This window comes from Labrys sp. Lb11 (genome assembly GCF_057554225.1).
The window spans coordinates 284,888-398,605 of sequence record NZ_BAAJOT010000008.1 but is presented as its reverse complement, the minus strand read 5'-3'; the positions used below and the strand labels follow the sequence as shown (position 1 = coordinate 398,605).

The 113,718-nt window shown below is 68.9% G+C and carries 98 protein-coding genes (2 of these 98 only partly in view); 50 read left to right on the top strand and 48 right to left on the bottom strand.

Translation table 11 applies throughout. The features are described from left to right. The 9 genes from AC27L4_RS28730 to AC27L4_RS28690 all read right to left on the bottom strand — a co-directional run. Positions 1 to 425 carry the beginning of a M24 family metallopeptidase gene (locus tag AC27L4_RS28730; protein ID WP_487146041.1) on the bottom strand. The gene continues 778 nt to the left of window position 1, outside the view, so 425 of the gene's 1,203 nt are visible here — the first part of the coding sequence; its start codon is at positions 423 to 425; its stop codon lies off the left edge, out of view. A gap of 113 nt (positions 426 to 538) precedes the next feature. Then, positions 539 to 1,423 (bottom strand): amidohydrolase family protein, encoded by an 885-nt coding sequence (locus tag AC27L4_RS28725; RefSeq protein WP_487146040.1) that lies wholly within the window; start codon positions 1,421 to 1,423, stop codon positions 539 to 541. A gap of 9 nt (positions 1,424 to 1,432) precedes the next feature. Next, on the bottom strand, positions 1,433 to 2,575 hold the full coding sequence (locus AC27L4_RS28720; protein ID WP_487146039.1) for a vWA domain-containing protein: 1,143 nt from the start codon (positions 2,573 to 2,575) through the stop codon (positions 1,433 to 1,435). A 40-nt stretch (positions 2,576 to 2,615) separates the two neighbouring features. Next, positions 2,616 to 3,521, bottom strand: a complete 906-nt coding sequence (locus tag AC27L4_RS28715; RefSeq protein WP_487146038.1) for an AAA family ATPase — start codon at positions 3,519 to 3,521, stop codon at positions 2,616 to 2,618. Further along, positions 3,522 to 3,830, bottom strand: a complete 309-nt coding sequence (locus tag AC27L4_RS28710) for an EthD family reductase (protein ID WP_487146037.1) — start codon at positions 3,828 to 3,830, stop codon at positions 3,522 to 3,524. It abuts the gene before it with no gap. Between the two features lie 40 nt (positions 3,831 to 3,870). Continuing rightward, the gene (locus AC27L4_RS28705; protein WP_487146036.1) at positions 3,871 to 4,878 is read right to left on the bottom strand and encodes a xanthine dehydrogenase family protein molybdopterin-binding subunit; all 1,008 of its coding nucleotides are present in this window, start codon (positions 4,876 to 4,878) and stop codon (positions 3,871 to 3,873) included. Beyond that, positions 4,878 to 6,248: a xanthine dehydrogenase family protein molybdopterin-binding subunit gene (locus tag AC27L4_RS28700; protein WP_487146035.1), complete on the bottom strand. Its 1,371-nt coding sequence runs from the start codon at positions 6,246 to 6,248 to the stop codon at positions 4,878 to 4,880. Before AC27L4_RS28700 ends, AC27L4_RS28705 begins: the two co-directional genes overlap by 1 nt. A gap of 7 nt (positions 6,249 to 6,255) precedes the next feature. Beyond that, positions 6,256 to 6,747, bottom strand: coding sequence for a (2Fe-2S)-binding protein (locus AC27L4_RS28695; protein WP_487146034.1), 492 nt, complete (start codon positions 6,745 to 6,747; stop codon positions 6,256 to 6,258). Beyond that, entirely contained in the window at positions 6,744 to 7,568 is an 825-nt protein-coding gene (locus AC27L4_RS28690; protein WP_487146033.1) for an FAD binding domain-containing protein, read from the bottom strand. Before AC27L4_RS28690 ends, AC27L4_RS28695 begins: the two co-directional genes overlap by 4 nt. 241 nt (positions 7,569 to 7,809) lie before the next feature. On the opposite strand from AC27L4_RS28690, the gene AC27L4_RS28685 reads away from it, so the two are divergent. Further along, positions 7,810 to 8,469: a GntR family transcriptional regulator gene (locus AC27L4_RS28685; RefSeq protein WP_487146032.1), complete on the top strand. Its 660-nt coding sequence runs from the start codon at positions 7,810 to 7,812 to the stop codon at positions 8,467 to 8,469. A 325-nt stretch (positions 8,470 to 8,794) separates the two neighbouring features. Beyond that, positions 8,795 to 9,682, top strand: a complete 888-nt coding sequence (locus AC27L4_RS28680) for a DMT family transporter (protein WP_487146031.1) — start codon at positions 8,795 to 8,797, stop codon at positions 9,680 to 9,682. A gap of 24 nt (positions 9,683 to 9,706) precedes the next feature. Here AC27L4_RS28680 and AC27L4_RS28675 read toward each other — a convergent pair whose 3' ends face one another. The 10 genes from AC27L4_RS28675 to AC27L4_RS28630 all read right to left on the bottom strand — a co-directional run bounded on the left by AC27L4_RS28675 (position 9,707) and on the right by AC27L4_RS28630 (position 18,448). Beyond that, on the bottom strand, positions 9,707 to 10,357 hold the full coding sequence (locus tag AC27L4_RS28675) for a Crp/Fnr family transcriptional regulator (protein WP_487146030.1): 651 nt from the start codon (positions 10,355 to 10,357) through the stop codon (positions 9,707 to 9,709). Positions 10,358 to 10,592: 235 nt separating this feature from the next. Next, positions 10,593 to 10,925: a heme-degrading protein HmuQ gene (hmuQ, locus tag AC27L4_RS28670; protein WP_487146029.1), complete on the bottom strand. Its 333-nt coding sequence runs from the start codon at positions 10,923 to 10,925 to the stop codon at positions 10,593 to 10,595. Positions 10,926 to 10,953: 28 nt separating this feature from the next. Next, positions 10,954 to 12,000: a TonB family protein gene (locus AC27L4_RS28665; protein WP_487146028.1), complete on the bottom strand. Its 1,047-nt coding sequence runs from the start codon at positions 11,998 to 12,000 to the stop codon at positions 10,954 to 10,956. Beyond that, positions 12,000 to 12,515, bottom strand: coding sequence for an ExbD/TolR family protein (locus AC27L4_RS28660; RefSeq protein ID WP_487146027.1), 516 nt, complete (start codon positions 12,513 to 12,515; stop codon positions 12,000 to 12,002). The genes AC27L4_RS28665 and AC27L4_RS28660 overlap by 1 nt, the downstream gene beginning before the upstream one ends. After that, positions 12,512 to 13,174 (bottom strand): MotA/TolQ/ExbB proton channel family protein, encoded by a 663-nt coding sequence (locus tag AC27L4_RS28655; RefSeq protein ID WP_487146026.1) that lies wholly within the window; start codon positions 13,172 to 13,174, stop codon positions 12,512 to 12,514. Before AC27L4_RS28655 ends, AC27L4_RS28660 begins: the two co-directional genes overlap by 4 nt. A 7-nt stretch (positions 13,175 to 13,181) precedes the next feature. Further along, positions 13,182 to 13,622: a hypothetical protein gene (locus AC27L4_RS28650; RefSeq protein ID WP_487146025.1), complete on the bottom strand. Its 441-nt coding sequence runs from the start codon at positions 13,620 to 13,622 to the stop codon at positions 13,182 to 13,184. Continuing rightward, positions 13,622 to 14,419, bottom strand: coding sequence for an ATP-binding cassette domain-containing protein (locus AC27L4_RS28645; protein ID WP_487146024.1), 798 nt, complete (start codon positions 14,417 to 14,419; stop codon positions 13,622 to 13,624). Before AC27L4_RS28645 ends, AC27L4_RS28650 begins: the two co-directional genes overlap by 1 nt. Further along, positions 14,416 to 15,492 carry a FecCD family ABC transporter permease gene (locus tag AC27L4_RS28640; RefSeq protein WP_487146023.1) on the bottom strand — a complete coding sequence of 359 codons (1,077 nt, stop codon included), beginning with the start codon at positions 15,490 to 15,492 and terminating at the stop codon, positions 14,416 to 14,418. The genes AC27L4_RS28645 and AC27L4_RS28640 overlap by 4 nt, the downstream gene beginning before the upstream one ends. Then, on the bottom strand, positions 15,489 to 16,364 hold the full coding sequence (locus AC27L4_RS28635) for a heme/hemin ABC transporter substrate-binding protein (protein ID WP_487146022.1): 876 nt from the start codon (positions 16,362 to 16,364) through the stop codon (positions 15,489 to 15,491). The genes AC27L4_RS28640 and AC27L4_RS28635 overlap by 4 nt, the downstream gene beginning before the upstream one ends. A gap of 8 nt (positions 16,365 to 16,372) precedes the next feature. Continuing rightward, positions 16,373 to 18,448, bottom strand: coding sequence for a TonB-dependent hemoglobin/transferrin/lactoferrin family receptor (locus AC27L4_RS28630; protein ID WP_487146021.1), 2,076 nt, complete (start codon positions 18,446 to 18,448; stop codon positions 16,373 to 16,375). A gap of 375 nt (positions 18,449 to 18,823) precedes the next feature. Here AC27L4_RS28630 and AC27L4_RS28625 point away from each other — a divergent pair, with 375 nt between their 5' ends. Continuing rightward, on the top strand, positions 18,824 to 19,192 hold the full coding sequence (locus AC27L4_RS28625; protein WP_487146020.1) for a bleomycin resistance protein: 369 nt from the start codon (positions 18,824 to 18,826) through the stop codon (positions 19,190 to 19,192). Between the two features lie 174 nt (positions 19,193 to 19,366). Here AC27L4_RS28625 and AC27L4_RS28620 read toward each other — a convergent pair whose 3' ends face one another. Continuing rightward, positions 19,367 to 20,176, bottom strand: coding sequence for a TIGR01459 family HAD-type hydrolase (locus tag AC27L4_RS28620; protein ID WP_487146019.1), 810 nt, complete (start codon positions 20,174 to 20,176; stop codon positions 19,367 to 19,369). After that, the gene (locus tag AC27L4_RS28615) at positions 20,173 to 21,447 is read right to left on the bottom strand and encodes an FGGY-family carbohydrate kinase (protein ID WP_487146018.1); all 1,275 of its coding nucleotides are present in this window, start codon (positions 21,445 to 21,447) and stop codon (positions 20,173 to 20,175) included. Before AC27L4_RS28615 ends, AC27L4_RS28620 begins: the two co-directional genes overlap by 4 nt. A gap of 224 nt (positions 21,448 to 21,671) precedes the next feature. On the opposite strand from AC27L4_RS28615, the gene AC27L4_RS28610 reads away from it, so the two are divergent. The 6 genes from AC27L4_RS28610 to AC27L4_RS28585 all read left to right on the top strand — a co-directional run bounded on the left by AC27L4_RS28610 (position 21,672) and on the right by AC27L4_RS28585 (position 32,150). Then, complete coding sequence (locus AC27L4_RS28610) at positions 21,672 to 24,185, top strand: glycogen/starch/alpha-glucan phosphorylase (RefSeq protein WP_487146017.1); 2,514 nt, start codon at positions 21,672 to 21,674, stop codon at positions 24,183 to 24,185. A 275-nt stretch (positions 24,186 to 24,460) separates the two neighbouring features. Beyond that, positions 24,461 to 26,668: a 1,4-alpha-glucan branching protein GlgB gene (glgB, locus tag AC27L4_RS28605; protein ID WP_487146016.1), complete on the top strand. Its 2,208-nt coding sequence runs from the start codon at positions 24,461 to 24,463 to the stop codon at positions 26,666 to 26,668. A gap of 227 nt (positions 26,669 to 26,895) precedes the next feature. Continuing rightward, entirely contained in the window at positions 26,896 to 28,167 is a 1,272-nt protein-coding gene (gene glgC / locus AC27L4_RS28600) for a glucose-1-phosphate adenylyltransferase (protein WP_487146015.1), read from the top strand. Positions 28,168 to 28,311: 144 nt separating this feature from the next. After that, positions 28,312 to 29,748, top strand: a complete 1,437-nt coding sequence (gene glgA, locus AC27L4_RS28595) for a glycogen synthase GlgA (RefSeq protein ID WP_487146014.1) — start codon at positions 28,312 to 28,314, stop codon at positions 29,746 to 29,748. Positions 29,749 to 29,787: 39 nt separating this feature from the next. Continuing rightward, positions 29,788 to 30,420, top strand: a complete 633-nt coding sequence (locus AC27L4_RS28590; RefSeq protein ID WP_487146013.1) for a LysE family translocator — start codon at positions 29,788 to 29,790, stop codon at positions 30,418 to 30,420. A 101-nt stretch (positions 30,421 to 30,521) separates the two neighbouring features. Next, positions 30,522 to 32,150 carry an alpha-D-glucose phosphate-specific phosphoglucomutase gene (locus AC27L4_RS28585; RefSeq protein ID WP_487146012.1) on the top strand — a complete coding sequence of 543 codons (1,629 nt, stop codon included), beginning with the start codon at positions 30,522 to 30,524 and terminating at the stop codon, positions 32,148 to 32,150. 106 nt (positions 32,151 to 32,256) lie between these two features. Here AC27L4_RS28585 and AC27L4_RS28580 read toward each other — a convergent pair whose 3' ends face one another. Together AC27L4_RS28580 and ada are read right to left on the bottom strand one after the other, a co-directional pair. Beyond that, on the bottom strand, positions 32,257 to 33,168 hold the full coding sequence (locus tag AC27L4_RS28580) for a lysophospholipid acyltransferase family protein (protein WP_487146011.1): 912 nt from the start codon (positions 33,166 to 33,168) through the stop codon (positions 32,257 to 32,259). Positions 33,169 to 33,339: 171 nt separating this feature from the next. After that, the gene (gene ada, locus AC27L4_RS28575) at positions 33,340 to 34,434 is read right to left on the bottom strand and encodes a bifunctional DNA-binding transcriptional regulator/O6-methylguanine-DNA methyltransferase Ada (protein WP_487146068.1); all 1,095 of its coding nucleotides are present in this window, start codon (positions 34,432 to 34,434) and stop codon (positions 33,340 to 33,342) included. Positions 34,435 to 34,574: 140 nt separating this feature from the next. Between ada and glgX the strand changes: the two genes are divergently transcribed. The 3 genes from glgX (at position 34,575) to AC27L4_RS28560 (ending at position 40,402) form a co-directional block, all read left to right on the top strand. Next, positions 34,575 to 38,393: a glycogen debranching protein GlgX gene (glgX, locus tag AC27L4_RS28570; RefSeq protein ID WP_487146010.1), complete on the top strand. Its 3,819-nt coding sequence runs from the start codon at positions 34,575 to 34,577 to the stop codon at positions 38,391 to 38,393. Positions 38,394 to 38,531: 138 nt separating this feature from the next. After that, positions 38,532 to 39,995 carry a trypsin-like peptidase domain-containing protein gene (locus AC27L4_RS28565; RefSeq protein ID WP_487146009.1) on the top strand — a complete coding sequence of 488 codons (1,464 nt, stop codon included), beginning with the start codon at positions 38,532 to 38,534 and terminating at the stop codon, positions 39,993 to 39,995. A gap of 53 nt (positions 39,996 to 40,048) precedes the next feature. Then, entirely contained in the window at positions 40,049 to 40,402 is a 354-nt protein-coding gene (locus AC27L4_RS28560; RefSeq protein WP_487146008.1) for a hypothetical protein, read from the top strand. A 7-nt stretch (positions 40,403 to 40,409) separates the two neighbouring features. Here the strand turns inward: AC27L4_RS28560 and AC27L4_RS28555 are convergent, their stop codons facing one another. After that, positions 40,410 to 41,132: a GntR family transcriptional regulator gene (locus AC27L4_RS28555; RefSeq protein ID WP_487146007.1), complete on the bottom strand. Its 723-nt coding sequence runs from the start codon at positions 41,130 to 41,132 to the stop codon at positions 40,410 to 40,412. 167 nt (positions 41,133 to 41,299) lie between these two features. On the opposite strand from AC27L4_RS28555, the gene AC27L4_RS28550 reads away from it, so the two are divergent. The 9 genes from AC27L4_RS28550 to AC27L4_RS28510 all read left to right on the top strand — a co-directional run bounded on the left by AC27L4_RS28550 (position 41,300) and on the right by AC27L4_RS28510 (position 52,051). Beyond that, positions 41,300 to 42,319 carry a sugar ABC transporter substrate-binding protein gene (locus tag AC27L4_RS28550; RefSeq protein ID WP_487146006.1) on the top strand — a complete coding sequence of 340 codons (1,020 nt, stop codon included), beginning with the start codon at positions 41,300 to 41,302 and terminating at the stop codon, positions 42,317 to 42,319. Positions 42,320 to 42,415: 96 nt separating this feature from the next. After that, complete coding sequence (locus AC27L4_RS28545) at positions 42,416 to 43,432, top strand: ABC transporter permease (RefSeq protein WP_487146005.1); 1,017 nt, start codon at positions 42,416 to 42,418, stop codon at positions 43,430 to 43,432. Beyond that, complete coding sequence (locus tag AC27L4_RS28540; protein ID WP_487146004.1) at positions 43,432 to 44,391, top strand: ABC transporter permease; 960 nt, start codon at positions 43,432 to 43,434, stop codon at positions 44,389 to 44,391. Before AC27L4_RS28545 ends, AC27L4_RS28540 begins: the two co-directional genes overlap by 1 nt. A 2-nt stretch (positions 44,392 to 44,393) precedes the next feature. Then, positions 44,394 to 45,911, top strand: coding sequence for a sugar ABC transporter ATP-binding protein (locus AC27L4_RS28535; RefSeq protein ID WP_487146003.1), 1,518 nt, complete (start codon positions 44,394 to 44,396; stop codon positions 45,909 to 45,911). A gap of 120 nt (positions 45,912 to 46,031) precedes the next feature. After that, complete coding sequence (gene glpK / locus AC27L4_RS28530) at positions 46,032 to 47,522, top strand: glycerol kinase GlpK (RefSeq protein ID WP_487146002.1); 1,491 nt, start codon at positions 46,032 to 46,034, stop codon at positions 47,520 to 47,522. Between the two features lie 80 nt (positions 47,523 to 47,602). Beyond that, complete coding sequence (locus tag AC27L4_RS28525; protein ID WP_487146001.1) at positions 47,603 to 48,616, top strand: aldose epimerase family protein; 1,014 nt, start codon at positions 47,603 to 47,605, stop codon at positions 48,614 to 48,616. Between the two features lie 148 nt (positions 48,617 to 48,764). Beyond that, positions 48,765 to 50,030, top strand: a complete 1,266-nt coding sequence (locus AC27L4_RS28520) for a TIGR03808 family TAT-translocated repetitive protein (RefSeq protein WP_487146000.1) — start codon at positions 48,765 to 48,767, stop codon at positions 50,028 to 50,030. Between the two features lie 100 nt (positions 50,031 to 50,130). After that, the gene (locus tag AC27L4_RS28515; protein WP_487145999.1) at positions 50,131 to 50,550 is read left to right on the top strand and encodes a hypothetical protein; all 420 of its coding nucleotides are present in this window, start codon (positions 50,131 to 50,133) and stop codon (positions 50,548 to 50,550) included. Continuing rightward, entirely contained in the window at positions 50,507 to 52,051 is a 1,545-nt protein-coding gene (locus tag AC27L4_RS28510) for an ImmA/IrrE family metallo-endopeptidase (protein ID WP_487145998.1), read from the top strand. The genes AC27L4_RS28515 and AC27L4_RS28510 overlap by 44 nt, the downstream gene beginning before the upstream one ends. 54 nt (positions 52,052 to 52,105) lie before the next feature. Here AC27L4_RS28510 and AC27L4_RS28505 read toward each other — a convergent pair whose 3' ends face one another. After that, entirely contained in the window at positions 52,106 to 53,110 is a 1,005-nt protein-coding gene (locus tag AC27L4_RS28505) for an asparaginase (RefSeq protein ID WP_487145997.1), read from the bottom strand. A 225-nt stretch (positions 53,111 to 53,335) separates the two neighbouring features. Here AC27L4_RS28505 and AC27L4_RS28500 point away from each other — a divergent pair, with 225 nt between their 5' ends. After that, positions 53,336 to 54,787: an NAD-dependent succinate-semialdehyde dehydrogenase gene (locus AC27L4_RS28500; RefSeq protein ID WP_487145996.1), complete on the top strand. Its 1,452-nt coding sequence runs from the start codon at positions 53,336 to 53,338 to the stop codon at positions 54,785 to 54,787. Positions 54,788 to 54,895: 108 nt separating this feature from the next. Here AC27L4_RS28500 and AC27L4_RS28495 read toward each other — a convergent pair whose 3' ends face one another. Continuing rightward, a complete protein-coding gene (locus AC27L4_RS28495) occupies positions 54,896 to 55,492 on the bottom strand; it encodes a pyroglutamyl-peptidase I (protein ID WP_487145995.1) in 597 nt (198 codons plus the stop codon). A 2-nt stretch (positions 55,493 to 55,494) separates the two neighbouring features. Next, positions 55,495 to 55,620 (bottom strand): hypothetical protein, encoded by a 126-nt coding sequence (locus AC27L4_RS28490; RefSeq protein ID WP_487145994.1) that lies wholly within the window; start codon positions 55,618 to 55,620, stop codon positions 55,495 to 55,497. A gap of 113 nt (positions 55,621 to 55,733) precedes the next feature. On the opposite strand from AC27L4_RS28490, the gene AC27L4_RS28485 reads away from it, so the two are divergent. Continuing rightward, positions 55,734 to 56,771 (top strand): alpha/beta hydrolase, encoded by a 1,038-nt coding sequence (locus AC27L4_RS28485; RefSeq protein WP_487145993.1) that lies wholly within the window; start codon positions 55,734 to 55,736, stop codon positions 56,769 to 56,771. 70 nt (positions 56,772 to 56,841) lie between these two features. Here AC27L4_RS28485 and AC27L4_RS28480 read toward each other — a convergent pair whose 3' ends face one another. Next, a complete protein-coding gene (locus tag AC27L4_RS28480) occupies positions 56,842 to 57,516 on the bottom strand; it encodes a DUF1275 family protein (RefSeq protein WP_487145992.1) in 675 nt (224 codons plus the stop codon). Between the two features lie 212 nt (positions 57,517 to 57,728). After that, entirely contained in the window at positions 57,729 to 58,124 is a 396-nt protein-coding gene (locus tag AC27L4_RS28475; protein ID WP_487145991.1) for a DUF2267 domain-containing protein, read from the bottom strand. A gap of 286 nt (positions 58,125 to 58,410) precedes the next feature. Here AC27L4_RS28475 and AC27L4_RS28470 point away from each other — a divergent pair, with 286 nt between their 5' ends. The 4 genes from AC27L4_RS28470 to AC27L4_RS28455 all read left to right on the top strand — a co-directional run bounded on the left by AC27L4_RS28470 (position 58,411) and on the right by AC27L4_RS28455 (position 63,812). Further along, positions 58,411 to 59,919, top strand: a complete 1,509-nt coding sequence (locus AC27L4_RS28470) for a helicase HerA-like domain-containing protein (protein ID WP_487145990.1) — start codon at positions 58,411 to 58,413, stop codon at positions 59,917 to 59,919. Positions 59,920 to 60,305: 386 nt separating this feature from the next. Then, a complete protein-coding gene (locus AC27L4_RS28465; RefSeq protein WP_487145989.1) occupies positions 60,306 to 60,737 on the top strand; it encodes a response regulator in 432 nt (143 codons plus the stop codon). Between the two features lie 265 nt (positions 60,738 to 61,002). Next, entirely contained in the window at positions 61,003 to 62,388 is a 1,386-nt protein-coding gene (locus AC27L4_RS28460; protein WP_487145988.1) for a M20/M25/M40 family metallo-hydrolase, read from the top strand. 5 nt (positions 62,389 to 62,393) lie between these two features. After that, entirely contained in the window at positions 62,394 to 63,812 is a 1,419-nt protein-coding gene (locus AC27L4_RS28455; RefSeq protein ID WP_487145987.1) for an amidase, read from the top strand. A gap of 17 nt (positions 63,813 to 63,829) precedes the next feature. Here AC27L4_RS28455 and murJ read toward each other — a convergent pair whose 3' ends face one another. The 4 genes from murJ to msrB form a co-directional block, all read right to left on the bottom strand. Next, on the bottom strand, positions 63,830 to 65,362 hold the full coding sequence (murJ, locus tag AC27L4_RS28450) for a murein biosynthesis integral membrane protein MurJ (RefSeq protein WP_487146067.1): 1,533 nt from the start codon (positions 65,360 to 65,362) through the stop codon (positions 63,830 to 63,832). A gap of 466 nt (positions 65,363 to 65,828) precedes the next feature. After that, positions 65,829 to 66,428 (bottom strand): superoxide dismutase, encoded by a 600-nt coding sequence (locus AC27L4_RS28445; RefSeq protein ID WP_487145986.1) that lies wholly within the window; start codon positions 66,426 to 66,428, stop codon positions 65,829 to 65,831. Positions 66,429 to 66,623: 195 nt separating this feature from the next. Next, positions 66,624 to 68,720 (bottom strand): S9 family peptidase, encoded by a 2,097-nt coding sequence (locus AC27L4_RS28440; protein WP_487145985.1) that lies wholly within the window; start codon positions 68,718 to 68,720, stop codon positions 66,624 to 66,626. 1 nt (position 68,721) lies between these two features. Beyond that, positions 68,722 to 69,144, bottom strand: coding sequence for a peptide-methionine (R)-S-oxide reductase MsrB (gene msrB, locus AC27L4_RS28435; RefSeq protein ID WP_487145984.1), 423 nt, complete (start codon positions 69,142 to 69,144; stop codon positions 68,722 to 68,724). A gap of 510 nt (positions 69,145 to 69,654) precedes the next feature. On the opposite strand from msrB, the gene AC27L4_RS28430 reads away from it, so the two are divergent. Beyond that, entirely contained in the window at positions 69,655 to 70,074 is a 420-nt protein-coding gene (locus AC27L4_RS28430) for a Ros/MucR family transcriptional regulator (RefSeq protein WP_487145983.1), read from the top strand. A 382-nt stretch (positions 70,075 to 70,456) separates the two neighbouring features. Here AC27L4_RS28430 and AC27L4_RS28425 read toward each other — a convergent pair whose 3' ends face one another. Beyond that, positions 70,457 to 70,870, bottom strand: coding sequence for a SufE family protein (locus AC27L4_RS28425; RefSeq protein WP_487145982.1), 414 nt, complete (start codon positions 70,868 to 70,870; stop codon positions 70,457 to 70,459). A gap of 276 nt (positions 70,871 to 71,146) precedes the next feature. Between AC27L4_RS28425 and AC27L4_RS28420 the strand changes: the two genes are divergently transcribed. Continuing rightward, the gene (locus AC27L4_RS28420; protein ID WP_487145981.1) at positions 71,147 to 71,566 is read left to right on the top strand and encodes a hypothetical protein; all 420 of its coding nucleotides are present in this window, start codon (positions 71,147 to 71,149) and stop codon (positions 71,564 to 71,566) included. Positions 71,567 to 71,683: 117 nt separating this feature from the next. On the opposite strand, the gene AC27L4_RS28415 is transcribed toward AC27L4_RS28420, so the two are convergent. Beyond that, positions 71,684 to 72,031, bottom strand: a complete 348-nt coding sequence (locus AC27L4_RS28415) for a hypothetical protein (protein WP_487145980.1) — start codon at positions 72,029 to 72,031, stop codon at positions 71,684 to 71,686. A gap of 399 nt (positions 72,032 to 72,430) precedes the next feature. On the opposite strand from AC27L4_RS28415, the gene AC27L4_RS28410 reads away from it, so the two are divergent. The 3 genes from AC27L4_RS28410 to AC27L4_RS28400 are packed head-to-tail and all read left to right on the top strand — an operon-like array spanning position 72,431 to position 75,412. Beyond that, positions 72,431 to 74,251: a sensor histidine kinase gene (locus tag AC27L4_RS28410; protein WP_487145979.1), complete on the top strand. Its 1,821-nt coding sequence runs from the start codon at positions 72,431 to 72,433 to the stop codon at positions 74,249 to 74,251. Then, positions 74,244 to 75,068 (top strand): peptidoglycan-binding domain-containing protein, encoded by an 825-nt coding sequence (locus AC27L4_RS28405; RefSeq protein WP_487145978.1) that lies wholly within the window; start codon positions 74,244 to 74,246, stop codon positions 75,066 to 75,068. Before AC27L4_RS28410 ends, AC27L4_RS28405 begins: the two co-directional genes overlap by 8 nt. Next, on the top strand, positions 75,065 to 75,412 hold the full coding sequence (locus tag AC27L4_RS28400) for a DUF1491 family protein (protein WP_487145977.1): 348 nt from the start codon (positions 75,065 to 75,067) through the stop codon (positions 75,410 to 75,412). Before AC27L4_RS28405 ends, AC27L4_RS28400 begins: the two co-directional genes overlap by 4 nt. A gap of 61 nt (positions 75,413 to 75,473) precedes the next feature. Here AC27L4_RS28400 and AC27L4_RS28395 read toward each other — a convergent pair whose 3' ends face one another. Beyond that, a complete protein-coding gene (locus tag AC27L4_RS28395; RefSeq protein ID WP_487145976.1) occupies positions 75,474 to 76,589 on the bottom strand; it encodes a DUF2336 domain-containing protein in 1,116 nt (371 codons plus the stop codon). Positions 76,590 to 76,766: 177 nt separating this feature from the next. On the opposite strand from AC27L4_RS28395, the gene AC27L4_RS28390 reads away from it, so the two are divergent. Together AC27L4_RS28390 and AC27L4_RS28385 are read left to right on the top strand one after the other, a co-directional pair. Beyond that, complete coding sequence (locus tag AC27L4_RS28390; protein WP_487145975.1) at positions 76,767 to 76,973, top strand: hypothetical protein; 207 nt, start codon at positions 76,767 to 76,769, stop codon at positions 76,971 to 76,973. 53 nt (positions 76,974 to 77,026) lie between these two features. Beyond that, positions 77,027 to 77,881, top strand: coding sequence for a hypothetical protein (locus tag AC27L4_RS28385; protein WP_487145974.1), 855 nt, complete (start codon positions 77,027 to 77,029; stop codon positions 77,879 to 77,881). 64 nt (positions 77,882 to 77,945) lie between these two features. Here AC27L4_RS28385 and AC27L4_RS28380 read toward each other — a convergent pair whose 3' ends face one another. From AC27L4_RS28380 to AC27L4_RS28365, 4 genes are all read right to left on the bottom strand, one after another. Further along, complete coding sequence (locus tag AC27L4_RS28380; RefSeq protein ID WP_487145973.1) at positions 77,946 to 79,091, bottom strand: 2OG-Fe(II) oxygenase; 1,146 nt, start codon at positions 79,089 to 79,091, stop codon at positions 77,946 to 77,948. 113 nt (positions 79,092 to 79,204) lie between these two features. Then, positions 79,205 to 79,747: a DUF1254 domain-containing protein gene (locus AC27L4_RS28375; RefSeq protein WP_487145972.1), complete on the bottom strand. Its 543-nt coding sequence runs from the start codon at positions 79,745 to 79,747 to the stop codon at positions 79,205 to 79,207. After that, positions 79,744 to 80,331 carry a DUF1214 domain-containing protein gene (locus AC27L4_RS28370; protein ID WP_487145971.1) on the bottom strand — a complete coding sequence of 196 codons (588 nt, stop codon included), beginning with the start codon at positions 80,329 to 80,331 and terminating at the stop codon, positions 79,744 to 79,746. The genes AC27L4_RS28375 and AC27L4_RS28370 overlap by 4 nt, the downstream gene beginning before the upstream one ends. A 108-nt stretch (positions 80,332 to 80,439) precedes the next feature. After that, the gene (locus tag AC27L4_RS28365; protein WP_487145970.1) at positions 80,440 to 82,692 is read right to left on the bottom strand and encodes a transglycosylase domain-containing protein; all 2,253 of its coding nucleotides are present in this window, start codon (positions 82,690 to 82,692) and stop codon (positions 80,440 to 80,442) included. Positions 82,693 to 82,886: 194 nt separating this feature from the next. On the opposite strand from AC27L4_RS28365, the gene AC27L4_RS28360 reads away from it, so the two are divergent. Beyond that, positions 82,887 to 83,369 (top strand): YcgN family cysteine cluster protein, encoded by a 483-nt coding sequence (locus AC27L4_RS28360; RefSeq protein ID WP_487145969.1) that lies wholly within the window; start codon positions 82,887 to 82,889, stop codon positions 83,367 to 83,369. Positions 83,370 to 83,461: 92 nt separating this feature from the next. Then, complete coding sequence (locus AC27L4_RS28355; protein WP_487145968.1) at positions 83,462 to 83,704, top strand: hypothetical protein; 243 nt, start codon at positions 83,462 to 83,464, stop codon at positions 83,702 to 83,704. Positions 83,705 to 83,720: 16 nt separating this feature from the next. On the opposite strand, the gene AC27L4_RS28350 is transcribed toward AC27L4_RS28355, so the two are convergent. Together AC27L4_RS28350 and AC27L4_RS28345 are read right to left on the bottom strand one after the other, a co-directional pair. After that, positions 83,721 to 84,515: a S1 family peptidase gene (locus AC27L4_RS28350; RefSeq protein ID WP_487145967.1), complete on the bottom strand. Its 795-nt coding sequence runs from the start codon at positions 84,513 to 84,515 to the stop codon at positions 83,721 to 83,723. Positions 84,516 to 84,612: 97 nt separating this feature from the next. Beyond that, positions 84,613 to 85,368 (bottom strand): S1 family peptidase, encoded by a 756-nt coding sequence (locus tag AC27L4_RS28345; protein WP_487145966.1) that lies wholly within the window; start codon positions 85,366 to 85,368, stop codon positions 84,613 to 84,615. Between AC27L4_RS28345 and AC27L4_RS28340 the strand changes: the two genes are divergently transcribed. The 13 genes from AC27L4_RS28340 (at position 85,367) to AC27L4_RS28280 (ending at position 101,108) form a co-directional block, all read left to right on the top strand. Next, positions 85,367 to 85,897, top strand: a complete 531-nt coding sequence (locus AC27L4_RS28340) for a PepSY domain-containing protein (RefSeq protein WP_487145965.1) — start codon at positions 85,367 to 85,369, stop codon at positions 85,895 to 85,897. The genes AC27L4_RS28345 and AC27L4_RS28340 overlap by 2 nt on opposite strands. 8 nt (positions 85,898 to 85,905) lie before the next feature. Further along, the gene (locus AC27L4_RS28335; protein ID WP_487145964.1) at positions 85,906 to 86,580 is read left to right on the top strand and encodes a response regulator transcription factor; all 675 of its coding nucleotides are present in this window, start codon (positions 85,906 to 85,908) and stop codon (positions 86,578 to 86,580) included. Next, a complete protein-coding gene (locus tag AC27L4_RS28330; RefSeq protein ID WP_487145963.1) occupies positions 86,577 to 87,950 on the top strand; it encodes an ATP-binding protein in 1,374 nt (457 codons plus the stop codon). The genes AC27L4_RS28335 and AC27L4_RS28330 overlap by 4 nt, the downstream gene beginning before the upstream one ends. 89 nt (positions 87,951 to 88,039) lie before the next feature. Continuing rightward, complete coding sequence (locus tag AC27L4_RS28325) at positions 88,040 to 88,474, top strand: RT0821/Lpp0805 family surface protein (RefSeq protein WP_487145962.1); 435 nt, start codon at positions 88,040 to 88,042, stop codon at positions 88,472 to 88,474. A 114-nt stretch (positions 88,475 to 88,588) separates the two neighbouring features. Continuing rightward, the gene (locus AC27L4_RS28320; protein ID WP_487145961.1) at positions 88,589 to 90,010 is read left to right on the top strand and encodes a hypothetical protein; all 1,422 of its coding nucleotides are present in this window, start codon (positions 88,589 to 88,591) and stop codon (positions 90,008 to 90,010) included. 160 nt (positions 90,011 to 90,170) lie between these two features. Beyond that, on the top strand, positions 90,171 to 91,286 hold the full coding sequence (gene ccmI, locus AC27L4_RS28315; RefSeq protein ID WP_487145960.1) for a c-type cytochrome biogenesis protein CcmI: 1,116 nt from the start codon (positions 90,171 to 90,173) through the stop codon (positions 91,284 to 91,286). Between the two features lie 2 nt (positions 91,287 to 91,288). Beyond that, positions 91,289 to 91,744, top strand: a complete 456-nt coding sequence (ccmE, locus tag AC27L4_RS28310) for a cytochrome c maturation protein CcmE (protein ID WP_487145959.1) — start codon at positions 91,289 to 91,291, stop codon at positions 91,742 to 91,744. A gap of 64 nt (positions 91,745 to 91,808) precedes the next feature. Beyond that, positions 91,809 to 93,788, top strand: a complete 1,980-nt coding sequence (locus AC27L4_RS28305; RefSeq protein ID WP_487145958.1) for a heme lyase CcmF/NrfE family subunit — start codon at positions 91,809 to 91,811, stop codon at positions 93,786 to 93,788. Positions 93,789 to 93,793: 5 nt separating this feature from the next. Then, on the top strand, positions 93,794 to 94,246 hold the full coding sequence (locus tag AC27L4_RS28300; RefSeq protein WP_487145957.1) for a cytochrome c-type biogenesis protein: 453 nt from the start codon (positions 93,794 to 93,796) through the stop codon (positions 94,244 to 94,246). 257 nt (positions 94,247 to 94,503) lie between these two features. Then, a complete protein-coding gene (locus tag AC27L4_RS28295; RefSeq protein ID WP_487145956.1) occupies positions 94,504 to 96,051 on the top strand; it encodes a Do family serine endopeptidase in 1,548 nt (515 codons plus the stop codon). Between the two features lie 110 nt (positions 96,052 to 96,161). Continuing rightward, positions 96,162 to 96,851, top strand: coding sequence for a response regulator transcription factor (locus AC27L4_RS28290; RefSeq protein ID WP_487145955.1), 690 nt, complete (start codon positions 96,162 to 96,164; stop codon positions 96,849 to 96,851). After that, complete coding sequence (locus AC27L4_RS28285) at positions 96,835 to 98,223, top strand: sensor histidine kinase (protein WP_487145954.1); 1,389 nt, start codon at positions 96,835 to 96,837, stop codon at positions 98,221 to 98,223. The genes AC27L4_RS28290 and AC27L4_RS28285 overlap by 17 nt, the downstream gene beginning before the upstream one ends. After that, positions 98,220 to 101,108, top strand: a complete 2,889-nt coding sequence (locus AC27L4_RS28280; protein ID WP_487145953.1) for a bifunctional [glutamine synthetase] adenylyltransferase/[glutamine synthetase]-adenylyl-L-tyrosine phosphorylase — start codon at positions 98,220 to 98,222, stop codon at positions 101,106 to 101,108. Before AC27L4_RS28285 ends, AC27L4_RS28280 begins: the two co-directional genes overlap by 4 nt. A gap of 19 nt (positions 101,109 to 101,127) precedes the next feature. On the opposite strand, the gene AC27L4_RS28275 is transcribed toward AC27L4_RS28280, so the two are convergent. The 3 genes from AC27L4_RS28275 to pepN form a co-directional block, all read right to left on the bottom strand. Beyond that, positions 101,128 to 102,591: a calcium-binding protein gene (locus AC27L4_RS28275; RefSeq protein ID WP_487145952.1), complete on the bottom strand. Its 1,464-nt coding sequence runs from the start codon at positions 102,589 to 102,591 to the stop codon at positions 101,128 to 101,130. A gap of 205 nt (positions 102,592 to 102,796) precedes the next feature. Continuing rightward, the gene (locus tag AC27L4_RS28270) at positions 102,797 to 105,016 is read right to left on the bottom strand and encodes a PAS domain-containing sensor histidine kinase (RefSeq protein WP_487145951.1); all 2,220 of its coding nucleotides are present in this window, start codon (positions 105,014 to 105,016) and stop codon (positions 102,797 to 102,799) included. A 413-nt stretch (positions 105,017 to 105,429) separates the two neighbouring features. Then, entirely contained in the window at positions 105,430 to 108,051 is a 2,622-nt protein-coding gene (gene pepN, locus AC27L4_RS28265; RefSeq protein ID WP_487145950.1) for an aminopeptidase N, read from the bottom strand. A gap of 486 nt (positions 108,052 to 108,537) precedes the next feature. Between pepN and AC27L4_RS28260 the strand changes: the two genes are divergently transcribed. Continuing rightward, the gene (locus AC27L4_RS28260) at positions 108,538 to 109,572 is read left to right on the top strand and encodes an MBL fold metallo-hydrolase (protein ID WP_487145949.1); all 1,035 of its coding nucleotides are present in this window, start codon (positions 108,538 to 108,540) and stop codon (positions 109,570 to 109,572) included. A 55-nt stretch (positions 109,573 to 109,627) separates the two neighbouring features. Here the strand turns inward: AC27L4_RS28260 and AC27L4_RS28255 are convergent, their stop codons facing one another. The 3 genes from AC27L4_RS28255 to AC27L4_RS28245 all read right to left on the bottom strand — a co-directional run. Next, positions 109,628 to 110,935, bottom strand: coding sequence for a DUF2778 domain-containing protein (locus AC27L4_RS28255; RefSeq protein ID WP_487145948.1), 1,308 nt, complete (start codon positions 110,933 to 110,935; stop codon positions 109,628 to 109,630). 410 nt (positions 110,936 to 111,345) lie between these two features. After that, positions 111,346 to 111,945, bottom strand: coding sequence for a TetR/AcrR family transcriptional regulator (locus tag AC27L4_RS28250; protein ID WP_487145947.1), 600 nt, complete (start codon positions 111,943 to 111,945; stop codon positions 111,346 to 111,348). Further along, on the bottom strand, positions 111,945 to 113,718 hold the 3' portion of the coding sequence (locus AC27L4_RS28245) for an acyl-[ACP]--phospholipid O-acyltransferase (RefSeq protein WP_487145946.1). 1,637 nt of this gene lie beyond the right edge of the window; the window shows 1,774 of its 3,411 coding nt (coding positions 1,638-3,411); its start codon lies beyond the right edge, outside the window — the gene reads right to left on this strand; its stop codon occupies positions 111,945 to 111,947. Before AC27L4_RS28245 ends, AC27L4_RS28250 begins: the two co-directional genes overlap by 1 nt.

Sequence of the window (113,718 nt, the reverse complement as noted above, 5' to 3'; positions counted from 1 at the left end):
AAGGCATCGGCCGGAAGGAAGCCCAGCTCGACGCCGATGCGCTTGTCGCCGAGCCCGAGAGCGGCCAGGTGATTGGCGGCGAGATCGGCTGCGTCGAGCGTGCCCCAGCACTTGGTCAGCACGGTCGGCGTCCAGAACTTGCCGAGGTCGCGCTCATAGGCCTCCATCGTGTTGGCGATGTAGGCGGCGTCGGCAGGACGGCCCTTGGCGTAGACCAGGACAGGCAGGTAGCGGCTGAGGCCGAGCGCATCCATGGCCTCGAAGAAGAAGAAGCGGTAGCCGCCCAAGAGATACTGGATGTTGTGCTTCGAGGTCAGGACCAGTGCATCGAGGCCCGCCTCGTCCATCAGGCTGTCCAGCCTGGCCGCGTCGAAGGGCAGGCCCGCCCCGCCGGCCTGCTCCGTGCCCGTGCCTGCGCGCTCCATGACGTTCTCCCCTCCATGTCCGGCTTCACGCCGGCTTTGTCGTCGGCGCCGCGCAGTGTGCACGGCGGGCGGCGGAACGGAAGGCCATTTCGGTCTCCCGCCCCATCCGCGCCTCACAGCCGGTAGAGCCGCCTTGCATTGCCGGCCAGCAGCGCCTCGCGCTCGGCTGCCGGATAGGGCGCCACGGCGTTCTGGTAGGCGCCGATCAGCGCACCATAGTCGCACCATAGCTTTTCGATCGGGAAATTGCTGCCGTAGACGCAGCGCTCCGGTCCGAAGGCTGCGACGGTCTCGCGCACGATGCGGGCGACGTGCGCCGGATCGTTGCGGCGGATGAAAGTGCCGAGGCCGGACAGCTTCACATGCATGTTGGGCTGCCCCGCGAGGCGCTTCAGCCCGTCGCGCCAGGCCGCCATGCCCGGCTCGCTCGGATCCTCCGGCATGCCGCAATGCATCAGCACGAAGGGCGTGTCGGGAAAGGCTGCGGCGAGCCGCGCGCCGTCGGCGAATTGCGAGGTGAAGATCTGCAGCTCGAACAGCAGGCCGTGCTCGGCGAGATGCGCGAAGCCGCGGCGCCAGCCCGGATCATTCATCAGATCCGGTCGCGCCGCGAAGCGGTAGAGCTCCTTCTCGTGCCAGTGCAATTGCTGGCGGATGCCACGCACGGAAGGGATCGCGGCCAGAGCCCGCAGTTCGGCGGCGACGGTCGGGCTGGCGAGATCGGCATAGGCGACCTGCGCCGTCGGCCATCCGGTACGCTCATGCTCGGCCTGCACCCAGCGCGCCTCGTCCAGACCTTGGGCCGGAGCCCAGTTCGCCTGGACATAGACGCTGCCGACGACACCGTGCGGCGCAACGTCGGCGCGGTATTCCTCGGCCGGATAGTCGCGGCGGATCGGCTCGTAGGGCCCGAAGATGCGCGGCAGCATCGGGCCGCCGAGCCAAGGCAGGTCCGCCTGGCGCCAGATGTGGTGGTGGGCGTCGATGATGCCGGTCATCTCAAGCTCCTATGGCAATTGCCGGACGGCTGCGCCGCGCGGACCCGCCTCCGCCGCCGCGAGCGCCGCCGGGAAACAGGTCCAGGCCTCGATGGAGGAGGCATCCGCCAGCCGGTCGATCATCGGCAGCACCGCCTGCATCGCCCGCGTCCGCGGTCGATAGCGCGGATCGGCCAGCATCGGGCTCGCCCAGATCAGGCGATGCGCCAGTCGGGACAGCCGGGCGGTGGCCCGGGCCATCGCCGCCGGATCGCCGCGCTCGAAGCCGTCGGAGACGATGACGGCGACCGCGCCGCGCACCAGCGCCGCATGCTGCGACCGCTCGAGGAAAGCCGCGAGGCTGTCGCCGATGCGGGTGCCGCCGTCCCAGTCGCGGAGGTCGGCGGCGAGACGCTCCATCGCGGGGTCGAGCCCGACGCGCCGCAGCCGGCCGGTCACCCGCGTCAGGCGCGTGCCGAAGCAGAACACCTCGGTCGCCGGCAGGACGCGCATCATCGCATGGGCCACGCGCAGAGCATCGAGCGACACCGACGTCATCGAGCCGGACACGTCGATCAGCATCAGCAGCCGGCGCGGCGTGTTCGGCCGGTCGCGGCGCACCGGCGGCTTGAATTCGCCGGCGAGGGCGCGGTCGCCGCGCAGGGTCCGGGCCAGGTCGATGGGGCCGCGGCGGGCGGGCTCGCGCCGGCGCGACTGTCGCCGGGGCATGGCGGCGCGGCTCGCCTCGGCCACCGCCCGGGCTCGCTCGCGCAGGGAGGACGGCGTCGCTTCGACGCGCTTGCCGCCGACGCCGTCGGCGTCCGCCGCCTCGCGTCCGCCGCCGTCGCCGGCATGAAGGCGGATCGCCGACTGTTCGGAGCCGCGCTGGTCGAGCCGCAGCTCGTCCTCGGCCGCCTCGTCCGCCGGCCGTTCGAAGTCCGGCGGCGTCAGGCCGTGCAGCCAGTCGCGGAAGGCGTGGTCGAAGCGGGGCAAGGCGTCCACCTGCTTCAGGAACACCGTGCGGGCGATCCAGTAGAGACCGGCCGGCGTGTCGAACCGCGATACCGCCAGCGCCTGCAGGAAATCGCGCGTCATCTCCGCCGTCACCGCGAGCCCGGCGCGGCGCAGCCGCAGCGGCAGGTCTTCGACCAGGCCGGCCGGACGCACCGTCATGGCCGGCCCGCGCGCCGATGCGAACGGGGCTGCTGCGCCGTCATACGCCGGCCTCTTGCAGGATGCGCGTCGCCTCCTGCAGCATCAGGTCGAAGTCGTCCTGGTCCTTCACCAGGAGCCCGAGCGAGCGCCGCAGGGCGTCCGGCCATGCCGCGCCGCCCGCGGCGAGCACGCCGGCCGCCCGCGACCAGTCGATGCTCTCGCTGACGCCCGGCTTCTTGACCAGCGGCATGCGGCGCATCCCGCTCACGGCTGCCACGAGGCTCTCGACGGCGCGCTCGGGCAGGGACGGATTGTGCAGTCGGATGATCGCCGCCTCGCGTTCGGGGGAGGGGTAGTCGATCCAGTGATAGAGGCAGCGCCGCTTCAGGGCGTCGTGCAGTTCGCGCGTGCGGTTCGAGGTCAGGATCGCCAGCGGCGGGGAGGCGGCCTTCAGCGTGCCGCGCTCGGGAATGGTGATCTGGCCTTCGCCCAGGAATTCCAGCAGGAAAGCCTCGAAGGCGTCGTCCGCGCGGTCGATCTCGTCGATCAGCAGGACGCAGCGTTCCCCCGCCCGCAGGGCGGCCAGCAGCGGCCGCTCGATCAGGTAATCGTCGCCGTAGAGCGCCTCCAGCGGTCCGGCCTGATGCGCGCGGATCGCCAGGAGCTGGCGGGCGTGGTTCCATTCGTAGATCGCCTGGGACGCGTCGATGCCCTCGTAGCATTGCAGGCGGATCAGCCGGCGGCCGAGCATGGCCGCCAGCGCATGGGCGATCGCCGTCTTGCCGACCCCGGGCGCGCCCTCGACCAGCAGCGGCTTGTCGAGGGCGAGGGCGAGATGCGCGGCTGTGGCGATGCCTTCGTCGGCGAGGTAGCCGGCCGCCGTCAGCCCGTCGGCGCAATCCGGCACCGAGGCGGGACGCGGCGCCGCCGTCCGAAGGAGGCCGGTGTCGTCGGGACCGGACATTCAGAACTGCGGGTGCTCGACGGTGAGGACGTGGAAGCGCGAGGCGCAGTTGGCCGCCGCATCGGCGCCGGCCGCCTTGCCCTCGGGGCTGGCCATGCCGGCGAGGCGGGCCTCGTCGCTGTCGTACCACATCTCGTTGACCGCGTCGGCGCCGGAACGGTCGGCGCCGGGGGCCAGGATGTTGACGGTGTAGCGGCGCAGGCCCGGGATGTTGCGGGCCAGCGGCGCGTGGTGGTTGAGCAGCCAGTCGGCGAAGGCCTCGGGCGAGGTGTCGTCCTTGCGCTTGAGCAGGGAGATGACTTTCAGCATGGGAAGGCTCCTGTCGTGAATTGGGGATGCGGGCGAGGCGTCACGCCGCCTGCCGCCTGGCTAGGATGGCCCGCAGCACCCGCTCCGGGGTGATCGGCATCTCGTCGACGCGCACGCCGCAGGCGTCGAAGATGGCGTTGGCGATGGCCGGGATCGGCGAATTGGCCGTCATCTCGCCGATGCCCTTGGCGCCGTAGGGACCGTTCCTGGCCGGCCGCTCGATGATGACGCTGGTCATGGCCGGCGTGTCGGCGGGGCCGGGCATCAGATAGTCCTGGAAGTCCACAGGCCCGCACTTGCGGTCGGGGTAATAGGGCTCCGTCGTCTCATAGAGCGCGTGGCTGACGCCCATCCAGGCCCCGCCGGTGATCTGCTGGTGCACCATGGCCGGATTGAGAGCCCGGCCGACCTCGTAGGCGTTGATCAGCGACACCACCCGCACCTCGCCGGTCTCGTCGTCGACCTCGACGTCGGCGATGGTGCAGGCATGGGCCTGGCAGGAGTCCGGATCCATCTTGCCGGTCTCCGGATCGGGGTAGCTGCGCTCCTTCATCCACATGCCGCGTCCGGAAATGGTGCGGCCGTGCTTGAAGTGCGCCGCCAGGGCGAGGTCCACCAGGTTGATCGCCTTCTGCGGCGCCCCCTTCACGTGGATGCCGCCCTTGTGGTCGGCGTCGAGATCCTCGGCGTCGACCTCCAGCTCCAGCGCCGCCACCTCCATCATCACCTGCCGGGCCTCGCGGGCCGCCGCGATCACGGCATTGCCGATGCGATGGGTGCCGCGGCTGGCGAAGGTGCCCATGCAATGCGGTCCGGTGTCGGTGTCGGCGGTGTCGACCATCACCGCCTCGTAGGGCACGCCCAGCGTCTCGGCGGCGATCTGCCCGATGACGCTCTTCAGCCCCTGGCCGAGATCGACGCTGGACAGCGTGATGACGAAGGAGCCGGTGGTGGTCGCATGGATCAGCGCCTGCGACGGGTCGCCGCCGAGATTCATGCCGGTGGGATAGTTGACCGCGGCGAAGCCGCGTCCCTTGCGGATCGCCATCACAGCCCCTCCCGGTTGAGCGAGGACATGGCGAGGAAGCGCTCGCCCAGCGTCACGCCCGCCGCCCTGGCGGCCGCCTGCATCACCTCGACCAGCGCCGCGCCCTCCACGGTCTTCCGGTGGGCCTTCATGTCGCCGTCGCGATAGGCGTTGAGCATGCGCAGCTCCAGGGGATGCATGCCGAGCCGCCGGGCGATCTTGTCCATCTGGCTCTCCAGCGCGAAGTCGCCGATGGTGACGCCGAAGCCGCGCATGGCCGAGGACGGCGTCCGGTTGGTGTAGACACAATGGGCGTCGACCCAGACGTTCGGGATCGAATAAGGCCCGGGCATGTGCGCCGCCGCCTTGGTGGTGCCGTAGGGGCTGTGACGCGAATAGGCGCCGGCGTCGACATAAAGCGTGACCTTGCGGGCGATGATGCGCCCGTCGGCGGCGACGCCGTCCTTGATGACGATGCGTTCGGCTGCGCGGGGCGAGGAGACCTGCATCTCCTCCTCGCGGGTATAGGCATATTTGACCGGCCGCCCGGTGAGCCTCGCCCCGATCGCCGCGATCGGCTCGACGATGACGTCGACCTTGCCGCCGAAGCCGCCGCCCACCGTGCCGCCGATGACGCGCAGCTTGTTGAACGGCACGTCGAGGATCAGCGCGGCATTGTCGAGCGTGAAGTAGCAGGCCTGGGTGTCGGAATGGATGGTCAGGCGGCCATTGCCCTCCGGCACCACGATGCAGCCGGTGGTCTCGGTCGGCGCGTGCTCGATCGGCGCCGAGCCGTAGCGCTCCTCCAGGATGAAGTCGGCGCGGGCGAAGGCCGCCTCCACGTCGCCGAAGCGGATGCGCCGGCAGTGATGGTCCTCGTAGACGAAGTGGTTGGCGCCATGCGGCTTGATGACCGGCGCGCCCGGCCGCAAGGCCTCCTCCACATCGAACACGGCCGGCAGCTGCCGGTAGGAGACCTTGACTCTGGCGGCTCCCTCGGCCGCGGCCTGCGGGCTGTCGGCCAGCACGGCCGCGATCTGCTCGCCTTTGTAGAGCACGCGGTCTTCCGCCAGCACCGGCTCGTCGTTCGGGCCGACGCCGATCAGCCGCAGGATCGTGTACCAGTTGGCCGGCACGTCCTTGTGGGTGAGCACGCGCACCACGCCCGGGACCTTGAGCGCCGGCGACGCGTCGATGCCGGTGATCTCGGCATGATGATGCGGGCTGCGCACCATCTTGAGGTGCAGCATGCCGGGGAAACGCCGGTCTTCGTAATAGGCGGTCTTGCCCTGCACATGGGCGCGGCTGTCGACGCGCTGCAGGGAGGTGCCGACCACGGCGACGTCGTCGTCGCGCTCGGCCCGGAAGAAACTCTTGTCGATATGTTCCATGCTGCCCTCACGCTGCCTTGGCGGGAAGGGCGCGCAGGCGCGCGGCGGCGTCGAGCACGGCGTCGACGATCGCCTCGTAGCCGGTACAGCGGCAGACATTGCCGCTGATGGCTTCCATCACCTCCTCGCGCGAGGGCGCGGCGGTCCGGTCCAGGAGGCCCTTCGCCGCCATGATCATCCCGGAGCTGCAGAAGCCGCACTGGGTGGCGAAGCCCTCGTAGAAGGCGGCCTGGATCGGATGGAGACGGTCGCCGTCGGCGAGCCCTTCGATGGTGGTGATCGCAGCGCCGTCGACCAGCTCCGCCGCCGTGCAGCAGGCCAGCACCGGAACGCCGTCGACATGCACGGTGCAGGCGCCGCAATTGCCGCCCTCGCAGCCGGCCTTGGCGCCGTAGAGCTCCAGCGTGTCGCGCAGGGCGCGCAGCAGCGTCGTGCCTGGCCGCACCAGGCATTCCTCGAGCCGGCCGTTGACGGTGAAGGAAATGGGCTGGGACTTCATGCCTCGCTCCCGTTCGAAGAGGGACCGAGCAGGGCGCGGCGCATATGCACCGGCAGCACCTGCCGCCTGTACCAGGCGCTGGCATAGGCATCGTCGGCGGGGGCGATGTCGGCACGCGCCGCCTCGCCGGCGGCCAGTGCCGTCTCGGCGCCGAGGACCTGGCCGGCGAGCGCTGCTTCGGCGGCCTGCGAGCGTAGCGGCGTCGCGCCGACGCCGCCGAGGGCGATGCGGGCGTGCCTCACTTTGTCGCCGTCCATGTCGAGCAGGGCGGCGATGGTGACGATGGCCGCGGAATTGTGGGCACGCCGCATTGCCTTGTGGAAGCGGAAGGCGCCCGGCGCCGGCAGGGCGAAGCGCAATTGCGTGACGATCTCGCCGCCATGCCGGGAGCCGAACCAGGTCTCGAGCTTTTGGCTGCGGCGCCCGGCCTCGCCTTCGAGGGCGACGCCGGCGTCGAGCGCCAGCAGCGCCACGGCAAGGTCGCCGTAGGGGGAAGGGGCGAACAGGTTGCCGCCCACGGTGGCCGAGTTGCGCAGGGTGGGGTGACCGATGGCCGCGATCGTCGGATGCAGTGCCGCCAGCGCGGATTCGCGGGCGATCGCCGCCAGCCGCACCATGGCGCCCAGCGTCGCGGTGCCATTGCCGATCCGGATGGCGGCGAGTCCCGATCTGTCGAGACTGACGAGTGTCTTCAGATTGCTTGTGCCGGCATTGACCGCCGGCAGGATCAGCGTCCCTCCCGCGAGGATCGCGCTTTGCCGGCCTTTCAGTGCCGGCAGCGCAAGCCTGGCGGACTGCGGACGCGCCACAGCCTCCAGCATCGGTTCCCTCCAAACGAGTCCTGTTGGACTTCTTTCTGATTACCGATTATCGATAATTTGCCGGATGTGTCAATCGTGCATTTTGGAGCCGGTTTCGACCGGACAAATGTGGAGAAGGGGCCCTGCCGGCAGGGAACGGGTTGTGGAAACGCCGCGTGTTTGGCCATAAGCCATTCATATCCAACTTGAATCGGAAGGCGCCAGGAACGATCATGCAGCCAGGCGAAGAGACGTGGGCCCGATGAGTGTCGTCCGTGTCACGTTCCGCGAGCAGATCAAGGATGCCCTGCTGCGTCGCATCGTCGATGGTACCTATCCGCCGGGAACCCGGCTGATCGAGCTGAAGCTCGCGCGCGAATTCGGCGTGTCGCAGGCTCCCGTGCGCGAGGCGATCCGCGAGATCGAGGCGATCGGGCTGGTCACCTCCCAGCCGCACAAGGGGGCGGTGGTCGGTGATTTCGGCGCGCGGGTCAGCGAGGCCTACGCCGTGCGCGGCGCGCTGGAGGAGGCGGCGACACGCCTGGCCGTCGGCCGCATCGAGGATGTCGCCGCGTTGCAGGCCGAGGTCGACGCCATGGCCGACGCCGCGACCCGGCGCGATATCGAGGCGCTGAAGCAGCACAGCGTCGCCTTCCATCGGCTGATCGTCGAGGCCTGCGGCAACCAGCTGCTCGCCTCGATGTGGAACTCGCTGCAGATCGAGACCCGCACGGCCCTGGCGCTGCTGCATCCCGATCTCGACCTGATGGATGCGGCGTTGTCGCACCAGCCGATCGTCGACGCCATTCGCAGCGGCGACCGCGAGCGCGCTGCCGTCGTGGCGCGCGAGCATCAGGTGCATTTCGAGGAGGTGACCGCCAAGGTCGCCGTGCTGCAGCCGTGGAAGGCGGCCGAAGGCTGAGGCACAGGACCGTCTCCCGTGGCTGGGACGACGAGAGGGTTTGATCCGCGGGCCGGCGATCGAAGGGCCGTGGAGCGATCCGGCGAGGCCTTGCGCCTGTCGCTGCCGCCGAGGACAGGGGCGCCGCAACCGTGGCGGGCGTGGCCGGAATGGTCGAAATCACCGTTGCCGGCCGGGTGGGAGCCGGTGTAAGGCAGGGCACCTCTTGGACGCCGGGACCGATGGACGTGGGCCTCTCTTGTGTCGACAGGGCCCGCCGCTCCCGCATGCGCCGCACCGGGCGTTTCGGCTGCCGGGTCTTCGTTTCCCGTTCTCCGAGGCCTGCATGACCGCGAAGACGCGGGGCTATGGCTTTGCCCTCCTCGCCATCACCATCTTCTCCCTGCAGGACGGCGTCTCCAAGCATCTGGGCGGTGCCTATCCGCCGGTGTTCATCGCCATGATCCGCTACTGGGCCTTCGGCGCCTTCACGCTCCTGATGGCCCTGAAGATGCGCGGCGGCATCGCCGCCGCGGCGCGGAGCAGGCGGCCCCTGCTGCAGATGGTCCGAGGGATCCTTCTCTCCGTCCAGGTGGTGGTGGCGATCACCTGCTTCGCCGTCATCGGCCTGGCGCGGTCGCAGGCGATCTTCTCCGCCACGCCGATCCTGGTGGCGCTGCTGTCGATCCCGCTGCTCGGCGAACGGGTGGGCTGGCGCCGCTGGACCGCGATCGGCGCCGGCCTGCTCGGCGTCCTGCTGATCCTCAAGCCCGAAGGCGGCTTCTTCGACCTCAGGCTGCTGATCGCGGTCGGGGGATCGCTGATGTTCGCCCTCTATGTCATCGCGACGCGCTTCGTCAGCCGCGACGATTCCTCCGTGACCAGCTTCTTCTACACCGGGATCGGCGGCGCGCTGGCTTTGTCCCTGATCGGCCCGTTCTACTGGACATCGATGTCCGTGCCGGATTGGGGCTGGATGGCGCTCATCTGCATGACGAGCATCGCCAGCCATTTCTTCCTCATCCGCGCCTATGATCTCCTCGATGCCTCGGCCGTGCAGCCGCTGACCTATCTCAGCCTCGTCTACGCCTCGCTGATCGGCGTCACGGTGTTCGGCGAGACGCTGACCTGGAACATGCTCGTCGGCGCGGCGATCGTCATTGCCGCCGGCATCTTCACCGTCTGGCGCGAGCACGTGGTCGCCGGCCGCGGCACCCGCATGCGGCAGACGTGACGCCGCGGCCCGGCGGGATTCGGTTCAGGCCTTGGCGACTTTCTCCGCCATGTCCTCGCTGAGGAGCGTGCCGATCGCGACGCGCAGCGCCGGGTTGCGCTGCAGCAGGCGTGAGAGGCTGTCGGTCGACCATTCGACATAGCGCGCGCCCGGCTCGATCGTGGCGGTCGCCGAGGCCGGCGTGCCGCGCAGGAAGGCGACCTCGCCGATGAAGGTGCCGGGGGGGATCGGCTGCGACTTGCCCGCCTTCGTGATCCGGACGTCGCCTTCGAGGACGTAGTAGAGGGCCTTGAGCGGTGCGCCCTCCCGGGTGAGGATGTGCGGTGTTTCGGCGGTCTTCCAGGTGGCGATCGCGGTCAGCCGGCGAAAGTCGCCGGGCGAGAGCGTGCTGCCGAGCGAGGCGTGCAGGCGCTGTTCGTCGGGCGTGCTGCGGAACTGCGTCTTGTCGAGCACGATCCGTCCCATCATCCAGCCGTTGATGCCGATGGTCACCGTGCTCCAGAAGATCGGAGCCCACATCGGCACGTCCGGCACCACCATGTAGTAGACGATGTAGAGGGCGGTGCTGACGAGGAGCAGGCCGCGCAGCAGCAACTGGCTGCGGAACAGCATGGCGGTGACGCCGATCAGCGCGGCGACATGGACGAGGCCGTGCTGCAGGAAATCGGCAAACATGGTGGAGGTCCGACGAAGGGCGGCGGGGCCGCGTGGGCGGCTCCGGCCTGGAAACGGGGCGGGTGATGCGCGGTGTCTAGAAAACGGTTGCCGCCGGCGATGTGCGGTTTCGCACGCGATGTCGCCGGCGCTCCCGATGCAGCGCCCCCCCGGGGAGGCGGGCGCCAAGGAAACGCCCGCGGCAGGGGCTCCTGCCGCGGGCGCTCGGAATGGACGGGGTTGCCCGGCCGGCGGCTCAGGCCGCGTCGGCGGCGCGCGGCACGGTGGTCTGAATCACCTCGAAGCCCTCGAACACCGGATGGCCGAGAGTGAGCGAGGGGCCCTTGCCGGCGTCGCGATGGGCGGCGCGGAAGGCTTCGGACTTGGTCCAGGCTTCGAAATCGGCCTTGCTGCGCCAGATCACGTGCGAGGAATAGAGCGTATGGTCCTCCCGCTCCGGCCCGCGCAGCAGGTGGAACTCGACGAAGCCGGGAACGATGTCGATATGCACCTCGCGCTGGCGCCAGACGGTCTCGAACTCGGCCTCGCAGCCCTTTTTCACGCTGAAGCGGTTCATGGCAATGAACATGGGATCGTACTCTCCTTGCAGGTGGGGGTCAGATCAGTTGATAGCGAACGGGAACGATGGCGGAAAATTTTCCGCCGGGCGGCGGCGGTAGCGACAGGCTCTGCACCGCCGAGATGGTGGCCCGGTCCGCGACCGGGTTGCCGGAGCCGGCGATGATGGTCGCGGACGCGCGTCCGCTGCTGCCGACCTGGACCAGGACCCGGACCACCACGGTACCACGGCGGCCGCCTCGCATGGCACTGGGCATTCGCGCCCGGCGCGACACCTCGGCCTTGACCAAGGCAGCGTAGTCCTGCCGTGTCGCGCCGGACGAGCGGGCATCGGCGCTGGTGCCGATGTCGGAAGGCGCGCCGCCGACGATCTTGACCGCCCTGCGGGCGTTCCGCGCCGGCGTGGGCCGGGCGGTCGCGGGCGTCAGCCTGGGCTCGGGCGGCTCGGGGCGTGGCTTGGCCACCGGCTTGGGTCTCGGCTTGGGCTTTGGCGGGAGCTTGGAGGGCGGCGGCTCGACGGGCTCGGGTGCCGGGGGGGCGGTCACCGCCGCGACGCTCGTCGCCGCCTGCTCGGCCGTTGTCGTGACGATCTGCTCGTCCGGCACGGGGATCGGATCAGGCGCCTTCACGTCCGGAGCTTCTTCCGGCAGCAATTCCAACGCCTGCGTCGCATCGGCCATCTGCACGGCATCGGATGGCGGCACGGCCTCGGGCTCGCTCGGCGGCACGGCCTGAGCGGTTTCCACGAGCGGCGTCTCGGCCTGCGTCTCCACCGGCGCGGCCTCCGCCGTCTGGGACGGCGTCTCCGCGGTCACAGCCTCGCTGGTCTCGACCGGCTCGACTTCGCTGGTCTCGCTGCTGGTCAGCGCCTCCTCGGCCTCGATGGTGTTCTCCGCGCTTTCGACCGATTCCTCGATCTCGACCGGCATCGGCATCGGCTCCGGCGCCAGCGAGGCCTGGATCGGGCGATCCTCACGCGTCTCGATCCCCGGCGGCGCTGCCGACAGCTTCAACGCCACCAGGCCGTGCGCCAGCGTCGACCCGACGATGGCGGCCAGGGTGGCGTTGCGCAGCCTCCAGGGCATCACCGAGCCGGCTCCGCGATGGCAGGCGGCGATGCCGGCCGGGCGGGGGCCGCGGCCGGCGCCGTCGTTGCGGCGTTGGCCGGAGCGGCCTGGCCCGGCTGCCCGATGAAGGCGATGCGCACCGTGCCGGCCTGGCTCAGTGCCGCCATCGTGTCGAGCACGTGCTGGTAGGGGACCGAGGCGTCCGCTCGGATATGCGCGGTGAGGTCGGGATGCTGGGCGATGCGGGCCCGAACGGCGTCGGGCAGCGCCTCGGGGGCGATCGGCGCGTCGCCGAGATAGACCGTGCCGTCGGCCCGGACGCTGACGATCAGCGGTTCCTGGCGGTGCTCGATCGGCGGCAGCCCCTGCGCCTTCGGCAGGTCGACCTTGACGCCGGCCGCCAGCATCGGCGCCGTGACCATGAACACGATCAGCAGCACCAGCATCACGTCGACGAAGGGCGTGACGTTGATTTCGGCAACGGGCCTGTGGCCGCCGCCGCTCTCGTCGAGGGAAAGCAGCGGCCCGCTCATTCGGCCGCCGCCCTGAACTGCGCCGGCAAGCCTCGGGTGGCGGCGATGGCCTGGGCCTCGTCGCGGATCAAGGCGTCGAAGATGCGGGCGAGACCGCTCATGCCGGTGCCGAGCCGGTTGTAGAAGATCACGGCGGGAATCGAGGCGACGAGGCCGAGTGCCGTGGTGAACAACGCCTCGGCGATGCCCGGCGCTACGGTGGCGAGGCTGGTGTCGTTGGCGCCGGCGATGGCGGAGAAACTGTTCATCACGCCCCAGACCGTGCCGAACAGGCCGATGAAGGGCGTCACCGACGCGATCGTCGCCAGCACCGACAGGCCGGCATCGGCGTTCCCGATCAGGTCGTTGCCGGCTTCGCGCATCGCGCGTTCGATGCGGCCGCGATATTCGCCGCCGGTCTCGTGCGGGATCGTCAGGCGCGCCGTCTCCCGTGCCCGGGCGACGAGGCTGTCGACGAAGGCGGGATGGGACGCCAGGCCCCGGCTGGCGGCGGCCCGCAGCGCCCGGCGCAGCCTCACCTGGCGCCGGGCCGTCTCGAAGGCCAGCGCCCAGCACAGGATCGAGGCCAGCACCAGGGTCGCCATCACGCCCTTGACGACCGGATCGGCCCCGAGCAGCAGGGCCATCGGCGAGAGGTGGGAAGTGGTTACGGGGTCCATGGGGGTCTCACTTGAAGAAGCGCGGACCGGCGCGCGATGTCAGGACAGTCGCCTCGAGGCAGGAGGCCGGCGTACCGTCTCCGGCGAAGCGGCAGGCCGGCACGTCGTTGAGCAGGATGCTGCCGATGGCCTCGCAGCCCAGGGTCGGGATGTCGAACATCTTGACGATGGTCTTGGCAGCGGCCACCGGACCGAGGTCGACGGCGAGGCGCCGAGCCACGACGCCGTCGGCGCCGAAGACCACGAGGTCGGCCTTCAGCGCCTCGGCGGCGGCGGGCCGGCTGTTGGCCACCACCATGGTGACGCGGCAGGCGCCATCCTTCGGCTCGAGCTTGTTGAGATCCAGCGAAAGGGTGTCGGCGGCCGAGGCCGGCGCCGCCAGAGCGAGGAACGGCGGGAGGGTCAGCGCGGCGAGGCGGGCTCGGCGGTCGCGGAGGGGAGCGGGCATCAGGCAGCCTCGGTCTGCGGCAGGGGGTGAACGATGGCGCGCGTGCCGGCGCTGGCCGTGCCGACCGCCACATGGAAGACGCGGGCGATCAGGCCCGGCGTGAGGGTTTCTGCGACCGGGCCGTGCGCGACCTTGCGTCCGCGCTCCAGCACCAGCACGTCATCGGCATAGATCGAGGCGAGGGCGAGGTCGTGCAGGGTGACGATCACCGTGCCGCCGCCGGCGGCGACGGCCCGCGCCTGCGACAGGATCCGGTGCTGGTGTTCGGGATCGAGGCTCGCCGTCGGCTCGTCGAGCAGCAGAAGGTGCGGCATCCCTGCCTGCATGCGGTCATGGAGCTGGGCGAAGGCCTTCGCGAAGGCGGCGCGCTGGCGCTCGCCGCCCGACAGGGTCGGCACGCTGCGCCGGGCGAGAGCGCCGATGCCGGCGGCGGCGAGGCCTGCGGCGATGGCATCGGCGTCGGCAAGAGCGCGCGGCGTGCCGGCATGGGCGATGCGCCCGAGCGCCACCACGTCGCGCACGCCATAGCCGAAGGGACAGTCGAAGTGCTGCGCCATCAGCGCCCGACGTTCGGCCAGGGCCTGCGGGGAGGCGGCGAGGCAGGAGAGGCCGTCGAGCATCACCGTGCCGCGGGCACCCGACGCCATGCCGGCGATTGCAGCAAGCAGCGTGGTCTTGCCGGCGCCGTTCGGGCCGAGCACCGCCAGCACCCGGCCGCCCGGCGCCGTGAGGTCGATGCCGTCGACGAGGCGGCGGCCGCCGCGCTCGACCGTCAGTCCGGTGACCAGGAGGCTCATGCGCGCGTGCTCCTCGATTGCAGCAGGGTGAGGAAGAACGGCGCCCCGATCAGGCTTGTGACGATGCCGATCGGCAGTTCCGCCGGCGCGACGGTGACGCGAGCCACCATGTCGGCCAGGATTACCAGGATGGCGCCGAGCGCGGCCGAGGCCGGCAGCACGAAGGGATGCCGGTGGCCGCCGGCGAAACGCACGATATGCGGCGCGAGCAGGCCGACGAAGCCGATCATGCCGGTAAAGGCGACGGAGGCGCCGGTGCAGAACGCCCCGGCCGTGACCACGACGCGCTTCAGCCGGCGCGTGTCGACGCCGGCGGCGAAGGCGTCGCCCTCGCCGAGCGTGAAGGCGTCGAGCGCCCGGCCGCGGCGGCAGAGCACCAGCCCGGCGATCAGCACCACCGGCCCGGCCGCCAGCGCGTTGACCCAGCCGATGCCGCTGAGGCTGCCCATCATCCAGAACTGGATCGAGCGCAGTTGGGTGTCGTCGGACAGGTAGATCAGGACGCCGACCAGCGAGGCGACGAAGGCGTTGACGCCGATGCCGGCGAGCAGCAGCCGGCCGATCGAGACCTGGCCGTCCTCGTCCCGCGCCAGGCGATAGACCAGCACGGTCGTCACGGCGCAGCCCAGCGAGGCGGCGATGGGCAGCGTATAGACGCCGAACAGGCCGAGCAGGCCGGTGGTGCTCTGCCAGAGCACGATCACCGCCACCGCGGCCAGCATGGCGCCGGAGGCCGGGCCGGTGAGGCCAGGATCGGCCAGCGGATTGCGGAACATCGCCTGCAGGCTGGCGCCGGCCAGCGCCAGCCCTGCGCCGATCAGGCCCGCCATCGCCACGCGCGGCAGACGGATGGTGAGGAGCAGCGAGCCGAGCGCGTCGGGCTCCCCCTGGAGAACCGAGAGCCAGGAGGCGAGCGGGATGCGGACGCTGCCGATGCCGGCGCCGGCGGCGACCGCGAGCGGCAGGGCGAGCAGCAGCGCCGCCAGCACAAGCCTCTCGCGGGCCGCCGGATCGAGCCGATCGGCTACGCCGGCCATGGGGCCGAGCGCGCCGGTGTCGCCGGCCGCGTTCATGGCGTGAAGCGCTCGGGGTGGACGCGCCGGGCGAGGCGCTCGATCTCGTCGGCCGAAGAGGGACCGAAGCTGAACAGCGTGGTCAGGTCGAGCATGACGAGCCGCTCCGGCTTGCCGGCGAAGGCCTGCTCCAGGCCGCCGGCGCGCAGGAACGCTTCGGCGCCGCCGGCCTTGGCGACCGCCTCCTCGCCGGTGACGACGAAGTCCGGCGGCGAGGCGGCCAGCACCTCGCGGGAGACCGGCTTGAACCCGGGGAAGTCGAGCGGGTTGACGCCGCCGGCCAGGGCGAAGGCGGCATTGACCAGATTGAGCTTGCCGGCGGCCAGGAACACGCCGCCGTCGGACGAGCGTACGAAGACGATGCGCGGCCGGTCGGCAATCCCCTCCAACCTACTGGCCAGCGCCTGCATCTTCCGCGACACGGCCTCGGCCAGCTTGTCCGCCTCGGCCTCGCGGTGGACGATGGCGCCGATGCGGCGCACCTTGGCGGCAATGCCTTCTCCGTCCGGGCTGCCCTCGATCATCTCGATCTTGAGCCCTGTGCCGCGCAGCTGCTCGACGGCCGGCGGCGGCCCGAGATCGCGGTTGGAGATCAGGAGGTCGGGCCGCAGTGACAGAATGCCCTCGACCGAGACCTGGCGGAGATAGCCGATCGAGGGCAGGCTCCTGACCGCGGCCGGCGTCTGCGACGTGGAATCGACGCCCTTGACCACCTCGATCCCGGCCAGCGCCACCACCGTCTCGGTGACGTCCGAGCCGGCGCAGACGATGCGTGTCGGCGCGGCCGCGAGGGCCGGGCGGCCGGCAAGCAGCAGGGCGGCAGCTCCGGCGAGGAGGCTGCGGCGGGAGGGGGCGAGGCCGGCTTGCGACATCAGCGCCATCACTTCGCCGCCAGCTTGACCTGCAGGGAGAACTTGACCGTCAGGCCCGGCGAGGGCTCGCTGTCGAGGTACTCCGTATACTTGCGGTTGAAGACGTTGTTGACGCTCAGCGCCGCGGAAGCCGATTCATTGTATTGATATGTCGAGAACAGATCGACCAGGCCATATCCGCCGGTCGGATTGAGCACGTTTTTGTCGCTGGCGTCGACCAGGGTCCAGCGCCCACCGACGGTGAGCGCGTCCTCGAGGAAGCGGAAGCCCAGCGTCGTCGAGATCCTGTCCGGCGGCACCGAGTTCAGGACCGCGTCGGTCGCGTCGTTCTTGCCCTCCGTGTGGGTGGCCGAGACCGAGATGAAGCCGCGCTGCCAGTCATAGGCGCCTTCCAGCTCGACGCCGGAGAGCGTCGCCTGGGCGATGTTGACGTATTGCTGCGACCATATTTCGAAACAGAGCTGCGGCCTCGTCTCGCAGACGCTCGCAGGCATGCCAGGGATGTAGGGCACGAGGTAGGGATCGCCCACCTGCTCCATGTCGATGTAGTCGTCGACCTTGTTGTGGAACGCCGTCGCCTTGGCGCGGAACCGGTCGCCGTCGATCAGGATATTGTCGTACTGGACGTTGACGCCGCCCTCGAGGTTGTGGCCGACCTCCGGCCTCAGGTTGAGGTTCGGCAGGATCATGAAGGCCGGGAACGGATGCATGCCGCCGATCAGGGTCTCGGTGATCGACGGGGCGCGGTAACCCTCGGCGTAGGTGCCGTAGAGCTCGATGCCCTGGATCGGCGTCACGCCGACAGTGAACTTGGGCGAGACGTGGCTGCCGTCCGACCGGTAAGATCCGCCCTCGAGCGTGTAGCTGTCATAGCGCAGGCCGCCGAGCACCCGCAGCCAGCCGCCATAGCGTACCTCGTCCTGGATGAAGCCGCCGAACAGCGTCCGCTCGCCCGATGGCGTGAAGGCACCGACATAGCCGCCGGCCCGGTCGATGACTTTCACATCGTCCCGTGCGCCGTCCAGGCCGTAGGTGAGGGTGTGGTCGAAGGCGCCCGTGGCGAAGCGGGTGGTGTTGTAGATGTCGAAGCCGTAGGTGTTGATCCGGTCCGACAGCTTGTCGCCGGGCTCGACGCCGAGCGCTCTATAGGTCGCGTTCGGCTCCAGCATGGTCTTCACGGTCTTGGTCTGCGTGAAGTAGGCCTTGGCGCTGAGGTCGAGCCACCAGATGTCCGGCCGCTGGAAGCGGTAGCCGATGGTGTAGGTCGAGGCGTCGGTGTCGTTGTGGAAGCGTGAGCCGCCGCTGCTGGTGCCGTTGTTGGTGTAGTCGAAGTTCTGCATCAGCGCGCTCAGGCTGATGGTCTGGCCTTCCGCCGGGCGGAAGTTCGCCTTCAGCAGGCCCCCCAGCACCTCCTGGCCGCTGTCGGGGATGGTGATGCCTGCGCCGTCCGCATAGGAGCCGTTGTCGCGGTAGACGAACTGGCCGTAGAAGTCCGCGACGGTGCCGTAGCGGGCCGCGGCCGATGTGCTGGTGAAGATGCCGCTGCCGTTGGTGCTGAAGCCGATCCGCTGCATCACGCCGTAGCGCTCCTGCTCGGTCAGGATGTCGTCGATCGTCTTGGTCGAGAGCGACACCACGCCGCCGATGGCGCCGGAGCCGTAGATGTTGGCGATGGGGCCGCGCGTCACATCCGCCTGACCGACGAACTCCGGGTCGAGATAGAACGAGCCGTTCGCGTTGTGACCGGAGATCTGGTAATCCTGCCGGGCGCCGTCGATCAGCACGTTGACGCGGCCGAAATCCTGCAGGCCGCGGATATTGACCGCCTGCATCGGATCGTTTGCCGACTCCGGCGTCGCCACGCCGGGGATGTTGCGCAGGATGTCCGAGACGCTGCCCGGCTGGATCTGCCGGATCTCCTCGCCGGTAACGACGGTGGCGCCGCCGAGCACGTCGATCGCTCTCTCGCCGGTCTTCGTCGCGGTCACGGTCACGGCATCGAGCGTGATGATGTCGCTGTCCGCCGGCACGACCGTGTCTGCCTCCTGCGCCTGGGCCGGCGCGGCAATGAGCAGGGCTGCCATCGAGACAGCGGCAAGATGAAGAGTGCGCAAACGCCCAGCCGATATCATTTCAGTCACTCGGTTCAATTTGTAGTTCTTCAAATCTGGAACAATTTCGCAATTGAACTTGTCGAAATCACTCCAAGGCTCTACACGAGAGACGTCCTGATGGAATAAAAAGTGGGAGTCAAGAAATTTATAAAGTATTGCAATGCTTTAGAATGTGCAGTTTTGCTTCATTCCAAATTGTGAACACTCAGTGTTCGCGCAGTTTCGATCGATTCTATTGTGAGAGAGGGGCGAGGTGATGCGGGGAATGAGAGGGGGCCGGGAGCGGCCCGGGCAAAGCGGGATCGAACGGCGCGCCGGAGGCATCCGGGCGCCGGGGAGGTTCGCATGATCGTGCCGCCGCGCCTGACCGCCTCGGTGCCCACCCTGGCTTCACTGAGCTTCGACGAGACCGTTGCCTTCTACGAGCGCCTGGGTTTTTCGGTGCAGTTTCGCGACCTTGGGCTGCTGGGCCTCGCCCGCGACGGCGTGCGCCTGCATTTCTGGCTGACCGGCAATCGCCGGGTGCCGCAGAGCACCAGTTGCTGGATCGACGTCGCCGGCATCGAGGCCCTGTTCGAGACCTTCGTGCCGCTCGGCATCATTCATCGCCGCGGCCAGCTCCAGACCAAGCCCTGGGGCATGCGCGAGTTCGACGTCGTCGACTGCCACGGCAACCTCATCCGCTTCTGCGAACCGGTGGCCGAGAACGTCTGAATGCTATCGAGGCGGGGAGGGGCGTCACTCCCGCCGCGCGGGCCCGAGGATCGGGTCTCGTCGTCTTCCGGCAAGGCCGAGGCGATGGCAGTGCGCCTGCCCGTGCACGGCGATGACGCCGCCTTGGAAAGGCTCGCCTGACGGTCGCCTGCCCCGGGGGCGCCGATGCGGCGCTCACCACACGAAACGTTCCAGCACGTGGTCGGGCCGCGCCCCTTCCTTGAGATAGATCGCCTCCAGGTCGGTCTCGCCGGCATGGATGCCGGCCAGGATCAGGGCGGCGTCGGCGCCGACTCCCTTGGCGCCGGCGATGTCGTGCTCCACCGAATCGCCGACGCCCAGCGCAGGCCCGTCGATGCCGATGATGGCGCGCGCCGTGCGATAGATCTCCGGATAGGGCTTGCCGATCCAGGTCACCGGCCCGCCGAGCGCGGCATAGGCACGGGCGATGCGGCCGGCGCCGAAGGCCGTGCCGCCCTCGACCAGCATGGTCATGTCGGGGTTGATGCACAGGGCCGGCACCTTGCGCGACGCCGCCGGCTCGAGCAGCGCCTCGTAGTCGGCCAGCGTCTTCTCCGGCGCCTCCGATCCGGCGATCAGCACCAGATCGGCCTCGGCCGCCGTCTCGGCGACGACGATGCCCAGGCCTTCGATCGGCGAGACGTCACCGTCGCGCGCCAGGATCAGGCAGCGCTTGGGCCGCTCGGAGGCGGGCCGGGCCGCGAGCTTGCGCCAGGCGACCTCGCCGGAGGACAGGAACAGGTCCCAGGACGAGCGCGAGAAGCCGAGCCGCTCCATCCGCTCCTCGTTGGGCGCCGAGCGCTTGCCCGAATTCGAGACGATCACGACCTTGCGCCCATCGGCGCGAAGCTGGCGCAGCGCCTCGATCGCGCCGGGATAAGGACTGGTGCTGTCGCGCAGCACGCCGAACTGGTCGACGAAGAACAGCTTGTAGGCCGGGGCGATGTCGCGCAGCCGAGTCATGCCTGTCCCTTCGCCAGTGCAAGCCGCGCCAGTCGCGCCGCGCCATAGGCGGCCTCGTCGGTGGCGGCGGTCGAGACTTCGACGCCGAGCTTGCGGGCGCGGATCGTGGTCCAGGCCGCGTTCTTGGCGCCGCCGCCGACCGAGATCACACGCCGCAGCCGGGGCCCGCCGAGATCGGCCAGCAGTCGGTAGCCGAGCGCTTCGATCGCGGCGATCCCCTCCAGCAGCCCCTGCAGGAACACGGCGTCGTCGGCAGGGCGCGGCGTGACGCGTGGGACAAGGTTGGGATCGGCGATCGGAAAGCGCTCGCCCGGCTTGGGCAGGGGATAATAATCCAGACCGCTGTCGCGGTTCGGATCGAGGTGGGGTTCGAGCTCGGCGATACGGTCGGCCGGAAAGAACTGGGCCAGGGCCGCGCCGCCCGAATTGGAGGCGCCGCCGGCCAGCCATCGCTCGCCGAGGCGATGGCTGTAGATGCCGTGCTCGGGCGAGAAGATCGGCACGTCCGAGAGCAGCTTCACCGTCAGCGTCGTGCCGAGGGCGCTGACCGCGTCGCCCGCCACGTCGGCGCCGGTGGCGAGGAAGGAGGCGCAGCCGTCGGTCGTGCCGGCGGCGACGAGCGTCCCTGCCGGGAAGCCGAAACGGGCGGCGACGGCGGGCAGCACGGGGCCGATCGCCGTGCCCGGTGGCACCACGGCGGGCAGCAGGGTGCGGTCGAAACCTGTGGCCGCGATCCAGTCCGGCCAGGCGCGGGCCACCGGATCGTAGCCGGTCTTGAGTGCATTGTTCTCGTCGGACACGTCCAGGCGACCGGAAAAGCGTCCGGCGATCCAGTCTGCTTGGTGCAGGATGCGCGCCGGCCCGGCCGAGGCGAGCTCGATCGCCTTGGCAAGGCCCGAGGTGACGCCATGCGCGGCGCTGGTCTTGGGCGCGACGCGGCCGATCAGGGCCGCAGCCTCGACGGCAGCGCCGTCATTGTACATGCGGCCCGGCCCGAGCGGCTTGCCGCCGGCGTCGACCGCCAGCATGGTGCCGGAGGTGCCGTCGACTGCCAGCGCCGCCACCCGGGCCGGATCGATCTGGCCGGTCAGCACGGCGAGAGTGGCCTCGCAGGCAGCCCACCACAGGGCCGGGTCCTGCGTGGCCGTGGCGCCGCTGCGCTCGGGTGCGGGCAGGGCGGTGCGGGCCTCGCCCATGATCCGGCCGTGCTCGTCGACGGCCATGGCGCGTACACCCGAGGTGCCGATATCGATGCCGATAACGAGCGACATGCGAAAACTCCACGATTTTGCCCTTGGGCTGCTCCATATTGCGTGGGAATCGCCGCAGCGCACAAGCTCGGAACATTGCCGATTGTGCTCTGCGGGACGCGCTCGGCCGGAATCTGCGCGCGACCATGCCTCCTGCCGGCTGCGGCGGCGCCTTGCCGCTCGCATGAGTCTTGCTTCTGGGGTAAAGCAACGCCGACCTTTCCCAAGGGATGCCCACAGTGCCGATGGACAAGACGACCGATCACCGCCTCTATTCCCCCGATACCGCGCTCGCAGTTGCCGACGACGGCGCGCAACTGCCCGAGGCGACGGGAGACGCACGCGGGTTTCGCGATCTCATCCTGGCCAAGCTCACCTATGCCGTCGGCAAGGACCCCGTCGTGGCGCGCGATCACGACTGGCTGCGTGCCCTCAGCCTGGCGTTGCGCGACCGGATCGTCGACCGCTGGATGGCGACCACCCGCAGCACCTACCGGACGGGCGGCAAGCGCGTCTACTACCTGTCGCTGGAGTTCCTGATCGGCCGCCTGCTCAGGGACGGCCTCAACAATATGGGCCTGCTCAACACCGCGCGCGAGGCGCTGGCTTCGGTCGGTGTCGACCTTGACTCGATCGCCGAGCTGGAGGCCGATGCGGCGCTCGGCAATGGCGGCCTCGGACGGCTGGCGGCCTGCTTCATGGAGAGCATGGCGACCGTCGGCGTGTCGGCCTATGGCTACGGCATCCGCTACGAGAACGGCCTGTTCCGCCAGAACATCGTCGACGGCTGGCAGACCGAATCGCCGGAGAACTGGCTTGCCTATGGCAATCCCTGGGAGTTTCCCCGCCGCGAGGTCGCCTTCGAGATCGGCTTCGGCGGCGCGGTCGAGGCCTCCGAAGGCTGGGACGGCTCGGCGGTGCATGCCTGGAAGCCGGGCGAGACCGTCCTGGCCGTGGCGCACGACACGCCGGTCGTCGGCTGGCGCGGCCAGCGCGTCAACACGCTGAGGCTGTGGTCGGCGCGCTCGCTCGACCCGATCTCCCTCGATGCGTTCAACGCCGGCGACCATATCGGCGCGCTCAATGCCCGCACCAGGGCCGAGTCGATCTCGCGGGTGCTCTATCCCGCCGATTCGACGCCTGCCGGCCAGGAACTGCGCCTCCGGCAGGAGTATTTCTTCACCTCCGCGTCGCTGCAGGACCTCGTCCGCCGCCACATGAAGCAGCATCGCGACATCAAGACCTTGCCGCGCAAGGCCGCGGTGCAGCTCAACGACACCCATCCGGCGATCGCCGTTGCCGAGATGATGCGCATCCTCATCGATATCCACGGCATGTCCTGGGCCGATGCCTTCGTCCTGACGCGCGAGACCATCTCCTATACCAACCACACCCTGCTGCCCGAGGCGCTGGAGGCCTGGCCGGTGCCGCTGCTGGAGCGGCTGCTGCCGCGCCACATGCAGATCATCTACGCCATCAACGCCCGCGTCCTCACCGAGGCCCGTGCCGCCGGCGCCGACGATGCCATGATCGCCGCGGTCTCGATCATCGACGAGGGCCATGGCCGGCGCGTGCGCATGGGCAACCTCGCCTTCGTCGGCTCGCACAAGGTCAACGGCGTCTCGGCGCTGCATTCGGAGCTGATGAAGGAGACGGTGTTCCGCGATCTCAACACCGTCTTCCCCGGCCGCATCACCAACAAGACCAACGGCATCACCCCGCGCCGCTGGCTGATGACCGCCAATCCCGGCCTCACCGCGCTGCTGCGCGAGACCATCGGCGACGCCTATCTCGACGATGCGGAGAAGCTGGTCGCGCTGGAGCCTTTCGCCAGGGATGCCGCGTTCCAGGAGCGTTTCGCCGCGGTCAAGCACGCGAACAAGGCGCGCCTTGCCAAGACTATCCAGCAGACGCTCGGCCTGCGGGTCGACCCCGCGGCGATGTTCGACGTGCAGATCAAGCGCATGCACGAATACAAGCGCCAGCTCCTCAACATCCTGGAGACGATCGCGCTCTACAATGCCATCCGCGCCCATCCCGACAGGAACTGGGTGCCGCGCGTCAAGATCTTCGCCGGCAAGGCGGCGGCGAGCTACACGTCGGCCAAGTACATCATCAAGCTGATCAACGACGTCGCCAAGGTGGTGAACACCGATCCGGCGGTACACAATCTGCTGAAGGTGGCATTCCTGCCCAACTACAATGTCAGCCTTGCCGAGGTGATCATCCCGGCTGCCGACCTTTCCGAGCAGATCTCGACAGCCGGCATGGAAGCCTCCGGCACCGGCAACATGAAGTTCGCGCTGAACGGCGCCCTCACCGTCGGCACCCTCGACGGCGCCAATGTCGAGATGCGCGACCATGTCGGACCCGAGAACATCTTCATCTTCGGCCTGACTGCCGCCGAGGTTGAGGCCCGTCGGGCCAGGGGGCTCGACCCGAGGGCCAACATCGAGGCCGACCAGGGCCTCGCCGAGGTGCTGGACGCGGTCGGCTCGGGCGTGTTCTCGCCCACCGACCCGCAGCGCCACTGCGGCACCGTCGACAACCTCAAGAATTCCGACTGGTTCCTGGTCACCGACGATTTCGCCAGCTACGGCGCCATCCAGCGCGAGATCGACCGGCTCTGGGGCAAGCCTGCGCTCTGGCGTGAAAAGGCGATCCTCAACGTCGCCCGCATGGGTTGGTTTTCATCGGATCGCACCATCCGCGAATATTCCGACGAGATCTGGGGCTTGCCGACGATCAAGGTGGGTTGAGGCGATTCCGCGTCACGGCCGCAGCGGCGCCGGTGCGTAGCCGCACCGGCGCCGCTCGTTATCGCTCCGCTTCGCTCAATGCCCGGTGCCGGTGCTGAGCGTTCGCCCATCCTGATGAAAAGACCGGCAAATTTGCCGGCCTTCGGCCGGTCCGACGGTTGACGGTGCCGGTAAAAGCCCTAGCCTGTCCCAAGGAGCGGGGCAGCCGCCGGCTCGATCGGGGTGGAGGCGGATTGGGACAGGGCAACGGCAAGACAACCGGCGCAGGGGAGCGCTTGCCCGCCCGCAAGGGCAAGGCAGGAGCGCAATGGCGCCTGTCCGAAGTTGCGGTCGCTGCTCTGGCCGCAGGTCGTCATGCCGATCCTTTCGCGGTGCTCGGGCCGCACGAGACGCCGGCCGGCCTCGTCGTCCGCGCCTTCGTGCCGGGCGCGCGGACGCTGGCGGTCCTGTCTCCCGGCGGGGAGCAACTGGCCGAACTGGCCTGCCGCGACGAAGACGGCCTCTTTGAGGGGCTGGTACCGGGCGGACAGCGGCTCTATCGGCTGCATGCGGCCAATGCCGGCGGCGAATGGACGTTCGAGGATCCCTACCGCTTCGGCGCGCTCCTCGGCCCGATGGACGATTACCTCCTCACCGAGGGGACCCATCTGCGGCTCTGGGACAAGCTCGGCGCCCGTCCGCTGGTGCACGAGGGCGTCGAGGGCGTGCATTTCGCCGTCTGGGCGCCGCATGCCAGGCGCGTCTCGGTGGTCGGCGACTTCAACGCCTGGGACGGACGGCGCCATGTCATGCGCAAGCGCATCGACACGGGCGTCTGGGAGATCTTCCTGCCCGGCGTCGGCGTCGGTGCCTATTACAAATATGAGATCATCGGGCCGACCGGCGCGCTGCTGCCGCTGAAGAGCGATCCTTTCGCCTTCTCCAGCGAGATGCGTCCGGGCACGGCGTCGAGAGTGGTCTCGACGCAGCCCTTCGTCTGGACCGATCGGGAGTGGATGGAGCATCGCCCCCGCGATTGGCGGCGCTCGCCGATGTCGATCTACGAAGTGCATCTGGGCTCGTGGCGGCGCGGCGAGGACCAGCGCTTCCTGACCTATGACGAGCTGGCCGACCGGCTCGTGCCCTATGTGGCCGATCTGGGCTATACCCACATCGAGCTCCTGCCGGTCAGCGAGCATCCGCTCGATGCGTCCTGGGGCTACCAGCCCACCGGCATGTTCGCGCCGACCAGCCGTTTCGGCACGCCGGAGGCCTTTGCGCGCTTCGTCGACCGGGCGCACCGGACCGGGCTCGGCGTCATCCTCGACTGGGTGCCGGCGCATTTCCCGACCGACAGCCATGGCCTTGCCTGGTTCGACGGCTCGGCGCTCTACGAGCATCCCGATCCGCGGCGCGGCTTCCATCCCGACTGGAACACGGCGATCTACGATTTCGGCAAGCGCGAGGTGGCGAACTTCCTGATCGCCAATGCGCTGTTCTGGCTCGAACGCTTCCACATCGACGGCCTGCGCGTCGATGCCGTCGCCTCGATGCTCTATCTCGACTATTCGCGCCGGGCGGGCGAGTGGCTGCCCAATGTCCGCGGCGGCCGCGAGAACCTCGACGCCATCGCCTTCCTGGAGCGCATGAACCGCGAGGTCTATGCCGCCCAGCCCGGCATCGTCACCATTGCCGAGGAGTCGACGGCCTGGCCGGGCGTGTCGCGGCCGGTGTACGAGGGCGGGCTCGGCTTCGGCTTCAAGTGGAACATGGGCTTCATGCACGACAGCCTCGCCTACATGAAGCGCGAGGGCGTGCACCGCGCCTGGCATCACGACGACCTGACCTTCGGCCTGATCTATGCCTTTGCCGAGAACTTCGTGCTGCCGCTGTCCCATGACGAGGTGGTGCACGGCAAGGGCTCAATCGTGAACAAGATGTCGGGGCTCGAAGGCGAGAAGTTCGCCACGCTCCGCGCCTACTACGCGCTGATGTGGGGCTATCCCGGCAAGAAGCTCCTGTTCATGGGCCAGGACTTCGCCCAGCGTCGCGAGTGGAACGAGAATGTCGGCCTCGACTGGGACCTCCTCCAGTATGGCCCGCATCGCGGCGTCAACGACCTCGTCCGCGACCTCAACCGGCTCTACTGCGACCGCCCGGCGTTGCACGCTCGCGATTGCGAGGGCGAGGGCTTCGAGTGGCTGGTGGTGGACGACAAGGCCAACTCGGTATTCGCCTGGGCGCGTCATGCGCCGGGTGCCAACCCGATCGCCGTCGTCGTCAACCTGACATCGATGCTGCGCAGCGACTATGTCCTGCCGCTGCCGCGTCCGGGCCGCTGGGCCGAATGCCTCAACACCGACGCCGGGCGCTATGCCGGCGACAATCGCGGCAATCTCGGCGGCGTCATCGCCCATGACGCGCCCTGGGGCGGCAAGCCGGCCCATACGCGCCTGACCTTGCCGCCGCTGTCCGCGCTCTACCTGGAATGGACGGGGGAATGACGCCGTGACGTCGTGGCGGGCATCGGTTCCGATCGAGGATGGGACGGTGCGGCCGGCGTCCCGCTCTCTCGCACCTGTCTTGCCCGGCCTCGGGCATTGCCCTTCGAGGAGCGGCCATCGCCGCCTCCGCGCACCGATCCGGACGCTGCGACGAGGCTCGGCGCAAGACCTCCGGCAATATGGGCAAAGGCCCGAACCGATCTGAAATCCGCGTGGGAGGATTTACGATGACGAGACAGGCACCTTCGATGAGCGCCCCGCTCGCCCGCTCGGCCATGGCCTATGTCCTGGCCGGCGGGCGCGGCAGCCGCCTGATGGAACTCACCGATCGCCGCGCCAAGCCGGCGGTCTATTTCGGCGGCAAGAGCCGCATCATCGACTTCGCCCTGTCCAACGCGATCAACTCCGGCATCCGCCGCATCGGCGTCGCCACCCAGTACAAGGCGCATTCACTGATCCGACACCTGACGCGCGGCTGGAACTTCCTGCGCACCGAACGCAACGAGAGCTTCGACATCCTGCCGGCGAGCCAGCGCATTTCCGAGGATCAGTGGTATGCCGGCACCGCCGACGCGGTGTACCAGAATCTCGACATCATCGAGACCCATTCGGTCGAATACATGATCGTCCTGGCCGGTGATCACATCTACAAGATGGACTACGAGATGATGCTCCAGCAGCATGTGGAGCAGAACGCCGACGTGACCGTCGGTTGCCTGGAAGTGCCGCGCATGGAGGCGACCGGCTTCGGCGTCATGCATGTCGACGACAAGGACCGCATCGTCGCCTTCGTCGAGAAGCCCAAGGACCCGCCCGGCATCCCGGGCAATCCGGAGATGGCGCTCGCCTCCATGGGCATCTACGTCTTCTCGATGAAGTTCCTGGAGCAGGAGCTGATCCGCGACGCCAACGATCCGAAATCGAGCCGCGACTTCGGCAAGGACATCATTCCCCACATCGTCAAGCATGGGAAGGCGGTGGCCCACCGCTTCACCAAGAGCTGCGTGCGGTCCTCGCACGAGAACGAGGCCTATTGGCGCGATGTCGGTACGGTCGACGCCTATTGGGAGGCCAATATCGACCTGACCGACGTGGTGCCGGCGCTCGACCTCTACGACCGGGAATGGCCGATCTGGACCTATTCGGAGATCACGCCGCCCGCCAAGTTCGTGCACGACACCGATGGCCGGCGCGGCAAGGCGGTGTCCTCCCTGGTGTCCGGCGGTTGCCTGGTCTCGGGAGCCTCGCTGAAGCGCTCGCTGCTGTTCACCGGCGTGCGGATCAACTCCTATTCCGATGTCGAGAACGCGGTGGTGCTGCCCTATGTCAGCATCGCCCGCTCGGCGCGCCTGAAGAATGTGGTCATCGACCGCGGCGTGCAGATCCCGGAGGGGCTGGTGGTCGGCGAGGATCCGGTGCTCGACAACCGGCGCTTCCGCCGCACGGACAAGGGCATCTGCCTGATCACCCAGCCGATGATCGACAGACTCGGCACATGAGGGCATATCCTGCGCCTCTCCCGCCCTGGGTGAGGCTCCTGCCGCGGCGCCGCAGCCCGGACTTTCCAACAGCCGGATCGTAACGGGCCGACGGCCCGGGGCGATCCCTCCCAGCCGGACGATCCGTCCCGCTCGCCAGGACCCATGATCACAGTTCTCGCCGTCGCCTCCGAGATCCATCCGCTGGTCAAGACCGGGGGGCTGGCCGACGTCGTCGGCGCGCTGCCCGCGGCGCTGGCGACGCAGGACGTCGCCGTCACCACGCTGGTGCCCGGCTATCCCGCAGTCATGGCCGCGCTCGAAGCGCCGAAGACGGCGGCGGTGATCGAGGACTGTTTCGGCGGCAAGGGCACGCTGAGGCGGGGCCGGGCGGCGGGGCTCGACCTCTTGGTGCTCGACGCCCCCCATCTCTACGACCGTCCGGGCAATCCCTATCTCGGACCCGACGGCCGCGACTGGCCGGACAACGCCCGGCGCTATGCCGCGCTGTCCTTCGCCGCCGCGGCGGCGGCCCGGGGACTGGCGAAAGGCTACCGGCCCGACATCCTGCATTGCCACGACTGGCAGGCGGCGATGGCGCCGGCTTACCTGCATTATGCCGGCGGAGCGCGGCCGCGGACGGTGATCACCGTGCACAACCTGGCCTTCCAGGGCCAGTACCCTCGCGCCATGCTGCCCGACCTCAGGCTGCCGCTGCAGGCTTTCGCCCTGGATGGGGTCGAATATTACGGCATGATCGGGTTCCTGAAGTCCGGCCTGCATTTCTCCGACCGCATCACCACGGTCTCGCCGCGCTACGCCGCCGAGATCCGCACCGCCGAGGCCGGCATGGGGCTGGAGGGCCTGCTCGCCGGCCGGTCCGACGTCCTGTCCGGCATTGTCAACGGTCTCGACGAACGCGAATGGGATCCGGCCGCCGACCGACGGATCGCGGCCACCTACACCGCGCGCACCCTGGGTCGGCGCGCCGTCAACCGGGCCGAGCTGGAGGCGCGCTTCGGCCTGGAGCCGGGCAACGGGCCGCTGATGTCGGTGGTCAGCCGGCTGACCTGGCAGAAGGGCATGGACATCCTGGCGGAGGCGCTGCCGCATCTCGTCGCCTCCGGCGCGCGCCTGGCCCTGCTCGGCTCCGGCGACAAGGACATCGAGGCCGCCTTCGCCCAGGCCGCCGAGCACTTTCCCGGCCGCGTCGGCGTCGTCTTCGGCTATGACGAGAGCCTGTCGCACAAGCTGTTCGCCGGAGCCGACATGACGCTCGTGCCCTCGCGCTTCGAGCCTTGCGGCCTGACCCAGCTCTACGGCCTGCGCTACGGCTGCGTGCCGGTGGTGGCCCGGGTCGGCGGCCTGTCCGACACCATCGTCGACGCCAACGACGCCGCCCTGGCGCTGAAGGCGGCGACCGGCGTGCAGTTCCAGCCGGTCAATCGGCCGATGCTCGAGGACGCCATTTCCCGCGCCGTCGCCCTGTTCCACGACAGGCCGCTGTGGCAATCGATCCAGAGGCGCGGCATGGGCCTCGATCTGTCCTGGACCTCGCGGGCCGGCGCCTACGCCCGGCTCTACCGGGAGATGCTGGAATGACCGCCGCCTGCCCTCTCACGTCGTGCCGGCTGGATTCCGATGCCTGACACCGCCGCTCTTCTGGCCTTCGCCCTGATCGCGCTCGGCATGGTGCTGACGCCCGGCCCGAACATGATCTATCTCGTTTCCCGCTCGATCTGCCAGGGGCGCAAGGCCGGGCTGGTGTCGCTCGGCGGCGTGGCGGTCGGCTTCCTGTTCTACATGCTGAGCGCCGCCTTCGGCATCACTGCGCTGCTGCTGGCGGTGCCCTACGCCTATGATGCGTTGAAGCTCGCCGGCGCCGCCTATCTGCTCTGGCTGGCCTGGCAGGCGGTGAGGCCCGGCGGGCGCTCGCCGTTCCAGGTCAGGAACCTGCCGGCGGACCCGCCGCGCAAGCTTTTCCTGATGGGGTTGATAACCAACCTGCTCAATCCGAAGATAGCGGTGCTGTATCTGTCGCTGCTGCCGCAATTCATCGATCCGGCCAGGGGCGACGTGTTGTTGCAGCTCCTGATCCTCGGCTCGATCCAGATCGCCATCAGCCTGTCCGTCAACGCCCTGATCGCCACTGCCGCCGGCTCGATCAGCGTCTTCCTTGCCGCCCGCCCGCTCTGGATGCGCCTGCAACGCTGGCTGATGGGCGCGGTTCTCGCGGGCCTCGCCGTCCGCATGGCGACGCAGGCCCAGCGTTAGGGGGCAGGGATGGCTGGGGACGAGATGAGCTCAAAATCGCCGCGTCTCCCCCCAACCCCTATCTGATCGCACACCCAAACCCTTCGACCGTGGAGGTTCAGATGATCCGCACCGTCCCGACCAAGCCCTTCGAGGGCCAGAAACCCGGCACATCCGGCCTGCGCAAGAAGGTGCCGGTGTTCCAGCAGCCCGGCTATGTCGAGAATTTCGTGCAGTCGATCTTCGATTCGCTCGAAGGCTTCGCCGGCGGGACCCTGGTGGTCGGCGGCGACGGACGCTACTTCAACCGCGAGGTGGTGCAGATCGTGCTGAAGATGGCTGCGGCCGCCGGCTTCGGCCGCGTCATGGTCGGGCAAGGCGGGCTCCTGTCGACGCCGGCTGCCTCGGCCGTGATCCGCAAGCACAAGGCCTTCGGCGGCATCGTCCTCTCCGCCTCGCACAATCCCGGCGGACCGGACGGCGACTTCGGCATCAAGTACAACATCGGCAATGGCGGCCCAGCGCCCGAGAAGATCACCAACGCGATCTTCGCCCGCACCGTGGCGATCGCGGAATATCGCATCCTCGACGCGCCCGACGCCGACCTCGACCGGATCGGCACGACGCAGCTCGGCGGCATGACGGTCGAGGTGATCGACCCCGTCGCCGACTATGCCGAGCTGATGCAGTCGCTGTTCGACTTCGATGCCATCCGTGCCCTGTTCCGGTCGGGTTTTCGCATGCGCTTCGACGCGATGTCGGCGATCACCGGCCCCTATGCCCACCGCATCCTGGAGCAGGCGCTCGGCGCCGCGCCCGGCACGGTGGTCCACGGCACGCCGCTGCCGGATTTCGGCGGGCATCATCCCGACCCGAACCTGGTCCACGCCAAGGATCTCTACGACCTGATGATGGGCCCGGATGCCCCCGATTTCGGCGCCGCCTCGGACGGCGACGGCGACCGCAACCTGATCATCGGCCGCGGCATCTTCGTCACCCCGTCCGACAGCCTGGCCCTGCTCGCCGCCAACGCCCATCTGGCGCCGGGCTACGCCAAGGGCATCGCCGGCATCGCCCGTTCCATGCCGACCAGCCGCGCCGCGGACCGGGTGGCGCACAAGCTCGGCGTCGGCATCTACGAGACGCCGACCGGCTGGAAGTTCTTCGGCAACCTCCTCGACGCCGGCATGGCGACGATCTGCGGCGAGGAGAGCGCCGGCACCGGCTCCAACCACGTGCGTGAGAAGGACGGCCTGTGGGCGGTGCTGCTATGGCTCAACATCCTGGCGAAGCGCCGGCAGAGCGTGCTCGACATCGTCCGCGAGCACTGGACGACCTATGGCCGCAATTATTATTCGCGCCACGACTATGAGGAGGTGGCGACCGAGAAGGCCAATGCGGTGGTCGACGCCATCAAGGCGGCGTTGCCGACGTTGCCGGGACGGAGCTTCGGGGGCCTGAAGGTCGAAGCGGCCGACGACTTCGCCTATCACGATCCGGTCGACGGCTCGGATTCGGCCCATCAGGGCCTGCGCGTCCTGTTCGAGGACGGCTCCCGCATCATCTACCGCCTCTCCGGCACCGGCACCGCCGGCGCGACGCTGCGCATCTACATCGAGCGCTTCGAGCCCGACCCGGTGCGGCATGGCCAGGAGACGCAGGCGGCGCTCGCCGACCTGATCGCGCTCGCCCGCCAGCTCGGCGACGTGCCGGGGCATACGGGGATGGCGGAGCCGTCCGTGGTGACGTGAAGCGCAGGGGGCGGGAGGAGCCGGATGCCGCGGGGGCCTGTTTGCGCGCGATCGCAGGCAGTCCCGAGGCCGTCGGCGATGCGCTGCGCAGGCCGCGTGTACGGCGTCAGAGCCGCGGCGCGCAGGCCCGGCGCCGCAGCCCGGTCTCGCCGGCCTGCCAGTCCCGCAGGGCCACGATCCGACGGGCGGTGCGGTCGTTCGGCACCTTCTCGGCCAGGGCGTAGGTCCGCCGCATCAGCGCCTCCGCCAGGGTCTTGCGGTCGCCGAGGGCGGCAAGGTCCGTCCCGGTGATCGGATCGCCGATCGCCACCGGCAGGACGGTGCCGATGCGGTCGCGCACCTCCTTGAAGATCAGCGACAGGCGCAGGGCAAGGTGCACATGGCTGGCGATCTGGAACAGGCGGCTGTTCTGGCCGCCGAAGAACACCGGCACCACCGTCGCCTTCGAGCGCTGGATCAGCTGCGCCGTGAATGGTTGCCAGGGGGCGTCGATGGCTGGCCGGCGGCCGAGCTTGTCGGGTGAGGTGGAGACGCCGCCCGCCGGAAAGACGATGACGCAGCCGCCCGCCTCCAGTCGCTGGCGGGCCAGGGCGCGGGTGCGCAGGTTGGTCCGCATCGCCTCCTCGGTCTCGGCGAAGTCGACCGGCAGCAGGTGCTCCGCCGTCTCCGGCGCATGCAGCAGCACCGCATTGGTCAGGATGACGAAGTCGCGCCGCACCTGCTCGATCAGCCAGGCGATGACGATGCCGTCCAGCACGCCGTAGGGATGGTTCGCCACGATGACGCAGGGGCCGCTTGCCGGAATCTTGGCGATCTGGCTCCGGTCGAAGCGGACGTCGAGCTCGAGTTGGCGCACCGCGGCGGCGAAGAAGCTCTCGCCGGCGACCGGGTTGCGCTGGTTGGCGAGGTAGAGGCGCTTCAGCCGCGGCTGGCCGGTGACGGTCTCGATGGCGCGGATCAGGGCGCGTTTCGGCAGAGAGAACGTCGGGTCGGCATAGGTGAACTGGACGTCGGCCATGACGGATCTATCGATGCTTCCCATGACGGGATGATGACGGGGCGCCGCAGCTTCTCCTACGCGCACGCGCCCCGCGCCGCATCGATCGTACGAGAGGAAACGGAGTGGCGGGTTGTCGCAGCCCCGCCATCGACGACGCCGGTCTGCGCGGCGGCGAGCGCCCGCCGGCGATCAGGCGGCCTGCTCGCGCTCGAGCAGGGCGCGCTTGCGCTCGACGCCCCAGCGATAGCCTGACAGGGCGCCGTCCTGGCGCACGACGCGATGGCAGGGGATCGCCACCGCGATCGCGTTGGCGGCGCAGGCCTGCGCCACGGCACGGACCGATGTCGGCGAGCCGATCCGGGCGGCGATCTCGGCGTAGCTCGCCGTCTCTCCGGCCGGAATCTTGCGCAGAGCCTGCCAGACCCGCTGCTGGAACGCCGTGCCGCGCACGTCGAGCGGCAGGTCGAGGCCGAGCGCCGGCGCCTCGACGAAGCCCACCACCTGGGCCACCAGTGCGTCGAAGGCCGGGTCGCCCCCGACCAGTCGCGCCTTGGGGAAGCGGTCCTGCAGGTCGCGGGCGAGCCGGTCGGGATCCTCGCCGAGAAGGATGGCGCAGACGCCCCGATCGCTGCGCGCGACCAGGATGGAGCCGAGCGAGCACTCGCCGATCGCGAACAGGATCTCGGTGTTGGCGCCGCCGGCGCGATAGTCGGAGGGTTTCATGCCGAGCACCTCGTTCGACGTGGCATAGAATCGGCCGTTGGAGTTGAAGCCGGCATCATAGAGCGCGCCGGTGACGCTGGCGCCCGGACGAGTGAGCTCGTCGCGCACCCGCTTGGCGCGATGGGCGCTGGCATAGGCCTTCGGCGTCACTCCGGTCACCGACTTGAACAGTCGGTGGAAGTAATAGGGGCTGAAGCCGGCTTGCCGCGCCAGGCCGGCAAGGCCCGGCATGTTCTCGCCCGCCTCCTGGGCGGCCTCGATGCGCCGGCAGATCTCGGCGATGACGGCGGCATTCTGCGCCGCCAGCCCGGTCTGGTCCGGCCGGCAGCGCTGGCACGGCCGGAAGCCGGCCTGCTCGGCATCCTCGCAGGTCGCGTGAAAGGCGACGTTCTCCGGCTTGGCCCGCCGCGAGGGGCAGGAAGGCCGGCAATAGACGCCGGTCGAGCGCACGGAATAGTAGAACTGGCCGTCGAAGGTGCGGTCCCGCGCCACGATGGCCTGCCAGCGCGGATCGCTCTGGGTCGCCATGGCGATGGCGGCCGTGCCGGTGGTGATGCTCATGATCGTCGTCTCGTCGCGTCTGGTCATGGGACCTATCTAGGTGGCTCGGCCGCCCGCCGCACTCCGGGTCTTGCTGTCAAATCCGAGACGAGCCCGCCGCCCGCCTTGACATTTCCGGCCCGAGCAGGCCGGTTCCCGCCATGACCATCCTGCCCGGACTGCCCGAACCCCTCGGCATCACTCTGACGGACGGCGGCGCGAATGTCGCGGTCTTCTCCGCCGACGCCGAACGCATCCTGCTCTGCCTGTTCGACATCGATGGTACCGAAACGCGCCTGATCTTGCCGGAGCGCTCCGGCGACGTGCATCATGGATTCATCCCCGGCCTTGCCGCCGGCCAGCTCTACGGGTTTCGTGCCGAAGGCCCCTGGCGGCCGCAGGAGGGGCTGCGCTTCAATCCGGCCAAGCTGCTGATCGACCCCTATGCCACCCGGCTGGTGCGGCCGGAAGGCCTCGCGTCGGCGATGCCGGGGCACGGCATCGAGGGCCTGGACGATCTCGTCCTCGATCCCGTCGATACCGCACCCTTCGTGCCGAAAGGCGTGATCGAGGCTCCGCTCCCTCGCGCCGCGCCGGCGCCCCGGCCGCGTCCCGCGGGCGGGCGCGTCGTCTACGAGCTGCACGTCAAGGGCTTCACCCGGCTGCATCCGGAGATCCCGGAGGCGATTCGCGGCACTTTCGCCGGCCTGGCGCACCCGGCGGCGATCCGTCATCTCGTCGAGCTGGGCATCACCACGGTGGAGCTGATGCCCGCCGCGGCCTGGCTGGACGAGCGCCATCTGCCCGGCCTCGGCCTGTCGAATTCCTGGGGCTACAACCCGATCTGCTTCCTGGCGCCGGATCCGCGCCTGGCCCCCGGCGGCATGGCCGAGGTGGCCGACGCTGTCGCCGCCCTGCACGCGGCCGGACTGGAGGTGATCCTCGACGTCGTGTTCAACCACACCGCCGAGAGCGACGAGCGCGGCCAGACCCTGTCGCTGCGCGGCCTCGACAACCGCACCTACTACCGGCTGCGCGAGGATCCGCGCTTCTATGTCAACGATACGGGCTGCGGCCACACGCTGGCGCTCGACCGGCCGGCGCCGCTGCGCCTGGTCATGGATGCGCTGCGCCATTGGGTCGAGGCCGGCGGCATCGACGGCTTCCGTTTCGACCTCGCCCCGGTGCTCGGACGCACCGCCACCGGGTTTCACCGCGATGCGCCGCTGTTCGCCGCCATCGACCAGGACCCCTTGCTGCGCGGCCGCATGATGCTGGCGGAGCCCTGGGACATCGGTCCCGGCGGTTATCGGCTCGGCGGCTTTCCCGCGGCATGGGGCGAATGGAACGACCGCTATCGCGATGATGTCAGGCGGTTCTGGCGCGGCGACGGCGCCATCGGCGCCCTGGCGACGCGACTCGCCGGTTCGCAGGACATTTTCGGCCCGTCCCGTCGCAAGCCCTCCTGCGGCGTCAATTTCGTCGCGGCCCATGACGGTTTCGCCCTGGCCGACGTGGTTGCGTTCTCCGACAAGCACAACGCGGCCAATGGCGAGGGCAACCGCGACGGCCATGCCGGAGAGGTCGCCTGGAACAACGGCGTCGAAGGCCCGAGCGCGGATCCGGGCGTCGTCGCGGCGCGCCGGCGTGACATCAAGGCGCTGCTGGCGACGCTGATGGTCTCGCGCGGCACGCCGATGCTGACCATGGGCGATGAGTTCGGCCGCAGCCAGCACGGCAACAACAACGCCTATGCCCAGGACAATGCGACGACCTGGGTCGACTGGGCCGGCCTCGATGCCGGCCTGCTCGGCTTCGCCCGCGACCTGATCGCGCTGCGCCGCAGCCTGCCGGCCCTGACCGAGGATCGCTGGCTCACCGGCGCGGCCGGGGAGGATGGCGCGCCGGACGTTGCCTGGCTCGGCCCGCAGGGGCCGGTCACCGGGACCGGCTGGAGCGACGCAGGGGCGCGGACGCTCGGCATGCTGCTTGCCCCGCAACGTGTCGAGGCAGCCCGCGTCGTGGTCTGGCTCCATGCCGGCCGCGAGCCGATCCGGGTCGTCCTGCCCGAGGCCGCTCCGTCGCGGCGTTGGCGGCTGGCGCTACGCTCCGACGGCCCGGCGCCGGCGGGCGAGGACGCCTTGTTCTCGGGCTTCGACCAGGCCGCGCTCGAAGCCCGCTCCGTCACTGTCTTCGTCGAGGAGAGCGGTCGGTCGGCGCCGCGCGGCGGGGATGTCGATCCTGCCTTTCTCGACCGGCTGGCCGAGCTCGCCGGCATCGCGCCCGACTGGTGGGAGGTTTCGGGCAGGCATACGCGCGTGTCGCCCGACACCAAGCGCGCCCTGCTCGGAGCCATGGGCCTGCCCTGCGCCACCATGGCCCAGGCCCGCGACAGCCATGAACGCCTCGCCGCCCTGTCGGCGCCGGCCGCGACGCGCCGGCGCTGCTTCGTGCCGGCCGCGCTGGCGGATGGCGGCCGGCGTTTCGGCCTGTCGGCCCAACTCTACACCCTGCGCCGCGTGGGCGACCAGGGCGTGGGCGACTTCACCACGCTGCGCCGCCTGGCGGAGGCGGCCGCGGACCGGGGCGCGGCGACGGTGGCGCTCAACCCGCTGCACGCCATGTTCCCCTCCGACCGCGACCGCGCCAGCCCGTACCAGCCGTCCGACCGGCGCTTCCTCGATCCGATCTATCTCGATCTCGACGCCGTGCCGGAGGTCGACGTCGCCCGGGACCTGCGCGTTGCGGCCGATGCAGGCGGGGAGGGCCGGCTGGTCGACTGGGCCGGCGTCTGGCGCCGCAAGCGGGCCGTGCTGGAGCGTTGCTTCGAGGCCGCGCGCAGGCGTCCGGAGCGCTGGGCCGCGGTCGAGGCCTTTCGCGCCGCGGGCGGCGAGGCGCTGGCGCGCTTCGCCCTGTTCCAGGCGCTGGAGGAAGAAGCCGGCGGCACCGCCTTCCCCGCCGATCACGGATCGTGCACGCCCGAGCGTCGGCGCGCCGCCGACTTCGCCGTCTACCTGCAGTTCCTTGCGGACGAGCAACTGGCGCGGGCGGCCGCGAGCGGCCTTCCCGTCGGCCTCTACCGCGACCTCGCCGTCGGCGCCGCGCCGGACGGCGCCGAGGTATGGAGCGCACCCGATGCCTTCATGAAGGGCGTCACCGTCGGCGCCCCGCCCGATCCCTTCTCCGCCGCCGGCCAGATCTGGAACATCCCGCCGCTCGACCCCGTCGCGCTGCAGGCGAGCGGCTATGCGCATTTCCGCGCATTGCTGCGTGCCAACATGCGCCATGCCGGGGCCTTGCGCATCGACCACGCCATGGCGCTGACCCGCCTCTTCATCGTGCCCGAGGGCGCCTGCGCCGCCGAAGGGGCCTATGTCCGCTTTCCGCTGGAAGGCATGCTCGACGTGCTGGCGGAGGAGAGCGCCCGCGCCTCCTGCCTCGTCATCGGCGAGGACCTCGGCACCGTGCCCGAAGGCTTTCGCGAGCGCATGGCGGCGGCCGACGTGTTCTCCTACCGCGTGCTGTTCTTCGAACGTGACGGCGACGTTTTCCGTCCGCCGGAGATCTATCCGGCCAAGGCGGTTGCCTGCGTCGCCACGCACGACCTGCCGACCCTGAAGGGCTGGTGGACCGGCGCAGACCTTGCCCTCGGCCGCAGCCTTGGGCGTAGCGTGCCGGAGGGTGCGGGGGCGGAACGCGAAGCCGACAAGCTCGCCCTCCGCGCCCTGGCAGGCGAGGGCGGGGACGACCTCGCCCCGGCCCTGTCCGGCGCCATCCACGGCGTCCTCGCCGCCTCGCCCGCCGCCCTGGTGCTGGCGCAGGTCGAGGACCTTGCCGGGGAGATCGAGCCGGTCAACGTGCCCGGCACCGACCGGGAGTATCCGAACTGGCGCCGGCGGCTGGACGTCGACGTGGACGGGGTGCTTCAGACCGAGGAGGCGCAGGCCGTGCTTGCCGCCATGCTGCAGGAGGGGCGGTAGCGGACGCGGCGATGACGTCGCGTCGCCAGGCGACGACGTTGCGCCAGCGGGCCGGTCCGGCCCTGGCGCTGGTCATTTGATCTTCGGAATGCTTAGCTGGGCGGGCCCTGTCTCCAGCCCGTGCTTCTGAGGCGTGTTATGTGGCGTGCTCTGGCGTCCATTCTCGTGGTCGTCGCGTCCATGATTGGCTCCATGGCCTTGGCCAGGGATCGCCCTCCAGGATACTTCGAAGCCAAGCAGGCCTTCGAGGCGCTCCCGGTCGACGATCGCCTCCAGCTTCAGATCATGTTGACCGCGGCGGGATACTGGCCGGCGGTTCCGAATGTTCAGTTTAACGGAAGGATATTCGATGCCATTTCTCAGTTCCAGGCAGAAGCCGGCTTCCAGACGACCGGATTCTTGACTTCGTTTCAAAGGGAGCGGCTCTGGGAGAAGGCGTCTCCCGCACTGTCCAACTGGGGAATGCGGAAAATTTCGCTTCCGGGACGAGGTGCGCAGATCTGGGCGCCACTCGGTCTGGGGCTGACGTCGCGGGTAACCGCGAACGGTCTGTCCTTCAGTGACGTGAACGGTCATTTCAGACTGGACTTCGAACACTACGACCACGTGACCATCAATGGCGCTTTCAACGCGTGGCTGGCGGCAATTGCCCGTGTTGGCGGCTTCGTAAAGTACAAGGTCGTAAAGACAGACTTTTACGCCATATCCGCCCAGAATGGGATGACATCGTCTTACATGCGCGGGCATGCCGACGCGTCCGGCATCACGGGATTCTTCGTCAGCTATGACAACAGCGATTCGTCACTTCGTGGCGACCGCCTGGAGGTGCTGATTTCCGCGTCGCTGTGGTCCGCGATGTCGCCGCGTGCGCCCTCCCTGTCTCTGCCCCGCGTCGCCGACCCTGCCCTGTCCGCCCCGCCCGCTCCGAGTCCGGTTTCGGGCGAACCTTCGCCGCCAGCTTCCAAGCCAGCTCCCACGTCATCGTCCGGGACGGCGTTCTTCGTCAGCAATGACGGGCATCTTCTCACCAATGCCCATGTGGTGGATGACTGCAGGACGGTCAGTGTCGCTGGCCCCGGCGGCCTCGTCCCGGTTCGCATGCTTGCCCGCGACACCACAAACGATCTTGCCCTGTTGAAGTCCGATCTCAAGGCTCCCCGGGTTGCACAGTTTCGGGCCGGCCTTCGTCTCGGGGAGGCTGTCGCGGCGTTCGGCTATCCGTTGACTGGCATGCTGTCGACGTCGGGCAATTTCACGCTCGGCAACATCACCGCCCTGTCCGGATTGGGGGATGACACGCGGTTCGTGCAGATCTCTGCCTCGGTCCAGCCGGGCAACTCCGGCGGGCCGCTGGTCGATGCCAGCGGCAATCTTGTCGGTGTGGTTTCGTCAAAGCTAAACGCGCTGAAAGTCATGCTCGCGACGGACGGCGACATACCGCAGAACGTCAATTTTGCGATCAAGGGATCCGCCGCCATGACCTTCCTGGAGAGCAATGGTGTAGCGTTCCAGACCGGCACGGCGGGGCCTGCCCTGGCTCCCGCTGATCTCGCCGATGTTGCGAAAGCCTTGGGAATATTTGTGAAATGCAGCCGGAATTGAGCGGGCGGCTCCAGATGAGATGGGCAGACGCGATGGCATGGGCGTTGGGAGCCGTGGCCGCGTTCAGCTTCGCCAGCCCCGCCCATGCCGAGGCCCGCCCGGCGAACACGCTCAAGGAGATGTGGGCGGCGCTGGAATCCTGCCTCGGCGAGACGCGCGGCCTGGAGGGCTCGGAGATCACCCTGGTGTTCAGCCTTCGGCGCGACGGCTCGCTGATCGGCAAGCCGCGCATCAGCTATTCGAAGCTGCCCGACGACGTCGAGGCCCAGAAGCAGCTCGTCGGCAGCGTGGCGCTGGCCCTCAGCCGGTGCCTGCCCCTGCCGATCACCGACGGGCTGGGCGGCGCCATCGCCGGCCGGCCGCTGTCGATCCGCCTGGTGATCCCCAGGCGCGAGACGGGGGCCTGAGCGCCGACTACTCCGTAACGTAGGGGCGGTAGTGCTCGGGGGTCTCGTCGAGCAGGTCGAAGGCCCGGTCCATGTGATAGGCGAGCCTGGTCGATGCGAGCGCAGCGTCGCCCGCATCGAGCGCATCGAGGACGGCGAGGTGCTCCACCACCACCACCGGCAGGCGGTCCGGATTGCCCGACAGCCGGGTGAAGCGCCCGAGCTTGGTCTTGGCTGCCAGGATCGTGCTCCAGACGCCTTCGCGCTCGGCGAACACCGAGAAGGCATGGTGCAGCCGTTCGTCCTCGCGATGGAATAGCTCGATGTCGCCTGCGGCGATCGCCGCCTCCTGCGCCGAGACGATCCGGCGCGCCGCCTCGCTCTTGGCCGGCGTCCACAGGCGGGCGGCGTCGGCGAGCACGGCCAGTTCGAGGTGGCGGCGGACGAAATGGCTGTCGCGGATGCTGGACAGGCGGATCGGCGCGACGAAACTGCCCTGCTGGGGGTAGACGTCGATCAGGCCTTCCTCGGCCAGGCGCACCACCGCCGAGCGCACCGGCGTGCGCGACACGCCGAAATGGCGGCACATGCGGTTCTCGCTGATCGAAGTGCCGGGCAGCAGGCGGACGCTGACGATCGCTTCCCTGAGCGCGTCGAAGACCTGGTCGGCCACGGGGCTCCGGCGGTCGAGCTTGAAGTCGATCTGCAGGGCGTCTTCGGTTTCGGTCTGCGGCAACGTCGGCGCGTCCATGCGCACAGCTTTCGTTCCCTCTCTCCGCCGGCTCGGAAGCGGCGTGCCGGCAGGAAAGCCGATTGTGTTCCAGGGGCTTGTATACTAGGGTCCAGGCACCCCGTGCAAGCCGAGACTGCGCGAGCGGACGGCCCGGGCAAGACAAGACTGCTGGAGGAGACGAACGCATGCCTCGCTATGGCGAACTCATCATCGCCGCCGCCGCCCTGTTCGTGAGCGGCGCGGCGCAAGCGGCCGACGACACCAAGGTCGCCCTCGTTCCCGGCGGCCCGCATCCCTATTTCGCCGCCTGGGAGAAGGCCGGGCAGGATGCGGCCAAGGAGTTCAAGCTCGGCGCCGCCGACTACAAGGTCCCGCAGAAATGGGAGCTCAGCCAGCAGAACGAGCTGCTCGAGAGCCTCGTCACCCAGGGCTACAATGCTTTCCTGATCTTCCCGGGCGATCCCGTCGGTTCGGTCTCGACCGTGGCCGAGCTGGCCGACACCGGCGCCCCGGTGCTGGCCGTGGCGGGCTGTCTGAAGGACCCGTCCAAGGCCGCCTTCTGCCTTGGCACCGACACCGGCAACTCCGCCTATCTCGGCACCAAGGAGCTCCTGAAGGCGCTCGGCGGCGGCAAGAAGCGCATCGCTCATTTCACCGGCTTCCTGGTCGACCCGAACACGCAGCTGCGCATCGATGCGGTCGAGAAGGCGGCGAAGGAAGGCGGGGCCGAGGTCGTCCAGGTCATCGCCGACATCGACGCGCCGGAGCCGGCGGAGGAGAAGATCAACGCCTATCTCGCCGCCCATGCCGGCGAGGTCGACGGCATCGTCACCACGGCCTGGGTGCCGGCCGTCGTCGCCTCCAACGCCCTGCGCAAGATCGGCGACAAGCGCATCAAGATGGTCGGCATCGACCATGACGAGGTCGTGCTCAAGGCGATCAAGGACGGCTTCGTCACCGGCACCATGCTGCAGAACCCCTATGGCCAGGGCTATATCGGCTCCTGGGCGGTGGACCGGCTGCGCAACGGCTGCACCGTCAAGGCCGACGCGCCGTTCAAGTCCAACGCGCTGACGGCGAAGTTCATCGATTCCGGCACCGTCTTCGTCGACGCGGCCCAGGTCGACAACTACGTCTCGGCCATGCAGGGCATCACCAAGGAACTCTTCGCCACCTTCGAGAAGACCTATTTCGACTGCAAGTGACCGTAGCCGGGGCTAGCCCCGACCGGCGGAGCGGGATCGCCGTATCCTCATGCTCCGCCGGCCGCAGGTCCGTCGATGCACGCCGATGACATCCCCATGACCAGCTCCGCCAGTCCGAGAACCGCCAAGCCCGCATCTCCGGCCGGTATGCGGTTCTATCTCACCAACGAGTTCGGGCTTCTCGTCCTGATCGTGCTGTTCGCCACCGTCTTCGGCGCGCTGACCCAGGGCTTCCTGTCGAGCTTCAACCTGTTCACGCTCGGCCGCGTCGCCGCGGTGAATGTGATGATCGGCTTCTCGATGATGGTCGTCATCGTCACCGGCGGGCTCAACCTGGCGGTCGGGGCCATCGGCGTGTGCGCCGCCATGGCCTGCGGCTGGCTGATCGAGGTGGCCGGCCTGCCCTGGCCGCTTGCCGTGATCGGCGCGCTGGCGCTCGGGGCGGGGCTCGGCTTCCTCAACGGTTTCGCCGTCGTCCGCACCGGCCTGCACAGCTTCATCATCACGCTCGCCAGCATGAGCATCTTCTTCGGCGTGATGATCTTCCTGACCCGGGCCCAGTCCTTCCGCGCCTTGCCGCCGTCGTTCTCCGAGTTCGGCCGCACCCGTCTGATCGGCGCAGTCTCGCCGCTGCTCGTGGTGGCGATCCTCGTCGGCCTCGCCCTGATCGTCATGTACCGCTACACCGCGCTCGGCCGCGAGATGCTGGCCGCCGGCGCCAAGCCGCAGGCCGCCGAGCTATCGGGCGTGCGGGTCGGCCGCATCTTCATCGTCTGCCACATGCTGTCGGGCGGCCTGGCGGCGCTCACGGCGCTGCTTGTCGTCGCGCGCAACGGCGCTGCCATCCCCTCCATGGCCGGCCAGCTCGGCCAGGACTGGCTGCTGCCGGCCTTCCTGGGACCGGTGCTCGGCGGCACGCTGCTCAGCGGCGGCCGGGTCTCGGTGGTCGGCACCTTCCTCGGCGCCGTTCTGGTGACCATGCTCACCAACGGGCTGCTGCTGCTCAAGGTCGGCGAGTTCTGGGTGCAGGCCTGCCTGGGCGCGGTGCTGCTGATCGCCGTGCTGATCGACAAGGGCCGCCGGTCCTTCCTGGCCCATCGGAGGATCGCGTGATGCAGTCCATCCTCCGCAGCGAATGGTTCGGGCCGCTGGCGGTGCTGGCCGTGGCCGTGGTGGGGATCGGCGCCTTCAACCCCTCCTTCCTCTCGCCGCTGAACATCCAGGTGCTGCTGCTGGCGATCTCGATCAACATGCTGATCGCCTTCTCGCAGATGATCATTATCGCCATCGGCCAGATGAACCTGGCCGTCGGCGCCATCGGCGGCCTGGTCGCGATCAGCTTCGCCGGCATGATGCAGGTCTGGGGCCTGCCGGCGCCGCTCGCGGCCGCCGCCGCGCTCGGCATCGGCCTCGTCGCCGGCCTCGTCAACGGCTGCTTCATCGCCTGGACCGGCATCTCCGCCTTCGTTATCACCCTGGCGACCCTGTCGGTGTTCAAGGGGCTGAACCTCGCGATCACCAAGGCGCAGCCCTTCTACGGCGTGCCCGACGGCGTCAAGGCTTTCGGCGCCACCACGATCGTCGGGCCGCTGCCCTGGCTGGTGCTGCCGGCGGCCATTGTCTTCGTCCTCACCTGGTACCTGCTCAACCGGCTGCCGCTCGGCCGCCAGATCCTCGCCGTCGGCGGCAATCCGCATGCGGCCGAGCTGTCGGGCATCTCGGTGCCGGGCACCGTGATCACCGCCCATGCCATCTCCGGCGTGCTGGCGGCGCTCGCGGGCATCGCCCTGGTGGCGCGGCTGCAGATCGGCCAGCCGACCATCGGCGACGACTGGCTGATCCTCTCCTTCGCCGCGCCGGTGATCGGCGGAGCGGCGCTGTCGGGCGGCCATGTCAGCGCCGGGGCCACGGTGATCGGCGTGGCGATCGTCGCCGTCATCACCCAGGCGCTGGTGCTGTTCCACATCGACCCCTTCCTGGTGCAGGTCGTGCTCGGCGCCCTGATCCTGTGGGCGGTCGGGGTCAACCGCTGGCGCGAGGTGCGGCTGGCCCGCATGTCCGGGAGCCTCTGACCATGGCCGAATCCCTGTTCGAGGCGCGCGGCGTCGCCAAGTTCTTCCCGGGCGTGAAAGCCCTGGAGAACGTCTCGCTCACCCTCGCCAAGGGCTCGATCCATGCCCTGCTCGGCGAGAACGGCGCCGGCAAGTCGACCCTGATCAAGATGATCACCGGCGTGCACCGGCCCGACGAGGGCGAGCTTTCCCTCGACGGCAAGCCGCTCGTGCTGGCGAGCCCCCGCCATGCCATGGCGATGGGCATCGGCGTCGTCCATCAGGAGCGCAACCTGATCCCGCGCTTCTCGGTCGGCGAGAACATCATGCTCGAACAGCTCGGCGGCCATCCGCTGCGGCCGATCGACTATGCCAGCGTCAATGCGCAGGCCAGGCGCTGGCTCGACGTGCTGGGCCTCGACGTCGACCCCGCCACGCCGGTCTCCCGCCTCAGCGTCGCCAAGATGCAGCTGGTCGAGATCGCCAAGGCGCTGTCGCTGCGCTCGCGCGTGCTGCTGCTCGACGAGCCGACGGCCTCGCTGACGCCGCACGAGACCGTGGCTCTGTTCGCGCTGCTCAGGAAGCTGCGCGACGAGGGCGTCGGCATGCTGTTCGTCAGCCACAAGCTGGAGGAGGTGCAGGAGATCTGCGACGCGGTCACCGTGCTGCGCGACGGCCGCAACGCCTGCGAGAGCCGGCCGATGGCCGGCCTCGGCCGCCAGGACCTGGTGCGCCTGATGATCGGCCGCAGCGAGCAGATCCCGGACTGGCCGGAGCGCGACCGCAGCGGCGCCGAGCCGGCGCTGGAGCTGCGGAAGGTGGCGACCCCGCTCGGCCATCGGGACATCGACCTGACCGTGCGCCGCGGCGAGATCGTCGGGCTCTACGGGCTGGTCGGCGCCGGCCGCACCGAACTCGCCAAATCGATCATGGGCCTGTTCCCGGCGACCTCGGGCAGCATCCTGGTCGACGGCAAGCCGGTGACGATCGCCAGCGTCGCGGACGCCATCCACACCCACCGCATCGGCTATGTCAGCGAGGACCGCAAGCAGGAGGGGCTGATCCTGATGCATTCGGTGCTCGACAATGCCGGCATCGCCATCTGGCGCCGCATCGCCCGCCGGGCCGGCCTGATCACCGACCAGGCCGTGCGCGCCGTGGCCGAGCCCTTCATCCGCAAGCTGGAAGTGCGCACGCCCTCGCTCGACCAGCTCGTCGGCAACCTCTCCGGCGGCAACCAGCAGAAGATCAGCGTGGCGAAATGGCTGGCGGCCGGCGTCCGCCTGCTCATCGTCGACGAGCCCTCCGTCGGCATCGACATCAAGACCAAGGCCTACCTGCACGAATTGCTGCGCGATCTCTCCGAGAGCGGCACCGCCATCCTGCTGATCACGAGCGACATGCCGGAGATGATCGCTCTTGCCGATCGCATCGTCGTCATGAACGACTACCGTCTCGAAGGCGAGATCCGCAACACCCGCGACTATCAGGCGATGAGCGAGGGGATCATGAACCTGATCCACCGCGTCGAGGCGGCATAAGGGGGGCCGGCGAGGCCCTCGTCCGGCGCCACATTATCGTCCTGACGGTCGCGGCCCCTTGCCCTCGGCTTCCGGCCTCGCCATGCTGCGCGCCGACAAGAAGCGGCCCAAGGGAGCGCCATGCCCACCTACGTCCTCGCCATCGACCAGGGCACGACGTCGTCTCGCGCCATCCTGTTCCGGCCCGACCTGACGGTCGCCGCCTCGGCCCAGCAGGAGTTCGCGCAGCATTTCCCGGCTTCGGGCTGGGTCGAGCACGAACCGGAGGACATCTGGGATTCGGTGGTGGCGGTCTGCCGGGCCGCCATGGCGAAGGTCGGCGCCGGCGCCGGAGACATTGCCGCGATCGGCATCACCAATCAGCGCGAGACCACGCTGGTCTGGGACCGCGGGACCGGCAAGGCGATTCATCGGGCCATCGTCTGGCAGGACCGGCGCACCGCCGACATCTGCGCCGGTCTCAAGCAGGCCGGCCAGGAGCCCGGGGTGAGTGCGCGGACCGGGCTGCTGCTCGATCCCTATTTCTCCGGTACCAAGGCGGCCTGGATCCTCGACCATGTCGACGGCGCCCGCGCCCGGGCCGAGGCGGGGGAACTCGCCTTCGGCACCGTCGACACCTATCTCCTCTGGCGGCTGACCGGCGGCAAGGTGCATGCGACGGACGCCACCAACGCCTCGCGCACGCTGCTCTACGACATCCATGAGGGGCGTTGGCGTGACACGCTGCTGCATCTCTTCCGCGTGCCGCGCTCCATCCTGCCGGAGGTCAGGGATTCCTCCGCCGACTTCGGCGAGACCGTGCCGGAACTCTTCGGCGGCCGGATTCCGATCTGCGGCATCGCCGGCGACCAGCAGGCCGCGACGGTCGGCCAGGCCTGCTTCGCGCCCGGCATGATGAAGTCGACCTACGGCACCGGCTGCTTCGCCCTGCTCAACACCGGCGCGGAGGCGGTGGCCTCGAAGAACCGGCTGCTCACCACCATCGCCTACCAGATCGACGGCAAGCCGACCTATGCGCTGGAGGGCTCGATCTTCATCGCCGGCGCCGCCGTGCAGTGGCTGCGCGACGGTCTCGGCATCATCGGCAACGCTGCGGAGACCGGGCCGCTGGCCGACGCGGCCGACCCGGGCCAGAACGTTTATCTCGTTCCGGCCTTCACCGGCCTCGGCGCGCCCTACTGGGACGCGGAGTGCCGCGGGGCGCTCTACGGCCTGACGCGCGGCACCGGCCGGGCCGAGTTCGCGCGGGCGGCGCTGGAGGCGGTCTGCTACCAGACGCGCGACCTCCTGGAGGCCATGCGCGGCGACTGGGGCGAGGCGCGCGAGACCGTGCTGCGCGTCGACGGCGGCATGGTCGCCTCCGACTGGACCATGCAGTGCCTGGCGGATATCCTCGCCGCCCCGGTCGACCGGCCGAAGGTGCGGGAGACGACGGCCGTTGGGGCGGCCTATCTCGCCGGACTGCGGGCGGGCATCTATCCCGGGCTGGAGGAGTTCGCGCGCGGCTGGGCCCTGGATCGCCGCTTTGCGCCTCGGCTCGACGCCGCCGCGCGCGAGGCCAAATATGCCGGATGGAAGGATGCCGTGCGGCGGACGCTGACCGCCGGGTGACCGGCGCGGGGCCGGTGGCCGTTCCGGCCGTGCCGCCCCGCTGCGACTTCGACATTCCCCGGAAGATGGAAGGACTTGCCATGACAAACCGCGTGTTCGGCTCCTATGACGGCATCGATATCATCGAGGCCGCCATCCGCTCGGAAGCCGGAGCGGAGGCCAGGATTATCACCTGGGGCGGTGCGGTGCGCGACCTGATCGTGCCGGCCAAGGCCGGACCGCAGCGCGTCGTGCTCGGCTTCGAGGAGTTCGACCACTACCGCTACCACTCGCCGCATTTCGGCTCGAACCCCGGCCGCTTCGCCAACCGCATCGCCAATGGCCGCTTCACGCTCGACGGCGTCCTCTACGAGCTCGACCGCAAGAACAACAGCCCGCACACCCTGCATGGCGGCACCCACGGGTTCGGCGTTCGCCCCTGGTCGATCGTGTCGCAGGACAGCCGGTCCGTGACGCTCGCCCTGGTCTCCGAGGACGGCGACATGGGCTTTCCCGGCCGCCTCCTCGCCACCTGCCGCTACACCCTGCTGGAGCCGGCGACGCTCAGGGTCGAGTACAGCGCCGTCACCGACAAGCCGACGCCGGTCAACCTGGCGCATCATTCCTACTTCAACCTCGACGGTTCGCCCGACATCCTCGACCATCACCTGTCGATCGCCGCCGATTTCTACACGCCGACCGATGCCGACCTGATCCCGACCGGCGAGATCCGGGCCGTCGAGGGCACGCCCTACGACTTCCGCGCCGACCGCCCGATCCGGCTCGACGTCGACGGCCAGCAGATGCATTACGACACCAACTTCGTGCTGCGCAGCGCGCGCCAGCTCGGCCATGCCGCCACTGCCTGGTCGCCGAAGAGCGGCGTCACGCTCGAAGCCTGGACGACCGAGCCCGGCGTGCAGCTTTACGATGCGGCCAAGCTCAACCCGCCGGTGCCGGGCCTCGGCGGCGTGCAGTACGGCCCCTATGGCGGCTTCTGCCTGGAGGCGCAGCTCTTCCCCGACGCGCCCAACAAGCCGCATTTCCCGTCTTCGATCCTGCGGCCGGGCGAGGTCTACCGGCAGACGACGGAGTATCGGTTCGGGCGCGGCTGATCGCCGGCATCCACGCGGCCGGCCATCAGCCGGCGCAAGCCTGCCTTAACACCCGCCTGCCATCCTTGCCGCCGGTTCCATCGGCCTCGGAGGTGGCATGATCGTCGGGCGTCGTTCTCTCCTCGCTGCCGGAGCGGGGAGCCTGGCTGTGGCTGCTGCGACGCCGGTCCGGGCCGCGAGCCTCGGCCTGAAGCCGGGCGGCGGCGACCAGAGCGCCGCCTTCGCCCGGGCCGTGGCCTCCGCCGCTGCCGCCGGCCGGGCGCTGGCGCTCGATCCCGGCACCTATCGCATCGCGCGCGTCGCCCTGCCTTCGGGGGCGCGCATCGCCGGCGAGCCAGGCGCGACCCGGCTCCTGGCCGCCGGGCCCGGCCCGATCCTGCGCGGCGAAGGCGGCAAGTCCGTCGCCCTGTCGGGCCTCGCCTTGGACGGCGGCCGGGCGGCGATGGAGGCCGGGGAGGGGCTGCTCACCCTTGCCGGCGTCGCAGCCGTGGACATCCGCGACTGCCGCTTCCAGGCGACGCCCGGCACCGGCGTCGTCCTGCAGCGTTGCGGCGGGCTGGTCGAGGCCTGCGTGGTCGAGGATGCGCGGACAGCCCTGTTCGCCAACGACTCCACCGGCCTGCGCATCGCCGCCAACCTCGTGCGCAACTGCGGCGACAACGGCATCCTCGTGCACCGCAGCGAGAAGGGCTATGACGGCACGCTGGTCGTGCACAACCGCATCGAGAGCATCCGCGCCGACGACGGCGGGCTCGGCTGGAACGGCAACGGCATCAACGTCTATCGGGCCGGCCATGTGGTGGTGGCGCAAAATGTCATCCGGGACTGCGCCTTCAGCTTCATTCGCGCCAATTCCGGCGATGCCGTGCAGATCCTCGGCAATTCCTGCGACAGCGCCGGCGAGACCGGCATCTACAGCGAATTCTCGTTCGAGGGTGCGGTGATTGCCCAGAACGTGGTCGAAAGGGCCGCCAACGGCATTTCGGTGGTCAATTTCGACAGGGGCGGCCGCCTCGCCACGGTGCAGGGCAACATCGTCCGCAGCGCCTTTCGCCGCATCCTGCCCGAGGGCGGGCGCGAGAGCTACGGCTCCGGCATCGCCATCGAGGCGGACGCGACCGCGACCGGCAATGTCGTCGAAGCCTGCCCGACCGCCGGCTTTTCCCTCGGCTACGGCAATTTCCTGCGCGACGTCGTGCTGAGCGGCAATGTCGCCCGGCAATGCGGCATGGGGGTCCGCATCACGGTGGCGGAGGCGGCGCGCAACGCCCTCGTCACCGGCAATGTCTTTTCCGGCTGCGTCGACGGTGCCGTGGTCGGCTACGAGTGGGAGCGCAGGGCCACCGGCGACCTGGCGGTCGAGGGCACGGGCGCCTTTCCCGGCATCACCGTCGCCGGCAACAGCGTGCGCTGAAACGGCGGTCGTCGGACTGTCGCCAGAGACACGAGGCGGCCTGCCTGCCTATCCGAGGGCGGCGAAATGCGGTAAAAGTCGCACGGACGGACGAAGGATCATGCCCCTGCAGTATATCGGCAGCAAGAAGCACAAGCGCTGGATTCCGGGGGGAGCATCGGGGTCGATCTGCCCGGACTGGACGCATATGGTGGGCGACCACGGCTTCGGCGGCGTGGAGCCGGAGCAATGGGAGAGGTGGCCCGCGACGCGAGCACAGGAGATGTTGAGTCGAAGCATAGAGCACGGCCGCCAGCGCTATGCCTCAGCAAACGGAATAGCATTCTGTGCTCAGTTGACTGGGAGCTCGAGTTGGCACGGCTATCCGATCCCGTGGCAGCGTGTGCCGACCGAGGTTCAGGACAGCCTCATCGCGACGGGGCAGGTCAGCGCTGCGGAGATCCGCCAGGGCCTGAGGAGGCAAAAGGGCGTGAACATTGATCGCGACAAAAAATGGGCGCTCACATCCGATGACGAATGACTGCGCCACCTTCGGGACCGCTGGGCGGTTTCAGATCAGCTTGGCGTGGCTGCGGGATGACGAGCCCGTGTCGCGCCGGCCGATGGAGCATGGCTGGTCGATGGGGGCACTCACGCTGACCGTCGCCGGCGTCAATTTGACCGCCCATCGGGTCGGGGCTGACACCCAGGACCGAGTGATCTGGTATCTTGGGCCGTTCTTGCATTGGTTGGCCGAAAATTGGCTCCCGGTGTTCCACGAAGAAAAATTTCCGTGGCATGAACGATCTGCCGATCCGGCCGCCGAAGCCGGCAGCGAGGCAATCGCGCGCTTTGCCGCGATCGGGGCGGCCGCTGCGGGGCAGCTTGAGGCTGCTAAGGCCTGGTACCGGCGGCATGGCATTGCCAACGGGTCCGCAGGCGGGCTGTTCCCGGATATCGTGTTGCGGCGTTTTGCCGACGACGTTGAAGTCTCTTGGACGGCTTCCCCTCCGCCATTCGCACCAAAAGGATTCAGCTTCGAGACGGAACCTGGAGTCGCCCGCCTGGCAGTTGCCGATGTCGCAGAACCGCTGTCCCAGTTGTTGGACTGGGTGCGATTCTCTCCGCCCGCGCTGGATAGCACTGCCTTCCAGGCGGATTGGAACGCTCTGGTGAGCAAGATCGATGCACTCGATCGCCTTACACCCGAGCGGTTCAATGCAGCGATGATGGCCGAACAACTGTTGGAGAAGGTACGGGCATCGTTCCACAGAGGCGGGCATGACGAGCTTCTTGCGCCTAGGCTTGGCAAGGGCGGCCGGTTTGTGCAGGAACAGGCTCCTGCGGTGGCGATGTTCGGCGGCTTGGATGCAAGCTTGTCGGACGGCGATATCGTGGTGCTCAGGGATGTGCTGATTGCGGCGATGCATGGTCAGATGGGAGAGCCTTTACGCTCCCTTGTCGAGAACGCACCGCTTCGCATAAAGCCTTGGCAGGACGGATACGATCTGGCCGAGAATTTGCTGGACTGGATAGAGGCAAGCGTGCCGAACCTAATCTCTAGCGGCTTCGTCGATGTTCAGGGCTTGTGCGCTACCTTAGATGTGACATTGAGCGTGAAAACACTGGATACCGCCTCGATCCGCGGCGTTGCCCTGGCGGGTGAGGGTTTTGCGCCTTCCATTCTGGTCAACGACCACAGCAGATACAACACCGGAAGACATGGGCAACGGTTCACGATCGCCCACGAGCTTTGCCATATCCTCCATGACCAAAGCCGCGCGCGGCGGCTGGCCCATGCGAGCGGCCCCTGGACCTCTCCCGGCATCGAAAAGCGCGCCAATGCCTTCGCGGCCTGGTTGCTGATGCCGCCACGGCTGTTGCTACAGCATGTCCGGGGCGCTCAGATTGATGACGATCTGGTGGAGCGCACAGCCCGCCGCTTGCACGTCACCGAGGTGGCGCTCGTCGAGCATCTCTACAATCTCGGCCTGATCGACGATGTCGAGCGAGATGACCTGCGTCCGGCAGCAAGGCACTGATTGGACATCTGCCTGCACGATTCGGACTGAACGCGTTGTTCTCTGTGCCGGCGACTACGTCAGTGCCCCGGCCGGGCGCAGGCTGCCGACCTCCAGGCCGTTCCAGTTCGTCATCACCGGGGTCAGGAAGCGCTGCAGCGCCTCCTCCTCCGGTTCCGACAGTGGCAGCAGCTTGCCGATCACCGCCGCCATGGCGAGCTCCGAGGCGCGGGTGGCGCCGTCGTCGCACTTGAGCGCCACGCCGTAGCCGAGTTCCGGGAAGGCGGCGCAGAACACGCCCTCCGCTCCGGTCTTGACGAAGGCGCGGGCGCCGAAAATCTCCATGATCTCGGTGCAGAAGCGTTCCGTGCCCGCCACCATGAACGGGTGGGCCGCCACCGCCGCGCGGATGCGGGCGGCCGCCCTGGCACGCTCGGGTCCGAGATGCGCGCCCGTGCCGAAGCGGGCGAAGCCGCGAGCGAGGGCGGCGAGCGGCGCGGATTGGGTCGGGATCGAGCAGCCGTCGATGCCGACACCCTCGCCCGTCATCGCCGCATCCACCATGTCGGACACGGCGCCCATCACCTCGCGCATGATCGGATGCGTGGCCTGGATGTAGCCGGCGGGGGCGATGCCGGCGGCGCAGGCCGTGCAGATGAAGCCGGAATGCTTGCCCGAGCAGTTGTTGTGCAGGGCGGTCGGCCGCAGGCCCTGCCGTGTCAGCTCCCGCGCCGCCCGGTGGAAGGACGGCCGATGCGCGCCGCATTCGAGCGCACCGGCATCGGCGCCGGCCTTGGCCAGCATCGAGATCGCCGTCTCCACATGCAGCGGCTCGCCGCCGTGGGAGGCGACGGCGAGGGCGATCTCCGCGTCGGTGAGGCCGAAGCGGTCGGCCGCGCCGGACTCGATCAGCGGCAGGGCCTGCAGCGCCTTCACGGCCGAGCGCGGAAACACCGGGCGCTCAACGTCGCCGAGCGCCAGGACCAGGCGGCCCTCGGTATCCGCCACCGCGACGGCGCCGCTGTGGCGGCTCTCGACCGCCGAGCCGCGCAGGACTTCGACCAGAACCGGATTGGACATGCCACACTCCACCATCCGCGGCGTGTCCAAGCAGGTTCTCTCGAACCCGCTTGGACTTATGAGTTTGAGCAGCATTGATTTCGCATTGAAAATGCCAAATCAATCGTGGCGAGAGCCACGAGAAGCTGCTTAGCCGCTCGGGCCGGGCGGAGACAAGCCTCGCTTGATACGGCCGGGGGACCGCGTGCTATAGCAGCGCCACGCTCAATCCCGGAGAGAGACGTCATGTTGCACAAGCTCGAGTTCAAGCGCGAGGCCGCCTATGTCAACGGCGAGTGGATCGCGGCCGACAGCGGCAAGACGCTGACCGTGACCGATCCGGCGACCGGCGCCGTGCTGGGCACCGTTCCCGATTGCGGCAAGGCCGAGACTGCCCGCGCCATCGCTGCGGCCGACGCGGCCCAGCCGGCCTGGCGCGCCAGGACCGCGAAGGAACGGGCCAAGATCCTGCACCGGCTCGCCGACATCATCGAACAGAATGTCGAAGCCCTCGGCACGCTCCTGACCATGGAGCAGGGCAAGTCCCTCACCGAGGCCAAGGGCGAGGTCGCCTTCTCCGCGGCCTATGTCCGCTGGTTCGCCGAGGAGGCGCAGCGCGTCTACGGCGACGTCATCCCCTCGCCGTGGCAGGGCCGCCGCATCCTGGTGACGAAGGAGCCGGTCGGCGTGGTCGGCGCCATCACGCCGTGGAACTTCCCATCCTCGATGATCGCCCGCAAGCTCGGCCCGGCCCTGGCGGCCGGCTGCACCATCGTCATCAAGCCTGCCGCGCAGACGCCCTATTCCGGTCTCGCCTGGGGCGCGCTGTGCGAGCAGGCCGGCGTTCCCGCCGGTGTCGTCAACGTGCTGACCGGTTCGGCCAGCGCCATCGGCGGCGAGCTGACCTCCAACCCGATCGTGCGCAAGATCACGTTCACCGGCTCGACGCCGATCGGCAAGATGCTGGTCGAACAGTCGGCCAGGACGCTCAAGCGGGTGTCGATGGAACTGGGCGGCAATGCGCCCTTCATCGTCTTCGACGACGCCGACGTCGACCGCGCCATCGAGGGCGCGATGATCGCCAAGTACCGCAACTCCGGCCAGACCTGCGTGTGCACCAACCGCTTCCTGGTGCAGGCGGGCATCCATGACGCCTTCGTCGAGAAGCTGATCGCCGCGTCGAACGGCCTCAAGGTCGGCAACGGCCTGGAAGCCGGCGTGCAGCAGGGCCCGCTGATCGACGACAAGGCGGTCGCCAAGGTCGAGGAGCACATCAAGGACGCCACCGACAAGGGCGCCAAGGTCGTCGCCGGCGGCAAGCGCCACAAGCTCGGCGGTTCCTTCTTCGAGCCGACCGTGCTCACCGGCGTGACCCCGGACATGATGGTGGCCCGCGACGAGACCTTCGGCCCGCTTGCGCCGGTGTTCAAGTTCGAGACCGAGGAGCAGGCGGTGGCCATGGCCAACGACACCGAGTTCGGCCTCGCCTCCTATTTCTACACCCGCGACCTCGGCCGGGCGTTCCGGGTGTCCGAGGCGTTGAAATACGGCATGGTCGGCATCAATGAAGGCCTGATCACCACCGAGGTCGCTCCCTTCGGCGGCGTCAAGGAAAGCGGCATGGGCAAGGAAGGCTCCAAGTACGGCATCGAGGACTATCTCGACACCAAGTATGTCTGCGTCGGCGGCCTGGGCTGACCGGATTTGCGGGCGGGCTCGTCGCCCGTCCGCCGTTCCGAGCTGCCGCAGCCATCGCGGCGGCTGGGCCCCTGATGCGGGGCTCCGGTTTTCCCGTGCCCGCCCCGGTCAATCCGGCAGGCGCAGCGCGCCGATGGCGGCGAGAGCCGCGGCGGCCAGGCCGTCGGGCGTCAGCCGGCCTCCGGGAAGCAAGGGCGGGACGTGGATGAACAGCACCGGCGTGGTCTCGTCCGTGACGGCCAGCGCGGTCCAGAGCGCGGCATTGCACAGATAGGCGCCGGCATCGGCCGAAAGCCGGACGCGCGCGCCGGTCGCCCGAATCGCGTCCAGCACCGGGGGCAGGGCGGCCCGCGAGGCGCGGAACGCCGGGCCGTCCGGCCATGGAACGACGGCCGGCGGCAGCAGGCCGTCGGCGTCGGGATGGGCGGCGGCCGCATTGGCGGCCCGGGTCTCCAGGCGCAGCACGCGCGAACGCCGGGCCAGACCGAACATCAGCACGGCGTCGGGCGCGACGCGATCGATCAGGGCGTGCAACGTCGTGGCGGTACCGGCCCAGGTGACCGGCAGCACATGCGTTTCCAGCACTGTGGCGGGCAGGCGCGCCGTTCGCAGTGCCGCCGCCAACGCCTGCGTCGGGTTGACCGGCGCCCCCGGAAAGGCGCCGAAGCCGGTGACGAGGACGCGGCGATCCGCCGGCCCGGCCATGGCTAGAGGTCCATGACGGCGGTGGCCGCCTCGCTCGCCGGCACGACCCGCGCGCCCTTCGGCAACCAGGCCGCGGGGGCCCGGACTTCGACGGCGAGGTCATGGTGCAGCAAGCGCGCAGAGGCCATGCTCCGCTGGTACCCGATGGTCCGAAGTCCCGCAAGCGGTCGCCTTGCCTCATTTTTGCCGGCTCGATCGGTGATTGAGGGGGATCATCGCCATCATCCGGGACTGATCTGGAATGCGAGCTGCCTCGCTTCTCGCCGCCTGCCTCTCCTTGTCGCTGTCGGCCTGTGTCGGCATGGACGATGACGGCGGCTCGACCGCCGGCCTGAAGCCGGTGCTCTCGGTCGCCACGCCCGAGCAGGCGGCCGCGTCAGCGCCGGTGGGCCTGTGGCGGGGGGGCCTGACCATGCTGGTCATGACGACGCGCAACGCCGAAGGGCGAGGGGATCCCTGGTTCGGCTCCGGCCGGGCGTCCGAGCCTACCGCTGCCCGCGCCGTGCTGTTCCCGCCGAAGAAGACGCTGCTCGCCAGCGTCAACCCGATCGCCTCGACCGATTGGAGCATCGCCGGCGTCGAGCCGATCAAGGGCGGCGATGCGGCCACCGCCATCGCCAATGCGGCGCAGGGCAAGGACGTGCTGCTCTACGTCCATGGCTTCAACGAGACCTTCGACAGTGCCACCACCAGCTACGCCAAGCTTGTGGCGGGCATCGGCTTCACCGGCGCGCCGGTGCTGTTCACCTGGCCCTCGCGCGGGGCACTGCTCGACTATGGCGCCGACCGCGAGAGCGCGATGTGGTCGCGCGACGCGCTGGAGGACACGCTCACGGCGCTTGCGGTCAATCCCAAGATCGGGCGCATCCACATCCTCGCCCACTCCATGGGCGGCCTGCTGACGCTGGAGGCGCTGCGCTCCGTCACCGACCGTACCGGCGGCGGCATGGCCAGCCGCTTCGGGGCGATCGTGCTCGCCAATCCGGATGTCGACCTCGACCTGTTCAAGCGCCAGATGAAGCGTCTGGCCGAGTTGGCGCCGCGCACCACCGTGATCGTCTCCGGCAAGGACCGGGCCCTGGAACTGTCGTCGACGCTGGCCGGCGGCATGCCGCGCGTGGGCGCCTCGGACCGGGCCGCCCTGGAGCAGACCGGCGTCAAGACGGTCGATGCCACCGATTTCGGTTCGGGCTGGATCAATCACGACATCTTCATGAGCCGCCCGGAGTTGCACGGCGTGCTGAGCCGGGCGATCGAGAACGCCGACGAGGGAAGCTGAGCAGGTGCCCGTCTGCTGCTCCGCGGGAGGTGTGCAGCAGGTGCATCGGAAGATCGAAGCGTGACGGCGATCACGCGGCTTCAGTCTTCGGGCCGAGGAGCCGCACCAGCAGGGCGGCCAGGGCCAGGATCGGCGGCACCGTGAAGCACCAGACCGTGCCGAAGGCGTAGCCGGCGGCCGCAGCCGCACAGCCGGCGGCGAAAGCCGCGACACTGCCGGACATGCGCAGCAGGCGGGAGCGGGCCGCCATGCCGGCTTCGGTTGCCAGGCCGCCCATCAGGTCGGAAAGGTCGATCATGATCTGGGTGGTCGTTCCGGTCATCAGCGTCGTCGGCGGCGCGCTGGCGAGATGAATGCGGTGCACGGCGTTCTGGACCGCCATGGCAGCGACCAGCGTCATCCCGGTGGCCAGCGCCGGCCAGCGGTCGCCGTCGTGGAATGGGCCGAGGCCGATCGCAAGTCCGGCGCCGGCGACGAGCAGCGCGAGCTTCAGCCCCAGCATCATGTTCAGCCCGAAGCCGGGCAGCCGGTTGCCGGCGAGGCGCACCGCGATGACGACCACGCAGAACACCGGTAGTGCCAGGAGCTTGGCCACCGCGCCGGACGTGCCGAGCACCAGCGCCGCTCCGAACGTCACGAAGTTTCCGGTGACATGGGCGGTGAACAGGCCCTGGAGCGCCAGGAAGCCGGCGGTGTCGACATAGCCGCCGTTGAGGCTGAGCAGGATCGGCAGCGAGACCTTCACGACAACGGCTCCGGCGTCGGGAGACTGGCCCGGGGGACGGGCGCCGGCCGTGCCGGAAGGCTCGCGCCGTCGCGGGAGGCGGGCTTGCCGGAGGCGGCGATCGCTTCCGCATCCGGGCGGATCAACTGGCCCCGGGTCGCATGCTGCGAGCCGTCGGCCCGGCAGGCGGGGCTCTCCGGCAAGGAATCCCCCGCCCATGCCGGCGCCGTCGGTCAGACGAACTGGCTGAGGCCGGGGACCTCCGCGACGATCTGGCCGACGACCTCCGACCCGGCCTTCTCGCCGGCGTAGGCGAACAGCTCCTTGCCAAGCGTCTGCATCTGGCCGAGGTCGAGGCCCATGCCCATCAACTGGCCGCCGAGCCCGGCGATTCCGCCGCCCATATGGCCGACCATGCTGCCGAGCATGCCCAGGAGCCCGCCGCTGCCCTCGCTGTTGACGACGCCGTTGACGAGATCGCGTGCCCCGGGGATGGCATCGACCAGTTGCGCCACCGGCCCGGCCGGCCCTTCCTTCTCGAGGAAGGCCAGGATGGCGCCCGTCGCGTTGACGATGGTGGAGGCGTCCAGGCCGGTGGTCGCCGTCAGGCGGGCGACGAGTTCTTCCATGGTGATTCTCCAAGTTCTCGTTTTCTTGCCGCGCTTCGGCGCGAGGCCGGCCGGACCTTGGAGCGGATCCGCGCCGATCGCAAGTCGTCGCGCCCGGCTTCCCGCCGACGGACGGAAGCGCCATGGCTGCCCACCATCCCAGGGCCATGATCGCGCGGTCGAATTTCCGTCGTTTCGCCGATGGCCGGGAAGCGGGCTCGTCGCTCGCGCGGGTTCGGTTCTGGAAGCGATGCAAGCGCCGGTCTATAGCTTGGCCGGATGCACCATGGTTGCGAGGAGCGTGGGTATGGACGAGGCGGGCAGGATCTACGTCGCCAAGAGCGACAAGCCGGAATATCTCACCCTTGCGCTCGGAAACCGTCATGGCCTGGTCACCGGCGCCACCGGCACCGGCAAGACCGTGACCCTCCAGGTGCTGGCCGAGGGCTTCTCGGCCCGAGGCGTGCCGGTGTTCGCGGCCGACATCAAGGGCGATCTCTCCGGCATCTCGCAACCCGGCGAAGGCCAGGACTTCGTGGAGAAACGGGCCGAGCAGGTCGGCATCGAATACGATCCGGACCAGTTTCCGGTGTTGTTCTGGGACATTTTCGGCGAGCAGGGCGCACCGATCCGCGCCACGATCTCGGAAATGGGGCCGCTGCTGCTTTCGCGGCTGCTCGGGCTCAACGACATCCAGGAAGGCGTGCTCAACATCGCCTTCAAGCTCGCCGACGACGAGAAGCTGCTGCTGCTCGACATGAAGGATCTGCGGGCGCTCCTCGCCGACATGGCCGATCACGCCGATGACCTGGTCAAGACCTACGGCAACGTTTCCAAGGCGACGATCGGCGCCATTCAGCGCCAGCTCCTGGTACTCGAGCAGCAGGGCGGCGACCAGTTCTTTGCCGAGCCGGCGCTCGACATTGCCGACCTCATGCGGGTCGACAAGCGCGGCCGCGGCTATGTCAGCGTCCTCGCGGCCGACAAGCTGATGGTGGCGCCGCAGCTCTATGCCACCTTCCTGCTGTGGCTGATGTCGGAGCTGTTCGAGCAGTTGCCGGAAGTGGGAGACCTCGACAAGCCCAAGCTGGTGTTCTTCTTCGACGAGGCGCATCTCCTGTTCAACGAGGCGCCGCCGGCCCTGCTGCGCAAGATCGAGCAGGTGGTGCGCCTGATCCGTTCGAAGGGTGTCGGCATCTATTTCGTCACCCAGAATCCGCTTGATGTGCCGGATACCGTGCTGGGCCAGTTGGGCAACCGGGTGCAGCACGCGCTTCGTGCCTACACGCCGCGTGACCAGAAGGCGGTCAAGGCTGCGGCCGAGACGTTCCGGCCCAACCCGGATCTCGACACGGCAAAGGTGATCATGGAGATGGGCAAGGGCGAAGCGCTGGTCTCCTTCCTGGAGGGCAACGGCGTGCCGGCGATGGTGCAGCGGGCGCTGGTGCTGCCGCCGGCCGCCCGCGTCGGCCCGGTGACGCCGCAGGAACGCCAGGAGATCCTGGCGGCCTCGCCGCTCCGCGGCAAGTACGAGACCGTGGTGGACCGTGAATCGGCCTACGAAATCCTGCAGAAGCGCGGGATCGGCGATGGCGCGGGCGCGCAGGAGGCGGATGCCGGCGGCGGCGGCCTGCTCGACAGCATTCTGGGCAGCGTCCTCGGCGGCGGGACGAAGACGGGCAATCGGCCGTCGACACGCATGTCGACGACCGAGGTTGTCATTCGATCGGCCGCCCGATCCATGGCCTCGACCGCCGGCCGGCAGATCGCCAATGCCCTGCTGCGCGGCGTGCTCGGGGGGCTGACGCGCCGATAGCGGCGAACGGCGAGCCTTGCGCGCTTCGGTCGAGCGGCTGGCCTTGTCTCGCCTATTTGGTGTGTCGTCAGTATGCGTGAATTTGCGTAGGCGGCGCGCTAGTATACGAGTGCGGGACTTGGTTGCTATACTGGCGCGCCCGCTTGCAGGGGCGCCGGATGGGCTCGGACTAGGCCGGGCTCGCTCATATATTATTTGATTGCCGTCTTAGCGGTTGCGAGGTAACATTTAACATCCAACCCGGCCTGTTACGCTGGGCGAAGAGGCTGCAAACAGCGGCTATGGTGCGGCTGTAGCACAAAAGATGTGTTGTTCGCATGAGTATTGATCCCCTCCCTGCGACGCCGCCTCCCAACAGGAAGGCCATTCACGCCGCTGGCGTCTTGTTGATCCAGCCGGACGTCGGCATCGCCGCTTCGTGGCGCAATGCCCTGCTCGACTTCGGGATGAGCGGCGTGCGCACGGTGGACGATGCCGAAGCGGCGATCCGGACCATTCGGATCAACTGTCCGAGCGGCATCGTCATGGCCCTGCCTTCCCAGGCCGAATGCCACGCGCTGATGGTGCGTCTGGCTGCCGGCGAGGCCGGTGACCTGCGCGACATTCCGATCGTGCTCGTCGCCAGCCAGCCGACGCGCGCCACCGTCATTGCCGCCGCCAATGCCGGCTTCGACGCGGTGCTGCCGTTCCCGCTGCCGCCGCGGTTGATCTACCGGCGCATGGGCTCGCTGATGCAGCGGGCGCGGCGAGCGATTCGCCAGCGCAGCGCCCTGCACCTGTCGATGAACGATCGCGAGACCGGCAGCCTCAAGAACTGATCCCTCCGTGCGTGCCGGCCGGCACGCACCCGGTGCTTGCCCCTCATCCCGGTAAAGCGGCCGACTGGCCGCTCCCGAGCGGTGGTACCATCCTCCTGCCTATGTTTCGGGGCCGTCGATGCGTCGGCGTCCGGCATCACGGGATGAGGGGCGATTTTATGTCGGGTCTGCCGTCGGGGTAACATAGGTACGGCTTGGGCGCGCCATTGCCGCCTTGCGGCAAAGCAGGCTAGCCTGCACGTTCGAACCATTCGCCGGACTCGCCATGCCCGACCTTCAGACTGTCCTCGACGCGGCCGACCGCGGCCTTGATCGCGGCCTCGACCGCCTGTTCGAATTCCTGCGCATCCCCTCCATCTCGGCCGACCCTGCATATGCAGCCGATTGCCGCCGTGCCGCCGAATGGGCCGCGGCCGCCCTTCGCGACATCGGATTCGATGCCTCGCCGCGCCAGACCATCGGCCATCCCATGGTCGTCGGGCACCGCCGCACCGGCCGCCCCGGTGCGCCGCATGTCCTGTTCTACGGCCATTACGACGTTCAGCCGCCGGATCCGCTGGATCTGTGGACCTCGCCGCCTTTCGAGCCGCGGCGTGTCGCCGGTGCCAACGGCGACATGATCGTCGCCAGAGGCTCCTCCGACGACAAGGGCCAGGTGATGACCTTCATCGAGGCCTGTCGAGCTCTGGTCGAAGCCCGCGGCGACCTGCCGGTTGACGTCACCCTGCTCCTGGAGGGCGAGGAGGAATCTTCGCCCAGAAGCCTGGTTCCGTTCCTCACCGAGAACAGGGACGAGTTGAAGGCCGATTTCTGCCTGGTCTGCGATACCGGCATGTTCGACGCGCAGACCCCGGCCGTCACCACCATGCTGCGCGGCATCGTCTACCAGGAGGTGATCATCCGCGCCGCCCGCATGGACCTGCATTCGGGCATGTATGGCGGTGCGGCGCAGAACCCGATCCGCGTGCTGGCGCGCATCCTGGCGGCGCTGCATGACGACCAGGGCCGCGTCACCTTGCCGGGCTTCTATGACGGCGTCGAGGAATTGCCACCCCAGGTGAAGCAGGAATGGGAGGCGCTCGGCTTCGACGGCGCTGCGTTCCTCGGCGCCGTCGGGCTCAAGGTGCCGGCCGGCGAGACCGGCCGCACGGTGATGGAGCAGATCACGGTCCGGCCGACCTGCGACGTCAACGGCATCGTCGGCGGCTATATCGGGGAGGGCGCCAAGACCGTGATCCCCGCCCAGGCCTCGGCCAAGGTGTCGTTCCGCCTGGTGGGCAAGCAGGATCCGGAGGCCGTGGAAGCCGCCTTCCGTCGCTTCGTCACGGAGCGGCTGCCGGAGGACTGCGAGGCGACCTTCCTCGGCCATGGCAACAGCCCGGCGATCGTCGTGCCGTCCGACTCGGAGCCGCTGCGCAAGGCACGCGCCGCGCTGGCTGACGAATGGGGCCGCACCGCGCCGGTGACCGGCTCGGGTGGCTCGATCCCGGTGGTCGGCGAGATACAGCGCATCCTCGGCATGGATTCACTGCTGATCGGCTTCGCGCTCGAGGACGACCGCATCCATTCTCCCAACGAGAAATACGATGTCCGGAGCTTCCACAAGGGCATCCGCTCCTGGATCCGCATCCTGGACGCGCTGGGACGCTGAGCGGCATGGCAACGATACCGCAAGACGCATCTCACCCGGACCCGCTCGCCGACGCGCCGGAGCTCTGCCGCCTCGGCGCCGCCGAGCTCGCGGCCGCCTATGCGGCGGGGAGCCTGTCGCCGGTCGAGGCGGCGAAGGCGGCGCTGGAGCGAGCCCGTGCCGTCAATCCGCGTCTCAACGCCTTCGTCGCGATCGACGAGGAGGGCGCCATCGCGGCCGCGACTGCGTCCGAGGCGCGCTGGCGCGCCGGTGCGCCGGCCAGCCCTGTCGACGGCGTCCCGACGACGATCAAGGATATCGTCTGGATCAAGGACCAGATCATCCGCTACGGCAGCGCCGCGACCGATGCGACGCCGTCGGCCGCCGACGCGCCGTCGGTGACGCGGCTGCGGGCCGCGGGCTGCGTCACCATCGGCGTGACGACGACGCCGGAGTTCGGCTGGAAGGCGGTGACCGACAGTCCGGCGTTCGGCATCACCCGCAATCCCCATGACGACCGGCTGACGCCGGGCGGATCGAGCGGCGGGGCGGCGGTCGCTGCCGCGATCGGCGCCGGCGTCTTCCATCTCGGCACGGACGGCGGCGGCTCGATCCGCATTCCCGCCAGCTTTTCCGGCATCGTCGGGCACAAGCCCTCGTTCGGGCGCGTGCCGGCCTATCCGATGAGCGCCTTCGGCACGGTCGCTCATATCGGCCCGATGGCCCGCACCGTTGCCGACGCCACGGCCATGCTCGCTGCCATGAGCGGCCTGGATGCGCGCGACTGGTACCAGCAGCCGGGCACGATGCCGCCGCTGGCGGCATCCGCCTTCGCCGTCCGAGGCTCCCGCGTCGGTTATTGGCGCACGCCTGCCGTTGGGCAGCCCGATCCGGAGGTTGCGGCCGTGATCGATGCCGCCGTGCGGCGGCTCGAGGCCGGGGGGGCAGCGGTCGAACCGGTCGAGCTCCCCGGCAGCGACCTCCACGCCCTGTTCCAGACACTCTGGTTCGCCGGCGCGGCGGCGCGGCTTGCCGCGGTCGATCCCGCCCGGCATGCGGGCATCGACCCCGGCTTCCTGGCCGTCGCCGCAGCGGGAGCCCGCTTCTCCGGCGTCGATCTGACGCGGGCGGCGCAGCGGCGCGCCGAATTCGGCATCGCCATGGACGCCCTGCTGGCGCGCCATGGCGTGCTGGTGTCGCCCGCCGTCGCCGTGCCGCCCTTCACCGCCGGACTGGAGGTGCCGGAAGGCTCGGGCCTGTCTCGCTGGACGGAATGGGCGGGCTTCAATTTTCCGATCAACCTCAGCCAGCAGCCCGCCTGCGTCATTCCCGCAGGCAAGACGCGTGACGGCCGGCCGGTCGGCCTGCAGGTCGTCGGAGCGAGGGGGCAGGATGCAGCGGTGCTGGCGGCGGCCGCCGCCATCGAGGCTCTGCTCGCGCCGTAGGCCGGTGCGGGCCGGCCTCAGCCCCGCCGCCCGAGCCGGATGCCGGCGGCCATGAACAGGACGAGCACGGCGGCGCCATAGACCGTGCCGCCGGCGAGGCCCACCAGCACCAGCTTCGCCGGCTCGCGCAGGTGCATCGTCAGCCCGGCGAGCCAGGGGTCGGCTCGCGCATCGGTCAGCGCCATGGCGCCGGCCATCAGCGCGGTGGCGACGGCGATGCTCGCCATCGCCTTGAGCAGCCGCCGGTCCGGCGCCATCTTGGCTCCGCGCAGTGCCAGCACCGTCAGGATGCCGAGATTGATCCACGCGCCGATCGAGGTGGCCAGGGCGAGGCCGGCCTGCTGCAGGGGACCGGTCAGCACGAGCTTGAAGCCGACATTGACCGCGATCGCGATGAGAGACGCCCAGAGCGGCGTCGCCGTGTCGCCGCGCGCATAGAAACTGGCTACGGCCGATCGGATCAGCACGATTGCCGGCAGTCCGGCGCCGTAGGCCAGCAGCGCCGCGCCCGCCGCCTCGGCCGAGGCTGTGGTGAAGGCGCCGCGGGCGAAGAAGGCGCGCATGATCAGGTCCGGCACGGTGAGGAAGGCGGCGAAGAACGGCGCGGCCATGAACCAGATCAGCAGCATCGTCCGATTCTGCGCCGCATGCGCCTTGTCCGGCTCGCCGGCGGCGATGAAGCGGCTCATCTCCGGCAGCAGCACCGTGCCGGCGGCGATGGCGATGACGCCATAGGGCAGTTGGTAGATGCGGTCGGCGTAGAATAGCGACGACACGGCACCCGACGGCAGGGTGGAGGCGATGATCGTGTCGGCGAACATGGCGATCTGCACGCCCATCGAGCCGATCAGGGCCGGGCCGAGGGTGCGGAAGAAGCGTCGCAGTTCCGGATCGAGACGGATAGCCCTGAGCCGGGCGAGCAGGCCGGCCCGGTGCGCCGCCCAAAGCATCACGAGCAACTGCAGCGCGCCGGAGAGGGTCACGCCCCAGGCCACCGCATGGGCTGGCGTCGGGAACAGGCGCGATACCAGGAGCGCGGCGATCCAGACGAGGTTGAGCAGGATCGGCGCGGCGGCGAAGGCCGTGAAGCGCCCGGCGGCATTGAGCACGGCGCCGTAGAGCGTCACCAGCGTGATCAGGGGCAGATAGGGGAAGGTGATGCGCGTCAGTGTGACCGCGAGGTCGAACTGGCCGACGTCGTTGTCGAAGCCGGGCGCCAGCAGGGCGACGACCTGCGGCATGAATACCAGCGCCGCGACCGTCACGGCCAGCGTGGAGACCAGCAACAGGGCGGCGATCCGTCCCTGGAACTCGGCGGCCGCCTCCCGGCCGGCTTGGGTCTCGATGCGGCTATAGGCCGGCACGAAGGCATTGCTGAAGGCGCCTTCGCCGAAAATGGCGCGAAAATTGTTGGGCAGCCGGAATGCGACCACGAAGGCGTCCGCCATCGGGCCGGCGCCGAGGATTGCCGCGGTGACGACGTCGCGGGCGAAGCCGGTGACGCGCGAGACCAGCGTCCAGGCGCCGACGGAGAGGATTTTCTTCAGCAAAGGCAGGATTCCGGCGAGCTCAGGCAGGTCATACACGCGAGCGGCTGCTTCGCGAAGGGCCGGAAAAGAAAGAGGCCGCAGCTTGCGCTGCGGCCCAAGTCTAGGGAGGAAACGCCCAAGGAGGGCTATCAGACGGGGAACTCGTCCGCGCCATCTGACAAGAGTTAGTTTAGTGTGCGGCGCACAATAAACAATTGCAAATATCGCATGCCTGCCATACTGCCTATGCAGATTTGTCGGAGGAAAACGGTTGCGGACCCCCGTTCCGCGGAACCGCGCACCAAACGCGTTCGCCGAGGAGAGCGGTTCGCCAACCTTCTTCGCACTTGCAGCAATACCGCTCCGGCTATCCCGGCAGCATCGCAGGCGATTACGGCATTATGGTGATACCGCTGAAAGAGAAGGGCGCGTCCCGCTTCCCATGGGAGGAAGCGGGACGCGCCCTCAGCTCGCTCGCAGGCCCGGCTTACTTCGCCGCGGCGTCGTAGAGCTCGGCGACATAGTCCCAGTTCACCAGGTTGTCGACGAAGGCCTTGAGGTAGTCGGGGCGGCGGTTGCGGTAGTCGATGTAGTAGGAGTGCTCCCACACGTCGACGCCGAGGATCGGGGTGGCGCCATGCACCAGCGGGCTCTCGCCGTTCGGGGTCTTGGCGACGATGACCTTGCCGTCCTTGACCGCGAGCCAGGCCCAGCCCGAGCCGAACTGGGTCACGCCCGCCTGGATGAACTCCTCCTTGGCCTTGTCAACCGACCCGAGGCCGTCGACGATGGCCTTTTCCAGCTTGCCGGGGATGCTGCCGCCGCCGTTGGGCTTCATCCACTTCCAGAAATGCAGGTGGTTGTAGTGCTGGCCGGCATTGTTGAACAGGCCGGCGTTCTTGCCGAAGGACCCCTTCACCACCTCTTCAAGGCTCTTGCCTTCCCACTCGGTGCCTTTGATGAGGTTGTTGCCATTGTTGACATAGGCGAGGTGATGCTTGTCGTGATGATACTCGAGCGTCTCCTTCGACATATACGGGCCGAGAGCGTCGTGGGCGTAGGGCAGGTCGGGCAGTGTGAAGGACATGGCTCTTCCTCTGAAGTCTGGGGTGGAGGCGCTCCCGGAAGGCGGGAGCGCAAGAGGGCGGGCAGGCCGCCGTCCCCAAGACAATTAGGCCGAGGACGGTTCGGGTTCAACAGCCCGTGCGAGGCCGCGTGACTCTGCCTGGTCACACAGCCGGGGACTGTAAAAACTCCGCCGTTGCGAGGTGCAGGGAAAGCGTCAGGCCCTGTCCATCCTCATGAGCGCGAAGGCCTGGACGATCGCCACTTCCTTCAGCCGGTCGAAGCGGCCGGAGGCGCCGGCATGGCCGGCGTCCATGTTGACCTTGAAGATGATCGGGTTGGCGTCGGTCTTGAGCTCGCGCAGCCGCGCCACCCATTTCGCGGGCTCCCAATAGGTGACTCGCGGATCGGTGAGGCCGGCGAGCACCAGCATCGGCGGATAGGCCTTGGCCTCGACATTGTCGACCGGGCTGTAGGACCGGATGGTGGCGAAGGCAGCCGGATCGGCGATCGGGTTGCCCCATTCCGGCCATTCCGGCGGCGTCAGCGGCAGGGTGTCGTCGAGCATGGTGGTGAGCACGTCGACGAAGGGCACCTCGGCGACGATGGCGCCGAACAGGTCGGGGGCAAGGTTGGCCACCGCCCCCATCAGCATGCCGCCGGCCGAGCCGCCATGGGCGACGATACGGCCGCGGCTGGTGAGGCGCTCGCGGGCCAGGTGCTCGCCCGCCGCCACGAAGTCGTGGAAGCTGTTCGGCTTCCTGGCGAGCTTGCCATCGCGATACCAGTGCCAGCCCTTCTCGGTGCCGCCGCGAATATGGGCGATGGCGTAGACGAAGCCCCGATCGACCAGCGAGAGCGCATTGGTCGAGAACGAGGCCGGGATGGAGATGCCGTAGGCGCCGTAGCCGTAGAGCAGGCATGGGGCCGAGCCGTCGAGCGGCGTCGTCTTCAGGTGCAGCAGCGACACCGGCACGGTCTCCCCGTCCGGCGCCGGCGCCAGCAGGCGCCGCGTGACGTAGCGCGAGGGATCGTGTCCCGAAGGCACCTCCTGGCGCTTGCGCAGCACGCGCGTCCGGCCGGCCATGTCGTAGTCGTAGGTCTCGGCCGGCGTCGTCATCGACGAATAGGTGAAGCGCAGCGTGTCGGTGACGAATTCCAGCCCGGTATCCATGCCGAGCGAATAGGCCTCCTCGGCAAAGGCGATGGCGTGTTCCTCGCCGCCGGCGATGTCGCGCACGACGATGCGCGGCAGGCCGTCCTCGCGCTCCAGCCGCACCAGCCAGCGCTCGAGCACGCCGATGCTGAGGATCATGCGGCCGGCGCGATGCGGGACCAGGTCGCGCCACTGGTCACGGGCGGGGGTGGCCAGCGGCGCGGTGGCAATCTTGAAGTCCTCGGCCCCGTCGGCGTTGGTGAGCAGGACGAGGCTTTCGGCGCCGGGCTGAGCCGGATGGTGCTCGACCTCGTAGCGCACGCCGGTCTCGCGTGCCGCGACCAGGCGCGGCGGTGCGTCCGGCTCGGCGAGATCGAGAAGCCGGGCCTCGGAGGTCTCGTGGTCGTGAATCGAGATCACGGCGAAGCGGCCGGACTGGGTGCGGCCGAGGCCGACGAACATGCCGGCGTCGGCTTCCTCATAGATGAGGGCATCCTCGCCGGCCGGCGTGCCGAGCCGATGCCGATAGACACGGGAGGGGCGGTGGTTCTCGTCGACCTTCACATAGAAGAAGGACAACCCGTCGGCGCTCCACACCGCACCGCCGGCCGTGTCCGGCACCAGGTCGCCGAGCATGGCGCCGGCGGCGATGTCGAGCACGCGGATGTCGAAGAACTCCGAGCCCTTGGTGTCGGCGCTCCAGGCCAGGCGCGCATGGTCGGGCGAGTGGCTGGAGCCGCCGAGCTGGAAGAAGGCCGAACCCTCGGCCAGCCGGTCGCCGTCGAGCAGGATGGCTTCCTCGCCGCCGACACGCGGCCGGCGGCAATGCAGCCGGTGCTGCCCGCCCTCGCGGAAGCGCACATAATAGGCAAAAGGCCCGTCGGGGGCGGGCACGCCGGCGTCGTCGGCCTTGAGCCGTCCCTTCAATTCGGTGAACAGCGTCTCCTGCAGCGCCTCCGTCGGCCCGAGGATGGCACCGGCATAGGCATTCTCGGCGTCGAGATGGGCCCGGATGTCGGCCGGAAGCGCCGCGGGATCGCGCAGCACCTCCTGCCAGTTGTCGGCCCGCAGCCAGGCATAGGCGTCGGCGAGGGGCACGCCATGCACGATCCGCTCGACGACGCGCTTCTCGGCGACCGGCGGCTTCAACTGCGTCATGTCAGGCGTCCTTGTCGGCGGTGAAGTGCATGGCATGGCCGTTCATGCAGTAGCGCAGGCCCGTCGGCCGCGGCCCGTCGGGGAAGACATGGCCGAGGTGGCCGCCACATGTGGCGCAGCGGATCTCGATCCGCCGCATGCCGTGCGACAGATCCTCGATCTCGGTGACGGCGTCGGGCGAGACGGCGGCAAAGAAGCTCGGCCAGCCGCAACCGGCGTCGAACTTGGTGTCGGACAGGAACAGCGGGGCGTCGCACCCGGCGCAGGAATAGAGCCCCGGCGCGTTGGCATCCCAGTACGGGCCCGTGAAGGGCCGCTCAGTGCCGTGCTGGCGCAGCACGCGATACTGCTCCGGCGTCAGTTGTTCACGCCACTCGGCGTCGCTCTTGATGATCTTTGTCCGGGGGCTTTCGGTGTTGGTCATCGACCGTCTCCTGTTCGCTGGTCCGAGACATAGGTTCGAAGCCTGCGCCGGGCAACGCAACGATGCTTCACCTCTGCGTCAGAACTGGTCCGGCAACGTCGATTCGCGATCTTGCAGTGCAACATTAAAGTTTGGAAAGGAATGCGTTGTGCTGGCCTGTTCTGCAGCCGCCATCGGCATGACGCATCCCAGCCAACGCAAATCGCCTGACGTTGGGACCCTGGGGCGGTGCAAGATTAGGGATTTCGGCTCCATGCGGGAAAACGGATAGGGCACTATGGCCTGTGCCGCTGGGTCAACAGGGTTGGTTGAAAAAAACTCCGAACGTCTTGGTAAAGACCTTGCTCGGACTGTCTAGACAGATTAAGTCAGAGCACGCATGGTTCTTTGTGATTCCATAGCAGGGCGAAGTGGGCTCGTTACAGCGTCGGCTGTCATGGGTTGTAGTGAGTCCCTTGATGAAGGGTAGAGTCGGCAGGGGCCGATCTCGAAGATGAAAGTCGGACGAACATGAGCGACGGAGCGAACGGCTCGGATTTCATTGAACTGGCGGCGGATATCGTGTCTGCCTATGTCAGCAACAATTCTGTTGCGGCGTCTGACCTCCCCGGCCTGATCGGCGAGATCCATGGCGCGCTTCTGCGGGTCTCCAGCGGCGTTCAGGAAGTCCCGGTCGAGGCGCCGAAGCCGGCTGTTCCGGTGAAGCGCTCGGTGACGCCGGACTATATTGTCTGCCTGGAAGACGGCAAGAAGTTCAAGTCCTTGAAGCGACACCTGCGTACCCAATACAACATGTCGCCGGAGGAATATCGCGAGAAGTGGTCTCTTCCCGCAGATTATCCGATGGTCGCGCCGAATTATGCGCAGGCCCGTTCCAATCTCGCCAAGCAGATGGGTCTCGGTCAGCAGCGTCGCCGCAAGGGTCGGTAAGGCGCAGCGCGCGAATCGCTGTCAGGTGGCCGTGGCCTGACCGGTCCGATGAACCGTTTGGCGGCGGATGTTCGGACGACGTCTCCGGCCCGCCGGCATATGTCTCTTTCCGTGTGGGGAAAGACATTTTTTCGATCGTAGGCACGCACCGGGGCGGCGATGGCCGCTCCGGTGTTTGTTCTATGCCGGAATGATCGTGAGGAGCCGCGGCGGACGGCGAAGGTGGCTTGCACGGCCCGGTTCACGGCCCTCGACAGCGCCAACATGCGAGGCTGACCGGCACACTATTCGAAGCTGGCGCGGATGATGACGTCGGGCGTGGCGGCGAGATGGGCGGCCATGGCCCGCGGAGGCTTCGTGTGCCGAGGGCGGCGCGGGATGTCTACGCCGTCGTCAAGGCCTGACGGGCGTCGGCGCGCATGCGCTCGACCATGGATTTGAGGCCGTTGGAGCGCTGGGGCGTCAGGTGCTCCTCGAGGCTGAGATCGCGGAACAGCTTCAACGCATCGATATCGAGGATCTCGGCCGCGGTCTTGCCGGAGAACAGCGCGACCAGAATCGCCACCAGGCCCTTGACGATATGGGCGTCGCTGTCCCCGACGAAGTGGACGCGGCCATCCGCGACGCGGGTCAGCAGCCAGACCTGGCTGACGCAGCCCTGCACCTTGTTTTCGGCGGTGCGCGCGCTCTCGGGCAGCGGCTCCAGCATCCGGCCGAGCTCGATCAGGTAGCGGTATCGGTCCTCCCAGTCGTCCAGGAAGCCGAAATTCTCGATGATGTCGTCGATGCCGGGCATGCTCATGCGCTGCATATAGTGCGTGCGGGCGGCGGAGGAAAGCGAGGCGGGGGCCGGCGGAACGCCAGGCCCGCAGCGGAAGGGACATCAATACCTCTCGGCCTGCGCGACGTCATTCTCCGGTTGAAAGATAAACCGGGTGCCGATGATCGACACTTCCAAATTGCAAGATGCTCGCGTTACACTCGGCTCGCATCCCGGGGGGATAACCTCGGGTCGGGCAAGGCGTTCCTCCACAACGGCTTGCCTGAACAATAGGAATGAAGGGCGGGCGCCGTGGCAAAAGCAAGTGAAACACCTTTGGAGCAATTCGGCCGAATCTTCGCAGAAGCTCTCGACGACACGTTGCATTCGATGGTGAAGGATATTGACGGGGCGAAAAATCCCCAGGATTCCATGGATTTCGCGTTCAAATCCGTCTTCGAATCCTTGCCGGAGGATGAGCGGGATCTGAATATTGCTCAGTTGGCGATCCAGAAGTTCGCCCATCGTCTTTTCCTGGAGCTGGGCTGGAGCAAGAGGTTCAGCGTGATCGCGAAGGCCGACGACGGATCGGTCGTCAACCTGAGGGAGCTCTCGCCGTTTTTCGCGCAGGAGACGGCGAACTGGGCCGAAGCTTACTCGGCGAACGGCAATCTGATCGGTTCCCTGGAGGAAGAGGAGAGGCGGATCAGGAGCAAGGCCGCCGCCGAGTAGGCTCTGCGCGGTTCCGGCCGAGCGGCGGAATCCGTCCGCGAGCGGGCCTCGACCCGGAAAATGAGGCGCCTCGGGGCTTTCGCCGGGGTGCGGATGGTCACGCGAGGGAGCCGTTCTTCAGCCGGGACCGTGCCCCGGCGCGGGCGGTGGTCCGGCCTTTTTCTTCGGACGGACCGGTGGGGCGGCGGGCGGGACAGGCGCGGGATCGGCAAGCAGGCCCGACAGCAGTCTGGTGCCCTGCTCCATGGTGAGTCCGAGCCGTCCCGCCGTCTCTGCGCCGGAGCGGCATGTCTCGGGACGCTTGATGCAGAAGGAGACGGCGTCGGCTGCGGCCTGGCCGGTAAGCGCCGCGGCGGCGGGCTGATGGGGGGCATGGGCCTGCCGTGCCGCGGGCGGGGAGGGCGGGAGCGGCAGGAACAGCATCACCACGCCGATCCAGAACAACGCACGAAACAGGAAGAACATGCTGGTACTCATGCAAGGCCACGGGCGCGTTGGCCAAGTCCATCGACGCCGATTGCAGGACGACATTAGCACTGGAGCGAAAAGGAGGGCTTTCGCCGATAGGAGAAATTGTCGTTAAATTCGATTCATAATTAAATGACTGAACCGCTGCCGCGGCATCGTGCGATTTGCCCGACGCTTGCTCGCGCCGATCTTGTAGAGGATGCGGGGTGATTGGTCGGGCTTGACCGGATTTGGTCAAACTCTGTTCACCATGTCCGCGGTTTGCGGTCTCCAAAGCCCGCCTTGCGTCGCCCGCGACGCCATTTGAACCCCCGCCTTAGTGTTCGTTTAAACCGCGGCTGCAATGGTCGGAGGGTACAAAAAAAGGGGGCGCGGACGTCATGCCGCGCTGAAGCGTTGCGTCAGATCGATGTGCTCAAGCAGGCGCGGACGGTGATGGGCGATTTCGTCCATGCCAGCGTCAAGGACGATCCGCCGATCTCGGCGCGACACAGTGCGTTCATCGCCACGCATGTCGCCGTCGGCATCGTCGCCGTGGCATGCCTGCCCGGCTATCTCGCGTTGCGCGGCGGCCTGACCTTGACGGAAACGTTCGTCTTCGCGGTGCTGGCCTCGCCCCTGGCCGTCGCCTATTTCCTGTCGAGGACCGCGCGGTTCGAGGAGGCCAACATCCTGTCCGCGCTGGCCGTGTGCGCGCTGGTGGCGGCGACTGCCGGCGCCACAGGCGGCGTCGGGTCGTTCGCCCTGCTCTGCCTGCCTCTGGTGCCGATCGAGGCGGCGATGTCCGGCTCGCGCCGGATCGTTGCCTGGACCCTGTCGCTGGCGGCGCTGACGGCGGCCGGGGTCGCGGCTGCCGACATCGCCGGCCTCTTGCCCGCGTCGGCGGGCTTGGCTGCTTCGCCCGCTCTTCATGGCGTCGTGCTGCTGGCTGCGGTCGGCTATGCCGGCCTGCTCGCCTTCCGCAACCATGGCTTCCTGGCGCTCGAGGCCCGCGCGGCCCGCCTGGGCGAAGCGCGTTACGCCATGCTGGCGGAGAATATGAACGATCTCGTCACCCGCCACGGCGAGGCCGGTCGCGTCACCTATGCGTCCCCGGCCGCCGAGGAGATGACGGGAGCGCCCGCCCGCACGCTGCTCGGGCAGGGTCTGTTCGAGCGGGTGCACGTGCCGGATCGTCCGACCTATCTGGCGGCGCTGGCGGCGGCGCAGGCCGGCGAAGCCAGGACCGCCGAGTTCCGCCTGCGGCGGAACGGGAGCGACGGCGTCTGCTTCATCTGGGTGGAGATGCGCTGCCGCAGCTTCGGCACCGACGAGGAGCGGCACGTGGTCGCCGTCTCCCGCGACATTTCCGATCGCAAGGCGCACCAACTGGCTACGGAAGCCGCCCGTGCCGAGGCCGAGCGGGCCAATGCTGCCAAGAGCCACTTCCTGGCAACCATGAGCCATGAGCTGCGCACGCCGCTCAACGCCGTCATCGGCTTCTCCGAGATGCTGATGAACGAGACGCTGATGGGCATCGACGCCGAGCGCCGGCGCGAATATGCCGGCCTGATCCACGACAGCGGCCACCACCTCCTCTCCGTGGTGAACGGCGTGCTCGACATGTCGAAGATCGAGACCGGCAATTTCCCGATCGTCGCCGAACCGTTCTCGCTCGGCGAGCTGATCGAGAACTGCCGGGCGATGATGCTGCTGAAGGCCGATGCCGGCCGCATCCGCCTGGAGCAGGCGATCGAGGGGACCCTGCCCGACATCGTCGCCGACAAGCGGGCCTGCCGCCAGATCTGCCTCAACCTGATGTCGAACGCCCTCAAGTTCACGCCGCCCGGCGGCAAGGTGACGGTGGCCGTCCGCGCCGAGCAGGGTGGGTTCACCCTCTCCGTCAGCGACACCGGCGTCGGCATCGCCCGCGAGGACCTGCCGCGTCTGGGCGAGGCCTTCTTCCAGGCGAACTCGGCCTATGACCGGCCCTTCGAGGGCACGGGCCTCGGCCTTTCTGTGGTCAAGGGCCTGGTGATGCTGCACGGCGGACGCATGGATGTGGACAGCATGGTCGGCCGTGGAACCACCGTGACGGTTCGTTTACCGTTCGACTGCGAGAACACCGCCTCTCGCGAGGCGATCATGGCTGCCCCGAACGTCGAGCGGCTCTGGCCGCGCAATGTCCAGGCGGAGCTTGTGTTGGTGCCCGAGCAACAGGGGAAGAAGCGTGCGTGAAGCGTTGGCCCGGTCCGATCGCGATTTCCTGTCGTCGGAGGATGTCGGGGGCGAGCCCTCGCGCCTGATCTCGACGCTGACGCTGGTGCTGCGCCGTCCGATCGAGGTGGCCGGCGTGCTGGCCATGACCGGTTTCACCCTGCTGATCCTGGCGAATGCGCTCGTCTATCAGAAGGGCGCCCATCCCGCCCCGTTCTTCGGGCGCGAAGGGCCGGGGCGGACCCAGGCCGCAGTTCCGACCCCGGCTCCCGCAGCACCGGCGCGCCAGGCCGTCGCCGCCGCGCAGGATGCCGCGGCACCGGTCGCGTCCGACGACGGTTCGCTGCTGCGCGAGATCCAGGGCGAGCTCGCCGCCCGCGGCTATTATGACGGCGTGCCGGACGGAGTGCTCGGCCGCAAGTCCGACGCGGCCATCCGGGCTTTCCAGACGCGCATGGGGCTGGCGATCGACGGGCAGCCGAGCGAGGATCTGCTGTCGCGCCTCAAGATGGCGCCGATGCCGCAGACGCTGCCGGCGCGGGACGGCGACCCGATCGGCGCCCTGATCAACGCCAGCACTCCGACCAGTCCGCCCGTGCCTGTCGTACGCCCGGCCGCGGCGCCGACGCCGACACCGCCGACCAGGCGGCTGCTGGCGATCGAGAAAGCCCTGGCCACGCTCGGCTACGGCCCGCTCAAGGTCGACGGCGTGATGGATGCGGACACGCGCGGCGCGATCAGCCGTTTCGAGCGCGACCGCTCGCTGCCGGTGACCGGTCAGGTCTCCACGCGTCTGGTCAAGGAACTGGCGACGGTGTCCGGCGTATCGCTGGAATGACCGCCCGCCTCAAGTCCGCATTCTTCGTCGCCGCCTACATCAGGCGCTGCGCTGTCGAGGGCGGCAGCGCCACCCTGCGCCGCCGCGGCGCGGAAGAAGCGGGAGCGATCTTCGTCAAGGTCGACCGGCTCGACGGCACGGCCGATCTCTACGGCCCGGCGCCGCAATCGCTCGCCGGCGACGGCGGAGAGCGGCGTTTCGTCCGGCTGACCAAGGACGGCGCCACCCCGCTCGATGCCGAGCAGAGGCTGCAGCGGGAATTGCGCTTCGACACGGACCTGTGGGTCGTGGAGGCCGAGGATCGGCAGGGGCGCTCCTTCCTCGACCTCGCCGAAGAGAGCTGACCGCGCCGGGGCGTTCTGCCTCGGGAGGCGTCGACGGGAAGCCCTCGAAGCTGATCCTGATCTAGCCCGAAGCCTTGCTGCGGTCGGCGCCGGCATCGACGCGCGGCTGCGGCGCCGGCCGGCTGCGGTTGGCCTGGGGTTCGGCAAAGATCGGTTCGTGGCTGGCGCTGCGCCCACCGGCGGTGGCGGTGGCCATGCGCACCAGGCGCATGGCTGCGGCGCGGGGCGTGACCTCCATCAGATAGGACAGGGCACGCAGGCGCAGGACAGAGTGCCCCGCTTCCTCGTTGAGGAACATCAGCACGCGTTCGGCCTGGTCGCCCGGCATCCCGATGGCGATCAAGGCCAGGGCCAGCACCTCTCCGGAGGCGTCGCCGACGATGCGGCGGGCCATGGTGTCGGTCAGGCCGAGCAGGGCCTGCAGCCCCGCCGCAAACTCGTCGGGGTTGCGCGACATCGCCGTCGTCTCCAGTCCGTCGAGGATGAGCTGCGGCGTGAAGACCTGTGCCTCGCGCGTCGAGAAGCGCGCGGCCAGTGGAGCGCTGCGCACGGCCTCGATCACGGCGGCGCGGGTTTCGGCATCGAGGTCGAGGAACAGCGGTGCCAGCCATTGCGGCTCGACGCCGCCTCGGGTGGCCAGCCGCTCGACCAGGCCCGGCACTTCCTGCGTCCGTGCCGCGAGCAGGGCCACGGTCTCCCGATCGATCGGCGCATCCGGATTGGCAATGAGGGCGTCGACGACCAGCGGCGAGCCCTTGTGGACCAGGAGCCGCACCAGCTCGCCATCGAGGTCGGGGCGCCGGGCGATCGCCGCGTCGGTCACCGGGCCGCCATCCGTGGCCAGGGCCCAGAGTTCGTCACGGCTGAGCAGGGGGGAGCGCTCGATGACGCGGGCCGCCGCCTCCGGTTCGCTGGCCACCAGCTTGTCGATCACCGACTTCGGCGCGAAGGCGCGGGGTCCGAGCTTGCCGGCGACCGCGATGCGGGTGTCCTCGTCGACCTGCTCGATCAGATGCCCGGCCAACTCGGTGTACCGCGCCACGTCGCTTTCCGAACGGTGGGCGGCATCGACGAAGAGGTCGGTCAGCACGCGCAGCAGAGTGGGCCGCACGTCGAGCCCCTGTACGCGCGACAGGGCAAAAAGGCCTTCGAGGCGCGGCAGCTGATCGTCGAACATCGTATTTCCGGACACACTCTCACTGTGACTTTCTGGTCGCAGGCGGCGAAAAACCCTGGGTGGCGATCCGCGAGCCGATGCTATCGAACAGTCTTAAACGGACTGTTAACCATGACGGCCGGTTACTCCTTGGCGAGACGCGCGAAATCGGTCGGGCGTTCGCCAACGAGGTCAGTGATGGGTGCCATCGTGCACTTTCCCCAATCTGCGCCGCGTCAGGCGCGACAAGTCGACGCCGGAACCGAGAGATCCGGCGACATCGTGTTTTTCACCGGCGTGCGCATCGAGCGGCACGCCGATCCTGAGGCGGTCAAGGCCGATATGGCCGGCACCCGGCCCGCCCAGGACGGTGCGTCGGGCAGGCGGCGGCGGCGAAAGGCCTGAGCAACGTTTGAATCAAAGGCATGCTGCGTCGCTACCAACTTACGATAGAGTGAATGCACCGCATGCTCGTAATACGGCATGGAGCCATAGGCCTGCTGGCGCTTGCTCTCGCCGGCTGCGCGGTGGAAGGAGACTTCGGCCGGCGTCAACCTTCGGTGGTAACTGACGAAATCCTGACCTCGGCGGGCAGCAGCTTTGCCAGCCAGCGCGGCGAGGCTGTGTCGGATTTCATGCTCACCGACGACGAAAAAGAGTTCCGCGACCGTGCCTGGCATTTCCTGATGCCGGCTTATCCGCGCGCCCGCTTCGACGGGGTGCTGGTCGAGCTCAGGCGGCTGCGCCTGGTGCCCCCCGGGCCGACGGCCGGATCGTTCGGCGCCTCTTCACAGGCGCTGCTGCGGGGCGTCGGCCTCGGACTTTACGACAACCAGCAGCCCAATGCCTATTTCAACGGGCTGATGAGCGAGCCCTGGATCTCGTCGAGACCGCCCTATCGCCGCCTGTGCAACGACATCGCCGCCGACGAAGTGTTGCTCAACCCGCTCGACGCAGTGGCCGACCGCGTCGAGGCCGCCGACCGCGTCCGCGAGAGGGCGCTTGGGGGGATCCGCGGGCTCGGTCGGGCCGAGCGCGACAACGCCCTCGGCCGTATCGCCGAGAACCGGGGTCTGGTGTGGTGGATCGGCGATGCCCTTGGTCGGCGCATCGTCGGCTATCGCTTCGCACTGCAGCGCCTGGTGATCGAGATCCCCGAGCGCGATGCCGTGGCCTGCGAGCGCGCGCTGGCGCGCCTCGAGCAGCGGGCCGGCGGCGCAGCACCCGTCGTTACGGCCATGCCACGCCGGCCGAACGGCCCGGCCAAGGGCTACTACCCCTGGCCGGAGGACGTTGTCCCATTGCAGAAATAGCGGCCCGTGCTCGGAGCGGGGGCCAGGCTCCGCCGGCCCGCCGGCTTGCGGCAAGGGCAGGCGCTCAGGCCCGTTCCGCGCTGTACTGGCCGACGGCGGAGTCGAGGAACTGGTTGTTCTGCACCCGGAGCTGCGCCGCGGCGTCGTCATAGAGGAACGGCAGGAAGGCATAGCGTTCGCCGCGCGTCACGCGCGAGACCGCGTGCAGCAGCGAGCAGGAGAACACCACGGCCCCGCCCGGCGGCGGCTTGAAGCTGCGCGGCCCATATTCGGGGAAGCTGACCTCGCCGCCGTCGAAATCGGCGTTCAGATTGATCGACACCGCGAAGCGGCGATGCGCCGTGCCCTTGGTGGTGTTGTCGCGATGGGCCCGGAAATGGCCGCCGTCCTCGGCGGTGTAGCAACCGATGATGTAGCGCTCCATCCGGGTGACGTGGAACTGGTGGACCTTGAGAATCTCCGGCACGATCCGGCGCTTGATGCGGGCCTGCAACTGCTGGATGACGGTCGAATCCTCGATGGTGCAGTCCCTGCGCCGCTTGTGGTTGGGGTCGGTCATGACCACGGTTTTGCCGTTGACCTCCCGCATGAAGCCGCTCTCTTCGCTGCCCTGCCGCTGGTAATGGTCGATCAGGGCCTTGCAGAAGTCCGGCTCGAACACGTTGGGCAGCAGCAGGATCGGGGCCTGGAGCAACTGGCCGGCAAAGTGGTCCGGCGGCGGCAGCGCCCGGAGATAGGCGAAGATCTCGTCGGCCTCCGACGCCTCCTGCGCGAAGCGGAACACCCTCATCACCCGCATGGTCGGGTCGAGCACCAGCCAGAACCGCCGGAAGGGAGCATTCGTGCCCGGCTTGGCGTCCTCCGGCAGCGCGCCATAGGCCTTCGAGACCGTGCCGTCGAAGTCCCAGATGAAGCGGATGCCCGGGATCCGATCACGCGCCCGCTCGGCGGTCTCGTCGCTCGCATCGATGCTGACGCCGAAGAAGCACGCCAGTTCGTCGTTGAACAGGGCATGGTTGGCGAACACCGCCTTGATGGCTGCCTGGCCGGCCTGATCGCTGGCCGAGCCGAAGAAACACATCACAATGTAGCGTCCCGCCGCCGTGTCGAAAGCATAGCGTGGATTGCTTCCCGAGCGTTGATGGAACCACGGCGCCGGATCGCCCGCCGCGAGGCTGATGGTGTAGCGAGGTATCTTGTGGTCCACCATGATCGATCCGAGGCTGCGCGTTGAAAAAGGCCCGAGACGGCCGCCACTATAGCGCCCCACCCAGCGTCATGCACGGGACATCGGCGAGGCGATCCGCGGGCCGCGGCGTATTCTTACTCCGCCGTGCAACTGGCCTGCGCCAGCAGCGCCTCGACGGCCGCCGCCTGCCCGGGCGTCGGCACCAGGGCGCGCAGCATCACCAGGCCCCTGGGCACAGGCGCCTGGATGCGCAACGCCTCCGGCGTGTCCGGCCCCTCGCGCGAGCGGACCTCGGCCAGTTGCTCGTCGGTGTAGAGGGTCAGTTCGATCACGCCGCCGGAGGCGCTCCGGTCGTTCAGGGCGTAATAGTTGAGCCCGTCCGGCGTGTAGAAGGAGACGGAGAAGAAGGAGGATGGCACCGGCGTGCGCATATGCAGCGGTCCCTCCGACAGGTCGTAGCGGCAAGCTGCCAGGCGAAGGGAGGGGTCGGGCAGGGGCAGCACATAGGCCAGCGGCCCCGCTGTCGGGATCGGATGGAAGGCGTCGTCTGGCCCGAGCGCCTCGAGCCGCTGGAACGCGGTGCGGCTGGCCAGGCTCGGCAGCGCCAGCACGCTGGCGAGGTGCACCGTCAGGCCGATCAGCAGGCCTACGACGGTCCAGATGACGAAACGGGTCATGGGCAGCCCTCGGCGATGATCTCGGGCAGGACCACGGTGTCGTCGCCCGAGAGGCTGGCGGCGATCGGCGTGTCGTACAGGCGCAGGGCGAGCATGAAGCCGCCCTTGCCGGGCACGCCGGGCAGCCAGTTGCCGGACGAGGCTTCGGGCGCAATGACGATTGCGGCGATGCCGTCGCCGCGGCGCAACACTTCGGCGCTGGTGAAGCCGTGGCGTCCGATGGGGTTGTCGGGCAGGCGGCCGTCCGAATCATAGAGCGTCAGGGTCCACCAGCGCGCCGGCGGCGACAGGGGCTCGATGCGATAGCGGCAGCGCCCGTCCAGCAGGGCGCCGGCCGAATCGCGGGTGGCGATGAAGGACAGGCCCTCTCCCGAGCCGAGCGGCAGATCACCCGAGCGGGCAAGGGCGGCCCTGGCGTAGCTGTCGGCTGTCGGTGAGCCGGCCTGCGGCCAGGCGTTCCACGGGCCGATGCGCAGAGCACCGAAGCCGTGGCCGCCCGCCAGCACCAACCAGGTGAGCCCGAGACCGACGAGAGCGCCGAGCGTCAGCGCATAGAGGAAGCCGGGAATCGAGCGCAAGGCCATGCTTCGGTTGAGGCGGGGAGCCGATCAGGCCTGCGGCAGCCGGGTACGTCAAGGGGGCGCAGCCACGCGGACGCCGGTTGCGGCGGTGACGGCCGGGCCGGGCTCCGGTCAGCGGATCGACCGGGCGCTGCCGGAGAAGCCGGCGCCGCCGATCCGATTCGGCTCGGCCGATGCGGTCCGGCGCGCCATCGGCAGGAGCGAGGTGGTCGAGCGGCTGGCCGGCTCGCTGCGCGCCTGATCGATCAACTGCTGGATGTCCATGAGCACGGCGGCGCTGCTGCGCGACAGGGCGCCGGGGTGCTGGGGCGTCACCACCCCGGGCAGGGCCTCGCCGGCGGGCTGGGCCGCCGCCACCTGGTCCTTGCCCGCCTTGCCGCCGGCAGCTGGCGCCACGCCGGGGATCGGCCGGATATCGACGCCCTGATGCGCCACGGTCATCACCTGCTGCCAGGTCATGGCCGGCAACGTGCCGCCTGTCATCTTGTTGGTCGGCCGGTAGTCGTCATTGCCGTACCAGACCCCGCCGATGAAATTGCCGGTGAAGCCCATGAACCAGGCGTCGCGATAGGAGTTGGTGGTGCCCGTCTTGCCGGCGACCTTGATGCCGGGCAGTTGCGCCCGCTTGCCCGTGCCGTTCTCGACCACGCTGTTCAGCATGGTGTTCATCTGGGCGATGATCGGCGGGTTGATCACCACCGGATCCTCCCGTCCGGCATCGAACTTGTAGATCAGCGTCCCCTTCGGGTCGCGAATCTCGAGCGCGGCATGCGGCGTCGCCTTGTGGCCGCCGGACGAGAAGACGCCGTAGGCGCCGGTCATCTCCAGGAGGTTCACGGCTTCGACGCCGATCGGCAGGGCCCAGCTCTCCTTGAGGTCGGTCTCGATGCCCATCCGGTGTGCGGTATCGATGATCAGCCGGCGGCCGTCCACGGCGTTCTTGCCCATGGCCAGCGACAGCTTGATCGGGATGATGTTGATCGAGCGGGTCAGCGCCGTCATCAGCGTCACCGCGCCGGCATAGCTGCGGCCATAGTTCTGCGGGCACCAGTTCTTGATGCACAGCGGCGAGTCGACGACGACCGACTGAGGCGTGAAGCCGTTCAGCAGCGCCGTGGTGTAGACGAACGGCTTGAACGAGGAGCCGGGCTGGCGCATCGCGTCCGTGGCGCGGTTGAACTGGCTCTGGCTGTAGTCGCGCCCGCCGACCATGGCCCGCACCGCCCCGTCCGGCTCCATGATGACGATGGCGCCCTGGTGGGCTTTGTAGTCCGCACCGTATTGGCGCAGCATCGCCTCGAGGGTGTTCTCCGCCGAACGCTGGATCGCCGGGTCGAGGGCGGTCTTGACCACGAAGACGGAATTGTTGCCGAGGAGATCGTTGTCGGCCATGTCCGCGATCTGGCTGTAGGCCCAGTCGAGATAATAGTCGGGCGACTGGGAGGCGGTGCGGTCGACGGGCGTGGCAGGCTGGCGCCGCGCTCCGTAGACCTGCCCCTCGGACAGGAAGCCGGCCTCGACCATGTTGCTCAGCACTTGGTTGGCCCGGGCGCGGGCGGCGGCGAGGTTGGCGGTCGGGGCGTATTTCGACGGGGCCTTGAACAGGCCGGCCAGCATCGCCGCCTCGGCCAGCGACACGTCGCGCACCGACTTCCCGAAGTAATATTGCGCAGCCGCCTCGATGCCGAAGGAGCCGCCGCCCATATAGGCCCGGTCGAGGTAGAGCTTGAGGATCTCGTCCTTGGTCAGGTGGCTTTCCAGCCAGAGGGCGAGGTAGGCCTCCTTGATCTTGCGCTGGATCGTGCGCTCGTTGGAGAGGAAGAGGTTCTTGGCCAATTGCTGGGTGAGCGAGGAGCCGCCCTGCACCACGCCGTTCGCCTGGGCATTGGCGGCGACCGCGCGGAACGTGCCGATGACGTCGATGCCGAAATGTTCGTAGAAGCGCCGGTCCTCGGTGGCGAGCACGGCCTTGATCACGTAGTCCGGCATCTCGTTGAGCTCGACCGTGTCGTTGTGCCGGATGCCGCGCTGGCCGATCTCCTCGCCGTAGCGGTCGAGGAAGGTGACGGCGATGTCGGAGCGCTTCAGCCAGTCCTCGGTCGTTTCCTCGAAGGCGGGCGCGGCCAGGGCCAGCGCCACGATGGCGCCTGCCAGTCCCAGCGTCAGCCCTTCGCAGGAAAGGTCGACGGCGACGCGACGCCAGCCGGAGACATGGAACCGGTTGGAGAAGGCGTAGATGCTCTCCAGGCCGGCGCGGATGCTCTGCCAGGCGACGTAGACTGCATTGTCCAGCCAGGAATCCAGGCGCAGCGCCTCGCGGCGGAGGAGGCCGAGAAGGCCGGGCTTCGGCAGCTTATCGGTCACGGTCTGGCGGCTTTCCTCGAATGAGAGTCAAAGTGTTTACCTCTTGTAAACCTTGTGGGAAAGGCCGGTCCGCGACCGATTCCGCATTATGATGAACGCTGCGGCGCCGGGACGCAAAGGCTGTGCCGGCTTGGCCCGCGTCCCCGGCATGGAGGGCCTGTCGCTCCTGGCGGGCTTGCTGCTAGATTGCGGGCATGGATAGCGACGCCCCCAAGCCCTTCTGGATCACCAAGACGCTCGAAACGCTCTCGCCCGCCGAGTGGGAGAGCCTGTGCGACGGCTGCGGCCGCTGTTGCCTGGTCAAGCTGGAGGAGGAAGAGACGGGCCGGACCTATTTTACCGACGTCGCCTGCTTCATGCTCGACTGTCACAGCTGCCAGTGTGCCGACTACGACGACCGCAAGCGCCATGTGCCCGATTGCGTCACGCTGACGCCGGAGCTCGTGCGCAGCATCGACTGGCTGCCGCCGACCTGCGCCTACAAGCTGATGGCCGATGGCGAGGACCTCTATTGGTGGCACCCGCTGGTATCGGGCGACGCGCAGACCGTGCACGCCGCCGGCATTTCCGTCCGCGGGCGGGTCTCGTTCACCGACAGGCAGGTCGGCGAGGGCGAGTGGGAGGATCATGTCGTGCGCTGGCCGATGCGCGTGCCCAAGCGCGCCCGGCGCAAGTGAACGGCGGCCCGGCTCGCCCTGGGGAACATCGGGTCGCGGTTTGCGTTTGAGGCGAAGGCGCGTCCATGATGCCGCGCCCTCGAGAAAACGCCATGAAGACGCTCACCCTTCTCGCCTGTCTCGCCGCGGTCGGCATCGCCGCGAGCAGTCCGGCCGATGCCAAGCGCCGGCCGCCGCCGTCGGACCAGTCGATGGTGGCCCGGTACTACAACGATCCTCTCTACGGCTATCAGAACGGCCGCGTCTGCCGGCGCTGGTGCCCGCAGGACCGAAACCCCTGCGATGCCCCCAACCTCAAGGCGGCGGACGGGCGCTGCAGCTACATGGGTTGGTAGGATCCCGGGGAGGCCGCTACCGGAATGTCACGCTCGCCCCGGTCTTGCCGGCCATCTCCTGGATGAAGCCGCGATAGGCCGAGACCGCGGTGACGGCGGTGATGGCGCCGCAGTCGGACCCTTTGCCGGCGATCACGGCCGAGATCACGCCGACCAGCAGCGGCCCCGAGTCGGTGCGGCGGAACACCGGGCCGCCGCTGTCGCCGCGGCAGACGCCGGAGCGTGCGGTCAGCGCCTTGAGCTTGCCTTCCCGATCGATGAGGAAAAGCTGCTTCGAAGGATCGTAGACCTTGTCGAGCATGGCGAAATGCGCCTCGCGCAGCGTCCCGGCCGAAGAGACCTTGCGGTTTCGGTTCATGCCATAGCCGGCGACGAGCACGTCGACGAACTGGTTGTCCTTGGGGGCCTGCGCCGCCAGGCTGACCGGCACCAGCCAGGAGGGGAAGGGGCGGTCCGACCGCAGCAGCGCGACGTCGTTGAGCGGTGCCCCGGTGCCCAAGGCGTTCACGTCGAATTCGGGATGCAGGGCCACCTGCGTCGCCCGGGCGTAGCGGAAGCGGAACTTCGGGTCGAGCGCCCGGATCTTATAGTCGCCACGGCCGGCCAGGAAGCAGTGGGCGGCGGTCAGCACCAGCAATCGCGAAATCACGGTGCCCGTGCACTGGGTACCGCCCGGCCCCTTGATCTGCACCACGCTCTGGCGGATGCCGAGCGGATCGCTGGAGGTTGTTCCCCCCTTGATGGCGGCAGCCGGCGAAGTCGCCGCCAGCAGGGCGGCGAGCGCGAGGGCAGTGCAAAACCGGAAACTCATGCCGCAACCCTATGTGTGCGCGCCGCAATAAGCCAGCCTGAATAGGCGACTCGGGTAAAGGGCATCTTGACGACACGGAACAAGGCGTTGCGCCGCATCAGGGCAGCCGCGCGCCGAGCTTGTCGGCGGTCTGCCGGATCCAGGGCAGGGCGGTGCCGATCAGCGCCACGCCGGTCAGGCCGCCGCAACCGCCCTTGTCGATACCGCCGACGGCCGAACCGAGCACGCCGACCAGGACGGGCGCCGACGCCGCCCCGGACGAATTGCTCACCCGGAGCACCGGCCCGCCCGAATCCCCCTGGCAGGCGCCGATCTGGCGCTTGTCCGGATCCTGCAGCCGCAGCTGGATGTCCGACTGCAGCGGCACGCCGGTCAGCGTCGCCTGCCGCAGCGTGCCGCCGGTCTTGCCGTCGCCGCGCCTGGCCAGGCCGAAGCCGGCCAGCGTGTAGCGAGCACCCATCACGCCCTCTTCCGGCGTCGCCGGCAAGGCGAGCGGGTCATAGCCGGCCGGCAGCGGCGCCTTCAGCGACACCAGCGCCAGGTCTATGATGAAACGGCGCTTGGCGTAGGCGGCCGGGTCGAACTTCGGATGCAGGCGGATCGCTCCGAGCTCGCTCAGCACCGGCTGCCCGCCGGAGTAGGTCAGCAGCCGGTAGTTGGCGCCGGGGCGCACGCAATGGCCTGCGGTCAGCAGCAGATTGGGTGCGATGACGCTGGCCGAGCAGAAACTGCCGCGGTCGGACACGATCATCACCACGCGCGACGCCATATCCGGGCCCGCCGGCGCGCCGCCGACGATGGCGTGGGCAGGAGTGGCGAAGAGCAGGGTGGCAATGGCGGCGAGGAAGCGCATGCGGCAGGCTGTGGCGACGCGGCGCGGCTTTGTCAATCGCGCGTCGGCACCTGTCGGGCCGGCCGCATCGGCGGCGCCGCGGATTCGGATCGGCCGGGCCTCGGCAATCCCTGGTGCGCAGGACTTTTCGGCGGCCCCGCCGGCACGGCGCTCATCTTTTTTGCCTGCTGATTTTTTGTCCGCCTTGTTCATGGCGGGTTCACTGCTGACTGTGCATAGTGGTGCCATGTATCGCGCCCGTCGTTCGTTCGCTGCTGCCGTCGTGCTTGCCGTTGCCGCCGGCAGCGCGGGGGCGGCCGAATGCCTGCCCACGCCGCAGGCCCGGGCCATGGTGCAGGCCGGCCAGATCATTCCGACCCTGAAGGCGGTGCGGGCCGCCACGGCAGTGATGCAGGGAGAGCCCATCGACGGCCGTTTGTGCGCCTCGGGGAACGGCTATCGTTATGTCGTCACAATTCTCGGCACCGATGGCCGCGTCACGCGGGTGTCCGTCGATGCACGGTCCGGGGCCGTGCTCGGGATGAAATAGGAGCCAGAATGCGTCTGCTGGTGGTCGAGGACGATCAAGATCTCAATCGCCAGATCGTGCAGGCGCTGGAGGATGCAGGCTACGCCGTCGATCGCGCCTATGACGGCGAAGAGGGGCATTTCCTCGGCGACACCGAACCCTATGACGCGGTGGTGCTGGATGTCGGCCTGCCCCGCATCGACGGCATCACCGTGCTGGAGCGCTGGCGGCGGGCGGGCCGGGTCATGCCGGTGCTGATCCTCACCGCGCGCGACCGCTGGTCCGACAAGGTACAGGGCTTCGATTCGGGCGCCGACGATTATGTCGCCAAGCCCTTCCACATGGAGGAGTTGCTGGCGCGCCTCAGGGCCTTGATCCGCCGCACCACCGGCCACGCGACCAATGAGTTCGTGTGCGGACCGGTGCGGCTCGACGTGCGGGCCGGCCGCGTGGTGGTCGACGGCAATCCGGTCAAGCTCACCTCGCACGAGTACCGCCTGCTCGCCTATCTCATGCACCATACCGGGCGCGTCGTGTCGCGAACCGAATTGGTCGAGCATCTCTACGACCAGGATTTCGATCGCGATTCCAACACGATCGAGGTGTTCGTCGGACGCCTGCGCAAGAAGCTCGGCGTCGACGTGATCCAGACCGTGCGCGGCATGGGCTACATCCTGGCGCCGCCCGACACGCTGCGCGGATGACGACGCGCTCGCTGGCGTTCCGGCTCTTCGCCTCGGCCACGGCATGGGTGATCGCCGTGCTGGTCATCGCCGGCGTGCTGCTCGTCTCCTACTATCAGCACGCCACCGAGAAGGCTTTCGACGAGCGCCTGCACGTCTACCTCAAGACTCTGGTCGCCGATCTTGCCCGCCGCGACCTCGGCGACCGCACGGCGCCCGGAGCCCTGGGCGAGCCGCGCTTCGAGCTGCCCCTGTCCGGCTGGTACTGGCAGATCAGCCGCATCGACAAGGACAAGAACGACACCAACGGCTCCAAGTCGCTGTTCGAGGCCTACCTGCCCAGCCTGGACGTCCCCGACGCGCCGCCGGCCGAAGGCGGCGTGCGCGAGGCCTACACCACCGGTCCGGACGGGCGGCGGCTGCGGGCCGTCGAGCGCCTGATCGACCTTGGCGAGGATGGACGCTTCCGCATCATCGTCGCCGGGCCCGCCGACGTGATCGACGCCGAGATCGCGGACTTCCGCCGGGCGCTGCTGCTCACCTTCGCTCTGCTCGGCGTCGGTCTCGTCGGCTCCACCCTGTTGCAGGTGCGTTTCGGCTTGCTCCCGCTCAAGCGCATGAGCGACACGCTTGCCGCCATGCGCGCCGGGCGCGCCGAGAAGCTGCCGCCGAACCTGCCCGACGAGATCGCCCCGCTGGCTCGCGAACTCGACGCGCTGGTCGATTCGAATCGCCAGGTGGTGGAGCGCGCCAGGACCCATGTCGGCAACCTGGCCCACGCCTTGAAGACGCCCCTGTCGGTCATCGCCAACGAGGCGGCCGCCGCCTCGCCCGGCAGCGTGCCGGGCAAGATGGTGCAGCAGGTTGCCGTGATGCGCCAGCTGATCGACCACCATCTGCAGCGCGCCCGCATCGCCGCCGCCGTCAGCGTCGTCGGCACGGTCACCGAGGTGGCGCCGGTGGTGGACGGGCTGGTGCGGGCGATGGAAAAGATCCACCGCGCCAAGCGCCTGGCGATCGGCGTCGCCCTGCCGGAAGGCCTGTGCTTTCGCGGGGAGAAGCAGGATCTGGAGGAGATGATCGGCAACCTCGTCGACAACGCCTGCAAATGGGCGGTCTCGAAGGTCGCGATCACAGCCGAGGCTGCCGACCGTGCCGGCAGCCCGCTCTTTTCGCTCTATATCGACGATGACGGGCCCGGCCTGCCTCCGGAAAAGCGCGACGAGGTCGCCCATCGCGGCCGCCGCCTCGACGAGACCAAGCCCGGGACCGGCCTTGGCCTTGCGATCGTCTCCGACCTGGTTTCCCTCTATGGCGGCCGCTTCTGGCTCGACCAGTCGCCGGCCGGCGGGCTGCGGGCGGCGTTGGAGCTGCCCGCCGTGGTGCGATGATGCCCGTCCCGCAGTTTCAACGCAGCCCGATAGGCGATAACCTTTCCGCCGATTCGTCGCGGTGGGGAGCGTGCGGCATGGATGATGCAATGCAGCGGAGAAGCGGCCGCGGAGCCCGGCCGGGGATTGAAGGCCATGCCTTGCGTCTGGCCGGGCCGCTCCTGGTTGCGGCCTGGCTGGCGGGCTGCGCCACGACCGAGAGCCAGGCGCCGCAGCCGGCCGTCAGCGCGCCCGTTCTCGACGTCTCCGATCCGGCGCTGGCCGGGCTCGATTCCTCCGATCGCCAGCTCGCCGCCGCCGCCCAGCGCCAGGCGCTGGAAGCCGGCAAGCCGGGCGCGCCCGTTTCCTGGCGCAACCCGGCCAATGCCGGGCGTTACGGTTCTGTCGCGGCCGGCCCGGTCGTCGTCCAGAACGGCCTGAACTGTCGCCCCTTCACCCAGACCGTCTATATCGACGGTGTTCCCCAGACCTCCCGGGCCACGGCGTGCCGTCAGGCCGACGGCAATTGGCGCCGCTCCGGCTGAGGGGGGCGCTTGCGGGCCGGCGGATCGGGCGACCGGAGCGGCCGCGACACTGCCGGTTAACGTCTTTGCCTCAAACTGGCACGGCCATCGATTGAGGATTCGGACACGCGCGACATGGCTTCGCCTCCCGGCCCGAAGGCCGTCAGCAGCACCATGGGGCGCGTGCGGGATTATCTGAGCACCCTGCCGTCCGAGACTTGCGCCCGGGTCATGGAGGCGCTCGAACGCGGCGCCCTCGCCGGGCAGGAGATCCCGGGCGCCGACCTAGTCATGTCGGAACTGACGGCTCTGATGGCCGAGAGGCAGCTGGCATTGCCGCGCCTGGGCAATCCCAAGCGCTACTTCTTCTCGGTGCTCGATCCCTTCCTGATCGACGAGCAATTGCCGCGCGCCCGGGCCGGACGCATCAGCCGCGTTTCGATCGATCATATCTGGGACTGGCTCTGCCGTGATCTCGCGCCGGCCGAGATGGCCTCCTACCAGGCGACCGCCACGGCTGCGCTGCTGGAGCACGACATCGAGCGGACCCGACGGCTTGCCGCGCAGCTGCAGAAGGCACTCGTCCCGGTCATGCAGCAGGCCCTTGCGTCCGGCGACGCGGTGGCGCTGCACCGCTTCTCCGTCCAGATCGGCGGGCAGGCGGTGATGGACGACCTGCGCAACATGCTGACGGTGATCGAGCACCGCGACGCTTTGAAGAGGCTGGCCGACCTGGCCGGCGGCCCGTCGCGCCAGCTCGACGACCAGCATGCCGCCGCGATCGCCCATGCCCTGGCTCCCTTCGCGCGCGGCGGGGCGCCGCTGATGCCGCACGCGGCGGCGGTGGTGATGTGGCGGCTGGCCCACCCCTGGCAGATCCTGCGCGTCGGCGTGCTGGCGGCCGAGACGCAGGAGGCGCTGCGGCTGAGCCAGTCCCCCTATGGCGCCGTGCTCGACCTGATGCTGTGCGACCTGGAGTGCCTCGTGCTGCGCGCCGCCCGGGAGCGAAGCGAGCGTCGCATCGACCGGCTCGCCGCCACTGCGGCCGACTTCGCCACCTATGTCCGCACCATCGTCAATCAGGTCGCCATGGGGCCGGACGTCGCCTGGAACCGGCAGATGGGGGTGGTGCGGGCCCGCATGGCCGAGGTGCTGCGGCCGGAGCTGGAGGATCTGCCGGGGCGTGTGCGCCAGATCCTGCGCGGGCCGCGCCGGGAGGTCGAGCGGGGCGGGGCTTTCGACGTGGACGAACTGGCGGCGATCGAGGCTGGGCTCGACCTGTTCGTGGTGGTGAGGGGCAGCGCCGCCGAACTGGCGCTCAACGAGGCGTCGCTGCGGTCGGTCTCGCGGCTGCACGCCTTTCTCGAAGGCAGCCTCACCCCGCTGCTCGACGGCTTGCGCGCCGCGCCGGCGGCGGAGCGGTCCTTTCGCCTGCAGCAACTCGATGGCGCCGTACGGATCGCGCGGCGGATCCTCGGCGGCGACTATGCCGCACTGGTGCAGCGGGCCGCGGAGGTCGCGGCCGCCGAAAAGCCGCCGCTCGACCGGGTCGGTTGAGGCCGGACCGCGCTTCCGGCTTGTCCACGCGGCACCGGCAGTGTGAAGAAACACGCCCTCACGACCTGTTCATGTGACATGATGCCGGTCTGACAATGGAATGGGCATGGCGTATGCCAGCGTCGGCGGGCGCAGGCCACCGCCGCTTTGGACTTGTGGCATGGTGTTCTGGATCATAATCGCTCTGATGACCGGCGTCGCGGCGCTGGCGTTGCTGTGGCCGCTGGCCGGCCGCGACGCGGCGCCCGGCAGCCGCGCGAGCGACATCGCGATCTACAAGGACCAGCTCGCCGAGGTGGACCGCGACCGTGAACGCGGGTTGATCGGAGCGCAGGAAGCCGAAGCAGCCCGGATCGAGATCTCCCGCCGGCTGATCGCCGCCGATGCTGCGGCCAGGCACGAGCCGTCGGCCAGCCCGTCGCTGGCCCGCCACCGGATTGCCGCCGTCATCGTCCTGATCGTCGTGCCGCTGGCCGGCCTCGGCACCTATGCCAGGCTCGGCTCGCCCGGCCTGCCCGACCAGCCCTTGCAGGCCCGGCTCTCGGCATCGCCCGACACGATGTCGATGGCCGAGCTCGTCGCGCGTGTCGAGGAGATGCTGGCCAAGAATCCCCAGGACGGCCGGGGTTGGGAACTGCTGGCGCCGATCTATCTGCGCGCCGGCCGCTATGACGATGCGCGCCAGGCCTATGGCAATGCGCTGCGGCTTCTCGGCTCGACCGCGGGGCGCGAGAGCGCCTTCGGCGAGGCGGCCGTGGCGGCGGCCGGCAATATCGTGACCGCCGACGCCAGGAAAGCATTCGAGCGCGCGGTTGCGCTCGAGACGGACAATGCCACGGCGCTGTACTATCTCGGCCTCGCCAGGGAGCAGGACGGCGACAAGCAGGCGGCGATCGCCGACTGGAACGCCCTGCTGGCCAGACAGCCCTCCGCCTCGCGCATCGCGGCCTTCCTGCGTCAGGAGATCGCGCGGGCCGGCGGCACGCCCGTCGACGCCAAGGGCCCCTCGGCCGACGAGGTCGCCGCGGCCGGGCAGATGACGCCGGAAGATCGCGCCAGGATGATCCAGGGCATGGTCGAGGGCCTCGCCTCGCGGCTCAAGGCCGGCGGCGGCAGCCTGGAGGACTGGCGCCGGCTCGTCCGTGCCTACAGCGTGCTCGGCGAGCGCGACAAGGCGGCGTCGGCCGTGGCGGATGCGCGCAAGGCTCTGGCGGGTTCGCCGGAGGACCTCAAATCGTTCAATGAGCTGGTCAAGGGGCTGGGGCTGGAAGGATAGGAATGACCCGCAAGCAAAGACGCCTCGTTCTGATCGGTTCGGCCCTGGTTGTGCTCGCCGTGGCTGTCGGGCTGGTGCTGAGCGCCCTGACCAGCACCATCACCTTCTTCGCTTCGCCCACCGACGTCGCGGAGAAGGGCATGCAGCCGGGCCAGCGCCTGCGGCTCGGCGGCCTGGTGGAAAAGGGATCGGTCGTGCGCGACGGCGCCACGTCCGTGACGTTCAACGTCACCGATATGAACAAGGCGATCAAGGTCACCTATAGCGGGATCGTGCCGGACCTGTTCCGCGAGGGGCAGGGCGTGGTCGCCGAAGGCGTGATCGATCCGGGCGGCGTGTTCCACGCCGACACGCTTCTGGCCAAGCACGACGAGAAATACATGCCCAAGGAAGTCGCCGATGCGCTGAAGGCGCAGGGGCGCTGGGAAGAGGGCGCCAATTACGGGAAGAAGCCGTGACGCCCGTCCGGTCCCGGTCGCGCGGGCGCTGCCCGGTTTCACCGTGTCTCGCGGAGAGAGAGCCATGATCGCCGAGCTCGGCCACTACGCCCTCGTCCTCGCCCTGGTGCTGGCCCTCGTCCAGTCCGTCCTGCCGATCTGGGGAGCCCGGACCGGCGACGCGGCGCTGATGCGCATGGCGCCATCGGCGGCGCTGTTCCAGTTCCTGCTGATCGGCTTTGCTTTCGCGGCCCTGGTGCAGGCCCACGTGGCTTCGGACTTCTCGGTGGTCAACGTCGTCGAGAATTCCCATTCCGACAAGCCGATGATCTACAAGATCACCGGCGTGTGGGGGAACCATGAAGGATCGATGCTGCTGTGGGTGCTGATCCTCGCCCTCTTCGGCGCGCTGGTGGCGGCATTCGCCCGCAACCTGCCGCTGTCGACCAAGGCGACGACGCTCGCGGTGCAGGCCTGGGTGACGGCCGCCTTCCTGCTGTTCATCCTGTGCACGTCCAATCCCTTCGCCCGGATGAACCCGGCGCCTATGCAGGGGGCGGACCTCAACCCGATCCTGCAGGACATCGGCCTCGCCATCCATCCGCCGCTGCTCTATCTCGGCTATGTCGGCTTCTCCATCGTCTTCGCCTTCGCCGCCGCCGCCCTGATCGAGGGGCGCATCGACGCCGCCTGGGCCCGCTGGGTCCGGCCCTGGATCCTGACCGCCTGGATCTTCCTGACGCTCGGCATCGCCATGGGCTCCTACTGGGCCTATTACGAGCTGGGCTGGGGCGGTTTCTGGTTCTGGGATCCGGTGGAGAATGCCTCGCTGATGCCCTGGCTCGCCGGCACGGCGCTGCTCCATTCCGCCGTCGTCATGGAAAAACGCGAGGCCTTGAAGGTGTGGACCGTGCTCCTCGCCATCCTGGCCTTCTCGTTGTCGCTGCTCGGCACCTTCCTGGTGCGATCGGGCGTGCTGACCTCGGTGCATGCCTTCGCCAGCGATCCCGCTCGCGGCGTCTTCATCCTCGCCATCCTGATCGCCTTCATCGGCGGCGGCCTGGCCCTGTTCGCCTGGCGCGTATCGACCCTGCGGCAGGGCGGCATCTTCGCCCCGGTGTCGCGCGAGGGCGCGCTCGTCCTCAACAACCTCCTGCTGACGGTGAGCTGCGCCGCGGTGTTCTTCGGCACGCTCTACCCGCTGGTGCTGGAAGCGCTGACCGGCGGCAAGATCTCGGTCGGGCCGCCCTTCTACGACCTGACGTTCGGGCCGCTGATGCTGGCGCTGATGCTGTTCATGCCCTTCGGCCCGTTCCTGGCCTGGAAGCGCGGCGATCTGCCGGGCGTGACCCAGCGGCTCGGTATGGCGATCGGCGTGGCGGTCCTGGTCACGGGGGTGACGCTCTGGCTGGCGCGCGGCGGCCCCGTGCTCGCACCGCTGGGCGCCGGCCTCGCCGCCTTCGTCATGATCGGCGCGGTGGTGGAGGTGGCCGAACGGCTGAAGCTGTTCCGGGAGCCGGTCTCCGCCAGCCTGCGCCGCGCGCTCGGCCTGCCGCGCTCGGCCTATGGCACGGCCTTCGCCCATTTCGGCGTGGGCGTGATGCTGCTCGGCATCGTCGGCGTCGCCTGGCACGTCGAGACCGTGGCGGCGATGAAGCCCGGCGATACCCAGGTCGTCGGCCGCTACGAGCTGACCTTTCTCGGCGTGCAGCCGCGCAAGGGCCCCAATTACGACGACACCGTCGCCCGATTCTCCGTGCGCGTGAACGGCCAGCCTGACGGCGACATCGAATCGGCCAAGCGCTTCTACCCCGCCCGCCAGATGCCGACGACCGAAGCGGGCATCCGCACCTTCGGGTTCGGCCAGCTCTATGTGGCGCTCGGCGATAGCCAGCCGGACGGTGCCGTCGCGGTGCGGCTCTACGACAAGCCGCTGGTGACGCTGATCTGGCTCGGCTGCGTGGTCATGGCCTTCGGCGGCCTGCTGTCGCTGTCCGACCGGCGCCTGCGCGTCGGGGCGCCGCGGCCGGCCCGACGGGCCGCAACCTTGCAGCCGGCGGAGTGAGGTCGATGCGCCGCATCGTCCTCGCCCTTGCCGCCGTCCTGGTGGCGTTGCCGGCGCTCGCCGTGCAGCCAGACGAGGTGCTGAAGGATCCGGCCCTGGAGGCGCGGGCCCGGGCTCTGTCGGCCGAGCTGCGCTGCATGGTCTGCCAGAACCAGTCGATCGATGATTCGGATGCGCCGCTGGCCAAGGATCTGCGCGTCCTGGTGCGAGAGCGCCTCGTGGCCGGCGACAGCGACGCCGCGGTCAAGGACTTCCTGGTGCAGCGTTACGGCGACTTCATCCTGCTGAAGCCGCCGCTGGAATGGCGCACGGTCGTCCTGTGGACCGCGCCCTTCGTGTTGCTTGTGCTGGGCGCGGCGATGATGCTCCGCAACGCCCGCCGCCGTCGGGCTGCGCCGGTGCCGCTCAGCGAGGACGAGCGCCGCGCCCTCGACGAGATCGTCAACCGGCAGGGCTGACGTCCCGGCACGAACTTCGACGACACGGGCCGACTGCGCACGGGAGCGGGAAATCTGCCGTGGCGCGCCGGACCGTCTGCGCGCTTTGGTCGTCGGGGACGAGCCGGGGCTGCGACGGTCGCGGTGGTGCCTTACCAAACAGTAATCCCGCGGACAAAGCGCCGTAATGTGATGGTCATCATAGTCTCCTCCAACGACGCGGTTGCGTCGCCTGGAATTCACAAGAATCCCTGCACAGGCAGGAGTGGAGCCGACCAATGATCCATCCCACCAATTCCTCCGCCAAGCCCGGCCTCCTGGCTCGTCATCGCAAGGCGCTGATGGCCGGCGTGTTCGGTCTGGGCGTGCTCGGCCTGGCTGCCGGCGACCTCATGGTCCAGCCTGCGACGCCGGCCTTCGCCCAGTCCCAGTCGCAGTCGCAAGCCATTGCCGGCCAGCCGATCAGCTTCGCCGACGTGGTGGAGAAGGTGCGTCCGGCCGTGGTGTCGGTCAAGGTGAAGACCCTCACCGCCGAGACCACGAGCGATGACGGCAGCGCCGGCCCCGGCATCTCGCCAGACGATCCGATGTTCCGCTTCTTCAAGCAGTTCGGCTTCGGTGAAAACGGCGGCGGCATGAACCCCCATCGTCCGCGCAAGCAGTTCGGCATGGCCCAGGGCTCGGGCTTCTTCATCTCGGCCGACGGCTACATCGTCACCAACAACCATGTGGTCGACAATGCCACCGAGGTCGACGTCGTCACCGACGGCGGCAAGACCTACACCGCCAAGGTGATCGGCACCGATCCCAAGACCGACCTCGCCCTGCTCAAGGTCAAGGACGACGCGAAGTTCCCCTTCGTCGACCTCGCTTCTCAGGCGCCGCGCGTCGGCGACTGGGTGATCGCGGTCGGCAACCCCTTCGGCCTCGGCGGCACCGTCACGGCGGGCATCGTCTCGGCCCGCGGCCGCGACATCGGCTCCGGTCCCTATGACGACTTCATCCAGATCGACGCGCCGGTGAACCGGGGCAATTCGGGTGGCCCGACCTTCGACCTCAACGGCCGGGTGATCGGCGTCAACACCGCGATCTTCTCGCCCTCCGGCGGCAGCGTCGGCATCGGCTTCGCCATCCCGGCCGACACGGTGCAGCGCGTCGTCAACGCCCTTCGGAGCGACGGCCAGGTGACGCGCGGTTGGATCGGCGTGCAGATCCAGCCGGTGACCCAGGACATCGCCGACAGCATCGGCCTGAAGAAGGCTGAGGGTGCGATCATCGCCGACGTCAGCCGCAACGGCCCGGCCTCCAAGGCCGGCCTGAAGTCCGGCGACGCCGTCACCGCCGTCAACGGCCAGTCGGTGGCCGGGCCGCGTGAGCTCGCCCGTGCCGTGGCCGCGATCAAGCCCGGCGACGATGCCGATCTGACGGTCTGGCGCGACGGCAAGGAGATCTCGGTGAAGGTCGCCACCGCCAAGCTGCCCGGCGACAAGCAGCTCGCCAAGGCGAACCGCGACAGCCAGGACCAGGCGAATGAGGATCATGCCTCGCTCGACAGCCTCGGCATCGAGCTGGCTCCGGCCTCCGCGGTGCAGGGTGCGGGCAACAAGGGCGTGGTCGTCACCGATGTCGATCCGTCCGGCGCCGCGGCCGACCGGCTGAAGGTCGGCGATGTGATCGTCGATGTTGCCGGCAAGCCGGTGAAGAGCGTCGCCGACGTCAAGGACGGCATCGACTCCATGGTGGCGGACGGCCGCAAGACCGTGCTGCTGCGTGTCACCAACGGCGACAGCGTGCGCTTCGTCGCCGTCCCGGTCGCCAAGGGCTGACGCAACCGAACCCGGGGTCCGCCGGCGACACGCCCCCACGCACGTCGGCGACCCAGCGGTGAACGGCAGGCCAACCCCCGGCCTGCCGTTTTTTTTGAGGTTGGGCTACAATGTCGGACATGCGGATTCTGATTGTCGAGGATGACCGCGAGGCGGCATCCTATCTTCTCAAAGCCTTCACCGAGACCGGACACGTCGCCGACCACGCGGCAGACGGCGTCGACGGCTACGCCATGGCCAAGGATGGGCCCTACGACGTGCTCGTCGTCGACCGCATGCTGCCGCGGATGGATGGCCTGTCGATGATCGGCCGGTTGCGCGCCGAATCCTTCGACACCCCGGTGCTCATCCTGTCCGCGCTCGGCGATGTCGACGACCGCGTCAAGGGACTGCGCGCCGGCGGCGACGACTACCTGCCCAAGCCCTATTCCTTCGCCGAGCTGCTGGCCCGGGTGGAGGTGCTGGCCCGGCGCCGGCCGGGCAAGGCCGAGGAGACGGTCTATCGGGTCGGCGACCTCGAGCTCGACCGCCTGTCGCATGTGGTGCGGCGCGGCGGCGTCGAGATCGACGTCCAGCCGCGCGAGTTTCGCCTGCTCGAATATCTGATGAAGAATGCCGGGCAGGTGGTGACGCGGACCATGCTCCTGGAGAATGTCTGGGACTATCATTTCGACCCGGGCACCAACGTCATCGACGTGCACGTGTCGCGCCTGCGCTCCAAGCTCGACAAGGGCTTCGACAAGCCGTTGCTGCACACGGTGCGCGGTGCCGGGTACATGATTCGTGACGGCGCTCGGTAAGCTCGTCCGCACCACGGCCTTCAAGCTGATGGCCGTGTACCTGCTTGTGTTCACGCTGTTCGCGGCGTTCCTGCTCGGCTACTTCTTCTGGAATGCCCAGCGCCTGCTCGGCTCGCAGATCAACGGCACGGTCGATGCCGAGATCTCCAGCCTCGCCGACCAGTACAGCCAGGGTGGCATCGTGCGCCTGGTCGCCGCCATCGAGCGGCGCTCGCGCCAGCCCGGCTCCATGCTCTATCTCGTCATCACGGCCGAGAACGACGCGCTGGCCGGGAACGTGTCGTCGCTGCCCGACGACGTGTTCGACAAGACGGGCTGGAACGAAGTCCCCTATACCCGCTACGACGACGCCAAGGCGCGGACGCGCATGGCGCTGGTGCGCGTCTTCAAGCTGTCGGACGGATACAGGCTGCTGGTCGGCCTGGATCTGGAGGAGCAGTACCGCGTCCGCACCATCATGACCACGGCGTCGCTGTGGTCGGCGGCCTTCATCATCGTGCTCGGCGTCGCCGGCGGCTGGTTCGTCACCCGCCGCGTGCTGCACCGCCTCGACGACATCAACGAGACCAGCCGCTCCATCGTCCAGGGCGACCTGTCGCGGCGCCTGGCCATCGCCGGTACCGACGACGAGATCGACCGCCTCGCCACCACCACCAACACCATGCTCGACCGCATCCAGGAGCTGATGGCGGGCGTGAAGGAGGTTTCCGACAACATTGCCCACGACCTCAAGACCCCGCTGACCCGCCTGCGCAACCGGGCCGAGGAGGCGTTGCGCCTCTCGAAGACCGAGATGGAGTATCGCGAGGCCCTGGAGAAGACGATCGAGGAATCCGACGGCCTGATCGCCACCTTCAACGCACTCCTGATGATCGCCCGCGCCGAGGCCGGGCAGATCCAGACCGCGATGAGCGAGTTCGACGCCGCGGAGGTGGCGCGCGGCGTCGCCGAGCTTTATGAACCGGTAGCGGAGGAGAAAGGCGTCGCCTTCGAGGTCGAGGCGCCGGCGCCGATCGTCATCCGTGGAAACCGGGAACTGATCGGACAGGCCGTGGCCAATCTCGTCGACAACGCCTTGAAGCACGGTGCCGCCGGCGAGGCGCCGAAAGTACGGGTCAGCGCCGCCAGCGCCGCCGGCTTCGTGCGCATCGCCGTCGCCGACAGTGGCGAGGGCATCGCCGACGCCGATCGGGAGCGGGTGCTGGAGCGCTTCGTGCGGCTGGAGGCCAGCCGGTCGCGACCGGGGTCTGGGCTCGGCCTGTCCCTGGCGGCGGCGGTCGCCAAGCTGCATGGCGGCGCGCTGCGGCTGGAGGACAATGCGCCCGGCCTGCGGGCGGTGCTGGAACTGCCCAACCGGCCGGCCGCGACATGAGCCTCGCCGGGAGCCTCGTGGCGGCGCCGCTGGCGCCCGCCTCCAAGCAGGCAGCCACACGCCTGCGTGAGCTCGGCGGGGTGCTCGAAGCCCATCCCGAAGCCGGGGCTCTGCTGGCCGGCATCGCCGCCGGCTCGCCCTATCTGTGGGAGCTGTGCGTCGCCGATCCGGACCGGCTCGCGCGGCTGCTGGCAGGCGACCCCGTGGCGACGCTGGCAGCGGCCCTCGACGCCGCCCGTGCCGCCTGCGACGCAGCCGAGAGCCAGGCCGACGCCATGCATGCGCTGCGCCGCCTGAAGCAGGAGGCCGCGCTGCTGATCGGCCTCGCCGATCTCGGTGGCGTCTGGACCGTGGCGGAGGTCACCGCCGCCCTGACCCGTCTCGCCGACGCCGCCGCATCCTGCGCCCTGCGCTGGCTGCTGCGCGATGCGGCCGCGGCCGGGCGCATCCTCCCGCCGGATCCGGCCGATCCGGAGACCGGTTGCGGCCTGGTGGTCCTCGCCATGGGCAAGCATGGCGCCGGGGAGCTCAACTATTCCTCCGACATCGACCTGATCGTGCTCTATGATCCGGAGGCGGCGCCTCTGCGCGAGGGGCTGGAGCCGAACCCCTTTTTCGTGCGGTTGACCCAGGGCCTGGTGCGCATGCTGTCCGAGCGTACCGCCGACGGCTATGTCTTCCGCGTCGATCTGAGGCTGCGTCCCGATCCCGGCGCCACCGCCATTGCCATCTCGCTGCCGGCGGCGTTCGGCTACTACGAGAGTGTCGGCCAGAACTGGGAGCGCGCCGCCATGATCAAGGCGCGCGCCTGCGCCGGCGACAGGGCGGCGGGGGCCGAGTTCCTCGCCGGCATCGGTCCCTTCATCTGGCGCAAGCACCTCGATTATGCCGCCATCGCCGACGTGCATGCCATGAAGCGGCAGATCCACGTGCACAAGGGCCACGAGGACATCGCCGTCGCCGGCCACGACCTCAAGCTCGGGCGCGGCGGCATCCGCGAGATCGAGTTCTTCGTGCAGACGCAGCAGCTCATCGCCGGTGGCCGCAACCCGCTGCTGCGCGGCCGCGAGACCGTCGCGATGCTGGCCGCGCTCTGCGCCGCCGGCTGGATCACCGCCGAGGCGCGCGACGAGCTGACCGAGGCCTATGGCTTCCTGCGCGGGCTCGAGCATCGGTTGCAGATGATCGCCGACGAGCAGACCCATGCCCTGCCCGCCGACCGCGACCGGCTGGACCGCTTCGTTCGCTTTGCCGGCTATTCCAGCCGCGCCGCCTTCGCCGAGGCGCTGGTCCGGCGGCTGGAGACGGTGCAGCGCCACTATGCCCGGCTGTTCGAGACGTCGCCGGCGCTGGCGGGGAACGCCGGCAGCCTGGTGTTCACCGGCAAGGGCGACGATCCCGAGACATTGAAGACGCTGGCCGGGCTCGGCTTCTCCGCGCCCGCCCAGGTGGCGGAGATGATCCGCGGCTGGCACTTCGGCCGCTACCCGGCGATGCGCTCGGCCCGGGCGCGCGAGGACCTGACCGAGCTGACCCCGGCGCTGCTTGAAGCCCTGTCGCGTGACCGCCGGCCCGACGAGGCGTTGCTGGCCTTCGACGGGCTGCTGTCGCGGATGCCCTCGGGCTATCAGCTCCTGTCGATCCTGCGCAACAACACCCGCCTGCTCGACACGCTCGCCCGCATCCTGGCCGTGGCGCCGCGCCTGGCCGAGATCGTGGCGGCGCGGCCGCACGTGCTGGACGGGCTGCTCGATCCGGCCGGCGCCCGCGAGGGCGCGGACGAGGCGGCGCTGGCCGAACGCGCCCGGGCCGCCCTCGCCATTGCCGAAGGCTATGAGGACAAGCTCGACCTCGCCCGGGTCTTCACCCGCGAGCGCCAGTTCCTCATCGGCGCGCGCATGCTGTTCGGCGATCTCAAGCCGACCGAGGCGGGGACGCATATTTCGGCGCTGACGGGGGCCATGGTGCGCGTGCTGCTCGGCCTCGTCCGCGCCGAGCTGGCAGCGGCCCATGGCGAGATCCCCGGCGGCGAGGTCTGCGTGGTCGGCATGGGCAAGCTCGGCAGCCGCGAGATGACGGCGACGTCCGACCTCGACCTGATCGTCGTCTACGACCATGCGGACGATGCGGTGGAGAGCGACGGGCCGCGGCCGATCGCGCCGTCCGTCTGGTTCTCGCGTCTGACGCAGCGCCTGATCGCGGCGCTGTCGGTTCCCACCGCCCAGGGCGCCCTGTTCCCGGTCGACATGCGCCTGCGTCCGTCGGGCCGCAAGGGACCGGTGGCGCTCCATATCGACGGCTTCCGCGCCTATCAGCGTGAGGAGGCCTGGACCTGGGAGCACATGGCCCTGACGCGGGCCCGCCCTGTCGCCGGGGACGCGCCGTTGCTGGCGCGGGTGGAGGCGGTGATCACCGAAGTGCTGACCATGCCGCGCGACGCCGACCGCATCCGCCGCGACGTCGCCGAGATGCGCGCGCTCCTGGCCCAGGAGAAGGGTGACAAGGATCGCTGGGATCTCAAGCACGCCGCTGGCGGCATCGTCGACATCGAGTTCATCGCCCAGGCCCTGCAACTGCTGCACGGTCCGCAGCACCGGTCGATCCTGGCGATCGGCACCGCTGCCGTGCTCGACCGCGCCGCCGAGGCCGGCCTGCTGCCGCCCGGCGATCACGAGGCCCTGACCGGCGCCTGGCGTCTCTACACCACGCTGTCGCAGATCGCCCGCCTCTGCGCCGGCAGCCACAGCGGCCTCGCCAAGGCGCCGGACGCCCTCAAGGCCCTGCTGGTCGAAGCCTGCGGCGAGCCGGACTTCAAGGTCCTGGCCGCCGCCATCGCCGATCACCAGAAGGAGGTGCGGGCGATCTTCCGGTCGATCGTGGGGTGAGGGACGGTCGCGGCAGGGGTCAGAGGATGAACATGCCGGCGTCGGCGGAGGCGAGGTGGGCGAGCTCGACGGAGAAATCCGCCTTGCCGTCGCCGTTGATGTCGCCGGAGACGACGACGCCGGTGCCGGCGGCCTCGTAGCGCAGCTCGCCGGCATGGTGGCCGAAGGCGGCCGTGCCGATGAAATGGAAGGCCTGGTTGCCGGCGACCGACGTGTCGGCGTCGATGCCGGCGATGTCGACCCTGTCGCCCTGGGCGACGCTGAAATCCTCGATCACGTCGCGGTTCGCCGTGGCGGGGCTTTCGATCGTCGCCTTGAAGACGAAGGTGTCGGCGCCGGTTCCCCCGTAGAGGTGATCGAGCCCGGTGCCGCCGGTGATCTTGTCGGCGCCGCCCCCGCCCTTGAGCGTGTCGTTGCCTTTGCCGCCGAGGATGGTGTCGGCATAGGCGCTGCCGGTGATCGTGTCATTGCCGTCGCCGCCGTCGATCAGGCCGGTGACCTTGCCGATCGCCGAGCTGAACACGTCATTGCCGCCGCCGAGGTGGACGGCGCCGGTCATCGTGCCGGTGTTTGTCACCTTCTCGATGCCGTCGCCGCCGGTGACGGCGTTCAGCTTCGACGAGACGACGCCATCGTTGAGGAAGGTTTCCGTCTGTCCGGCCACCGTGGCCATGTGCACGGCGTCACCGCCCAGCGCCAGCGTGATGGTGCCGTTCGCGCCGTTCTTGACCAGGACATCGTTGCCCACGGTGTACACGCCGAACGCCCCGGCGGAGATGAGGCCGTCATTGGCGAGGGTGGCCTTGGCCGCCGGCGTCCCGGGATTGCCGTCGTCGTTGACGAGCGCCACACCGACGTTGCCGGCGATCGTGCCGAGGTTGTGGATCGTCGCCCCCTCGCTGGTCAGGGCAAGCCCGGCGCCGGCGCTTCCGAGGACGAGACCGGTATTCGTCACCGACGCGTGGTTGCCTTCGATCGCAATGCCGGCAATCGCGCCCGATGCGTAGCCGTTGTTGACCACGGTCGCGTTGTCGTCGGTGACATGGATCGCGTCGCCGCCGGCGACGATCGTATTGGTGTTGGTCAGGTTCGCGAAGGCGCCGTCGGCCAGGACGCCGTCGCGGCCGGCGCTGATGGTGCCGGCGTTCTTGAGCGTGTTGCCGTCCCCGTGCAGGACGAGGGCGTCGTCGTCGGATCCGTGGGTCGTGATGCGCCCTGTGGCGGCGATGCCGACGGTATTACCGCCGGAAGCCTTGAGTCCGCTGGTGCCCATGACGATCGCGTCGTCCTCGAGGCTGTCGGCCGTGCCGTTGAGATTGAGGGTATCGCCGAAGCCATCGGCTAGGATTGCCAGCCCCGCAGCCTGGGTCTGGATCGTGACGTTCTCAAAAACGGTAATCGTGTCTTGTGAACCGGTCGCCTGGACGGCGGCAACGACATCGCTGTTGACGAAGAGGTCCTGGGTAACGTCGATGTTGGCCATGATGGCAGCATCCCTTGCGGGGGAGGGGTGAGGGAGTGGGGGCTCGCTGCGCCAGGGGTGGGAACCGGCGACCGCCGGCCGATCTCCCCGGCTCCGCGCTCGCCGCACATAGACCTTTTCCGCGTCGGGACATGTGCCATTGCGCACGCCCCGGATCGGGCTCCGGGCGCGTCATGCCTGGCCGCTCGGCATGCTCGACGGAGCGTCAGTGCATCGCCGGCATCACATGTGCCATGGTCGGCGCGATCTGGCCGAGGCCGAGGCTGGACAGGGCGAGGGGCTCGGGGCCGGCACGGCGGCCGGCGCGGGCGGAAATCGGCACCGTCACCATCACCACGGTGCCGACGTCGAGGGCCGAGCGAATGCGCAGGGCGCCGCCATGCATCTCCGTCAGGGACTTGGCGATCGACAGGCCGAGGCCCGAGCCCTTGTGCGATTTGGTGAACTGCGCCTGGGCCTGCTCGAAGGGGCGGCCGAGCTTCTCCATCGCCTGCGGGGCGATGCCGATGCCGCTGTCCTCGACATAGATCGCCAGCTTGCCGTCGTGGCGGCGCAGGCGCAGGCCGATATGCCCGCCCTCGGGCGTGAACTTCACTGCATTGGACAGGAGGTTGCGCACGATCAGGCGCATGGCGCGGCGATCGGCCTCGAGCTCCGTGCCCACGGGCCAATGGGCGTGCACGGTGAGATGCTTGGCTTCGACATCCTCGCGCGCCGTGCGCAGCTGTTCGGCCAGCAGGCGGTCGAGGTGGAAGCGCTCGTGCTTGAGGGTGAGCTCGCCCGCCTCGATCTTCGACATTTCCAGGATGTCGTCGACGAAGTCGAGCAGATAGCGGCCGCTGGCCTGGATGTCCCGGCAATAGTCGACGTAGCGCGGTTGGTTCAGCGCGCCGAACGTGCCGCTGCTCATCAGCTCGGAGAAGCCGATGATGGCGTTGAGCGGCGTTCGCAGCTCATGGCTCATATTGGCGAGGAAGGTGGACTTGGCCCGGTTCGCCGCCTCGGCCTTGACCGTCTCCTCGGCATATTTCTCGGCGAGTTCGGCGAATTGCTGCGTCTGCTGCTCGAGTACCTGGCGCGAGCGCTTGAGGTCGGAGATGGTGGCGTTGAGCTGGCGCTCGCGATCGATCAGCATCTCCTGCTGGCGCTTGAGCGAGGTGATGTCGGTGCCGACGGAGACGTAGCCGCCGTCGCCGGTCTGCCGCTCGTTGATGGTCAGCCAGCGGCCGTCGGCGAGTTGGGCCTCGAAGGTGCGTCCCTCCCGCTCGCTGTCGGGGGCTGCGGCACGGCGCATGCGCACGACGGATTGGCACCCGGCCGCCACCAGATCGCCATGGCGGGTGCCCGGCCGCACCAGCGCGTCGGGCAGCTTGTGCAGTTCCTGGAACTTGGAATTGCAGATCACCAGGCGGCTGTCGGCGTCCCAAAGCACGAAGGCCTCCGAGAGCGCGCCGATCGCGTCGCGGATACGCTCGTTGGCCTGCTGGGTCTGTTCGGCGAAGCGGCGCTCCTCGGTCTCGTCGACGACGATGCCGATCATGCGCCGGCCGGTGCCGCCGGCGCCGACGACCAACTCGCCGCGGGCGCGCATGCAGATCCATTCGCCGTCGGCGGCGCGCATGCGGAAGCGGCGGTCGATCGGCTGCGGCGCGGCCTTGGCCCGCAACTCCCGCGCGAAGGAGCGCAGTCCGCCATTCTCGATGTCGACAAGCGACTCGATGTCGGCGTCGAGCATCAGGTCGTCGCGCGGCTCGAAGCCGAGCAGGGTGAACATCGAGTCCGACCAATAGACCCGGCCGCTCTCCAGATCCCAGTCCCACAGGCCGGAGCGGCCATGGGCGAGGGCGGTTTCCAGCCGAGTCCGCACCGCGTTGTAGGTGTCGTCGGCGCGGCGCGCCCGCGAAGCCTGCCAGTAATAGGCGATGCCGAGCGCCAGCAGCGTGGCGCCGGTGAGGGTCAGCAGCAGCACCAGCAGGGCCGTCCGGGTCTGCCATCGGTCGAGCACCTGGTCGAGCGGCCGGAAGGCGACGATGCGCAGTTCGTCGACCGTGTCCATGGCCGCGATCACCTCGGCCTCCCCGGCGAGGCGGGGCGCCGCGGCCTGCATCCTGCCGCCGGCCAGAAGAGCCGTGAGCACCGCCGTCATCGCGGGGTTGCGCGGCGGCGTGGTGGCCAGGACGGTCCCGTCGCGGCCGGCGATCGCGTGCACGACGCCCTCGGCCGGCGCCGGCAGGTGGTCGAGGATCGCTTGCGCCTGGGCGGCGCCGGTCCGGGCCAGCTGCGCCTTGGCGATGGCGACGGTCAGATCGAGATTGGCGGCGGTGCCGGCGACGGCCCGGTCGCGCGCCTCCAGGATCTGCAGGCTGGTGGCGATGACGATGGTCGACAGGAACACCACGATCAGAATGGGGACCGCCTTGTGCATGACGGGTTCCATCCACAGCAGCCGGCCGTGTGACGGCGACGTCAAGGTCTTTGCCAGGCCCCGGACGTGAGAGGGACGCAAAGACGCGCTGGCAACGCTGGCACGCGCCATAAATCGACCCCGTGACTGTGCAATTGGATTGTTCGCGTACAGACTTGCGAATCGTTAAAACTATAAGAATCAAGTGCGGACTGATTTGTCCAGAGTCGGAATACGAGGATTGTCGGCCCGATGGCTTGGTTTCGCCGCCGATCCTTCAGGACGCTCCTGCCGTTTGGCGCAGCTTTTCGCTGCCAAACTGCTATATCTGGGCCAGGATTACGATTTGTTAACCATATATAGGCTGCCGGCCAGGCTCCGTGTCGCGATGGCCGGCGGCCTGCGCGGTGCGCGGGCAGCCGGACGATTGCGTCTCAGGCGAGAGCGCGCTGCACGATGTCGGAGACGTCGCGCGACAGGGATGGCGCCTCTGCCAGGCGCCGCAGCGCCGCTTCGGCATGATCGCGCCGCTGCGGTTCCAGCGAGCGCCAGCTGCGCAGCGCGCTGACGAGACGCGCGGCGAGCTGCGGATTCCTGGGGTCGATGTCCAGCGTCACTTCGGCCAGGAAACGGAAGCCCTCGCCGTCGGGTCGGTTGAACTGGGTCGGGTTGCCGCTGCAGAAGGCGCCCACCAGCGCCCGCACGCGGTTGGGGTTGCTCATCGAGAAGGAGGGATGGGTCATCAGCCGCCTGACCCGGTCCAGCGTCGCCGCAGCCGGGATCTGCGCCTGCACCATCAGCCATTTGTCGACGACCAGAGGGTCGTCGCGATAGCGGTCATGGAAGGCCTCCAGCGCCTGCTCGGCGCCGGAGGCACCCGAGAGCGTCAGGATCGACAGGGCGGCGAAACGGTCGGTCATGTTGTCGGCCGTGGCGAACTGCCGGGCAGCCGCGTCGGGCGCGTCGGGACGGTCCGACCCGCAGGCCAGGTACAGCGCCGCGTTGCGCAGGGCCCGGCGCCCGGCGCCGTTGGCATCCGGGGTGTAGGGACCGGACATGGTCAGCCCCTCGCGCAGCTGCATCAGCCGGTCGTGCAGCGTGCCGCCGATGGCCCGGCGCAGGGCTTGGCGCGCCGCGAAGATCGCGTCCGGATCGACATTGGCGCCGATTTCGCGGGCGATGTCGGTCTCGCTCGGCAGAGTCAGGGTGAGGGCGGCGAAGGCCGGGTCGCGCAGCGCATCGTCGAGGAACGTGCCGATGGCGGCGACGAAATGCGGGTCGATCGGCGTGTCCGGCGCCCGCACCGATTTCAGGATCAGAGCCGTGGCGTAGGTCTGCGCCGCCTGCCAGCGGTTGAACGGGTCGGCGTCGCGCTCGAACAGGGTGAGCAGGTCGGCTTCGTCGAGGTCGGCGCTCAGCTTGACCGGCGCGGAGAAGCCGCGCAGCAGCGACGCCACCGGCCGCTCGGCGACGCCCTGGAAGACGAGGCTGCGCGAGGGCTCGGCGAGGGCGACGACGCCGTCGAACGGGCGGCCGTCGAGGATGAGCGGCAGGTCGCCCCGGGTGCCGACCAGGCCGAGCCGGACAGGGATGACCATCGGCTCCTTGGTCGGTTGACCCGGCGTCGGCGGCACGGTCTGTGCCAGGTCGAGGCGGTAGGTCTGCGCCTCGGCGTCCCAGTGGCCGGACGCTTTCACCTCCGGCGTGCCCGACTGGTGGTACCACAGCATGAACTGGTCGAGGTCGCGAGCGCTCGCCTGGGCGAAGCAGGCGATGAAGTCCTCGATCGTCACGGCCTCGCCGTCATGCCGGTCGAAATAGAGGTCCATGCCGGCCCGGAAGGCCCTGTCGCCGATCAGCGTCTTGAGCATGCGCACCACCTCGGCGCCCTTCTCGTAGACCGTGGCGGTGTAGAAGTTGTTGATCTCGCTGTAGACGTCGGGCCGGACCGGATGGGCGAGGGGACCGGCATCCTCGGCGAATTGCTGGCTGCGCAGGTTGCGCACGTCGACGATGCGCTTGACGGCGCGCGAGCGCTGGTCGGAGGAGAATTCCTGGTCGCGGAAGACGGTTAGGCCTTCCTTGAGGCAGAGCTGGAACCAGTCGCGGCAGGTGATGCGGTTGCCGGTCCAGTTGTGGAAATATTCATGGGCGATGATCGCCTCGATATTGGCGTAGTCGAGATCGGTCGCGGTCTCGGGCGACGCCAGGACATATTTGTCGTTGAAGATATTGAGGCCCTTGTTCTCCATGGCGCCCATGTTGAAGTCGGACACGGCGACGATCATGAAGATGTCGAGGTCGTATTCGCGTCCGAAGGCCTCCTCGTCCCAGCGCATCGAGCGCTTGAGCGCATCCATCGCATAGGCGCAGCGCCCCTCCTTGCCGGGCTCGACATGGATCTCCAGCGCCACCTTGCGGCCCGAGGCGGTGACGAACTCGTCGGCGACGCAGGCAAGGTCGCCCGCCACCATGGCGAAGAGATAGGACGGCTTGGGGAAGGGGTCGTGCCAGACGGCGAAATGCCGTCCGTCCGGCAGGTCGCCCGCCTCGATCCGGTTGCCATTGGCCAGCAGTACCGGCGCCTCGGCCCGATCGGCCTCGATGCGGGTGGTGTAGACGGCAAGCACGTCCGGCCGGTCGAGGAAATAGGTGATGCGGCGAAAGCCTTCTGCCTCGCACTGCGTGCAGTAGCAGATGCCCGTGCGGTAGAGACCCATCAGCTGGGTGTTGGCGGCGGGGTCGAGCCGGGTCTCGATGGCGAGCTCGAAGGACCCTTGCGGCGCCTGATGTAGGACGAAGCCGTCCGGCTCGGCGTCAAAGGCGGAGGCGTCGAGCGGCACGCCGTCCAGCGAGGCGCCGACGAAGGCGAGGGCGTCCCCCTGCAGCTCCAGCCGATGCCCGCCCTCTCCCTTCGGATTGGGGCGCATGGCCAGCCGCGCCACCACGCGCGTCGCCGCGCCGTCGAGGCGGATGTCGAGATGCACCGTGTCGATCAGATAGTCGGACGGTCGGTAATCGGCGAGGCGAACGGGGCCCGGAGTTTCGGTGCGCATGGGAGCAACCATTGATGAGTCCCGGGCACAGTAGGGGCCCGATGCGCGCAAGCCAAGCACACGATGCGGCTGCCTGTCCTGCATCGATCGAAGGAGAAACCGCAGGTCGGACTGCGTTTCCGTCGCCTTGGACGCCGTCGCTTTGCCGAGCGCCCGTCGGGCAGGCTCGGGCGGCACGCGGCCCGTACAGGCAGCCGCTGAGAGGCCTCCCCGTTCATGCCAGGATCGCATACTATGCGGGCAGCACGTCTCCGGCAGGGCGACACGCGTGGAATATAGGATCGGTCGCCGCGCCGCAACACCGCCCGGCTGGTTTGCCGTTGCCGCAATATCGGTCCGCGCCCCGCCGTGGAGCGGGCCGCCCGACCGTTTCAAACCGCCGCCGGGATTGGCCCGGCAGGCGGTGACGGTCGCCGGGTCGTTGCGGGAAGATGGACCAGCCGTCCGTACGTCAAGCGCACCAGCCACCGTGGGAGGAGGCAAGCGATGATCTTCCGCCAGCTTTTCGAGCCGGTCTCATGCACCTACTCCTACCTGATCGCCAGCCGTCGCGGCGGCGAGGCCCTGATCTTCGACCCCGTGCTCGAGAAGGTCGACCGTTACCTGCAATTGATGCGTGAGCTAGACCTGCATCTGGTCAAGGCCGTGGATACGCATCTGCACGCCGATCACATCACCGGCCTCGGCGCGCTTCGCGACCGCACGCACTGCATCACCGTGATGGGGGAACAGAGCAGCGTCGACGTGGTGTCGATGCGGGTTGCCGACGGCGACACGCTGCGGATCGAGGGCGTGAGTCTGGACGTGATCTACACGCCCGGCCACACCGACGATTCCTACAGCTTCCTGATGCCGGATCGGGTGTTCACCGGCGACACGTTGATGATCCGGGGCACCGGGCGCACCGATTTCCAGAACGGGGACCCGCGCGCGCAGTATGAATCGCTGTTCAGCCGCTTGCTGCGCCTGCCGGACGAGACGCTGGTGTTCCCGGCGCACGACTACAAGGGGGACACCGTCAGCACCATCGGCGAGGAGAAGGCCTTCAATCCGCGGCTGCAGGTGAAGTCGGCCGACGAATATGTCGCGCTGATGAACGGGCTCAACCTCGCCAACCCCAAGATGATGGACGTCGCGGTTCCCGCCAACATGCGCCAGGGGCTGCACCAGGAGGAGATCGCCCGCCGCGGCTGGGCCTGTTCCGCGCAGCAGGCGCTGGACCTTGTCGGACAGCCCGACGTGGTGCTGATCGACCTGCGCGAGAAGAGCGAGCGGGCCCGGCACGGCAGCATCCCCGGCTCCTTGCACGCGCCCTATCCCGAGCTGCAGGAGAACATCGGCGCAGGTGGCCTGCTCTACGAGCTGGCGCAGGCCACCCGCAGGCGCCTGCTGTTCTATTGCGCTTTCGGCGAGCGTTCCGCGATGGCCGTGCAGGCGGCGCAGGATGCCGGCCTCACCACGGCCTGCCACATCCAGGGCGGCGTCGACGCCTGGAAGAAGGCCGGAGGAGCGCTCGTCTGAGCCGCCCCTCGCAGGCCGGGGTGCTGGGAAGCCGCTCCGCGCATCGGCGCGGCCGTCAGCCGCCGACGACGACGAGGCGCTTGACCTCGCCCCTGAGATAGGCCTGCAGGAACCGGTTGTAGTCCCTGAAGGAGACGCAGCCGTTGGACTCGCCGCGCGGCCCGAGCAGATAGGTGTGCGCCAGCAGGCCGACGCGGCCATGGATGGCGCCGCTGCCGCCGACCGGGTTGAGACGCAGCGCCCGCACCCCGTGGAAGGGCTTCTCGCGCTCGGTGAGGTCGTAGGTGTGCGGCGGCGTCGGCCCCTTCATCGACACGTGGACCTGGCCGGGATCATCCATCCGGCCGCCCAGGCCGGAATGGGCCTCCAGCCGCTCGCCGTTGGGCATGGTCACCGTCCCGGCCCGGATGTTGTAGACGGCGACGCCGGCGGAGGGACTGGTGGTCCCGAAGCCGCTCAGCCAGGAGCCCGACTGCGGCGCGCGCACCGCCGGGGTGGCGTCCTGGGGCGAAGCATAGGCGAGGGCCGGCCCGGACGGCTTTGCACCGCCGCCGAAGAGCTTGTCGAAGAAGGAGCGGTTGTCGGGCTGGGCCGCCGGGGCCGGTTGCAGCTTGGCCATGCGCGTGCGGCGTTGGGTCGGCGGGGCGACGGTCGGCGGAGGGACGGCCGGCACCGGCTCGGCCAGCTGCGGCCGCTCGCGGATGATCGGGGAGGGTGCGTCGCTCGGCCGGGGGATCGGCAGGGGCACGTCCAAGGCCGCTTCGTCGGCCCTGGGCACCGGCAGCGGTACCGGTGTGGCGCTCTCCGGTTCGATCATGGCGACGACCGGCTCGGCCACGGTTTCGGCAGGGGCGTCCTCGGTCCGGGTCACTGCGGGAGCCGCGGCGGCGACCGATGCAGCCGGCGTCGGGGCGTCGGCCGTTTCGGCGGCGGGAAGCGCGGCGACGGCCGTGGACGGGCGCGGCGGACGCAGGCCGGCATAGAGCGGCACGCTCTCGGCCATGGTCTGCGGCGCGACGCCTGAGAGGAAGCCGGATGCCAGCAGCGGATCGAAGCGGCCGGGAGAAACGAAGCCGATCGAGGCGGTCCGGAACGAGACGTCCGCGTCCAGCAACGGATTATAGTGGTGTGCGGAGGGCGCTTCGAGCGAGGCAAGGGTCGCCGGCGTCGGTGCGGTCTCCGGCATCGGCGCGCGCCTGGCCGATGTGATGCGCAGATGCTTGTCGCCCTGCGTGGCGACGCCCGCCAGCACGGCGAACCCCAGCGCAGTGAGCGCGATCGTCTTCGTGGGGAAGCGGGAACCTTGTTTCCGGCGGCGGGGATGCGAGTCGAAGCCGTGTGGCTCGCTGGTCGTGTTACGCATGCTACGCACTCTCGGGCTACTCGATACGCCCTCCCGAACCGATGCGTGCCGGCCCTTGCCTTTCGGAAGACCGAGAGGCCGCAGACCCTCCCCCTCCGCCCTGTGGGCGGCGTCTGGAATGCCTGTTTCGTTCATCAAGACGCGCTCCGCGAGGGCCGTCTGTCCGGGTCGGAGATCAGTTCTGGGAAGCCCAATGTTTTGTTCAACTTTGATTAAGCACGCAGTGTGGTTAACGCCTCGTGAAACAAGATCGTGTTTTTTTCTTGAACAGACACCTGCGTCGGTGCGCTGCGACCCCAGAGCCCGACCTGACGGCCGCCAAGCTAAATTAAGGCGCGCTTCGACGGAAGCCGGCCTGGCACCGAGGCGTTAATTCGATGAGCCTGTGCGACGTTTCGGTGACACTTGCCTCATTCCAGGCCGATTTTCGCCTTCAACTCTGCGCTCCGCGCCACCGCCAGCACCGCCTCGGTCAGCGCCGCCGCCCGCCGGCTCATCGCGCCCTCGAGGCGGCCATAGATGGTGAACGTCGCCGGCTGGCCGACGATGCCCAGCGCCATGGCGGTGAGCTGGTCGGCGTCCTGCGGCGGCAGATCGCCGCGGCCGATCGCCACGACGAAGATGCGCTTCACCGCTTCCACCACGTTGCGCTCGGGTTCCCCGGGCACGTCGCCGAGATGGGCGTGCTGGGCCAGGAGCAACAGCGTGAACAGTGGGCGGTTCTCGTCGAACAGCGTGCAGAACAGGTCGACGACGGCGCGGACGATGGTCGCGAACGGCTGCGGCGCCCCGCCGGCGGCGACGATCCGGCCGGCGAGATCGGCATAGCCCCGCAGGAAGATCGTCCGTGCCAGGGCCTCCTTGCCGGGGAAGTGGCGGTAGAGCGCCCCCTCGGCCACCCCGGCCGCCGCGGCGATGTCGCGGATCGAGGTGGCGTCGATGCCCTTGTCTGCGAACAGGCGTAGCGCCTCCGCCTCGATCCGCGCCCGGGTCCTGGAGCCGTCGCGCATCAGGCTGCGGCCCCGAGCCTCGCGCGGATCTGCCGGTCGAGGCTGACATAGTCGGTCTTGCCGGAGCCGAGCACCGGCATGGCGTCGAGGACGATGATCTCGGCCGGCGACATCAGGTCGGGCGCATGCTTGGCCTTGAGATGGGCCACCGCATCGGCGCGGCTGGCGTCCTTGCGCGTCGTCACCAGCACCAGCCTCTCGCCCTTGCGCGGATCGGGCATGGCGAGCACGGCGATCGGCTCCTGCGGCCAGAGATCCGCCAGCGCCTGTTCGGCGGCGCTGAGCGACACCATCTCGCCCGCGACCTTGGCGAAGCGCTTGGCCCGGCCCTTGATGGCGATGAAGCCGTCGGCGTCGATGGTGACGATGTCGCCGGTGTCGTGCCAGCCGTCCGGCGGCGGCTCCAGCACGCCGGGATTCTCGGCGCGATAGTAGCCCGCCATGACGTTCGGGCCGCGCACGAACAGCCGCCCGCCCTCGCTGATGCCGCTCACCGCCTCGAGCCGCGCCTCCATGCCCGGCAGGATGCGGCCGACCGTGCCGTTGCGGTTGAACATCGGGGTGTTGAGGGCGAGCACCGGCGAGGTCTCGGTGACGCCGTAGCCTTCCAGGATGCGCAGGCCGAACTTCTCGTTGTAGAGCCGCCGCGTCTCCGGCTTCACCGCCTCGGCCCCGGCGATGACATAGCGCAGCGAGCGGAAGTCGTAGGGGTTTGCGCTCTTGGCATAGCCGGTGAGGAAGGTGTCGGTGCCGAAGATGATGGTGGCGTTCACCCCGTAGATCAGCTCCGGGATGATCCGATAGTGCAGCGGCGAGGGGTAGAGGTAGCATTTGACGCCGCTGACCAGGGGCAGCACCAGCCCGCCGGTCATGCCGAAGGAGTGGAACACCGGCAGCACGTTGAACAGCGTATCCTCCGGCCCGAAATCGATGCGGGCGGCGGCCTGGGCGCAGTTCGACAGGATGTTGCGGTGGGTGAGCACCACGCCCTTGGGGGCGCCCTCCGAGCCGGAGGTGAACAGGATCGCCGCCGGTTCCTCGGCCGCGACCTTGACGCGCTGGCGCCCGGCCGAGAGGAAGCCGCGGACCTTGTCCCAGCCGCCGATGCCGGTGCGGACATCCTCCAGCCAAACGATGCGGACCGCCTTCTCGAGTTCTTCCACCATGGCGGTCAGCCGGGCGCGCTCGACGAAGGCGCGCGAGGCCAGCACGGTCTCGATCTGCGAGCCGCGGCAGGCCGCCAGAATGTTGGCGATGCCGGCGGTGTAGTTGAGCATGGCCGGCACGCGGCCGATCGACTGTAGGGCGAAGTAGGTCACCGCCACGGCGTTGGCGTTGGGCAGGAGCACGCCGACATGCTCGCCGCGCCGCGTCAGGGCCTCGAGCTTGGCCCCAAGCACGGCGATGCCGATCAGGGCCTTCTTGTAGGTGAGCGTGCCGGTGACCGGATCCTCCAGGATCACGCGGTTCTTGCGGAACTTGCCGGCGGCAGCCGCGAAGGCCTCGAACACGCTGATGTCGACCGGCGTGGTGCGGAAGATCAGGTCCGACATCACGTCGTAGAGCGCCGCGCCCGCGGCCTGCCGCCGCTTCTTGCCGCGCAGGTCCGGATCGACGGCGAGCGTCGTCGGCGCGACGAAGGTGACCTTCACTTTCGGGAACCATTGCCGGGCCACCTGCTCGCCCGACAGGCGCGAGAACGGCGTGCGCTCCAGCCCCTCGATGCGCACCGGCACGATCGCGGCCTGCGACTTGTCGGCGATCAGGCCGGCG

Bases quoted from the DNA above. Each gene is read 5' to 3' on its own strand.
- AC27L4_RS28400 (WP_487145977.1), top strand. From the start codon at position 75,065: ATGACCGCCCGCCTCAAGTCCGCATTCTTCGTCGCCGCCTACATCAGG.
- glgC (WP_487146015.1), top strand. From the start codon at position 26,896: ATGACGAGACAGGCACCTTCGATGAGCGCCCCGCTCGCCCGCTCGGCC.
- AC27L4_RS28620 (WP_487146019.1), bottom strand. From the start codon at position 20,176: ATGACTCGGCTGCGCGACATCGCCCCGGCCTACAAGCTGTTCTTCGTC.
- glpK (WP_487146002.1), top strand. From the start codon at position 46,032: ATGCCCACCTACGTCCTCGCCATCGACCAGGGCACGACGTCGTCTCGC.
- AC27L4_RS28490 (WP_487145994.1), bottom strand. From the start codon at position 55,620: ATGGCCTCTGCGCGCTTGCTGCACCATGACCTCGCCGTCGAAGTCCGG.
- AC27L4_RS28460 (WP_487145988.1), top strand. From the start codon at position 61,003: ATGCCCGACCTTCAGACTGTCCTCGACGCGGCCGACCGCGGCCTTGAT.
- AC27L4_RS28485 (WP_487145993.1), top strand. From the start codon at position 55,734: ATGCGAGCTGCCTCGCTTCTCGCCGCCTGCCTCTCCTTGTCGCTGTCG.
- AC27L4_RS28350 (WP_487145967.1), bottom strand. From the start codon at position 84,515: ATGAGTTTCCGGTTTTGCACTGCCCTCGCGCTCGCCGCCCTGCTGGCG.
- AC27L4_RS28345 (WP_487145966.1), bottom strand. From the start codon at position 85,368: ATGCGCTTCCTCGCCGCCATTGCCACCCTGCTCTTCGCCACTCCTGCC.
- AC27L4_RS28330 (WP_487145963.1), top strand. From the start codon at position 86,577: ATGACGACGCGCTCGCTGGCGTTCCGGCTCTTCGCCTCGGCCACGGCA.
- AC27L4_RS28635 (WP_487146022.1), bottom strand. From the start codon at position 16,364: ATGTCGCAAGCCGGCCTCGCCCCCTCCCGCCGCAGCCTCCTCGCCGGA.
- AC27L4_RS28255 (WP_487145948.1), bottom strand. From the start codon at position 110,935: ATGCGTAACACGACCAGCGAGCCACACGGCTTCGACTCGCATCCCCGC.
- AC27L4_RS28580 (WP_487146011.1), bottom strand. From the start codon at position 33,168: ATGGCCGACGTCCAGTTCACCTATGCCGACCCGACGTTCTCTCTGCCG.
- AC27L4_RS28640 (WP_487146023.1), bottom strand. From the start codon at position 15,492: ATGAACGCGGCCGGCGACACCGGCGCGCTCGGCCCCATGGCCGGCGTA.
- AC27L4_RS28710 (WP_487146037.1), bottom strand. From the start codon at position 3,830: ATGCTGAAAGTCATCTCCCTGCTCAAGCGCAAGGACGACACCTCGCCC.
- AC27L4_RS28720 (WP_487146039.1), bottom strand. From the start codon at position 2,575: ATGACGGTGCGTCCGGCCGGCCTGGTCGAAGACCTGCCGCTGCGGCTG.
- AC27L4_RS28270 (WP_487145951.1), bottom strand. From the start codon at position 105,016: ATGCACAAGGCGGTCCCCATTCTGATCGTGGTGTTCCTGTCGACCATC.
- AC27L4_RS28295 (WP_487145956.1), top strand. From the start codon at position 94,504: ATGATCCATCCCACCAATTCCTCCGCCAAGCCCGGCCTCCTGGCTCGT.
- glgX (WP_487146010.1), top strand. From the start codon at position 34,575: ATGACCATCCTGCCCGGACTGCCCGAACCCCTCGGCATCACTCTGACG.
- AC27L4_RS28585 (WP_487146012.1), top strand. From the start codon at position 30,522: ATGATCCGCACCGTCCCGACCAAGCCCTTCGAGGGCCAGAAACCCGGC.
- AC27L4_RS28425 (WP_487145982.1), bottom strand. From the start codon at position 70,870: ATGCCCGGCATCGACGACATCATCGAGAATTTCGGCTTCCTGGACGAC.
- AC27L4_RS28475 (WP_487145991.1), bottom strand. From the start codon at position 58,124: ATGGAAGAACTCGTCGCCCGCCTGACGGCGACCACCGGCCTGGACGCC.
- AC27L4_RS28340 (WP_487145965.1), top strand. From the start codon at position 85,367: ATGCGGCAGGCTGTGGCGACGCGGCGCGGCTTTGTCAATCGCGCGTCG.
- AC27L4_RS28355 (WP_487145968.1), top strand. From the start codon at position 83,462: ATGAAGACGCTCACCCTTCTCGCCTGTCTCGCCGCGGTCGGCATCGCC.
- ccmE (WP_487145959.1), top strand. From the start codon at position 91,289: ATGACCCGCAAGCAAAGACGCCTCGTTCTGATCGGTTCGGCCCTGGTT.
- AC27L4_RS28675 (WP_487146030.1), bottom strand. From the start codon at position 10,357: ATGTTTGCCGATTTCCTGCAGCACGGCCTCGTCCATGTCGCCGCGCTG.
- AC27L4_RS28325 (WP_487145962.1), top strand. From the start codon at position 88,040: ATGCAGCGGAGAAGCGGCCGCGGAGCCCGGCCGGGGATTGAAGGCCAT.
- AC27L4_RS28545 (WP_487146005.1), top strand. From the start codon at position 42,416: ATGACCAGCTCCGCCAGTCCGAGAACCGCCAAGCCCGCATCTCCGGCC.
- AC27L4_RS28645 (WP_487146024.1), bottom strand. From the start codon at position 14,419: ATGAGCCTCCTGGTCACCGGACTGACGGTCGAGCGCGGCGGCCGCCGC.
- AC27L4_RS28275 (WP_487145952.1), bottom strand. From the start codon at position 102,591: ATGGCCAACATCGACGTTACCCAGGACCTCTTCGTCAACAGCGATGTC.
- AC27L4_RS28260 (WP_487145949.1), top strand. From the start codon at position 108,538: ATGATCTTCCGCCAGCTTTTCGAGCCGGTCTCATGCACCTACTCCTAC.
- AC27L4_RS28690 (WP_487146033.1), bottom strand. From the start codon at position 7,568: ATGCTGGAGGCTGTGGCGCGTCCGCAGTCCGCCAGGCTTGCGCTGCCG.
- AC27L4_RS28590 (WP_487146013.1), top strand. From the start codon at position 29,788: ATGCCTGACACCGCCGCTCTTCTGGCCTTCGCCCTGATCGCGCTCGGC.
- AC27L4_RS28440 (WP_487145985.1), bottom strand. From the start codon at position 68,720: ATGACGCAGTTGAAGCCGCCGGTCGCCGAGAAGCGCGTCGTCGAGCGG.
- AC27L4_RS28300 (WP_487145957.1), top strand. From the start codon at position 93,794: ATGCGCCGCATCGTCCTCGCCCTTGCCGCCGTCCTGGTGGCGTTGCCG.
- AC27L4_RS28695 (WP_487146034.1), bottom strand. From the start codon at position 6,747: ATGAAGTCCCAGCCCATTTCCTTCACCGTCAACGGCCGGCTCGAGGAA.
- AC27L4_RS28660 (WP_487146027.1), bottom strand. From the start codon at position 12,515: ATGAGCGGGCCGCTGCTTTCCCTCGACGAGAGCGGCGGCGGCCACAGG.
- AC27L4_RS28630 (WP_487146021.1), bottom strand. From the start codon at position 18,448: ATGGCAGCCCTGCTCATTGCCGCGCCGGCCCAGGCGCAGGAGGCAGAC.
- AC27L4_RS28565 (WP_487146009.1), top strand. From the start codon at position 38,532: ATGTGGCGTGCTCTGGCGTCCATTCTCGTGGTCGTCGCGTCCATGATT.
- AC27L4_RS28615 (WP_487146018.1), bottom strand. From the start codon at position 21,447: ATGTCGCTCGTTATCGGCATCGATATCGGCACCTCGGGTGTACGCGCC.
- ada (WP_487146068.1), bottom strand. From the start codon at position 34,434: ATGAGCATCACCACCGGCACGGCCGCCATCGCCATGGCGACCCAGAGC.
- AC27L4_RS28650 (WP_487146025.1), bottom strand. From the start codon at position 13,622: ATGCCCGCTCCCCTCCGCGACCGCCGAGCCCGCCTCGCCGCGCTGACC.
- AC27L4_RS28610 (WP_487146017.1), top strand. From the start codon at position 21,672: ATGGACAAGACGACCGATCACCGCCTCTATTCCCCCGATACCGCGCTC.
- glgA (WP_487146014.1), top strand. From the start codon at position 28,312: ATGATCACAGTTCTCGCCGTCGCCTCCGAGATCCATCCGCTGGTCAAG.
- AC27L4_RS28445 (WP_487145986.1), bottom strand. From the start codon at position 66,428: ATGTCCTTCACACTGCCCGACCTGCCCTACGCCCACGACGCTCTCGGC.
- ccmI (WP_487145960.1), top strand. From the start codon at position 90,171: ATGGTGTTCTGGATCATAATCGCTCTGATGACCGGCGTCGCGGCGCTG.
- AC27L4_RS28250 (WP_487145947.1), bottom strand. From the start codon at position 111,945: ATGCGCGACGGCTCCAGGACCCGGGCGCGGATCGAGGCGGAGGCGCTA.
- AC27L4_RS28725 (WP_487146040.1), bottom strand. From the start codon at position 1,423: ATGACCGGCATCATCGACGCCCACCACCACATCTGGCGCCAGGCGGAC.
- AC27L4_RS28360 (WP_487145969.1), top strand. From the start codon at position 82,887: ATGGATAGCGACGCCCCCAAGCCCTTCTGGATCACCAAGACGCTCGAA.
- msrB (WP_487145984.1), bottom strand. From the start codon at position 69,144: ATGACCAACACCGAAAGCCCCCGGACAAAGATCATCAAGAGCGACGCC.
- AC27L4_RS28305 (WP_487145958.1), top strand. From the start codon at position 91,809: ATGATCGCCGAGCTCGGCCACTACGCCCTCGTCCTCGCCCTGGTGCTG.
- AC27L4_RS28430 (WP_487145983.1), top strand. From the start codon at position 69,655: ATGAGCGACGGAGCGAACGGCTCGGATTTCATTGAACTGGCGGCGGAT.
- AC27L4_RS28515 (WP_487145999.1), top strand. From the start codon at position 50,131: ATGCCCCTGCAGTATATCGGCAGCAAGAAGCACAAGCGCTGGATTCCG.
- AC27L4_RS28395 (WP_487145976.1), bottom strand. From the start codon at position 76,589: ATGTTCGACGATCAGCTGCCGCGCCTCGAAGGCCTTTTTGCCCTGTCG.
- AC27L4_RS28665 (WP_487146028.1), bottom strand. From the start codon at position 12,000: ATGCCCTGGAGGCTGCGCAACGCCACCCTGGCCGCCATCGTCGGGTCG.
- AC27L4_RS28415 (WP_487145980.1), bottom strand. From the start codon at position 72,031: ATGTTCTTCCTGTTTCGTGCGTTGTTCTGGATCGGCGTGGTGATGCTG.
- AC27L4_RS28705 (WP_487146036.1), bottom strand. From the start codon at position 4,878: ATGGCGATCCGCAAGGGACGCGGCTTCGCCGCGGTCAACTATCCCACC.
- AC27L4_RS28380 (WP_487145973.1), bottom strand. From the start codon at position 79,091: ATGGTGGACCACAAGATACCTCGCTACACCATCAGCCTCGCGGCGGGC.
- AC27L4_RS28500 (WP_487145996.1), top strand. From the start codon at position 53,336: ATGTTGCACAAGCTCGAGTTCAAGCGCGAGGCCGCCTATGTCAACGGC.
- AC27L4_RS28370 (WP_487145971.1), bottom strand. From the start codon at position 80,331: ATGGCCTTGCGCTCGATTCCCGGCTTCCTCTATGCGCTGACGCTCGGC.
- pepN (WP_487145950.1), bottom strand. From the start codon at position 108,051: ATGCGCACCGAAACTCCGGGCCCCGTTCGCCTCGCCGATTACCGACCG.
- AC27L4_RS28320 (WP_487145961.1), top strand. From the start codon at position 88,589: ATGGCTTCGCCTCCCGGCCCGAAGGCCGTCAGCAGCACCATGGGGCGC.
- AC27L4_RS28470 (WP_487145990.1), top strand. From the start codon at position 58,411: ATGGACGAGGCGGGCAGGATCTACGTCGCCAAGAGCGACAAGCCGGAA.
- AC27L4_RS28495 (WP_487145995.1), bottom strand. From the start codon at position 55,492: ATGGCCGGGCCGGCGGATCGCCGCGTCCTCGTCACCGGCTTCGGCGCC.
- AC27L4_RS28540 (WP_487146004.1), top strand. From the start codon at position 43,432: ATGCAGTCCATCCTCCGCAGCGAATGGTTCGGGCCGCTGGCGGTGCTG.
- hmuQ (WP_487146029.1), bottom strand. From the start codon at position 10,925: ATGTTCATTGCCATGAACCGCTTCAGCGTGAAAAAGGGCTGCGAGGCC.
- AC27L4_RS28455 (WP_487145987.1), top strand. From the start codon at position 62,394: ATGGCAACGATACCGCAAGACGCATCTCACCCGGACCCGCTCGCCGAC.
- AC27L4_RS28715 (WP_487146038.1), bottom strand. From the start codon at position 3,521: ATGTCCGGTCCCGACGACACCGGCCTCCTTCGGACGGCGGCGCCGCGT.
- AC27L4_RS28655 (WP_487146026.1), bottom strand. From the start codon at position 13,174: ATGGACCCCGTAACCACTTCCCACCTCTCGCCGATGGCCCTGCTGCTC.
- AC27L4_RS28335 (WP_487145964.1), top strand. From the start codon at position 85,906: ATGCGTCTGCTGGTGGTCGAGGACGATCAAGATCTCAATCGCCAGATC.
- AC27L4_RS28280 (WP_487145953.1), top strand. From the start codon at position 98,220: ATGAGCCTCGCCGGGAGCCTCGTGGCGGCGCCGCTGGCGCCCGCCTCC.
- AC27L4_RS28385 (WP_487145974.1), top strand. From the start codon at position 77,027: ATGCACCGCATGCTCGTAATACGGCATGGAGCCATAGGCCTGCTGGCG.
- AC27L4_RS28535 (WP_487146003.1), top strand. From the start codon at position 44,394: ATGGCCGAATCCCTGTTCGAGGCGCGCGGCGTCGCCAAGTTCTTCCCG.
- AC27L4_RS28555 (WP_487146007.1), bottom strand. From the start codon at position 41,132: ATGGACGCGCCGACGTTGCCGCAGACCGAAACCGAAGACGCCCTGCAG.
- AC27L4_RS28625 (WP_487146020.1), top strand. From the start codon at position 18,824: ATGATCGTGCCGCCGCGCCTGACCGCCTCGGTGCCCACCCTGGCTTCA.
- AC27L4_RS28525 (WP_487146001.1), top strand. From the start codon at position 47,603: ATGACAAACCGCGTGTTCGGCTCCTATGACGGCATCGATATCATCGAG.
- AC27L4_RS28550 (WP_487146006.1), top strand. From the start codon at position 41,300: ATGCCTCGCTATGGCGAACTCATCATCGCCGCCGCCGCCCTGTTCGTG.
- AC27L4_RS28290 (WP_487145955.1), top strand. From the start codon at position 96,162: ATGTCGGACATGCGGATTCTGATTGTCGAGGATGACCGCGAGGCGGCA.
- AC27L4_RS28390 (WP_487145975.1), top strand. From the start codon at position 76,767: ATGGGTGCCATCGTGCACTTTCCCCAATCTGCGCCGCGTCAGGCGCGA.
- AC27L4_RS28685 (WP_487146032.1), top strand. From the start codon at position 7,810: ATGAGTGTCGTCCGTGTCACGTTCCGCGAGCAGATCAAGGATGCCCTG.
- AC27L4_RS28375 (WP_487145972.1), bottom strand. From the start codon at position 79,747: ATGACCCGTTTCGTCATCTGGACCGTCGTAGGCCTGCTGATCGGCCTG.
- AC27L4_RS28700 (WP_487146035.1), bottom strand. From the start codon at position 6,248: ATGGAACATATCGACAAGAGTTTCTTCCGGGCCGAGCGCGACGACGAC.
- AC27L4_RS28680 (WP_487146031.1), top strand. From the start codon at position 8,795: ATGACCGCGAAGACGCGGGGCTATGGCTTTGCCCTCCTCGCCATCACC.
- AC27L4_RS28505 (WP_487145997.1), bottom strand. From the start codon at position 53,110: ATGTCCAATCCGGTTCTGGTCGAAGTCCTGCGCGGCTCGGCGGTCGAG.